This window comes from Janthinobacterium sp. GW821-FHT03C08, from assembly GCF_059420905.1.
In genome coordinates this window covers 1-114,978 of record NZ_JBWKUP010000019.1, presented here as the reverse complement: position 1 = coordinate 114,978, position 114,978 = coordinate 1, and the positions used below count along the sequence as shown (strand labels likewise).

Here is a 114,978-nt window from a genome sequence, read left to right as displayed (position 1 = left end):
GCTGGGCTTTGCCGCGGCACAGATCGCTGCCTGGGAATGGGCAATCCCATGGTTTGGCCGTGAAGCCGTTGTTAACCAGGGGCTGGCCGATGTCCAGCATGCTTGGTGCCTTGAAACCCGTGCCGTACGAACCGCGCAGCAGTACTTGCTGCACTGGCTGCCAGCGTGCCGTCACTTTGTAGGTGCTGGCGCTCTGGTCCTTGCCGATGGTCTTGTTCACAACACCATTGTCGATCTTGGTGATGGTGTCGTAACGGCCGGCCAGGCTTACTTCCACGGTTTTGGTGATCGGTGCCAGCAACTCGGCGAAGACGCCGTAGGTTTCGCGGCTCAGATCGTAGCGTGCCGAGGTGTTGTAGTTGTAGATCGTGTCGCTGGTCGCGCCGTTCGATGGCGTTTGCTCATATTTGTATTCGCGGTAGTCGCCGCCGATACCGATATTGGCCTTGCCGCCTGGCAGGGTGAACAGTTCACGCGAACCGTGCGCATCGATACCGCGCATGGTGGTCGATGCCGTGCGGATCGAACCGTTGAATTGCGAATTGTTGATCAGGTTCTGCAGTGCTGGCGAAGCGTTGCCAGCCGGTACGAACGGGTTGAACAATGGGTTGTTTTGCATGGCCTTGAACTCGGCGTTCTTGGCATAGCCGCCCACATAGCGCTCGTCGATCGCGTTTTGCGACCAGGTCAGGGCCGATTCCACGTTCCAGTCGCCCACTTCGCCTTCCACGCCGACGACGAAATGCTTGGTGTCGGTGATGGTGTTGCTGGCGCGGGTGCCCCAGTCGACCATGCGGTAGTTGGCGGTGACGGTTTTCACGTCGGCTTGCTGTGCTGGCGTCAGGTATGGCTGGACGTACTGGTTGTACAGCGCGCTGCCTTTGGCAATGCTGATCGGCACCGGATTGGCGGCGATACGTGCCGTCAGGTCGTAGCGCGACAGGGCAACTTCGGCAAACGCATTCAGGTTTTCCGTCAGTTTGTAGGTACCGCGCGAGAACAGGCTGTCGCGTTTCGATTCCGGAACGATTTCAACGGTCGAACCGCCGTCGAAGCCGCATACGGCAGCGTTGGTGGCCGTGACGTAGTTGGTCGGGCCGCAATTGCCGTTGGCCGCCAGGAAGGGGCTGAACTGCAGTTGTGGGTTGGTGTTGCTGTCCTTGAATACGACGGTGGCGTTACCTGGCGCTGTCGACGGGCTGGTGCGGTCGTAGATGTAGTTCTTGCCGCCGTAGCTGACAGGAATGTACGACGAACGGGCGAACGAGCGGTCCGTTGCCTTCAGTTTCGATTGCTCGTCGTGGCGGTACGATACCAGCACGTTGAAGCGGTCTTCGTCCAGGTCGCCGAAGCCGTAGGTCACGTTGGTGTTCCAGGCGTTGCCGCCCTTGTCTTCCGGGCCGCCGTAGGTGGCTTCCAGGGTGCCGCCTTGGACGTTTTTCTTCAGGATGAAGTTGATGACGCCGGCAATGGCGTCCGAGCCGTACAGGGCCGAAGCGCCGTCGGTCAGGATCTCGACACGTTCAACCGCGCTCATCGGAATGGCGTTCAGGTTGACGGAGGTACCAGAGCCTTGTGGCGCGATGCGGCGGCCGTTCAGCAGGACCAGGGTGTAGCTTTCGCCGATGTCATGGATCGATGCGCTGGTGCGGCCACCCGAGTTGGAACCGGCAGCAACGGCGCCGATGGTGAAACCTTGCATGGCTGGCAGGCTCTGTACCAGGTCAGCCACGGTATTGGCGCCGGTGCGGGCGATGGCTTCCTGCGTCAGGCGTTGCACAGGCAATGCGCCTTCCACGGCGATACGCTTGATGCTGGAACCGGTAATTTCCACTTTTTGAATTGCTTCTTCTGCCATGGATTGGCCAGAGAACAAGACGCTGCCTGCCAGTACGGTCAGGGCCAGGCGCACGCTACGCACGCCAATTTTTTCTTTGAATGCCATTGTAACAATTACTCCGTAGTAGTTTTAATAACGACAAGCGGTACACGAGCATCAGCATCGCCATCGGATAAATGGCGTGCGGAGCTGTGTACGGTAGGCGGGACCACGTCTGGGGGAGGTGGAAGACTACTTAGCGCAATATTGTTATAAATGCACTTTTTACTTGTCGAGGCAAACATTATGTCGTCTCAGCAAGAAAAAATGGACGACAACCGTGTCGTATTTGGCAATAAATTGAAGATACTGAAGAATATTTATTTTAATTGTTAAATGACGATTTTTAATTTCTAAAAATCATCGTTTTTAAAAATGATTACTGGTGTTTTTTTACAACATAAAATTATTATGTTGGCAATTTCATGTTTTACCAATAATAATTTGCTGGAAAGAGTTGCCGTGCAGAATTTGTGCGACGTAAAAAAATGTAAAAAAAAGCCCGCTGAAAGCGGGCTTGTCGAGGTGCTGCAGAGTGGAAATCAGGCGGCGTGCTTGCCTGACTTTCTGCGGCGGGCCATGAAGCCGACCAGGCCGAGGCCGGCCAGCAGCATGGCGTATGTTTCCGGTTCAGGCACTGCGGCCACCGGTGAAGCGAAAGTACCGGTAAAGGTAGAGTAATTGCCATACTGGTTGCTGGCAGATTGGGCAGTAGCGGCGCCGTAGCCGAAGTAGGTGCTGACACCGATCGTATTGCTACCGACGGCGACATTGCTCAAGGTTATGCTGAAGTTCGCGGTCGAACCCGGGGTGTACACGGATTGCGTGTTATTGCCCCACCAGGTGTAGGCGGCATAGCCTGCGGGCGCAACCAGGTTTTGCGAGCCGTTGCCGCCCAGGTCCAGCTGGCTGCTGCTGCCTTGCGACCAGAAGCCGGGTGCTCCGTTGAAGGGGGCGGGCGCAGTGGAGGTCACCAGGGTGGCGGACACGGGAACGAAAATCGTGAAGCCGTCGAGGCCGGTCTGGCCGCCGATGCCCTGATTATTGTTCAGGACGCTGTAATCGAAGGTCCACGTATTCGCGCCGGCAGCGGTGGTCGTGGCGGTGACCGTGTATTCATTTGTCAGGTCGGTCGTTGCGTGGGCAGCGCCGCTCAGGGCAAACGCGGCGGCAATGGCGCCCAGTTGGAACAGTGGTACAGCCGGTTTGCGCATGGTCATGATGGATTCCCAGGAGGGGGTGGTCGATGAGCCCAATATAGCATTGAAGCGCAGGAAAAAATTGCAATTATGAACAAATATATTGTTTTTTTACTTTTATAATTTCCACATGGAAATTAAGCGCCGGATTCTTGATCTTTCTGTAAATATTGCCGCGCTCTTCTGTTGTAGCGCTGCGACATTGCCGCAGCGCAATTGCATTCTGGCGGCCTTTACAGCGGCTGGAATACGCCGGCGGCGCGGTTCTTCTGCACATTGTCCCAGGCAAAGATCTGGCCATTCATGGCCACGTACACGCCGGCCGGCAAGGTTTGTGCCACGCCGCAGGCGAAGCCCAGGTTGAACAGGGCGTCGGAATTGTCGATTTCGTAGGGGATCATGGCGCCCGTCAGGATCACCGTCTGCTGCAGGTTGGCCGCGCCCAGCACTTGCGCCGTTTCGCGCATGGTGTCGGTGCCGTGGATGATGACGATGGCTTTTTCCTGCGCCGCGCGGCACGAGGCCAGCACGCGCTGGCGGTCGCCGTCCTGCATGTCGAGCGAGTCGAGCAGCGGCAATTGCTCCAGCGCCACGGGCGCCGTCATGCGAGCGCGGGCGATGGCGGCCGGCAAATGACTGTCGGAAAAGCCCAGGGTGCCGTTCAATTCGTTGTAGTGTTTGTCGAAGGTGCCGCCGGTGGCGAGTATGCGCAAAGTCATGATGTGGTCACGATGTCAGTGGAGAATGACGGGCATGATATCGTGGATTGGCACAATTGCGTGAATGGCGGACCCGAAGCGATCCGCGTCTGGAAAATTCTGCCATCTGTGAGTACACTAGTTTCTTTGTTCGCCCACCGGCCCGACATTCCCGTATGAAAGCGCTCGCTCCCGGCACTGTCATTTTTCACCGCCACCGCGGTTACGGGGTGATCACGTCCGTCAATCTGCTGACGGGTTGGATCGCGGCCCGTTTCGGCAGCGAGGCGCGCACGCTGGACCTGAACCTGTCCACGGACGACGTACAGTTCGCCGATGGCGAGGCGATCCTGTTTCGCCGCGCACCGCCCGACCGCATGCCGCATGCGCGCCTGATGGCCATGGTGCGCGAACTGCACCAGGCGGGCTATCAAAAGCTGTATCTGTATTCCTGGCCGAAACCGTCGGGCCTGCACTGGCGCTGGCATCTGTTCACGGGGCCGCGCGACTGGATGCAGCGGCCCTGGCGCGAAGGCTGGTATGGCTCGGGCGCCGATTACAACGTCAATCCCGTGATGGGCTGGGGCGACTCGCCCGGCGCTTCCACCGGCGAACTGATCGATGCGCTGGCCCGTTTTGACCCGCAGGGGCTGGCGCAGGCGCTGGGGCGCGACGATGACCACACCGAGTGGTTTGGCCGCGTCTGCGATGCGCTGTTGCCCGACTATATGTACAGCCTGGACATGCAGCGCGCCGAGGGCGAACCCTTGCCCGACATGCCGCCCGTGCCCGTGGTCGCCGTGCGCGCCGGCGTGGCGCCATACGGCGGGCCCGCCATCGCCTGGCCGCCCGGCTGGGCCGGCCTGTGGCGCGGCCGGCACGTGCTGCCCGCGCCCGCCATCCGCATCACGGGCGAACCCGACCTGATCAAGGGCTTTCAGCGCTCCTGAGAGGCTTGCCGCGCATGCGCCAGCACCTCGGGATTGAGCAGGCGCGTGCATTGCCCCCGCTCGAAATCGACGATGTTTTGCAGGGCGTAGCGGAAATACAGTTCATAGCTGTCACGCTCGACGTAGCCCAGGTGTGGCGTGGCCAGCACGTTCGGCAACAGCAACAGCGGCGAGCCGGGCGGCAGCGGCTCGTCCGTAAACACGTCCAGCGCGGCCGCGCCCGGGTGTCCCTGGGGCAGTGCCGCTTCCAGCGCGCCCTCGGCCACCAGTTCGGCGCGGCTGGTGTTGACGAACAGGGACGTCGGTTTCATGCGCGCCAGGTCCTCGGCTGTCACCAGGCCGCGTGTCTTGTCGGACAGGCGCAGGTGCAGGGTCAGGACGTCGGCCTGTTCAAAGAAGGCCTCGCGCGATGCCGCCGCCGTGTCGCCGGCCGCCACGGCCGCCGCGCGGCTCGTTTCGCTGCCCCACACGAGGATGGTCATGCCGAAGGCACGGCCATAAGCGGCGATCAATTGGCCGATCTTGCCATAGCCCCAGATCGCCAGGGTGCGCCCTTTCAAAACCGTGCCCAAGGTGTTGCGGGCTGGCTCCAGCGACGACGTCTGCCACAGCCCTTCCTGTAAGTGTTGCGCATACGGCACGATCTTGCGCTGCGCCGCCATGATCAGCGCCCACGTCAGCTCGGCCGGCGCCGTCGGCGAGCCGATGCCTTCCGCGATGGCGATGCCCAGTTCCGTGGCGGCCGCCACGTCGATGTGCCCGCTGACCTTGCCCGTCTGCGAAAGAAGTTTCAAATTTGGCAATTTCGACAGCAAGGCCCGGTTAAAGCTGCTGCGTTCGCGGATCAGCACCAGGGCGTCGAACGGCGCCAGGCGGATGGCCAGCTGGCCCAGGCCCCGCGCCGTATTGCTGAACACTTTGACCTCATGTCCATCGAGCAATTTGAAACAGTCGAGCTTGCGCACGGCATCCTGATAATCATCGAGTATGGCAATTTTCATGGTAGATGGCCGATTTTAATGAAGATTTGGTAGGGAAATAACAGGATACGGCAAATGCTGAATAGCCTACTACATTACTCAAGCTATTCTCCTACATTTTTGCGAGAATAGCCGTTTTGCGGGTGTACAATCGCCGGCACTTTTGACACTTCCTGCTGAACGAAGTGCAAATAAAGCGCACACTGTTCCTGCAACCTGGGAGCATGCTCCAGATGAAATGCCGCCGGCGCGAACGCCGCGGCGGACACGACACCAGAGTCCAGCCAGCGTGATATTGCCGCTGGCCGTGGACCGCAGCCACCTCTCAACGATGCTGCCTGTCTTGCCGGAACGACCAGAATTTCTTTTATTGGTATTGGAGGTAATATGAATCAGCCCGTCATGGGTGGCGTCGCCGCACTCAACGTCCCAGCTTATATTAAACAACAGAAACTGATCAACTGGGTGGCCGACATTGCCGCGCTGACCAAGCCGGACCGCATCTACTGGTGCGACGGCTCGCAGGAAGAGTACGAGCGCCTGTGCTTTGATATGGTTGCCAGCGGCACCATGAAAAAACTCAACGCGGAAAAGCGCCCGAATTCCTACCTGGCCTGCTCCGACCCGAGCGACGTGGCCCGCGTCGAAGACCGCACGTATATCTGCTCGGCAACGAAAGAAGCGGCCGGCCCGACGAATAACTGGACCGACCCGGGCGAGATGCGTCACACCCTGAACGGCCTGTTCGACGGCTGCATGCGCGGCCGCACCATGTACGTCGTGCCCTTCTCGATGGGTCCGCTCGGTTCGCCGATCGCGCACATCGGCGTGGAACTGTCCGATTCGCCGTATGTCGCCGTCAACATGAAGATCATGACCCGCATGGGCCGTGCCGTGTACGACGTGCTGGGCACCGATGGCGACTTCGTGCCCTGCGTGCATAGCGTGGGCGCGCCGCTGGCCGCCGGCCAGGCCGACGTGAAATGGCCGTGCAACAGCACCAAGTACATCGTGCATTTCCCGGAAACGCGCGAAATCTGGTCCTTCGGTTCCGGCTACGGCGGCAACGCCTTGCTGGGCAAGAAATGCTTCGCCCTGCGCATCGCCTCGAACATGGGCTACCAGGAAGCGCAAGCGGCCGACAACAATCCGGGCTGGCTGGCCGAACACATGCTGATCCTCGGCGTGGAATCGCCGGAAGGCAAGAAGCATTACGTCGCGGCAGCCTTCCCGTCCGCTTGCGGCAAGACCAACTTCGCCATGTTGATCCCGCCGGCAAGTTTTAACGGCTGGAAAGTGACCACCATCGGCGACGATATCGCCTGGATCAAGCCGGGTGCCGACGGCCGCCTGTACGCCATCAACCCGGAAGCGGGTTACTTCGGCGTGGCGCCGGGCACCAACGAAAAAACCAATTACAACTGCATGGCCTCCATGCGCGACAACACGATTTTCACCAACGTGGCCCTGACGGACGATGGCGATGTCTGGTGGGAAGGCTTGACCAAGGAAGCGCCTAGCCACCTGATCAACTGGCAGGGCAAGGACTGGACGCCGGCGTCCGGCACCAAGGCGGCGCATCCGAACGCGCGCTTCACTGTTGCCGCTACGCAAAACCCCGTCATCGACGCGGCCTGGGACGATCCGGCCGGCGTGCCGATCTCGGCCTTCATCTTCGGCGGCCGCCGCTCGACCACCGTGCCATTGGTGACCGAAGCGCGCAACTGGGTCGAAGGCGTCTACATGGCTGCCACCATGGGTTCCGAAACGACGGCGGCGGCCGTGGGCCAGATGGGCGTCGTGCGCCGCGATCCATTTGCCATGTTGCCGTTTATCGGCTATAACATGAGCGATTACTTCCAGCACTGGCTGGACATGGGCGTCAAGGTAGGCAAGGTCAACCCGGCGGCCCTGCCGAAGATCTACTGCGTCAACTGGTTCCGTACGGACGAGGCTGGCAAGTTCGTCTGGCCTGGCTTCGGCGACAACATGCGCGTGCTGAAGTGGATGCTGGACCGCATCGAAGGCAAGGCGGGCGGCGTGGAAAACCTGTTCGGCACGACGCCGCAGTATGGCGACCTGAACTGGGATGGCTTGCCATTCACGCAAGAACAGTTCGATACCATCACCTCGATCGACAAGGCTGCGTGGGTGGAAGAATTGAAATTGCATACGGAATTGTTTGAAAAACTCGCGTATCATCTGCCGCAAGAATTGGCAGACAACAAGGCTGCGCTGGAAAAGCGGCTGAGTGCATAAGTAAGTTAGCGTCAAGCAGCACCTGACCAGCGTAGCGCACCGCGCAGCAGCTTGTCAGGTGGCGAGAGTTGTAGTGGGGGGAGAAACACGCCGGCAAAGACTGGCGTGCGATAAATGACACGCCGGCAATGACTGGGGTGCTAGCAAAAAGAGAAACGGCGCGGATTGCATGAGCAATCCGCGCCGTTTTTTTTGTGGCTTTCTGGTTCAGCGAAATATGGTCGGCACGAAATAGCGCAGATTTACGTCATCTTTCACTTTCGGGCATTGGCCAGGTTTTGCTGCCGGAAAGGAAACCGGCAGTAGCGTCGTTTCGTGCAGGCGGTCCTCTACTTCCAGCACGCCGGCAAACGCTTTCACCTGGCGTGGCGCGGGCGACTGGCAATCACCGATTGCCAGTTCGCGTCCTTCGCCATGAAAGCTGCCACCATAGGCAATACTGGTGCACAGGGCCGGTCGATAATGAAATGGCGTAAATTGTCCTGCCGCCGCCATGTGTTGTTGATCTGCCTGCTGCAGTTTTTGCTGCATGAAATATAGGAGGAGTGAGGCATGCCGCTCGTAGGACGGCGGCAGTGTCAGGCGCAATGGCTGGGTCGCTATCTTGATCCTCCTGCCGCAGCTGCCGTCGTTGCTCGCCATGGGCAGGATTTCACGCCCCGGTAGCCCATCCGGACTAATTGCAAACTGGTCTGGCCGGTCCAGGCGTAATGGTGTGGCTTCCATGCGCAATGCAAGTTTCAGGTGCCGTGGGCCGTCATGGTATTCAATATCATAGAGTTTGCCAGGCTTGAAGCCCTCGTGGGCCTCGATCCGATACAAGCCGTAAGCGGCATCGACTTCTTCGCTGATGTCGCGCAAGCCCTGCTGCATGGCGAAGCGCTTGATCTTGTCGCCAGTTTGTTGTTGCTTCGGTTCGCTCCAGTCCGAGTCCACGGCGTTCAAGCTGCGGCATATCGGCACGGAAGCGCTTTTTTGTCTGCTGCATTGTTGCATTTCTGGGCTCGCCAGATAATAGCCTTGCAGTGGTTGCCCCATTTGCTTTTCCACGCGTAGCCGTACCACGACCGGTGTCAGTTTGTGCCTTACGCCATGTTCCCGGATAAGAAAATTTTTTGTGGACAGGGCGATGGGTTGCCTGACAATCGCATACCGTCCTTCATCCCTGAGCACGTAATCCGGATAAGTTTCAGGCAGAAACAGGACGCCGCGCGCATTGGCCGGCAGGCTGATGGTCGCGGGGCCTGCGCTGCTCGCAGGTGTTGCATGCAGGAATTTTCCTGGCTCATCTCCCATGCAGGAACAGGCCAGTACACTGCCCGGTAGCAGCAAGCACGCCAGTGCCATGCAGCAGGTCCAGCTGAATCGCGATGGTCTGGTTTGCATGGTCTCTCTTGAAGAAACGGCTTGATTGCCGAGCAAGATAGTTTCCCATAGAAAAATCCCCCGGGCAAGACAACTGGCCGGGGGATCGTGAGGAAAATTGGAACTTACTGCTTCAGCAGCGGCCCCAGGTACTTGCCCGTCACGCTGGCCGGGTTGATGGCCACGTCTTCCGGCGTGCCGCTGGCGATGATCTGCCCGCCGCCGGCGCCGCCCTCGGGGCCCAGGTCGACGATCCAGTCGGCCGTCTTGATGACGTCCAGGTTGTGCTCGATGATGACGAGGGTGTTGCCCTGGTCGCGCAGGCGGTGGATGACCTTTAACAACAGGTCGATGTCGTGGAAGTGCAAGCCCGTCGTCGGTTCGTCGAGGATGTACAGGGTGCGGCCCGTGTCGCGCTTGGACAGTTCCAGCGACAGTTTCACGCGCTGCGCCTCGCCGCCGGACAGGGTGGTGGCGCTCTGGCCCAGCTTGATGTAGCCGAGGCCCACGTCGAGCAGGGTTTGCAGCTTGCGCGCGATCAAGGGCACGGGCTTGAAGAATGCATGCGCCTCTTCCACCGTCATGCCCAGCACTTCCGTGATGTTCTTGCCCTTGTAATGCACTTCCAGGGTTTCGCGGTTGTAGCGCTTGCCGTGGCACACGTCGCATGGCACGTAGACGTCGGGCAGGAAATGCATCTCGACCTTGATCACGCCATCGCCCTGGCACGCTTCGCAGCGGCCGCCCTTCACGTTGAACGAGAAGCGGCCCGCGCTGTAGCCCCGTTCCTTGGCCGTCGGCACGGTGGAGAACAGGTCGCGGATCGGTGTAAACAAGCCCGTGTAGGTGGCGGGGTTCGAGCGCGGCGTGCGGCCGATCGGCGCCTGGTCGACGGAAATGACCTTGTCGAAGTGTTCCAGGCCGCTGATCGAGTCGTGCGGCGCCGGTTCCGTCTGCGAACCGTACAGATGGCGCGACAGGGCCGGATACAGGGTATCGTTGACCAGCGAGGACTTGCCCGAGCCGGACACGCCCGTCACGCATGTCATCAGGCCCACCGGCAAGCTCAGTGAAACCTTCTTCAGGTTGTTACCCGTCGCGCCAGTAATGACCAGCTGCTTTTCCGGATTGCTCGCATGGCGCTTGGCCGGCACGGCGATCTTCAGCTTGCCGTTCAGGTACTGCGCCGTCAGCGACTTCTTGTTTTTCAGGATGTCTTGCAGGCTGCCTTCGGCGATGATTTCGCCGCCGTGCACGCCCGCGCCTATGCCCATGTCGACGATGTAGTCGGCCGTGCGGATGGCGTCTTCATCGTGCTCGACCACCAGCACGCTGTTGCCGATGTCGCGCAAGTGTTTCAATGTTTCGATCAGGCGGTCATTATCGCGCTGATGCAAGCCGATGGACGGCTCATCGAGCACATACATGACGCCCGTCAAACCGGAGCCGATCTGCGATGCCAGACGGATGCGTTGTGCTTCCCCGCCGGACAGGGTGTCGGCGCTGCGGTCCAGCGACAGGTAATCGAGGCCCACATTGTTGAGGAATTTCAAACGAGAAATGATTTCCTTGACCACGCGGTCGGCGATTTCCTTCTTGGCGCCCGTCAGTTTCAGCTTCTCAAAGAATTCCAGCGTTTCGCGCAGCGGCTTTTCCGCCACTTCATAGATGGCGCGCTGCTGCTTGCCCGTGCCGACCTTGACGAAGCGCGCTTCCACGCGCAGGCGCGCGCCATCGCAGGATGGACAGCATTTTTCATTGATGAACTTGGCCAGTTCTTCCTTGACGGCCATCGAATCCGTTTCGCGGTAGCGCCGCTGCAGATTGTTGACCACGCCTTCGAAGGTGTGTTCCTTGATGACGGTGCGGCCCCGTTCGTTGACATAGGTAAACGGAATGACTTGCTTGCCGGAACCGTACAGTACGGCTTGCTGGGCATTCAGTGCCAGCTGCTCGAACGGCATGTCCAGGTCGAATTCGTAGAAGGCCGCCAGGTTCGTGAGCATCTGGAAATAAAACTGGTTACGGCGGTCCCAGCCCTTGACGGCACCGGAGGCCAGCGACAGGTTGGGGAACGCGACGATGCGTTTCGGGTCAAAGAATTCAATGTGTCCCAGGCCGTCGCACTCGGGGCAGGCGCCCATGGGGTTGTTGAACGAGAACAGACGCGGTTCCAGTTCCTGCAGGGAATAGCCACACACATTGCAGGCAAACTTATTGGAGTACACGTGTTCCTGGGCGGTATCCATTTCGTAGGCGATGGCGCGGCCGTCGGCCAGGCGCAGGGCCGTTTCGAAACTTTCCGCCAGGCGCTGCTTGATCTCCTGGTTCACTTTCACACGGTCGATGACGACGTCGATCGTGTGTTTTTCCGTTTTCTTTAATTTCGGGAGGTCATCGACTTCATAGATTTTCGCCGCATGCGTGCCGCTCTGTACGCGGAAGCGCACGAAGCCCTGCGCCTGCATCTGCTCGAACAGGTCCACGTGTTCGCCCTTGCGGTTGGCGACGACAGGCGCGAGTATCATCAGCTTGGTGTCTTCGGGCATGGCCAGCACGGCATCGACCATTTGCGATACGGACTGGGCGGCCAGCGCGTTTTCCGGATGGTCGGGGCAGTACGGCGTGCCCACGCGCGCATACAGCAGGCGCAGGTAATCGTGGATTTCCGTCACGGTGCCCACGGTCGAGCGGGGATTGTGCGAGGTTGCCTTCTGTTCGATGGAGATGGCAGGAGATAGTCCCTCGATCAGGTCGACGTCCGGCTTTTCCATCAGCTGCAGGAACTGGCGCGCGTAGGCCGACAGCGACTCGACATAGCGGCGCTGGCCTTCCGCGTACAGCGTATCGAAGGCCAGCGAGGATTTGCCGGAGCCGGACAAGCCGGTAATCACGATCAGCTTGTTGCGCGGCAAATCGAGACTGATATTCTTGAGGTTATGCGTGCGAGCACCGCGAATGCGGATCTGTTCCATGTGATTGCCTTGCTTTCAGTGAGTGGTGCGGCCGACGCATTGCGGGAACTGCCAGATGAGGAGCCACAACGGGTCAACCTGTTACTATAGCCGGGTTTTGCTCTGCATGCCTGAGGCGGTCACGGGCGGATTGCGCCGCCGCGCGAGCGTGCCCCGCGAAAGATTGATACAGATGCGTGCAGACGTTTAAACACTGTATATAATACCAGTATTCAAGTTTCTTGTTTTCACCTGCCGTGAAAAAAACCTGCTGCCGCACGGCAGGTGGCGATCCCAGAAAGCGCATGCTTTGCGCCGCCTGGTCGCTTATAATCCTCGTTTAGCAAAAAAATCCAACGCGCGCGAGTTTTTGGCTCCCGCCGCAGTTCATCAGGAGTTATTCATGGCATCAGTCAACAAAGTCATCATCGTCGGCAATCTGGGCCGTGACCCGGAAATCCGCTACATGCCTAGCGGCGACGCGATCGCCAACATCGCCGTGGCCACTTCGTACAAGTCGAAGGACCGCAACACGGGCGAACAAAAAGAATTGACAGAGTGGCACCGTATTTCGTTCTTCGGCCGCCTGGCGGAAATCGTCGGCCAGTACCTGAAAAAAGGTTCGTCCGTGTACGTCGAAGGCCGTCTGCAAACCCGTAAATACACGGACAAGGACGGCGTCGAGAAGTACGCAACCGACATCATCGCGGAACAGATGCAAATGCTGGGCGGCCGTTCCGGCATGGGCGGCGGCGACGCCGGCGGCGATGACAGCTACGGCGGTGGCGGCGGCTACGAAGCCCCGGCCCCGCGCCAGGCACCGGCCCCGCGCCCAGCCCCGGCCCCGGCCCCACGTCCGGCACCGAAGCCAGCGCCGAACTTCTCGGACATGGACGACGATATCCCGTTCTAATTCGGACAAAGCCGTTTTTTGTTGCTGAAAGCCTGTTTTCTGAGAGGAGAACAGGCTTTTTGTTTTCTGGAAAGAACAATGCCTACCTGGCCAGCGCTTCCAGGCGGGGCATGCCGACCCATCCAATCTGGCCCTGGCAGTGCCCGCTCATCACGCGTACACGAGCAAGGGCGGTACCTGTGGGCCCTGGTGGATCATTTTTGATTTCAAGGATGGCGACCGTGTCCCCTTTCAGCGGCTGGCAGGCATGCATGGCGCTGCCTTCGATGGTTGCGTCCTTCAACAGCACGTTGCTGTCGGTGAGCTTTGCCATGCGTTCGGGCCCTTGTGCTCCTGCCAGGGGGCAGCTGAATGCCAGGACGATGGCGATGAAATTTGCTTGTTGCATATCTCCTCCATTGAGTCAGTCAGAAAAACCATCAATGGTTAAGATCATCGGCAGGCTTAAAAATTCCATGCCGCTGGCCTGGAGGACAGGTGCGCATGCTGCATCACGCCAGCCTTAATCGCGCAGCGCCATCTCCAGGCGGTAATTCGCCACCGCATGCCTGCGCGCCGCATTGCGCATCAGATACACCTGCACCGTGTATTCGCCATCGGCTGGCAGTTTCGCCTGAAAACTGTTGCCGCTGGTCGAGCCGATGAACAGGGCTTCGTCCTGGCCGGCCTGGCGGATGTTGAAATAGTTCGACGCCTGATTGGTTTTCAGCTTGACGCTGAGGGTCTGTCCCGCCTTGGCGTGGAGCGTGTACTCGGCCGTGGCGTCGCCCTTGATCTTGCCCTTCACGCTGTGCGTGGCCTGGTTCGCCGTCAATTCCACGGTTTCCTTGTGGACAGGATCGGCGCTCCACGCGGGCGTTGTCAACACGAGAGCCGCCAGCAGCAGGCTGGCGCGGATGGGGGCATGGATGGCTGGCATGGTGTAACTCCTTGAGTGGCAAGCGCGTGGGCTGCTTGCCCATCGCTTGCCGATACTACCGCAAAGCGGCCGCGGCGATGTGTGAAGCTGTCATCGGGCGTGCCGCAGGAATGGTTGATACAGCTCAACACGCGGGCGGTAGAATGACGCCCCATCCTGACCAATTTGAGATTCCTGCCTGCGCCATGAAAATACTCCCCTTGCTCCTGTCCTTGCTGCTGGCCTTCCCGGCCGTTGCCGGTGCCGCCAATTATTGCGATTCCCCCGTCCGCTCGATTGTCCACAACAAGAGCTATGACGATGTCATGAAGATCGCCAAGGCACGCGACCGCAAGATCATCGATGCGGAGTGCAGTTTTACCGACGCCATCGTGAACATCCAGGAAGAGCAGACGGGGATCGAGCGCTATCCGGGGCGTCTGCTGATCGCCGATGCCCGCGATGAAAACTTCATCGCCACGCGGCGCGTGGGCGAGTACACGATTTTCACGTATCGCCTGGACCCGCGCCGCGTGCTGCAGTTTGCCCTGAAGGACACCAGCTGGGCCGAAGGCGAGGAATTCCAGGCGGGCGCCTACAAGATCATCGGCGTCAGGGAATTCAAGACGCCGACGGGCTTCCCCGTCAAATTGCTGGTGGCGCAGGGCTTCCAGTTCTACGGCCCTCCCTGAGGCCGCCGCCGGCCTGCCCTACTTCGCCACGGGCACGCTGGCGCCGCCGCGCTGCAGCGCCCACAGCAGGGCCAGGGCCAGCAGCGCCGTGCCGACCATCACGTCGCCGATCACGTCGAAATGCTGCAGCTTGCCATCGGCGCCGAAGGTGACGAGGTGGCCGGCGATGACGGAGGCGATGCCGCCGGCCAGTTGCTGGATCGATGCGCTGATGGCGTTGAAGGAGCCGCGCTGGCTCGCCGCTGGCACGGACGAGACGAGGGCCTGGAACGGGATCATGCGGGAAAAGATGCCGACGAACATCAGCGAGTTGATGAAGATCAGCATCGGCAGGCTGATGGTACCCAGGCGCGTGTAGACCAGCACCATGATGATGGACACCACCGTGCCGAAGGTGAAGACCCTGAATTTGCCGTAGGTGTCGGCGGCCTTGCCGATCAGGGGGCCGAAGAAGATCGTGCACACGCCTGTGATCAGGTAGACCGTGGGCAACTGGTGCATGTCGATGCCCAGGTTGTTGACGATGTAGGCGCTGCTGAAGGGCATCAGCATGAAGCCGCCCGTCGTCAGGACGGCCGTGATGGCAAACGCCAGCAGGTAGCGCCGCTCCGTGACGGTGTGGTACAGGTGCATCCACGGGCTGTGTTCCTGCGGCAACGCCAGGTGCGCGTTGACGGGTTGCAGTTTGCGCAGCATGAGCAGGCCGCCGGCGAGGCCGAAGCCGGCCATCGCCAGGAAGGGCATATGCCAGTCCCAGCGGTTCGCCAGGTACAGGCCGATGGGGATGCCCAGCACCTGGCTGGCGGCAAACGCCGTCTGGATCAGGCCCATGACCCTGCCGCGCATGTGGGGCGGGAACAGGTCGGTGGAAATGGCCAGCACGATGGAGCCGATGACGCCGCCGAACAGGCCCGTGACGATGCGCGCCAGCAGCAGCATGGCATAGCTGTTGGCCAGGCCGCACCACAGGGTGCCGAGAATAAAGCCCGTGTAGAAGAACAGCAGCAGTTTCTTGCGGTCGTAGCGGTCGGCCAGGCCCGCCGTCAGCAAGCCCGCGATGCCGGCGCTGAAGGCATAGGCCGAGACCACGAGGCCGAATTGCGTCGTATCAATGCCGAGTTCGGGAATGATCATCGCGCCCAGCGGCGACATCAGCATGAAGTCGACAATGACGGCAAATTGCAGGAAGGCCAGGATCGCGACGACGAATTTCTGGTAGGGGGAAAAGGTCCCCGGTGTGGCTTGCTTGATGGAAGTCATGTCTGGTTTTCATGGTGATGTGGTGCGGGACGGCCGCGCTGCGCGCGCTGCTGCAGGACTTGTTCGCGTTCTTCCGGCGTCATTTTTTGCCAGCGCTGCCATTGGCCATGGCCGTCTCCACGCCCGCGGCCGCGAAAGCCGCCGAACAGGATACGGCTCAGTACCAGCAGGCCCAGCGCGCGCCGGTAATCGATGCGCGCGACGCCGTCCACCAGGCCCGGCATGATCCAGTTCCACAGCAGCATGACCACGCCGCCCAGGAGCGCCGCACCGGCCAGCAGCAGGCCGACCTTGGCCAGTTTTCCTGCCCGTATTTTCGTTCTCAATCGCATGATATTCCTCCCTTCTTACTCGTGATAAAAATCTTGCAGCTGCAGACGCAGAGACAAGACTGCATAGCGCTTGCGCGCCAGTAAAGTGTTGACGGCAACACCACTTTGCGCCGCCATGTCCTTGAAGCTCAGGCCTTCCAGTTCGTGCGCGACAAATACCTCGCGCTGGTTGGCCGGCAAGGCGTCCAGGGCGCTCTGCAATGCCTGCAGCAGCAGCGTCCTGGCATAGGCCGCCTCCGGTCCCGCATCGCCCGAAGGCAGCATCAGGTCGAGGCGGCAGGCATCGTCTTCGTCTCCGTCGCCGAGCTCGTCCAGCGCCGCTTCCTTCTTCTTGCGGAAGCGGTCGATGATACGGTTGCGCGCCACGCGGAACAGCCAGGCACTGGCTTGCTCGATCGGCGCCGGCAGCCGGCACGCTTCGATGAATTCCTGGAAGACGTCTTGCAGGATGTCATCGGCATCGGTGGGATCGGGCACGCGGCGGCGAATGAAATTGCCGAGTTTCAACTGCTCGCGCTCGACGGTGTCGGCGATGCTTTGCTCTTGCGCAAGGCTGGAGGGCGAAGTGTGGGGCGGGTTCATGTCATTGAAGACGTTTCAGCAGCGGGAATATTGTGGCGCGACGCATTTATATTGTGCGCCTGCCGCGGCGGCATGCCTTTTTTCATCTTTCTTGACTTCGGTGTTTTTAAATCGCCGCGCACGTTTCAAGGCAGGGTGGCGGGGCTGTTTCACGAGCGCTGCCGTGTATGGTGGAGGCCGGGCGGGTTCCTGGCGCTGCCGCGCAGGGCCTGTGCTTATTGTCCACACTGAAAGGAACGCAGATGGGTATTTCCGGAAAAGTCGCGCTGGTCACGGGGGCCGCGCAAGGCATCGGCAAGGCCATCGCCTTGCGCCTGGCCAAGGATGGCGCCGATATCGCGCTCGTTGACCTGAACCAGGAAAAGCTGAACGCTGCCGCCGCCGAGGTGCGCGCGCTGGGGCGCCGTGCCGTCACGTTTATTGCCGACGTGTCGCAATTGCAGCAAGTCACCGCAGCGGTGGCGTTTGCCGAGAAGGAACTGGGCGGCTTCGACATCATCGTCAACAACGCGGGCATCGCGCAGGTGCAGCCGCTGCTCGACGTGACGCCGGACGAAGTCGAGCGCATCATGCGCATCAATGTGCAAGGGACGCTCTGGGGCATCCAGGCGGCCGCCAAGACGTTCAAGCGGCGCCAGCACAAGGGCAAGATCATCAATGCCTGCTCCATTGCCGGGCATGACGGCTTCGCCCTGCTGGGCGTGTATTCGGCCACCAAGTTTGCCGTGCGCGCGCTGACGCAGGCGGCGGCCAAGGAATTGGCGGCCGACGGCATCACCGTCAACGCGTATTGCCCCGGCGTCGTCGGCACGGACATGTGGGTGGAGATCGACAAGCGCATGGCCGAGGTGACGGGCGCCGCGCCGGGCGCGACGTACAAGAAATACGTGGACGGCATCGCGCTGGGACGCGCCGAGACGCCCGAGGACGTGGCGGGACTCGTTTCCTTCCTGGCGGGGCCGGACGCGGACTATATGACGGGCCAGGCACCGCTGATCGATGGTGGACTCGTATACCGCTGATGGCTTGAGCGCGCACAAAAAAACAGGCCGCGCATGCCTGGAATGCGCAGCCTGTTTGTGCGGCATCAAGGCTTAATTGATGCTCACTTCCTTGCGGTTATCGCGCGAGACGCGGTCGATCATCTTGTTATACGGATCGACGCCTACTTCGAACGGCTTGTCCTTCACCGTGATGGTGATCACCGGATCGCTGCCGGACAGGACGCGCTTGTCCGTGAACAAGACCTTTTCATCTTTTTCCTTGGCGCCCGGGGCGCGCGCGAAGATGGCGATCTCCACCGGCTCGTCATAAGCGCGCGGGCTTTCCTTGCCCTTGCCGTCCGACTCCAGCTTGGCCAGGTGCAGCTTCATGGTGACATCCCACTGGCCATCCTTGCGCTGCACGGCGCTCGCCTGCGTCACGCGGTTGTCGTAGAAGACGATCTTCTCGAACAGGTCCGTGATCAGGGCCTGCTTGTCCTGCGGCGCTTCGGCGCGGATGTAGGCCAGCAGTTCCAGGGTGGTGGTGAACGGCGCCTGCTGGAAGCCCTTGTCCTGCAGGTAGCGTTTCAGGGCACGGTTCAGGGCTTCCTCGCCGATTTCATCGCGCAGGCGGTAGAACACCAGGCTGCCCTTGTTGTAGTGGATGTATTGCTGTCCTTCCACGCGTGCCAGCGGCTGTTCCTCGATGGCTTCGCCGCCGCGTCCGCTCAAGTAGCGGTCCAGCTCGTAGCGCAGGAAGCGGCGCATCTTTTCGCGGCCGTATTCCTTTTCCATCACCATCAGCGCCGAGTACTGCGACAGCGACTCCATCAGCATGGTGGCGCCCTGCACGTTGGCGCCGATCACCTGGTGGCCCCACCACTGGTGCGCCATCTCATGCGCCGTGACGTAGAACACGTAGTCGATGTCATCCTTGTTGCGCAGGTCGGCGATGAAGCCGATGCCTTCCGAATACGGAATCGTGTTGGCAAACGACTGCGCGAAGCTCTGGTAGCCCGGAAATTCCAGGATGCGCACCTGCTTGTGCTGGTAGGGCGTGAACTGGGTGGTGTAGTAATCGAGTGACTTTTGCACGGAGGTAATCATGCGTTCCGTGTTGTAGCCATGCTTCCTGTCGAAGTAAATCTCGATCGGCACGCCGTGCCAGTCGCCCTTTTTGACGTCCCAGCGGGCCGACAGGTAGGCAAAGAACGGCATCATCGGCTGGTCCATCTTGTAGCGGTAATAGCGGCGGCCATCCTTTTCCCAGCTGGCCTGCAGGTAGCCGGGCGCCAGGGCGATCTGCTCGCCGCTGGTGGAGACGGTGGTATCGAAATGGATCCAGTCCGCTTCATTGCCAAAGACGGTATTGCCGTAGGCGGATTTGTCTTCCAGCTTGGCCATGCGCTGCGGTTCGCCCAGGCCGCGCTTGCGCCGTTCATTGCGATCCGTCAATTCCATGTGCTGCGCATAACCGAAGTGGGGGAAGTAGCTCTGGTTGTTGAAGAAGGTGCCATTCAGGTTGACCTGGTCCGGGGTGCCGTCGTTGGTGAAGCCCTGGTGCGTGACGGCCACCGTGAAGTCCAGCGGCAGGGTGGCGCCCGGCGCCAGGGGCCGGGCCAGCTTGAGGATGCTGAAGCCGAGTTCCTTGTCATCGAGCGCGACGGTGTGCTCAGGCAAGTTCAGCCAGTGCGTGTCCAGGTCCGGGTTGCGCTGGATGCGCAGGGTATCGAGCGGCTGCTGCGTCTTGTTCTGCAGCAGGTAGTGGCCCTTGATCAAGACCTTGCGTTGCTCAGGATAAATATCCACGTCGGCCTGGACGTCGGTGATCTTCAGCTGCGGCAAGTCCTTGTATTGTTTGTACAATTTCTCGTAGCGGGCCTGCTTGTCCATGCCGATGTTCGACGTCTCGTACTTGTTCAGCACGTTCGTGTTGTAGAAAATCCAGCCGCCCGTGCCTGCCCAGCACAGCACGACCACGGCGAGGGCGGCGCCGGCACCGCCTTGCAGGCGCTGGCGGGCCAGGCGCGCGCGCGCGCGCCAGTCGGCGGACAGGCCGCGCACCCAGAACGCATGGGCCAGCATGACGAGGGCCACGGTAAACAGGCTCCAGTAAAGGGCAAACCAGGCCCAGCCCGTCAGGAAGTGGCCGTAGCCATTCATGTCCGAATACTTGATGGCCGGCGTGCCGCCGAAGGCGTACAGGTTGTGTTCCAGGTGCAGCATGCCCAGCACGGCTTGCGCCACCATCAGCAGGATCACCAGCAGATAGCCGATGAACTTGTTATTCGACAACACCTGCAAGGTGAGGGCGCACAAGCCCATCAGCACGAAGAACAGGGACGCGAGCAAGGTGCCTTGCAGGTACAGGCCCAGTTCCACGGGCGCGCCGCCCTTGTAGAGCTGGAAGCCGATGGCCGTGACGACGCCCACCAGCAGGTAGCCGGCGATGACGCCGACCAGGGCCGTGCACTTGGCCAGCAGCGGTACCCAGCCGGGCACGGGCATGGCATCGCTGACGTCGGCGATCTTGACTTGCCGTTCCTTGAAGATCAGTTCGCCCGCATAAAACGTGACGATGATGATCAGGAGGAAGCTGAAGCTGTTGCTGATATTTTGCAGCATCAGGTGCGTCATCGGATACACGGCCGTGCCATACATATTCTTGGCCACGCTGGCGCCGGCGACCAGGTTGATGACGCCGAACAGCAGCATGACGAGGAAGGGCAGGCTCCGGAAGACGCCTGCCGCGTCGAAGCGCAGGATCTGCCACCACTGGCGCCAGGCCGTGGCGGGGGTAAAGGTGGGGATGCTGCGCGGCAAGTGCAGCGGCGCGGCGACGGCGGGCGCTGCTGCCTGCGCCTTGTGCTTGCCGAACAGGCGCTTGCCCGTGCCCGTGCGCTGCGGCTTGAAGAGGAGCACGGTGGCGGCAAACAGCACGACGGTGATGCCCAGCCACAGGGCGCGGTTGGCCAGCAGGTAGCCGGACAGGGGCGGCAGGCTGGCATTCGACTCGGCTGCCGTGAAATAGCGCGTCATGCGGCCGAAGGCGCGCACGCCGAAGGGGTCGAGCAGCACGGCATACCATTCATTGTTGATGTCGCGCGTAAACACGCCGGCCATGGCCCACAGCACGAAAAAGCCCAGCACGCCCACGTACACGAGCATCATCGAGCGCGTGGTGGCCGCCAGCAGCATCAGCAGGGCGCCGATGAACAGCAGGTTGGGGATGACGATGACGGCAAAGCTCCAGGCATACGTGTGCAGCGAAAAGGCGCCCACGCGCTGGGCGTCGACCCAGGGCATGACGGGGCCGAGCATGGTGGCCAGGGCAATGGCGACAAAGATCACCAGGCAGGCGGCAAAGCCGGCGGCGAAGCGGCCGAACAGGTAGTCCCACTTGCGCATGGGCGTGGCGAACAGCATGTCGGCCATGCCCACTTCGCTGTCGCGCAGCACGGCGCCGGCGATGAAGACGGTGACGAGAAACATCGCCAGCAGGCTGAAGATGCCCAGCATCTGCGCCACCACGGTGGGCGCGTTGCGGTTGATGTTGCCGATGGCGCCGCCGATCTGCACGGAGTCGCTGGTGGTGGCGCCAAAGGCCATCAGGGCCATGATGACGGCAAACACCCACAGCAGCGGCTGTTTCAGCTGGTAGGCGAGGTCAAACTTGAAAAATTCCTTCCACATGGCGGCCCCTTACGCTGCGACGGCGGCTGGTGCGGCGGCGGGTACGGGCGCACCGTTGCGGGCGGCGTTGCGCACATGCAAGAAATACACGTCTTCCAGGTCCGGCGCGATCTGCACGAAGCCGCTGTCGGGCTGGCTGTCGGCATAGACATTGATCTGCGGCTTGCCGCCCACCAGGCGCGTCGACAGCACCTGGTGCGACTGCTGGTACTGCGCCAGCTCCTCGGCGGTGACGCTGCGGCGCCAGACCTTGCCGAGCAGGGTGTCGATGGCCGCCTGCGGCTCGCCCTGCACCAGCACTTCGCCCTTGACGATCATGGCCATGCGCGGGCACAGGTCCGTCACGTCGTCGACGATGTGCGTCGACAGGATCACCACCACCTGCTCGCCGATCTTGGCCAGCAGGTTCAGGAAACGGTTGCGCTCGTCCGGGTCCAGGCCGGCCGTCGGTTCATCGACGATCACCAGGCGCGGCGCGCCCAGCAGCGCCTGGGCGATGCCGAAGCGCTGGCGCATGCCGCCCGAATACGTGCCCAGGTTGCGCTTGCGCGCTTCCCACAGATTGGTTTGCTGCAGCAGGGCTTCCACGGCTTCCTTGCGCGGGCCCTTCTCCGTCAAGCCCTTGAGCACCGCAAAGTGGTTGAGCAGGGTTTCCGCGCTCACCTTCGGGTAGACGCCGAAATCCTGCGGCAGGTAGCCCAGCTGGCGGCGCAGGCCTTCCTTGTCCTGCAGCACGTCCACGCCATTGAAATGGATGCTGCCGCTATCGGGGTCTTGCAAAGTTGCAATAGTACGCATCAGCGACGACTTGCCCGCGCCATTCGGCCCCAGCAAGCCGAACATTCCGTTGGGAATGTCCAGGCTGACATTGTTGATGGCCTTGACGCCATTGGCATACGTTTTGTTCAGCTGTTTGATCGATAGCATGTGCAGCACTCTCCAGAGCTTGAGTATGAAAGCCGGCAGATGCGTGTCTGCCGGTCTGTGCAAGGGGATCACCCTTATTTCCTGTCAGCCGCGATGGCGGATGTTACTTAAAAACAATAATATATAGCCAATAGGCATAAAAGAATTATTTTTGCGACAAGGGGCGAAAAAACAGGGATGAAATGCGGAAGCGCCGGCATGAGTGACGCAGTGCTACACTCGCCCGCTTCAGCAATGCCTGCGGGCAGGGGGGACGGGAGCATGCCAGCAGTACCGAACATGAGCTTGCGCGCCATCGCGCCCGGCGAGGAAGGGGCGCTGGCGCAGCTGTTCCAGCTGTACTGCTACGACAATACCGGCTGGAGCGGCGAAGACGTGCTGGCCGACGGCCGCTACGATGCATGCGACGCCGGGCTGGCCGAGTATGTGCACGCTCCTGGCCACGGGGCGGTGTGGATCGAGGTCGATGGCGCGCTGGCCGGCTTTTACCTCACGGAAGCGGGCATGGCGGGCGCCACGCCGGTGCAGGAATTCAGCGACTTTTTCATCCTGAAGAAATACCGGCGCCGGGGGCTGGCGCTGGAAGTCGTGCGGCGCGTGCTGCTCGGCAACGACACGACGTGGCTGGTGGCCATGTTCCGCGCCGATGCCGCCGCCAATGCCTTTTGGCAGCAGGCGTTTGCGCGCCTGCCGTTTGCCGAGGTTGCTCCTTGGGAAGATCCCGGCTTGCCGCAGTTTCAGCTGTATCTGCTGAAGCCGTCCGCTGAAACCGGCGGCGTGCGGACTAGAAGCGCATCTTGACGTAGGCCGACGGTCCCGTCAGGCGTACGTTCAGGTCCGCATCGCGCTCGCTGTCGCGGTGCAGCTTGATTTTCGAGATGCCGTAGTCGGCCACGAAGCCGACGTTCTTGAAGGGAAACCATTCCACGCCGATATTGCCGCCGTAGATGTGGCCGTTGATGCGGCCGCCATTTTTCCTGATGCCGGACGCTTCCGCATACATGCGCAGGTCCGGCGTGAAGGCGTGGCGCCAGCCCACTTCCAGCAGCGGCGCGAATGCGTGCTCGCCGATGGAGTCGCGCGCCGTCGCCGTTTCGCCATTGACGACGCCCGTGGCCGTGCCGTTCAGGTTGGCATTGTAGTAGGCGGCGCCCAGGCCGATGCCGAAGGTGTCGTTGCCGCTGCCCAGCCACCAGCGGTAGGACATCTTCGCCAGGTCCAGTTTCAGGTCGGCGTCAGCGGTGGCCGTGCCCGTGACGGGCTGGCCATTGATGATGGTCTGGCCGGTCAGCGTCGGCGTGTAGGACTTGTCGTAGCGGTAGTAGTCGAATGCCAGGCCATGGTGGTCGCCGATCAGCAATTCGGCCTTGATGCGGGGAATGGTCGTGCGGCTGGGATTCGATTCGGGCGCGTCGATGCGGCCAAACTGCGTGTCGGCGCCGACATTGATGCGCGGATCGGCGGCGAAGGCGCCCACGGAAATGCTGACGCGGTCCAGGGTGGGCGACGGCTCCGCCCGCGCCGTGGCGGCGGCCGTGGCGACACCCAGCACGCCCAGCATCATGGCGCTGCGCAAGGCGAGATGGCGCAAACGGGGGGGCGACAGGCGGGCGGGGACGGGCGTGGCAAACATGGGGCAACTCCTCAAAATAAAGTGAATACTGCCGCGGCATCGGGGCGGCATGGTGTATGCGGTAATGCAATGAGGAAATGGTAGCAATGCTGTCTTGGGGATGACGTAGCCGCACGGCGCAAGTCATCGTCGGATTTGTCCTACTGCATGGACATCGTGGAGAGAGGAAGACTATGTTGCAAACCATCATGGAACTGCACACCCCGCGCCTGCTGCTGCGGCAATGGCGCGACAGCGACCTGGCGCCGTTCGCCGCCCTGCATGCCGATCCGCGCGTCATGGCGTGCTTTCCCGCCACCCTGTCGCACGAAGCGAGCGATGCCCTGGCGCAGCGCTGCCGCGATCTGATCGCCGCGCGGGGCTGGGGCTTGTGGGCCGTGACCTTGCGCGACAACGGCGCCTGTATCGGCATGACGGGGCTGCATGTGCCCGACGCTCAGCTGCCGTGTTCGCCATGCGTGGAAATCGGCTGGCGCCTGGCCTTCGACTACTGGGGCAAAGGTTACGCGCAGGAAGCGGCGCAGGCGGTCCTGCGGGACGGCTTTACCCGCCTGCAGTTGCCCGAGATCGTCGCATTCACGGCCTTGCCCAACGTGCGCTCGCGCGCCCTGATGGCACGCCTGGGCATGCGCCGCGAGCACGCCACGTTCGAGCATCCGGCCCTGCCGCCCGGCCACCGTTTGCGCACGCATTGCCTGTATCGCCTGACGCGCGCAGAATGGTGCGCACGGGAGGAAATCACACCATGAAAATTGCCGCCATTTCCGATATCCACGGCAACCTCGACGCGCTCGATGCCGTGCTGGCCGACATCGCCCGGCGGGGCGTGGACATGATCGTCAACCTGGGCGATATCGTCTCGGGCCATCTGCAGCCGCGCGCCACGGCGGCGCGCCTGATGGCGCTGGACTTGCCTACCATCCGCGGCAACCATGAGCGGCAATTGTTCGGCGACCCTGTCCGCATGGGCGAGTCGGACGCCTTTGCGCGCGCGCAACTGTTGCCTGAGCAACTAGCCTGGATCGCCGTGCTGCCGGCCACCTTGCGCTTGCGCAAGGATGTGCTGCTCGTGCATGGCACGCCGCAAAGCGACCTCGTATATTTTCTTGACAGCGTCACGCCGCAAGGCAGCCGCGCCGCCACGCCGACCGAGGTGGTCGAACGGGCCGGGCCGGCCGATGCGGCGCTGATCCTGTGCGGCCACACGCACATGCCGCGCAGCATGCGTCTGGACGACGGGCGCCTGGTCGTCAACCCGGGCAGCGTGGGCTTGCAAGCGTATGACGACGACCATGGCTATCCGCACGTGATGGAAAACGGCACGCCGCATGCGCGCTACGCCATCGCCGAGCAGGGGAAGGACGGTGCCTGGACGGTGCACTTCCACGCCGTCGCATACGACTGGGAAACGGCGGCCCGGCTGGCGCTGGCCAACGGCCGGCCCGACTGGGTGACGCCGCTGCGCACGGGCCGGGTCGCTTGATTAGCGGAACTCCTCGGCGACCAGGTTGTACTTCTGCATCTTGTGGTACAGGGTCTGTTTCGGCAAGCCCAGCACCGCGCTGACTTCGCTGACGTTGCCGGAATAGGCGCGCAGTTCCTGTTCGATCAGGGCCCGTTCGAAGCCGTTCACCTGTTCCGCCAGCGACAGCGGGCTGGACTGGCTGCCCGCCAGCAGGCTCGACGTGCCGCCGGCGATACCGAGCACGAAGCGGTCGGCGATATTGCGCAGCTCGCGCACGTTGCCGGGCCAGGAATGGGCCATCAGGTTGCGCATCTGCGCGCTGGAGACGACGGGCGCGGCGCGGTTGTAGCGGGCGGCGGCGGCCAGCACGAAGTGCTCGAACAGGATGGGGATGTCTTCGCGCCGTTCGCGCAGGGGCGGCAGGTGCAGCACGATCAGGTTCAGGCGGTAGTACAGATCGCTGCGGAACTTCTGCTGCTGCGACAAGTCTTCCAGGTCCAGCTTGGCCGCGGCGATGACGCGCACGTCGACGGGCGTGGGCACGTTGGAGCCGAGGCGTTCGATATAGCGCTCCTGCAGCACGCGCAGCAGTTTGACTTGCAGCGACAGGGGCAGCGATTCGATCTCGTCGAGGAAGAAGGTGCCGTGGTCCGCATGCTCGATCTTGCCCACTTGCCGCTTGGCTGCGCCCGTGAACGCGCCCGGTTCGTGGCCGAAGACTTCGCTTTCGAAGATGCTTTCGGGAATCGCGCCGCAGTTGACGGCGACGAAGTTGTGCTTGCGGCGGTGGCTGAAGTCATGCAGGCAGCGGGCCACCATTTCCTTGCCCGTGCCCGTGTCGCCATAGATCAGCACGTCGGCCGGTTCGTCGGCAACGTCGAGTATCAGGCGCCGTATGTCGCGCATCGCCACGGAATTGCCCAGCAGGCGCGCTTCGATGCCGCCGCCGTCCTCGAGCTGGCGGCGCAGGCTGTGCACTTCCAGCATGAGGCGCCGCGTTTCCAGCGCGCGCAGGATGACGTCGACCAGCTGGTCGGACGAATACGGCTTTTCGATGAAATCGTAGGCGCCCGTGCGCATGGCGTGCACGGCCATGGTGATGTCGCCGTGGCCTGTGACGAGGATCACGGGCAGGTGCGGGTCCAGGGTTTTCACGGCCTGCAGCAGCTCCAGGCCGCTCATGCCGGGCAGGCGCACGTCGCTGACGACGATGCCGGGGAAGTCCGGCGTCAGCAGCTTGTAGGCCAGCTCGGCCGAGTGGAAGGCCAGCACGTCCAGGCCGGCCAGCTGCAGTGCCTGCTCGCTGCCCTCGCGTACGGTGGGGTCGTCTTCGACCAGCAAGACCTTCAAGCCCTCAAACATGTTTTTCCTCCTGCGTTGCAATCTGTAGTTCGATGGTAAAGATGGCGCCGCCGCCGGGGGCGTTGTCGGCGCGCAGCACGCCGCCGAACTGGCGCGTGATCTGTTCGGAAATGGCCAGTCCCAGGCCCAGTCCCAGGCCTTGCGGCTTGGTGGTGAAGAACGGTTCGAACAGGTGTTCATAGACTTCCGTCGACAGCCCCGGCCCCGTGTCGGCCACGTGGATGAGGACGTGCTGCGGCGTGCTTTCGACGGACACGCGCAGGCTGCGCACGTCGCTGCCGTTCATGGCGTCGAGCGCGTTGGCATACAGGTTGACCAGCACCTGCTCCAGGCGGTTGCTTTCGCACATGGCGAAAATGTCTTCGGGCGGCAGATGCAGGCTGAAACGCACATTTTCAACCTGCAGGCGGCGCTCGACGAGGAACAGGGCGTTGCTGATCGCCGTGGGGATCGAGACGGAGGTCAGGCTGGTCGTCGATTTGCGCGCAAATATCTTCAATTGTCCCGTAATGGTCCCCATCCGGGCCGCAATTTGCGAGATCTTCGCCAGGTTGCGGCGCGCGTCGTCGAGCCGGCCCCGCTCGAGCAGGATGACGGCATTGTCGGACATGGTGCGCAGCGCCGTCAGCGGCTGGTTCAGTTCATGCGTGATGCTGGCCGACATCTGTCCCAGCACGGCCATCTTACCGGCTTGAAATAGTTCATTCTGCGTGATGTGCAGTTTTTGCTCGGCCTTGCTGCGCACCTCGATTTCCTGGCTCAGGCTTTGCGTCATGGCATTGAGTTCCGACGTGCGTTCCTCGACCATGGTTTCCAGGTTGTCGTAGGCATGCTGCAAGTCTTCGCGGGCGCGCAGTTTTTGCGCCACGGCCGCGCGCCGCTGGCGCAGGTAAAAGAACAGCAGCATGAAAAAGCCCAGCAGCACGCAGGAGAAGGCGGCCGCCGCGCGCGCGCTGGCTTTCGCCTGCGCCAGGTCGGACAGGTAGATGAAGGTCCAGTCGCGCGGCGACTTGAGCTTGATCTGCGTCATCACGCTGGAGCTGGTCTTCGGCGGCGCGTCGGCCCGCTCCTGCTCGCGCACGCTGATCACGCGCGCGCCATTGCCCAGCTGGCGGTCGGACACGAAGGGGATGGCTTCGAGCTGCTTCGAGTAGTACTGGCGCGTGCGGTTGAGTTCTTCGACGATGGCCGGCGACAGGGGCGCCAGGGTGCGGTATTTCCAGTCCGGCATGGAGCTGAGGAAGATCACGCCATGCTCGTCGGCCAGCATGACCTTGTCCGCGCCCTGCACCCAGCGCTTTTCCAGGTTTTCCAGGTTTACCTTCACCGTGGCCAAGCCCAGCATGCGGCCATTCTGATAGATGCCGTGGGCAAAGAAATAGCCAGGCTCCAGCCGCGTCGTGCCGACGCCATAGAAGCGCCCCGGCGTGCCGCGCAGGGCATCCTGGGCGTAGGGACGGAACGAGATGTTGTCGCCGATAAAACTGTCGGGCTGCTGCCAGTTGCTGGCGGCCCGCGTATTGCCGTCCAGGTTGCTGATGAAGATGGTCGAGGATTTCGCCTGGGCATTCATCTGTTCCAGGTAATGGTTGACCGTGTCGACCAGCACCGGGTCTTCCGGGTGCTGCAGCAGGCGGATGACGTCGCGGTTCAGTTCCAGCGTCTTGGGCAGGAAGTCGTACTTTTCCAGCGCGTTTTCCAGGCTGCTCACATACACCTCGAGGCGCTGCGCGCCGCTGGCCTGCAGCTTGCCGATGGCGATGCGTTCCGTCCAGAAATACACGAGCCAGACGGTGGCCAGGCAGGCGGCCAGCACCACGCCCCAGGCCAGCGCTTCGCGGCCCGACCGTTGCGACAGGCGCTGGCGCCAGGAAAGAGGAGGTTTGCTGCTGGTATTCATAGTCAGGTGCGAACTTGCAAGAGCCCACAGTATCGCATCAAGGTGCGTGCCATATAAAAAAGCCGCCGGAAAGTAATCCGGCGGCCTGCAGCGTAGTTGACGCATATGCCACAAACATCACGACGTCCGACAAAATCGTAGCGCGCGGCAGTGAGACTCGGCGCCCCCTTGTGGCCGAGCCGGTGAGCATCGCCGGCCGCAAAGCGCGCCGCGCAGTGGATTTTGACCGACGTCCTTAGAAAGTATGACGCATGCCCAGGTTGAAGCCGCTGTTGCCCGTGCCATTGTCCGTCGCATTGCCGACGACGAAGGTGGCGCCGTTCTTGTTGCTGATGTGGCCATAACCCGTGTACAGGTCGCTGCGCTTGGACAGGGAGTAGAACGCGCCGATGGCCCACTGCTGGGCGTCACGGTTCAGGCTGCTCTTGTCGTTGTGGCGGATGTAGGACGCGACCAGCTTGGTGGCGCCGAACGGGGCGCTGAAGCCGACGAGCACGTCATTGCTCTTGCTGTTGTCCAGGGCGCGGTTGTCGGCGTAGCCGAAGTTGCCTTGCAGCACGCCAAAGTCGTAGCGGGCGGCCAGCAGGGTGTTGCGCGTCTGCTGCGTTGCCAGGGCATTTTCCTTGCGGTGGTGCGTCAGGGTCACGTTCAGCGGGCCGTCGATGTAGTGCACGGCGCCGCCCAGGCTGCGGTTTTTCGCATTGTCGTCGGCCACTTCGCCGAAGCCATATGCGAAGTCGGCCGACAGGTGGCTGTACGTCGGCGTGGTGTATTGCACCATGTTGTCGACGCGGATATTCGTCACCATCAGGTTCGAGGCCGTGCCGGCCAGGCCGATGACGAAGGGGTCGGCCACGTCTCGCAGGGCCAAATAGTAGGGCGAGTACTGGCGGCCCAGGGTGACGGCGCCGGCGCTGCCGGACAGGCCCACGTAGGCCTGGCGGCCGAACAGCAGGCCGCCCTGGCCCGACGTGCCGGTATCGATATTGAAACCGCTTTCCAGCACGAAGTTGGCGGACAGGCCGCCGCCCAGGTCTTCCTTGCCCTTGAAGCCGATGCGCGAGCCGGAGGCGACGCCCGAGGCGACACGGTTGAGGCGGTCGCCCGCCGCATCCTTGTCGAGGACCAGGCCGGCATCGGCCACGCCATAGATGGTCACGCTGGATTGCGCCAGGGCGCCGCCGGAGGCTGCGCCGAGGGCCAGCAGGGTAAACAGGACTTTTTTCATGAGAATCTCTCTAGTAAGGGGGATAACTACTGATCGCACTACCTGACTGCTTGTTACTCAACATGGAAAACAAATAAATGGCCCGCTTGTGGCGGGCCATGGCGCCTTAGGCCTTGCTAGCGTGGTCCGCTTCGCCCCAGTGGCTTTCTGTGTTCTGGTTGGCTGCGTTGGCCGCAGCTGCTTCTTCTTCCGTGGCCAGGCCGCCTTCCCACTTGGCGACGACGGCCGTGGCGACGGCATTGCCGACCGCGTTGGTGGCCGAGCGGCCCATGTCGAGGAACTGGTCGACGCCCATCAGCAGCAGCAGGCCCGCTTCCGGGATGTTGAACTGGTTCAGGGTAGCGGCGATCACCACCAGCGAGGCGCGCGGCACGCCGGCCATGCCTTTCGAGGTGAGCATCAGCAGCAGCAGCATGGTGATCTGCGTGCCGATCGACAGGTCGATGCCGTAGGCCTGGGCGATGAACAGCACGGCGAAGGTGCAGTACATCATCGAGCCATCGAGGTTGAAGGAGTAGCCCATCGGCAGCACGAAGCTGGAAATCTTGCGGTCCACGCCGAACTGGTCCAGTGCCACCAACAGTTTCGGATACGCCGCTTCCGAGCTGGCCGTCGAGAAGGCCAGCAGGAACGGTTCGCGGATCAGGGAAACCAGTTTGAAGACGCGCGGACCGATGACGACGAAACCGGCGGCGATCAGCAGGGCCCACAGGCACAGCAGGCCCAGGTAGAAGCCGCCCATGAACTTGGCAAACGTGACGAGCACGCCCAGGCCGTGGGTGGTGATGACGGATGCCATGGCGGCAAACACGGCCAGCGGCGCCATGTTCATGATGGTGCCGGTGATGCGCAGCATGACCTGCGCCAGTTGGTCGACGACGGCCGTCAGGGTCTTGCCCGATTCGCCCAGGCCGGCCAGTGCGCCGCCAAAGAAGATCGAGAACACCAGCACTTGCAGGATTTCATTGTTGGCCATCGCCTCGATCGGCGATTTCGGCACCAGGTGCGTGAAGAAGTCTTTCAAGGTGAAGGCGGCCGTCTTCAGGTTGGTCGAGGCGTGCACGTCCGGCAAGGGCAAGCCCAGGTTGGTTCCCAGTTGCATCAGGTTCGACAGCACCATGCCCAGCGCCAGCGACACCAGCGAGGCCACGACGAACCAGCACATGGCTTTCAGGCCGATGCGGCCCGCCGTCTTGCCGTCGCCCATGTGGGCGATGCCGACCGTCAGGGTGGAGAACACCAGCAGCGCGATGATCATCTTGATCAGGCGCAAGAAGACGTCGGTGACGATGGAAATATTGCCAGCGATCTGAGCGCTGACTTTGGCATCAGGGAAGGCGGTGTTGCATCCATACCCCACGATGATGCCGAGAATCATGGCAATCAGGATGTACAGGGTTAATGGCCGTTTCTTTTTCATTTTGACTCCTCCAAATGAAGCGCCGCTGTGAGCGGATTATTGATAGCGAGCAACTCAAGCTTGGAGTCAATATTTCTCAAAAACAAGCCCTTGCATGCTAGCGATTATTTGCAGCAAAACCTGTACATAGCAAAGGATATGCCTGAAATGGATTTTCAGCAGAACCTTTCTTAACCTATTGATTTAAAGCACTTATTTAAATTCAAAAATGTTGTTAGATTGCAGCGCTGCGCGAAATATTGGACGGGGGCGGCCATCGCTGTATGACTTTTCATACGCTAGTCGCGGGGGCGCGGCCGTGGACGAAAAAGACAAGATTATCAGGACAATAAAAAAGCCCCTCCGAAGAGGGGCTGCTGGCGTGCGCGAGGCGTATTCTTTTGACTTCAGAACTTGATATTGGCCGTCAGGCTGAACGAGCGGGGCTGGCCGGGCGTGTAGCGGTAGCCGGACTTGTTGATGGCCGCCACGTAGGCCTTGTCGGCCAGGTTGTAGGCGTTCAGCTGCAAGTCGAGGTTCTTGTTGACCGGATACGTCGCCATGGCATCGAAGACCCAGTAGGCGTCGATGCGGGCCGGCGTGCCGACGGCACCATCGGTGCCGCGCAGCATTTCGCCCACGTAGCGGGCGCCGCCGCCGAGCTTCAGGCCGAAGGGCAGGGTGTACGACGTCCAGCCCGTGAAGGCCTGCTTCGGCGTGTAGCTGAGGTTATTGATGCCGCTGGCCGTGACGACCTTGCCCGACTCGACACTGGTATTCATGCGCGTGTAGCCGGCGCTGACGAGCCAGTTGGGCATGATTTCGCCCACCATGCCGATTTCCACGCCCTGCACGCGTTTCTTGCCGTTCTGGTAATAGATCAGGTCGACGGGGTCCTGTTCCACTTCGTTTCTCACTTCCGTCTGGTACAGGGCGGCCGAGAACGACAGTTTCTGCTTCAGGAAGTCCCACTTGGTGCCGATTTCCTTGGTGGTGGTTTCCTGCGGGTCGTAGATCGGGTTTTGCGCGCTGCTGGCGCCCGTGCTCAGGGTGAAGTTGGTGCCGGGCGGCGCTTTCGATGTGGCCCACAGCGCATACACGCTGCTGTCCGGCGTCGGCTTGTACAGTGCCGAGATCTTGCCATTGGTCAAAGTGTCGCTGAGGGTGATGTGCGCGGGAATCGGCGTTCCCACGGGCAATGGCTGCACGGCGGGCGGCGTCACGGCCGCCTGCAGGGTGACGGCGTCATAGCTGGTGTTGAAATGGTCGAAGCGCACGCCGCCGTTGAAGATCCACTTGTCGCCGAACTTGATGGTATCGAAGACATACGCGCTTTGCGTGTTGACCTCGCCTTCGCTGTAGGCGCCGTTGCGCACGGGATTGAAGCCGGTGACGGGATCGCGGGGATTCGGGTGGTACAAGTTGGCTGCCGGCAAGGTGCCCATGCTGGCGGCCACATAGCTGTAGTTGGTCTGCTTTTCGCTGGTGAACTCGGCGCCGGCCACCACCGCGTGCTTCAGCGCGCCCGTGTCGAATTGCGCGCTGAGGATGCTCTGGTTGGTCAGGATGGTGTTTTCCTGGTCCTTCACCGTGCGCGTGGAGCGCGCCAGGGTCCAGGTCGACGGATCGGTGGCCACGGGCGTCTTCAGGTTGGCCGTGGTGCCCATGAAGGCCGTCAGCAGGTAGTCCTGCTTGGTCTTGCCATAGCGCGTCGTGTTCTGGAATTGCACGGTGGGCGAGAAGTCATGGTCGATGCGCAAGGTGCCCATGTCGGCCTTGACCTTGTCGTAGTCCGAGGTGGAGCCGTAGAAATTCTTTGGATCGACCCGGGCGGCGTCGTTCAGGAAGGTACGGATGACCTTGTTCGTTGGCGTGATGGTGTCCGGCGTCGTGTAGCCGGGCAGGCCGATGGTCGGCACGCCGCCGTCGGGCACGTTGTCCTGGTCCACGTGCAGGTAGCTGGCCGTGATGCGCGTCGGCTTGCCGATGCCGAAGGTGACGGTGGGCGCGACGGCCCAGCGCTTGTTCTTGATTTCGTCGCGCGCCGGGTTGCCGCTGTCCTGCGTCATCAGGTTCAGGCGGAAGGCCGTGCCCGTATCCGTGTCGAGGACGCGGTTCCAGTCGGCCGTGGCGCGTTTCTGCTTGCCGCTGCCGGCCGTCAGCAGGGAGTTGAACTTGTTGTCCATGGTCGCCGTCTTGCTGACCAGGTTGATCGAGCCCGTCGGCGAACCGCGGCCGCTGTCCGTGCCCGCCGGGCCCTTCAGCACGTCGATCTGTTCGATGTTGAAGATATCGCGCGAGATGGAACCGACGTCGCGCACGCCATCGACATAGATGCTGCCCGACGCATCGAAGCCGCGCATGTAGACGGCGTCGCCCGTGTTCGTGTTGCCGTTTTCACCGAGGAAGAAGGTACCCACGCCCGGCGTGTTGCGCAGCGCGTCCGTCAGGGTCAGCGCGCCTTGCTGTTCGATCAATTCCTTCTTGATCACGACGATGGTTTGCGGCGTGTTGACCAGTTCTTCCGTGTATTTCGGCGACGACGCTTTCTCGGCCTTGAAGTCATTTTCCTTGGAACCCACGACCTTGATTTCGTTCAGGGTTTGCTGCGACGCGGGGGCGCTCTGGCCGGCCGGGTCGGCCGCCTGGGCGGCGACGGGCAGCAGCATCACGGCCAGGGCGGCGCCGACGTGCTGGTTGAAACGGGATGGGGCGTGTTTGCGGCTCTTGATTGCCATCTTGCTCTTTCGATAGGGTCAGGGAAGTGGCTCCTGGCTGGCGCTGCCGGATCGGTGCAATCGCACGCAGGCAAGTGGCTGGCGGTGGGGCGGGTTGAGCGACATTGTAATAATTGGGCGCTATTTCGTAAATGAGAATCGTTATCAGTCTCGTTTACGCAACGCTTTCTTTGTGCTTGGAAAAAAACACTGTCATGCCGCATGCATGCTTGCTTTGCGCGCCCGTCGCTGCTACGCGCGCAGGCGCCGCGCGGCGGGAGTATGATGAGCAACCTTTACAATTTCCTTCCAGCATGCTCCACACTCCCGACGCCTTTACTCCCCTCATCGATGCGCCTGAACCGGCGCCGGCCGCGGCCGACACCCTCACGTTTGTCTTCCACCGGGGCCGCCTGCTGCTGCGCACGCCCGAACTGGCCCTGCCCACCGCAGCCGAGGCGGCCGCGCTCGATATCGACCTGGGCCGCGCCCAGCCCGTGGGCTTGTGGCAGGGCCGTTATTGCCAGACCGTCTGGAGCGATGAAGAGTCTTTGCCGGCCGACAGCGGCCTGGCCTGGCACGGCCTGCGTTCCCTGTTCAACGCCGTCGACGACGGCTTCCTGGGCCTGGCCAGCCGCGCCGTGCAGCTGGCCGAATGGGCGCGCACGCACCGTCATTGCGGCGTGTGCGCCACGCCCATGCAGCGCGCGCGCGGCGAACGCTGCTTCACCTGCGCCGCCTGCGGCATGCTCGCGTATCCGCGCATCTCGCCGGCCATGATGGTGCTCATCCGCAAGGGCGAGCAGGTGCTGCTGGCCATGCACAAGCATTCCCCGTCGGAGCGCTTCAGTCCGCTGGCCGGTTTCCTGGAAGCGGGCGAGTCGATCGAGGAAGCCGTGCACCGCGAAGTGATGGAAGAGGTGGGCTTGCGCGTGCACAATCTGCAGTACTTCATGAGCCAGTCGTGGCCGTTTCCCCATTCGCTGATGATCGCGTTTACGGCCGATTACCTCGATGGCGACATCCGCCTGGACGAGAACGAGATCGCCGAGGCGCGCTGGTTCGGTCCCGGCGATGCGTGGCCGGAGGCGACGTCGAGCGTCTCGATTTCCGCCCTGCTGGTGCGCGCGCACCGGCCGCCGGCCGTATAGACAAAGCAAGGTCTGCCGGGGCAGGCCGTCACATTTTCTATATACTGGCGGCAATTGCAAATTTTAGGGTGGTGTAGCATGTCTCAAGAAGAATTCTCCGAAAACGACTGGCGCCGGCTGATCAGCAGCCTGGGCGAAGATCCGCAGCGTCCTGGCCTGCTGGAAACGCCGGCGCGCGTGGCGAAAGCCTGGAAACACTGGACCTCCGGCTACGGCCAGGACCCGGTCGACCTGCTGAAAGCCTTCGAAGATGGCGCGGAACAATACAACGAGCTGATCGTCGTGCGCGGCATTCCCGTCTACAGTCATTGCGAACACCACCTGGCGCCGTTCTTCGGCAAGGCCACCATCGGTTATGTGCCCAACGGCAAGATCGTCGGCCTGTCGAAACTGACGCGCCTCGTCGACTGCTTCTCCAAGCGCCTGCAAGTGCAGGAACGCATGACGATGCAGATCGCCAATGCGCTGATGGAAGTGCTGGAACCGAAATCGGTGGGCGTGGTCGTGCGCTGCCGCCACCTGTGCATGGAAAGCCGCGGCATCCGTACGCCGGGCGAAGAAACCATCACCTCGGCCATGCTGGGCGAGATGCAGCCGAACCTGGCGCTGCGCACGGAATTCCTGGCCCTGGCGCGCGAAAGCTGATTTTCGGCGACGATGCGGGACGAAGGCGGCTGATGCCGCCTTTTTTATGGCCTGCCCGATTCCCGCTCCGCCAGGTAACGGGCCGGCGGCTTGCCCACGGCCTTGCGGAACATGGTGACAAAGCCACTCGTGTTTTCATAACCGAGTTCCAGCGCCACGGCTTTTACGCTGTGGCCTTGCGCCAGCCGCTGCAAGGCCAGGATGACGTGCAGCTGCCGGCGCCAGCGGCCCACGCTCATGCCCATTTCCTCCAGCGACTGCCGGGTCATGCTGCGCTCGCTCATGCCGATGCGGCCGGCCCACTCGGCCAGCGTGCTTTTGTCGGCCGGCTGCGCCAGCAGCAGCGAGGCCAGGCGGCGCAGGCGCGCATCGCGCGGTATCGGCAAATGCAGGTCTTCCACCGGCGCGGCCGCCAGCTCGTCGAGCAGGGTGGCCACCAGGCGTTCCTGCGCGCCCTGCAGCACCGTCAGGGCGGGGAAGGCGGCCGCCTTGGCGATCAGCTCGCGCAGCAGGGGCGAGACGGCCACGGTGCAGCAGACGGCGGGCAGGGCCGGCGCCATGGCCGGCTCGACGAACAGGCAATAGCATTCCGCCTCGCCCACGCCCTGCGCCGCGTGCATCAGGCCGCCCGGTATCCACACGGCGCACTGGGGCGGCACGATCCATACCCCGCTTTCTACCTCGCAATGAATCACGCCCCGCGTGGCATACAGCAACTGCCCCTTGCGGTGCTGGTGCGGAGCCTGCTCCCCGTCCTCGCGCACGCTGGCCAGGCCCACGGCCAGCAAGGGACGCAGCACGCCATCGACGTCGAAATCGAAGATGGAGGCGGCGGCGTCCAGGCCCAGCCGGGCGGTGAGCATGTTGGGCAGCAGAGGATGGGGCATGGGCGAACTTTTGGCTGGATTGAATAATATTGTGGCTATTTTATGCAATGACGTGCGGCGCCGCCACCGGTATCGTGTGGCTATCCGCAGCCCCGCTTCAACGGCAACCGCCGCCGCCCGTGTTCTGATGAAGGTGAGGAGGAACGGCAACCCCCTTTGTAGGAGTCACCCCATGCAACTCGATATCACCCATTTTCCCCTCGTCTGGATGCGCCGCGAAGCCGCGTCCGGCGTCCCGCCCGACGGGCTGTTCGCCCAGTTCGACGCGCTGCTGGCGCGCCGGCAGGCCTTTGTCATCCTCAGCGAGGAAGGTTTTGACGAGGACGGGCACGAGCACCCGCAGGAAGAACGCAAGCGCGCATCGCTGTGGATGAAGCGGAACAAGGCCGCCATCCGCGCCTACATCCAGGGCATGGTGCTGGTCGAGCCGAGCGCCGCCAAGCGCCTGGCCGGCAAGGCTTTTGCCGTCATGTTCGGCAAGTTCTGGGGCTACCCCCTGCACTTCGGCACCAGCCGCGACGACGCGCTCGACATCGCCCAGCATTTGCTCAAGGCCTGGCTGCCGCCAAGGGAAGACTGACAACGCCAAGAGCACCTGACAAAACCGTAGCGAGCGGCAGTGATTTGTGGACAAGAAGCGCAACCGTACTTTTGTACGGGGGCGCCGAGCCGGTGAGCATCGCAGGCCGCAAAGCGTGCCGCGCAGCAGGTTTGCTCAGGTGTTTCAGTAGCGGTAGTCGTTGACGAAGTGCTTGGTGAAGTTGTACTTGCTGCCGCCGTCGAGCAGGTCGACCAGGCGTTTCGGTGCCGAGGCCGACATGAAGGCGTCGGCAGCGCCGCCCGTGCTGCGAAATTTCATGCCGGGGCTGAGGATCTGGTTGGCGCCGATCTTCAGGTGCTGGAAGCTTTTCGTCTTTTCATTGTTGAGGATGAAGTGCAATTCCTGCTTGAAGGTGAGGAAGGGAATCTTCAGCCACCAGCCTTCGTCCGTGCCATAGCTGGCGACGCTGGCAAAGTGCGTGTTCTTGTCCGTCAGGGTGGGTTTGCCCAGGCGGTCATTGATGCGTTTCATGGCTTCATTCTTGGTCATGCTGTTCTTTCGCGATTCATCGTGTATCCGGTGTGCATTTTGACACACGCGCGCCGCCCCCGCCGGCCTTGCGGCACGGGAGCCGCGCGCCGTGCTGCCGCCATGCAGCATCCATTCTCATCAATTGTCGCAACGCATTAACAACACCGGGCAAAATTCATTGCTTCCCGGCATTGTAAATATCGGTAGTTCGAGCGTATGCTGGAGACGTCTGAACGGTGCCGCCAGAGCGCCGTCGCCGCCGCATTGCTGGCCGCAGAGCCGGATGCGGACTTGCCCCTTCGCCGCACATACAGTTGGAGACAGCCACATGAAGAAATTGACGTTCCAGCAAAAGTTATGGATTCCCCTGATTTGCAGCCTGTTATGCATCACCGTCATCTTCGTCTATAACGCCCTGGAAATCCGCAAGATCCGCATCGAGGAGCGCAGCGCCGACTTGAGCAACGCTGCCGACCTGGGCCTGGGCGCCGTGAAGATGTTCGGCGACCTGGCCGCCAGCGGTGCCCTGACGAAGGAAGAGGCGCAAAAGCAGGCCACGGCCGTCATCAAGAGCATGCGCTTTGGCGAGACCGGCTATTTGTCCATCATCAACCTCGACGCCGTTGTCGTGATGAATCCTGCCGCGCCGCAAACGAATGGCAAGAACATGTCGGATTTCAAGGATGCCAACGGCACCTATCTGTACCGCGACATCGTTGCCGTCGGCAAGAGCGACGCGGGCAAGGGCTTCGTCCACTACTATTTCCCCCGTCCCGGCCAGAAGAACGCCGAACCGAAGATGAGCCGCGTGGTGGCCTACAAGCCGTGGGCCTGGACCATCGTCGTGGGCGTGTACATGGACGATATCGACGCCGCCTTCCGCCAGTCCCTGCTGACCTCGCTGGGCGTGCTGCTGCTCGTGTGCGCGCTGCTGGCGGCCGTCGTCGTGGCCATCAACCGCAGCCTGCGCCATGCGCTGGGCGGCGACCCCGAATATGCGGCCGAAGTGGCGGGAAAGATCGCCAACAACGACCTGAGCAGCAGCGTGCGCACGCATGCGCATGACCGCCACAGCGTGCTGTACGCCATGAAGACCATGCAGACCAACCTCGTTGACGCGATCAGCGAAATCCGCCACAGCGCCGAGACCATCGCCACGGCATCGAGCGAGATTGCCAGCGGCAATATGGACCTGTCGGCGCGCACGGAAATGCAGGCCAGTTCGCTGGAGGAAACGGCCGCCTCGATGGAAGAGCTGACGTCGACCGTCACGCAGAACGCGGGCAATGCCGTGCAGGCGAATGAACTGGCGCAGTCCGCTTCCAAAGTGGCGCGCCAGGGCGGCGATGTGGTGGCGCAGGTGATCGGCACCATGGATACCATCAACGCTTCGTCGCGCAAGATCGTCGACATCATCGGCGTCATCGACGGCATCGCCTTCCAGACGAATATCCTGGCCCTGAATGCCGCCGTGGAAGCGGCGCGCGCGGGGGAACAGGGCCGCGGCTTTGCCGTCGTGGCATCCGAGGTGCGCAACCTGGCGCAGCGCTCGGCGGGCGCGGCGAAGGAAATCAAGGAACTCATCGGCGCCTCCGTCGACAGCATCGCGGCCGGCAGCACCCTCGTCGCCCAGGCGGGCACGACCATGGACCAGGTGGTGGCCAGCGTGTCGCGCGTGACCGACATCATGGCCGACATCACGGCCGCCTCGCACGAGCAAAGCACGGGCATCGGCCACGTCAACCAGGCGATCACGGAGATGGACAGCGTGACGCAGCAAAATGCGGCCCTGGTGGAAGAGGCGGCGGCCGCGGCGTCGAGCATGCAGGACCAGGCGGCCGTGCTGGCCCAGCTGGTGGCGCGCTTCAAGCTGTCGGCACACGAACACGGCGCCGCGGCACCGCGCCTGGCAGCCGCCTCGGCGGGCGCGCCACGCGCCGTGGGCCGCCAGCCGGCGCGCAGCCTGGCGGCGCGCTAGGTGTTTATTGGGCTGGCGCCGCCGCCTGCGGCGCCGGCTCGAAGGTCAGTTTTTCATCGACGACGAGGAATTGCCCGACCGGCTGGCCCAGGTCGGCTTTCGGGTCGTTTTCCATTTCCGTCAGTTCATTGCAGGTATTCGTTTCCGCCTGCCACAGCTGCTTGCCCATGCGGATGTTCCACACGCCGTCGCCGGCCGCGAACAGCTCCACCTTGATGTCGGCCGGCGCATCCGTCGACAGGGTGTGCAGGCGCTGGCATTGCGGCAAATTCGTCGCCATCAGCTGGACTTCCACCGTATCTTGCCAAAAGTATCGTTGCTGGCGGCGCACGGTCAGGGAGTGGTCCTGGCCGTCAAACATATAGATGGCGAAGTCCTGGACACAGCCTGACAGCAGGACGGACAGCGTGACGATCAGGAGTTTGCGCATGGTCGGCTTTCTTTGAGGGTTCTCTGGAATGGCGTGCTTTCATCGCGTTGGCGAGAGTGGGCGCTTGCTTGCATGGCCGCTGACGCCGCCGCCGTCTTGTTTTCCGCTGACGTGGCATTATATCCATGCACACCAGTTGCGGCGCGACAATAGTTCCACAATACTTATCCCGCGTCCGCCTGTCCACCCCACCGAGCGGAAAGACCACGATGATCGACCTGTATTACTGGACCACGCCCAACGGGCACAAAGTGACGATGTTCCTGGAAGAAGCGGGCATGCCCTACAACATCATTCCCGTGCATATCGGCAAGGGAGAGCAGTTCCAGCCCGAGTTTCTCGCCATCGCGCCCAACAACCGCATCCCCGCCATCGTCGACCAGGCGCCGGAAGATGGCGGCGCGCCCCTGTCCCTGTTCGAGTCGGGGGCGATTTTGCAATACCTGGCGGAGAAAAGCGGGCAATTCCTGCCGATGGATGTGCGCGGCCGCGCCGAGGTCATGCAATGGCTGTTCTGGCAAATGGGCGGCCTGGGTCCCATGGCCGGGCAAAACCACCATTTCGTGCAATACGCGCCCGAACCGATCGAGTACGCCATCACGCGCTACGTCAATGAAACGAACCGGCTATACGGCGTGCTGAACAAGCGCCTGGCGGACCGTGCCTTCGTGGCCGGCGACAGTTACTCCATCGCCGACATGGCGATCTACCCGTGGATCGTGCCGCACGCGCGCCAGCGCCAGAAGCTGGAAGACTTCCCGCACCTGGCGCGCTGGTTCGCGGCCATCGCCGCCCGTCCCGCCACCGTGCGCGCCTATGCGCGCGCGGCCGAGGTCAACGTGCAGCCCACCGTCAGCGAGGACGCGAAGGGCGTGCTGTTCGGCCAGACGGCGAAGACGCTGGGCTAAGCTTCAGTTTCCGCGGTAGGTGGAAAAGCCGAAAGGGCTGAGCAGCAAGGGAATGTGATAGTGCTGCTCGGTCTTTTCCACGTGAAATTGCACGGGGATTTCCGGGAAGAAGGTTTCCTGTTTCAGCCGTGCATAGTGCTCGCCCGTCTTGAACACGATGCGGTAGTCGCCCGCCTGCATGGGTTGATTCTCCGGATACATGGCCGTGATGCGCCCCTGCGCATTCGTCACGCCACTGCCCAGCTGTTGCCAGCCTTCCCCTTTCTTTTGCTCCAGGGTCACCGTCACGCCCGCCGTCGGCTGGCCGCTCTGCAGGTCGAGGATGTGCACGCTCAGGGGATTGGCGGCCAGGGCCAGTCCGGACAGGCTGGCGAAGGCCAGGGCGGCAGCGGTTTTTTTCAGATAGGTCATTATTGTTTCTTTCACAGGGTGGGGGAATCGAGTTCGGGGACGGCAGCCAGGGCGGCCAGGGCGCAGGCGCGGTCCGGCTGCGCGCCGCCGCCACCGGCCACGCCGATGGCGCCGACGACTTCGCCCTTGGCGCGCAAGGGCAGGCCGCCGCCCAGCAGCAACAGTTCCGGCAAGCTCGTCAGATTGGCCATGTCCGGGTTGCCGCGCGCGGCCACGGCCAGCGCCTGCGTATCGTTTTTCGTCGACAGGGCCGTGTAGGCCTTGCGCCCGCTCGCTGCCGTGTTGTGCGGCCCGACGCCATCGGCGCGCTGCACGGTGACGATATTGCCGCCACGGTCGAGCACGGTGACGGCGATGTGCCGGCCCTGCGCCTGGCACGCGGCCATGGCCGCATCGGCCAGCTTGTTGGCCGCCGCCAGCGACAGGTCATTGACCTGGCGCAATTGGGCGTGGACGGGGCTGGCCAGCAGGCACAGCAGGGTGCTGGAAAAGAACAGAGTTTTCATGTGGTGTCCATGCAAGAGAATGGCGCCAGTATGGCCAGGCTTGCCCGACGGGAAGATGATCGCCGCATGACATTTTTATCATCCGCAGCACCGGGCGCGCGGCGTAAAATGGTTTAACTTCCCACAAGAAAGCCCCCAGCCATGCGCATCCTGGTCATAGAAGACGAACCGAAGACGGGCGATTATTTGCTGCGCGGCCTGGCCGAGTCCGGCTTCACGGTGAGCCTGGCGCGCAATGGCCGCGACGGCCTGCACATGGCCAGCCACGAGGCGCCCGATTTGATCGTGCTCGACGTGATGCTGCCCATCATGGATGGCTGGCAAGTCTTGCGCGCCCTGCGCCTGCAGGAGGGCGGCGCGGACGTCCCCGTCATCTTTCTCACGGCGCGCGACGAGGTGCAGGACCGGGTCAAGGGACTGGAACTGGGGGCCGACGATTACCTGGTGAAGCCGTTCGCCTTTGCGGAACTGGTGGCGCGCATCCGCACGCTGTTGCGGCGCGGGCCGCCCCGCGAAGACGACGTCATCCGCATCGGCGACATGGAAATCGACGTGATGAAACGCAAGGTCAGCCGGCAAGGCCAGCGCATCACCCTGACGGCGAAGGAATTCGGCTTGCTGCATCTGCTGGCGCGGCGCCAGGGCGAAGTGCTGTCGCGCTCCATCATCGCCTCGCAAGTGTGGGACATCAATTTCGAGAGCGATACCAACGTCATCGACGCGGCCATCCGCCGCCTGCGTAGCAAGCTCGACGATCCGTTCGAGCCCAAGCTGATCCACACCTTGCGGGGCATGGGCTATGTCTGCGAATTGCGCGCCCCCAGTGCGCCCGACAGCGGCGCTGGCGCATGAAATTCTCGCAACTGCGCCGCTCGCTGACCCTGCGCGTCACGCTCGTCTTCGTGCTGATCGTGGCCCTCGTGTCGGCCGGCCTGGGCATGCATCTGTACCGTTCATTTGTGGCGGAAATCGAGCGCCGCGATGACATTTTATTGCTGGGAAAACTGCGGCAGATCCAGCAATTACTCGGCAATGCGGGCACGCTGGACATCATCCGCGAGCGGCCCCAGTATTTCCGCGACACCATGAGCGGCCAAGAGAATTCCTTGGTGCGCATCGTGCGCGCCGATGGCACGCGTTTGATCGATGTCAATCCGAACGGCGAGACGGTGGCGCATCCTGTGCCCGTGGCCGTCGATGCACCTGTCACGGCCGGCGACATCGTCAGCTGGACCAGCCGCGACGGCTATCCCGCCAGGGTGGTGGCGGCCAGCGCGCGCATTGGCGACCCGGCGCAGATGGCCGACATTTCCGTTGCCCGCGTGTATGGCGACCGCACGGCCATGTTTGCCGCCTACCGCTGGCAGATTGTCGTCTCCGTGGCCGTCAGCGCGCTGGTGGCGGCGCTGCTGGCCAGCGTGATGCTGCTGCGCGGCTTGCGGCCCCTGCGCAATATCGCCGCCCATGCGGCCCTCGTGCGGCCCGGCAAGCTGGGCCAGCAGCTGGAAGCGCGCGATGCGCCGACGGAACTCTTGCCGCTGATCCAGGCCCTGAACGCCATGCTGGCGCGGCTGCAGGAAGGCTATGCGCGGCTGTCGCAGTTTTCCGCCGACCTCGCGCATGAATTCCGCACGCCCGTCACCAATTTGCTGGGGCAAAGCCAGGTCATGCTGGCCCGCCCGCGCAGCGCGCACGAGTATGAACAGCTGGTGTCGTCGAATGTGGAAGAGCTGGAGCGGCTGTCGCGCATGATCGACAGCATGCTGTTCCTGGCGCGGGCGCAGCAGGACGAGATGATCCTGATCAAGCAAGCCTTGCCCGTGCAGGACGAATTCTTGCGCCTGGCCGATTTCTTCGAAGGCCTGGCCGAAGAACGCGAGCTGGCGCTGGCTTGCCACGGCAGCGGCATGGTGACGGCCGAGCCGCAACTGCTGCGCCGCGCGCTGGGCAATTTGCTGTCGAACGCCATCCGCCACGCGGCGCCGGGCAGCACGATTTTATTGCGCTCGCATGCGGCGAACGGGGGCGTGGAATTGAGCGTAAGCAACCTCGGTCCCGCCATCCCCGCCCGCCACTTGCCGCACCTGTTCGAGCGCTTCTATCGCGCCGACCCGGCCCGCAGCGATTCGGCCGCCTCCACGGGACTGGGCCTGGCCATCGTCACGGCCATCATGCAATTGCACGGCGGCAGCGCAACGGTCGCATCGGACGCGGCCGCCACGACGTTTACCCTTGTTTTCCCCGTTGAGAACGCCTGATAAAACCGTAGCGAGCGGCAGGGAGAGGTGCTTGAGAAGCGCAACTGTGCTTTGCACCGGGCCGCCGAGGCAGTGAGCCTCGCAGGCCACCTATACCGACGCGCAGTGGGGGTGATCCGGTGTTCTAGCCCATCTCCACCAAAAACTCATGCATGCCCGTATGCGGCAATTGCGCGCACGCGGGCGCAAAATGCGGCAGCTGGCCCCACAGCAGCGGGTTGCCGACGACGTACACATAATGCTGCGCCCGCGTCAGGGCCACGTTGAGCAGGTTCGGCGTGGCCGCCGCCCATTGCGCGGCGCCGGCCGTGCTGTCGTCGGCGCCCAGGACCAGCATCACCACGCTTTGTTCCTTGCCCTGGAAAGTGTGCACGGTGCCCACCATCTGGCTGCTCCACTGGCGCAGTTCGCGCGTCGTCGGCGCCTTGCCATAGCCGAGACGGCGGTCCCAGTCCAGTTCCATGATGCGCGAACGCAATGCGTCGCGCACGGCCTTGAACGGCGTGATCACATACAGCTCGGGCAACTTGCCGTCGCGGCGATACAGTTTCAGCAGCACTTCCAGCACGAAATCGAGCTGCACGGGCACCACCTGCTTGTAGCTGACGGCGCCGACGGCGTCGATCCAGCGGCTGGGACCCCGCGTCAAGCCCCGCGCGCCGGCCGGCGGCGTGCGCTCGGTCAGCCCGTAGACCATCTTGTCCTCGTAGGCGATGGCGTTGGCCAGCGAGAACATCGGTTCCACGCAGCGGCGGTGCACGCGCAGCGGGCTGCCGATCCACAGGGGCTTTTCGCTGTCGGCGCCGACCGTCGCGCCATAGCGGTTGGCCTTGTCGGCCAGGGTCTGCACGGAAACGGACGTCGGCGCGTAGCTGCCGTCCTGCGTGTGCGGCGACAGGGCGGACAGGGTCTGCACGAGGCGGCCCGGCACGGTGAACACGGGTTCGATCTGCAGCGGGTCGCCGACGACGACGGCGCGCCTGGCGCGCCACAGGCTGCCCAGCGCCGCCTGCGGCACGGCCTGGCCTGCTTCATCGATGAACAGCCAGCCCAGCGATTCGGGACCCATGCCCTGGAACTGGCGCGTGAACGAGGCAAACGTGGTCGACACGACAGGCACCACCATGAACAGGCTGTGCCACACCATGGCGACGTGCGACTGGTCATAGGCGCGCTTGTTTTTCAGCAATTTCGATACGGCCAGCAAGTTGCCGCCAAAGCCGGGTCCGCCCTTCTTCGCCACTTCCGCCAGCCACGCTTCATGCAGGGCCAGGGCCTTGGCGAACAGGCGCGAGCGCAAGCGCGCCAGGGCCGGTTCATGCCACAGGCCGCCTATCTGCAGCGCGTCGCCGTCCAGCGCTTCCAGCGACTCGGGGGCGAGGATGGTGGGGAAGCGCAGGCGGGCGCGGCGCAGCAGTTCCGTGCTGTCATCCCATTCGCGCTGGCGCGACTGCGCCGTGCGCAGGGCGATGTGCAGGCTGTTGCGGGCCCGTTCGCAGCGCGGCTCCAGCTCGCCCTTGAGCAGCAGCTTGATGGCCGAGACGTCGCGCGCGGCCTGGCGCTGGGCTTCGGCGTTGGCGACGACGGCGTCCCTGTAGGCGCGTGCCGGTGCCGTACGGAACAGGCGGCCAAAGAAGCCCGGCTGCGTCAGCGCCACCAGGCGTTCCTCTTCCAGCAATTCTTTCTTGCTGGCCAGCAAGGTGTCCTGCTGCGCCAGCGCGCCGGCCAGGGCGCCGTTGGCCGCATCCATTTCCTGTTCCGCCGCGATCAGCGCCTGCTGGCTGCTGTGGATGAATTCGTCCTGCGTGCAGGTCCCCACGGCTTGCCACAGGGCCGCGTACTGGCCCTGTTCGGCCAGGGCTTTTTCCACCACGTGCTCCGTCTCGCGGAACTCGCGCGCCGCCTGGGCGAAGCTGACGCCCTGGTAGCTGGCCAGCCACTGGCGGATGTTCTGCGCGTTCGGCGTCTTGCGCGGCGTCGTCTTGTCCCAGTCGTCATCGTAGAAGTTGCTGATGAAGCGGCGGCGGTTGGCGCTGTTGCCCAGCGCACAAGACATCAGGCCCCACGGCAAGTCCTGTTCGCCCAGGGAGCGGTTCGCGCCATTGCCATCGGCGGCGACCCGGCGCGCCACGCTGTCGAAATAGCGCGTGCGCGCCCATTCCTTGCCCAGCTGTTTAGGTTTCGGCAAGTCCCCGGAAATATTTTCCACCGCCGCATTGTTCGACGAGGCGACGACCATTTCAAAGCCCGTCAGTTCCGGCCGCAGGCGGGCGATGGTGATGGGGTCGCGCACGCCTTCGAAGGCGACGGCCACCTTGCCGATGAAGGCGTCGCCGGCGCGGTCCAGGCAGGACAGCACGGCGGCGCGGCGCACGATGTTGTCGGCGAACAATTCGCGCAACAAGGTCGTCTTGCCCGTGCCGGGCGGGCCGTTGACGGAAAAGATGCCCCGTTCATGCAGGCCCGTGCGCGCGCCGTGGATGGCGAACTGCTGCATCAGGCTCATGGCGTAGCTGGCGTCTTCCAGCCAGTGGCCCCGGTTCATATTGGCCGGATTGAGCATGGCGGCCAGCGCCTGGCGTCCGGCCGGGCTGTACAGGTCGATGCGCTCGTCCTGCGCCAGCGGCGTCAGGTAGGCAGCGACCGTGGCGGGCAGCTTGCCGCCGCGCAAGGCGCGGATGATCTGTTCCAGGTCATCGAGGTAAAAACTGTTGAGGATATCGATGGACGGCTCCGCCGCGTCACCAAAGTCCAGGCTGCGGTTCTGGCTGGATTCAGCGCCATCGGCGTCCGCCACGGCGGCGCGTTTCTTGCGCGTGCGCAATTCCAGCACGGCCAGCGGCTGGCCGGCGGACGGGCGGAAACCGGCCCAGTCCATCAGCAGGTCGGCCAGTGCGGCGATTTCCATGCCGGACAGGGGAGTGGAGATATTGCCGGCTTCGTCCGTCACTGGCTGGGAGGCGCGGCTGGCCGCGAAGTTGCGCAGGCTGTCTTGCAGGGCCAGCTGGCTGTCGCTGAAGGCGTCCACGCTCAGGCTGGACCAGTCCGGCGTGCGGGCGCGGCCCAGCGCCCACGGCAAGGTGGACACGGACACGGGATCGAACTGCGGCTCGCCCAGTGCATTGAGGTTCAGGCGGGCAAAGCACGAGCGTCCCAGCAGTTCTGTTTTTTCCGTGTCGGCCAGGCTGTCCGGGCCGCTGGCCGGCGGGCAAGCCTTGTTGATTTCCGCCTTGTCGAAGACGCCGAGGAACAATGAAAAGCCGTCGATTTCGCGGTCGGACGGCACGGGCCACTGGGTGGCGAATTGCGGCGGCAATTGCGCCAGCTGTTCGCGCGGCAGGAGGCGCACGGTGGACGGGTCTTCGACGTCCGTGATTTGATTCAGGTCAAACGGGATAAAGAATTCGATCTTGTGCCAATACTCCAGGATAGCCAGGAGGCGCTGCTGTTCTGCCTGATTCATGATGACCAATTATTTTGTAAAGCGAGCGAGGATTGTAAAGGGTATGCGCGGCGCATGTTTTGCACTTTTGTCTATTGCGCGCGCTTTGCCGCAAAAAAAGTGCGGCGCATGGACGAAAAAAAGCCAGGCAGCAACTTCCTGCCTGGCTGGCGTGTGCAGCGGATGTTGCTATTGGTTAAAACTCTTCCCATTCGCTGTCGGCACCGGCATTGCCGCGGCGTGCCGGGGCGGCCGCGACGGCCTTGCGCGCGGCAGGCGCGGGCGCCGGCCTGGCGGCGGGGCGCGCGATGGCCGCCGCTTTCGGCGTGGCGCGCACCGGGCTCAGCTTGCTGACGGTGGCAGCATGGTTGCCGGTTTTAAAGAAGCCCACCACATGGGCCAGTTCGCCCGCCTGTTCCTGCATGCTTTGCGAGGCGGCCGCCGCTTCTTCCACCAGGGCCGCGTTTTGCTGCGTCACTTCATCCATCTGGGCGATGGCCATGTTGATCTGTTCGATGCCGATGGTCTGCTCGTGCGTGGCGGAGGTGATCTCGCCCATGATGTCGGTCACGCGCACGATACTGTCGACGATGTCGCCCATGGTCTGGCCCGCTTCATTGACGAGGCGCGAACCCGTGTCCACGTTGGCCACGGAGGCGGCGATCAGTTCCTTGATTTCCTTGGCGGCCGAGGCCGAACGGTGCGCCAGGTTGCGCACTTCCGTGGCGACGACGGCGAAGCCGCGCCCTTGCTCGCCCGCGCGCGCCGCTTCCACGGCCGCGTTCAAGGCGAGGATATTCGTCTGGAAGGCGATGCCGTCGATAACGCCGATGATGTCGACGATCTTTTTCGACGATTCGTTGATGGTGCCCATGGTGTCGACCACTTGCGAGACGATGCTGCCGCCGCGCACGGCCACTTCGGACGCGCTTTTCGCCAGCTGGTTGGCCTGGCGCGCATTGTCCGCGTTCTGTTTTACGGTCGAGGTCAGCTCTTCCATCGCCGACGCCGTTTCTTCCAGCGAACTGGCCTGCTCTTCCGTGCGGGATGACAGGTCGAGGTTGCCGGCGGCAATTTCACTCGATGCCGTGGAGATCGCATCCGTGCCATGGCGCACTTGCGCCACCACGCCCAGCAAGCTGGTGTTCATGGCTTTCAGCGCGCCCAGCAGGCGCCCCGTTTCATCGCTGGAGTCGACCACGATGTGCGAGGACAGGTCGCCCGAAGCCACCGTCTCGGCCACGCCCACGGCGGCATTGATGGGGCGGGTGATCGAGCGCGTGATGATCCACGCCACGAAGGCGCCCAGCAGCACGGCCAGGCTGCCCAGGAGGATCATGGAGGCGCGCGCGCTGCTGCTCAGCGCTTCGGCGTCGCCGGCCGCCTGCGCCGCCAGTTCGCCTTCCAGCGCGACCAGGCTGTCGAGCGCGCCCAGGACCCGCTTCAGGCTCGGTGCCGCCTGCTGGGTCAGGAAGGCGATCGCCTCTTCCGTCTGGCCCGCATTGCGCAGCTCGATGACCTTGTTGTTCAGCGGCGCGCCTGCTTTCAGGGCGGCGTCCAGTTCGGCCATCAGCGCCGTTTCCTTGTCCGTCGTGATTTTCTTTTGCAGGATTTCCTTGGCAGCGCCATATTTCTTGCGCGCATCGCCGATCTTCGCCAGTTCCGCCTGCACCAGCGCTTCCGTCGGCGCCACCACCACGCTGGTAATGGCCAGGGTAATGTTGCGCACGTTGTCGCTCATGGTATTGGCCGCTGCCATCTTGACGTTCTTGTCAGTGACGATGTCATGCGTGCGGTTGCTCAATTGCGCCATGGAATACAGGCCGACCAGCAGCACGGCCACCAGCAAGCCGAGGACCACCGCGAACCCGATTCCGAGCCGGGTGCCGATTTTGAATTGTGTGAGTGACATGATTGCTTTCGTGTTGCGGAAGTGAGAGGAAGCGTTGCTCCGGCCAGGCGCTGCCTTGCCACTACGGGTTTCTACGTAACGGCGGCCAGCCTGTAATTGTTCCTCAAAATTCTGCACTGCAATACAAATACTTGTATCAAGTTGCTGAAAAGTTCAAGAACCGGCAGCAAATGAAATAAGTTGTCGTATGGAAACAACGAGCGCGGCGCCGGCAGGAAACATCAGCCTTCGGGAAACACGTGGGCGGCCAGGAAGTCGATGAAGGCGCGCAGTTTCGGCGTCAGGTGGCGGCTGCTGGGCCACAGGATGCGGAAGGCGCCGTCGTGCTGGCGGTGCGCTTCCAGCACGGGATGCAAACGGTTTGCGGCGAGCGCTGCGCGCACGGCAAAGTCCGGCAAGGCGGCGATGCCCAGGCCGTTTTCGGCAAAGTGCAGCAGGGTATCCACATTGTTGCAGTTCAATACCGCCGGCAAGCCCGCCGCCTGCAGGGCGGGCCAGTCGGGCAAGGGCCAGGCCTCGACCTTGCCGCTGCTGGGAAACTTGTACAGCAGACAGGTATGGCCCCGCAGGTCGGCCGGCTGCGCGGGCGTGCCGTGCTGCGCCAGGTAGGCGGGCGCGGCCACCAGTTGCAGCTGGAACTGGCCCAGCTGTCGGCTCATCAGGCGGCTGTCGGCGCTCTCGCCCGCGCGCACGACGGCGTCGTAGCCTTCCTCGATGACGTCGACCCGGCGGTCGCTGAAATCGAGGTCCAGCTCCACCTGGGGATAGGCGCGCGCAAAGGCCGCCAGCACGGGATTGAGCAGGCTGCCCACCTGGGGCAGGCTGACGCGCAGGCGGCCCTGGGGCGTGTTCTTGCTACTGGATAACTCCAGCTCGGCCGCCTCGATCTCGCCCAGGATGCGCCGGCAGCGTTCGAGAAACACGCTTCCCTCGCTCGTCAGCGCGATGCTGCGCGTGCTGCGGTGAAACAGGCGCACGCCCAGGCGCGCTTCCAGCCGCGCGATGCTCTTGCCCACGGCCGAGGCGGAAATCCCCAGCACCCGTCCCGCCGCCACGAAGCTGCGCAGTTCCGCCGCCTGCACGAAGGCCGTCAATCCCGCCAGGTTATCCATGTCGCTTCCGTTTCGTCACCATTGATTGCGGATGCCAACGTCCGCACAGACGGAAACTATAGCCTGTTTTTCTTTGATCGCGCCTGCCTTACCTTGGCAGCCTGATCATTTGAAAGGCTACGCCATGATGTCCGATTTCTCTCCCGCGGCCCTGTCCGCCCGCATCGATCCCTTGCTCGACGGTGTTTTGCGCCAGCAGCGCCTGGTGGGCGCCGTGGTGCTCGTGCGCCACCGTGGCCAGGAAGTGTACCGCCGCGCTGCCGGCCACCTGGACCGCGAGGCGGGCACGCCCATGCACGACGATGCGCTGTTCCGCCTGGCATCCGTGAGCAAGCCCATCGTCTCGACGGCCGCGCTGGCGCTGGTGGGGCAGCAACGCCTGGGACTGGATGACTGCGTGGCGCGCTGGCTGCCGTATTTTGCGCCGCGCCAGCCGGATGGCAGCGTGGCGGCGATCACCGTGCGCCACCTGCTCACGCACACGGCAGGGCTCGACTACGGCTTCTTCCAGCCGCCCGGCGGCGCCTATGCGCGGGCGGGGGTGTCGGACGGCATGGATGGGTCCCCTATTTCCCTGCAAGACAACCTGCGCCGCCTGGCCACGGTGCCCCTGGCCTACGCGCCGGGCGCGCGCTGGGCATATTCCATCGCCACCGACGTGCTGGGCGCCGTGATCGAAGCGGTGACGGATCTGCCGCTGGCGCAAGCCGTAGCACAGCTGGTGACGGCGCCGCTGGCCATGCGCGACACGGGTTTTATGGCCACGGACCCGGCGCGCCTGGCCGTCGCGTATGCGGACCGCGCGGCGGGAGAATTGCAGCCGCGCCGTTTGCGCGATGCGGGGGAAGACCATCTGCCGTTTCTCGAAGGCATGGCAGGGTTTGTGTTATCTCCGGCGCGCGCCTGCGATGCGCACGCCTACCCGTCCGGCGGCGCCGGCATGGTCGGCTCCGCCCCCGACTTCATGCGCCTGCTGGAAACCTTGCGCCTGGGCGGCGCGCCGCTGCTGCCGCCGGCGCTGGCGCGCCAGATGGGCGAAAGCCAGACGGGTGCGTTCGACCTGCCGTTCTGGCCCGGCCGTGGCTTCGGTCTGGGGTTCACGGTCTTGACGGACCCGCTTGCGGCCGCCACGCCGGAGTCCGTGGGCAGCTGGCGCATGGGCGGCACGTATGGCCATGCGTGGTTTGTTGATCCTGCGCAAGAGCTGTCCGTGGTGGCGTTTACGAACACGGCATTGGAGGGCATGGCGGGGCCGTTCGTGATGGAGCTGTGCCAGGCCGTGTATGGCAGCAAGGAAGCTGGCGCCAAGGAAACGCCATGACGCGCCCGCACCCCATCGTCTTCCTCGCGCTGGGCCTGTTCGGCGTATATTGCATCGAGTTTGGCGTCGTCGGCATCTTGCCGATGATCATGCAGCGCTACGCCGTGACGGCCGCGCAGGCGGGTTCATTGGTGAGCCTGTTCGCCCTGGTGATCGCCGTGGGCGGCCCCTTTCTCGTGTTGCTGGCCACGCGCTGGCGCCGCAAGCGCGTACTGGTCGTCTCCTTGTTGGTGTTTGCCCTGGCCAGCGTGGCGTCGGCCTATGCGTCCCGCTTCGAGGTGCTGCTGGCGCTGCGCATCGTGCCGGCGCTGTTCCACCCCGTGTATTTCTCGCTGGCCATGGTGGCCGCCGCCGCCCTGTATCCGCCGCAGGACGCGGCGCGGGCCGGCGCGCATGCGTTCACGGGCACCAGCATGGGCATGGTGCTGGGCATCCCGCTCACCACCTGGATCGCGGCGCAGCTTGGCTACGAGGCGTCGTTCCTTGCCTGCGCGCTGGTGAATGCCCTGGCGGCGCTGGGGCTATACCTGTTTTTGCCCGACACGCCGCGCGAGGCGCCCATGGCATATGGCCGCCAGCTGGCCGTGCTGCGCAAGCCGGCCCTGTGGTTCACCATCGCTGCCGCCGTGCTGGTGTTTGCCGCCATGTTTGCCGTGTATGCGTATGCGGCCGCCTACCTGCAGCAGGAAGCAGGCTTGTCGGCGCGCCAGACGGGGCTGGCGCTGGTGGTGTTTGGTATCGGTGGCGTGGCCGGTAATCTGTTTGCCGGGCGGCAGCTGGGCACGCACGTGCTGCGCACGGTGCTGCTGCAGCCCATGCTGCTGGGGCTGGCGTACTGGCTGCTGTACCGGCATGCGGGCAGCGGTATCGGCTGGGCGGCGCTGGCCGTCTTGCTGCTGTTCTGGGGCGCGGCGCACACGAGCGGCTTGATCGTCACGCAAGTGTGGCTCAGCAGCGAAGCGCGCGAGGCGCCCGCGTTTGCCATCGGCGTGTATATCGCCGCCATCAACCTGGGCGTAACGGTGGGCGCGCTGGCGGGCGGCATGGCCATCGAGTCCTACGGCATGCAGGGCGCGCTGGCCTGCGGCGCGCTGCTGGGGACGCTGGCCCTGGCCGTCATCGTGCTGAAAGCGCGGTTGTTCTGCAGACCACGGCAAGCGGGAAGTCGGGCGTGAAATAGCATTGACCATCGTTTTGGCTGACGTGGCTGACGTGGCTGGCGATGGAAGGGCGGGGACTGGGAGTTTGTATCAGTTGCACCACAGAAATTAAATGAGCTGGTTTAAACGCCATAGTATCGCTACCCGATAGTTGAGCACGGGATAGGCGCGCGACTACAGAATGGTTGTGAATTCTGCTATAGTTATGGATGTTGTCTGGTACGAAAGCTCATTTTTGCCGGACAGGCTCCTCTTTTGCTGGTCGCCATTTCGCTGTGCGGTGATGCTTAGTTAGCCTTCATGTTTCCTTAAATATCGCCTTATATATCCATGCAAAATCGTAAAATTTCAGTAGTTGGCCTTGGCTATGTTGGTTTGCCAGTCGCCGTGGCGTTTGGTCGCAAGATGCGTACCATCGGATTCGATATCAACGAGACGCGGCTGACGGAGTTGCGCGCTGGCCATGACCGCACCAATGAAGTTGCCGGTTCCGACCTTGGCGACTCCGATATCTTGTTTACCTCCAGCACCGTGGAACTGGCACAAGCTGATTTCCATATCGTTGCCGTACCTACTCCCGTGGACGATGCTCACCAACCCGATCTGACGCCGGTGGAACGCGCGTCGGAAACGGTAGGCAAGGCGCTCAAGCGTGGTGACATCGTGGTCTACGAGTCGACGGTATATCCGGGCGTGACCGAAGATGTATGCGTGCCCATCCTGGAGCGCGTATCGGGCCTGACATGCGGCGTGGATTTCACCGTCGGCTACAGCCCGGAGCGCATCAATCCAGGTGACAAGGAACACACCTTCACGAAGATCATGAAAGTGGTCTCGGGCCAAGACCAGGCTACCCTCGATATCGTGGCCGACGTGTACGCGTCGGTGGTGACTGCTGGCGTCTACAAGGCCGCGAGCATCAAGGTGGCCGAGGCGGCCAAAGTGATCGAAAATACGCAGCGTGACTTGAACATTGCCTTGATGAACGAGCTGTCGCTGATCTTCGAACGCATGGGCATCGACACCAACAGCGTGCTTGAGGCTGCTGGCACCAAGTGGAATTTCTTGAAATTCAAACCAGGTCTGGTGGGCGGCCATTGCATCGGCGTCGACCCGTACTACCTGACGCACAAGGCGGAAAAACTTGGCTACCATTCGCAAGTCATTCTCGCGGGGCGCCGCATCAACGATGGCATGGGTGCTTACATCGGCCAGCAGACGATCAAACAGCTGATCCGTGCTGGCCACAATGTTGCGCAAGCTACCGTGACCGTGTTTGGCCTGACCTTCAAGGAAAATTGCCCGGATTTGCGTAATTCGAAAGTGATCGATGTGATCCGCGAACTGCAATCGTTTGGCGTGACCGTGCAAGTGACGGACCCTGAAGCGGATTCGGCCGAAGCGGAACACGAATATGGCATCAGCCTGACCCCGCTGGCGCAATTGAAGCCGGCCCACGCTGCCGTGCTGGCCGTGGCGCACCATGAATATGCTGCCTGGAACGTCGCGCAATTCCAGCAAGTGCTGGCGGACGGTGCCGTGGTGATCGACGTCAAGGGTATTTGCAAGCCTGCCGAGTTCGAAAGTGCCGGCATTCCCCTGTGGCGTCTGTGAAAGAACGTAATGCAAGCATATGAACAAATCAGCGCAGTGTTGCGCGACAAACCGAAGACCTGGCTGATTACTGGCGTGGCCGGCTTTATCGGTTCGAACCTGCTCGAGGCCTTGCTGAAGCTGGAGCAAAATGTAGTCGGGCTGGATAATTTTGAGACGGGCCATCGTCATAATTTTGACCGTGTGCAGGCGCTGGTATCGCCGGAGCAATGGCAACGTTTTCGTTTCCACGAAGGCGATATCCGTGAGCTGGCCGACTGCGCACGCGCAGTCGAAGGTGTCGATTACGTCTTGCACGAGGCGGCACTGGGCAGCGTACCCCGTTCGCTGGAAAATCCGATTCGCACCAACGACACGAATATTTCCGGCTTCCTGAATATGCTGGTGGCAAGCCGCGATGCCAAGGTCAGCCGTTTCGTTTTTGCCGCCTCCAGTTCGACTTACGGTGACCATCCTGGCCTGCCGAAAATCGAAGAACGCATCGGCAAGCCATTGTCGCCGTATGCGGTGACCAAGTATGTCAACGAACTGTACGCTGACGTCTTTGGCCGCTGTTATGGCCTGGAAACGGTAGGATTACGCTACTTTAACGTGTTCGGCCCGCGCCAGGACCCGGAAGGCGCGTATGCAGCCGTGATACCCAAGTGGTATGGTGCCTTGCTGCGTTCCGAGCCGATTTACGTGAATGGCGACGGCGAAACGAGCCGCGATTTCTGTTTCATCGCCAACGTCGTCCAGGCAAACATTCTGGCCGCCACGACCACCAACCCGGAAGCCGTCAATCAGATTTACAACCTGGCGCTGGGCGACCGGACGACGCTCAATGAGCTGTTCGCCCTGATTCGTGAACGCGTGGCACGCAGCATGCCTTCGGCCGCGCAGGCTGAAGTCGTGTATCGCGCTTTCCGTGATGGTGACGTGCGCCACTCTCAAGCGGACATCAGCAAGATTTCCACGCTGCTCGGTTACGTGCCGACACACCGGGTCGCTGAGGGATTGGACGAGGCCACCGCATATTACGTTGATTCAATAACTGCATCGAAGAATTAATTAATTCGCAAGGCAGGAAGAGTACAAACGATGTCGCCCAGGCGGCATTGTTTGTACTTTGATTTTATATGGTGCGTGAGTGAGCGTCGGTGTCGTTTGTGCCAGCACTGTTACACAAGTCGGTGGCGCGTGATGGTTCCCCACGTCCATTTCATGAATCCTTATGTTATTCTTGAACGGTCGTTTTTCGGCATCGAATCGAGCCGCGTTTTTTGCGGTTTGCTGCATCAGCTACTAACCAGTCCCCCGGTATGCAAATCTATCGCTGTAGTACTAGCGACTACTGAGTAATTTTACCTGAGTAAAGCACATGCCAAGGTGTAACATACACGATCGTGTATCGTCGCCATCGGACCTGGCTCGGCCAACGGCATCCTGGGCTATCGCGGATGCTGTGATTTTGACAGCATGGCATGGCACGAGGCGCGCCCTGGGACTTGTTCAGCGCCCTGATGCATGGAAAGTCAGCCTCGCATGGCAAAAAATCGTGAATGTAGCGGTGCGGATATTCGGGCACCAATTGAATCAACCTTATCACACAAAAAAGACCAGCATGAAAAAGTACTGTACCTTAGCAAAGCCGATCTTCAAGCAATTGATCCTATCATCGTGCCTGTTTGCTGTAGCGTCGACGTCGGCTTGGGCCCAGAGTAACGCATTGACTGGACGCGGCGCAAATGCCGCAAATACCGCAAATGCCGAACCATCGGGTACCACGCCTTTGCCTAGTCTGATGGGGCGCGACACGCGGCAAGCACAAGCTCCCCTGCTGACCAGGCCAGCCAAGACAGTCAGTGAGGCCAAGGGCAGCTTCGAGACTTATGCTGAGACAGTGACGGGCAAGAGCCTGGCAATATTTGGCAAGGATTTGTTCAGCGACGTGCCCTCTACTTTTGCACCGTTTGACGGTGCGCAGGTAAATGGCGATTATGTGGTCGGCGCTGGCGACGAATTGCAGATACGGGGCTGGGGCATGATCGACGTTGACGTCAGCGCTACGGTCAACCGGAGCGGAGAGGTCTATATCCCTCGCGTAGGGGCGGTCAAGGTGAGTGGCGTGGCGTACCGCGATTTGCAGGGACACCTGAAAAAGGCGGTGAGCAAAGTGTTCACCAATTTTGACCTGACGGTCAGCATTTCTCAGACACGCGCAGTCCAAATCTATGTTGTTGGCCATGCGGTGCGCCCCGGTACCTACACGCTGGGTGCCATGAGTACCCTGCTGAATGCCCTGTTCACCTCGGGAGGTCCGGACGCCGCAGGTACGATGCGCAACATCCAGGTCAAGCGCGGATCCAAAACGGTCACGACCTTTGACTTGTACGACGTGCTGGTCAAAGGGGACAAGAGCCGCGACATCGCCCTGCAGGATGGCGACGTGATCTATATCCCGGAAGTCGGCCCCTTGGTGGCGCTTTCCGGCAATGTCAAGAAGCAAGCCATCTTCGAATTGAAAGGCAGTACTTCCCTGGCCGATATCGTCTCCTGGGCAGGTGGCGTTGATTCCGCAGCGGAAGCAAAGCGCATTCTGATCGAAAAAAACGTCGATAACAATTATCAGACCGTCGTGGATATTACGGCCGAGTCGGAAAACATCAACAGCCGTCTGGCGGGCATTCCCGTAAAGGCAACCGATATCCTGCGCGTATTTGCGCCTGGCGCGGTGCCGGTGCAGATACAGATTCAGAACGAATATGTGCGCGTGTCGGGCGAAGTCAGGCAAAGTGGCGTGTTCCAGTTGAAGAAAGGCGAAACGCTCCGGGAACTGGTGGCGCGTCTGGGCGGCGCTACCGATAACGGCTACATCTACGCGATGCAGTTGAACCGTGAATCCGTGCGCCGCTTGCAGCAGGCAAAACTGGATGAAGCGGCAGAGCGTTTCGAGCGCGACCTGGAGTCGAATGCCACGCAACGTATGGGCAATTCCAGCGACAAGGACAACGCGGCCAAAATCGCTGCCGAATTGGAACAGCAGCGCACCATTGCAAAACGCCTGCGTGGAATCAAGGCCGAAGGCCGCATCGTGCTGGAGTTGCAGAATGGTAATGCAAAGGTGAAAGATTTGCCGGACTTGCCTTTGCAGGATGGCGACAGCGTCTTTATCCCCCGTCGTCCAGACACGATCGATGTTATCGGTTCCGTGTTCCAGCAAAATGCCTTTGTGTATCGTCCAAGCCGCACCGTCAATGACTATCTTGAGCTTGCTGGCGGCCCGACTGTGACGGCGGACAAGTCTGAAATGTATGTGATTCGTGCCGACGGCACCGCCCAAAGCGGCCGCAGCAGCGGCTGGTTCAGCGGCGTGGGCGGTAGCCCCATGAATGCAGGTGATACTGTGGTTGTGCCGGAGAAAATCGAACGCAGTTCGTTTATGCAGAGCTTCAAAGATTGGACGACGATCTTTTACCAGTTTGGACTGGGCGCTGCCGGACTTAAAGTGCTGAAAAACTAAACGGCCCTCATGCTATGAGACCGCCGAGCCCGAAACCGATTGAAAGTAAAGACGATGTCTGAACAACAGCACAGCAATTTACAGACAAACAATAACGCAAGTACGGATGATCAAATTCATCCTTTGGACTTGTTAATTGTATTGGCAAACCGAAAAAAATTGATTATAGGCATGGCAGTTGGGGCCGGGGCGCTGGGAATGGCCATCAGCCTGATGATCCCGCCTACTTTTACTAGCACAGCCAAAATTATGCCTCCGCAACAGCAGCAAAGTTCTGGCATGGCAGCCATGCTGGGCCAGCTTGGTGGATTGGCTGGTGCCGCAGGGAGTTTAGCGGGCATTAAGAGTCCAAATGACCTGTATGTAGGGCTGCTTGAAAGTCGCACCATTTCCGATAAGCTGATTGAGCGCTTCAAGCTCAAGACTCGCTATGAAAAGGTGACGATGGATGATACTCGCAGAACGCTGAACAACTTCAGCAATATTTCAAGCGGGAAAAAGGATGGTTTGATCTCTATCAGTGTGGAGGATCTGGATCCAAAGTTTGCCGCCCAATTAGCGAACGCATACGTTGAAGAATTGGCGAAACTCACGCAAACGATGGCAATCACTGAGTCATCGCAACGACGTATGTTTTTTGAGAAACAGCTAAAGGATGCAAAAGAGCAATTAGCCAAAGCTGAAATCGCCCTGCGTGCCACCCAGGAAAAAACCGGCATGATTCAGCTGGATGGGCAAGTGCAAGCCATCATAGGTAATGTCGCCCAATTGAAGGGTGCTATTGCGGCAAAAGAGATCCAGTTGAATGCAATGCGTACCTTTGCCGCCCCACAAAACCCTGAATTGTTGCGCTCCCAGGAGGAACTGCACGGCATGCAGGCTCAGTTGTCAAAACTGGAACGCAGCCAAGGCGGAAAAGGAGACCTGATGGTGCCGACCGGTAGCATTCCCGAGGTCGGTGTCGAATATGTGCGTAGTTTGCGCGACGTAAAATATTACGAAACGGTATTTGAGTTACTGGCCAAACAATTTGAATTGGCGAAGATAGATGAAGCCAAGGATTCATCATTGATTCAGGTATTGGATGAGGCTGTTCCGGCTGAACGGAAGTCCAAGCCATTACGTGGATTAATTACTTTGATGGCCATCTCTGCAGGAGCTTTACTGGGGATTGGGTTGGCATTTTCCAGCGCAATTTACAGAAGTTCACGCCGTAATCCCGAAAGTAAAGACCGTTGGGAGAAATTGTCGATAGCATGGAAGAATGCAGTGCCGAAGGACAAGATTCGTAGCTAAATGCAGAAAGCAGAGATGTCAGTTAAATAGTTGATACCTTGCCTACCCAGTGGATGCATGAGGAGAAGCCCCTGCCTCATATTTTCCCGGTTCTATTTGGAGTATTATGAGCAATACCAAACCCATTTATGTCACCCAACCTTATTTGCCTCCGCTGGACGAGTTCCTGCCGTACTTGGAAAAAGTATGGGATAGCAAGGTATTGACCAATGGCGGTCCCTTTCACCAGCAGCTGGAAAAAGCGTTATGTGAATATCTGGGCGTGGAGCATCTCGCCCTGTTTTCCAACGGCACCATTGCATTGATTACGGCCCTACAGGCGCTGCGGATCACGGGTGAGGTGATTACTACCCCGTATTCTTTTGTCGCGACCGCCCACTCCTTGCTGTGGAATGGTATCAAGCCTGTGTTTGTCGATATTGATCCCAATACGCTCAACCTCGATCCGAAAAAAATCGAGGCAGCCATCACGCCACAGACCACCGCAATCATGCCCGTGCATTGCTATGGCCACCCATGTGACGTCGATGCGATCCAGAAAATTGCCGATAATTACAATTTGCGCGTCATTTATGATGCTGCGCATGCCTTCGGGGTGCAAAACAAGGGCGGCAGTATTTTACGCTGCGGCGACTTGTCCGTGCTCAGTTTCCATGCCACCAAGGTATTTAATACCTTTGAAGGGGGCGCGATCATATGCCCGGATGCCAAGACAAAATTGCGCATCGACCAGCTGAAGAACTTCGGTTTCGTTGACGAATTGACGGTAGTGGCGCCTGGCATCAACGGCAAGATGAGCGAGATTAACGCTGCATTTGGCGTGTTGCAATTACAGCACGTAGACCGTGCACTTGCCCGGCGTCGTGAGATCGACGAGACCTACCGTGCGCTGCTGCATGATGTCAAAGGCATCAGCTGTGTACAGGATGCCGGCGAAGAGGTGGCGAATTACTCGTATTTCCCGATTTTGGTGGATGCCGATTATCCACTGACTCGCGATGGCCTGTACGACAGGCTCAAGGAGCATGCCGTGTTTGCCCGGCGCTATTTCTATCCGCTCATCACCGACTTCCCGATGTACCGTGGCTTGCCGTCTGCACACCGGGACAATATTCCTGTCGCCACGGCTGCGGCGCAAAAAGTACTGTGCCTGCCGATATATCCGGAACTGACTGCTGAGCAACAGCGCATGATCGTCAACCTCGTCGTGGCGCCAATGGCATGAAGCTGGCAATCATGCAACCCTATCTGTTTCCATACATAGGGTATTTTCAGCTCGTTGCCGCAGTGGACAAATTTGTCTTTTACGACGATGTGAATTTTATTAAGAACGGCTGGATCAACCGGAACAGGCTGTTTCTGGCTGGAGAGGTCCGTTACATTACGGTGCCGCTGAGTGGAGCCAGCCCCTTCCTCAAAATCAACCAGGTTGTCGTGCAGGGCGGGGGAATCTGGCAGAAAAAGATGGCTGAGTCCCTGCGTCACTCCTATCGAAAAGCGCCGTTTTTTGAGGCAGTCAATGAAATTTTCTCGGAAGTTATTTTTTCCAATGAGCAAAATATCTCAGAATTGGCCAAAAAAAGTGTGGTGCTGATAGCCGATTATCTGCAGTTGCGGACTGATTTCGTCATGTCGTCTGTGGGATATGACAATGCGCATCTGCACAGCGTCGAACGTGTCATTGATATTTGTGGCAAGGAACAAGCGAAGCAATACTACAATCTGCCAGGCGGTCGGGACTTATACGAGGTCGATGCATTTTCCGGCCATGGCATCGATTTGCATTTCATCGACACAAAAATAGCGCCATATCCTCAAGTTTCTGCGGATTTCCAACCTGGATTATCGATGCTGGATGTGTTGATGTTTAATGATCGCGCCGCGGCAAAGCAAATGTTAACTGACATTTCGGTGATTTGATGAACAAGCCGATCGGTGGATATTTTGAGCTTGAATTTCCCGAGCGTAAGCCGCTTTTGTATCCGGCTGCTTACGAATTCCAGTCCGCTCGAGCAGCATTTCTTGCTTTGTTGCGCGTAGGTAACCCCTCCAGGGTATACATGCCGCATTACATCTGCGATTCGATGGTCGCTCCGCTTGAACAAGCTGGTGTGGAATGCTGTTTTTATTCGATTGATGGTGATTTCAATATTGTTGACGATTTTGATCTTGCCGAGACGGATTGGCTATTCTATGTAAACTATTTTTCTGTCTGCAAGAAGAATATAGATGGCTTGTTCAACCGCCATAATCCTCGCCAAATTATTCTGGATCACTCGCAGGCATTTTATGCACCTCCGCGAGATTGTCTGGCCACGATTTATTCAGCACGCAAGTTCTTTGGCGTGCCGGATGGTGGTTTATTGGTGACAGGACTTGTAATCGATGAGCCTTCGGAACGCGATCATGGCTCGTTGAGGCGTGCACTATCCGGATTAACGCGTCTGGCGGAAACGCCGGAGGCAGGATATGCAGACTATCAAAAAGCAGAACATTCGCTGGAACAGTGTGAGCCGCTAAGGATGTCGCAACTGACGCAGCGTATCCTGTATAGCGTCGATTTTGATGTAATAAAAATCAAGCGCAATGAGAATTTTTATTTCCTGCACAAGCAATTGGGGATTTTGAATGAAATTAAATTTGATTTGCAGAGTATCGATGGTCCGCTATGCTATCCTTTTCTTATTGACTCTGAAGGCTTACGGAAGAGTTTAATACGTGAAAGAGTTTTTGTGGCAACGTATTGGCCAGAGACGGTTACACGTGTGGATAGTAATAGTAATGAAGCAAAATTTGTGAAAAATTTATTGCCATTGCCATGTGATCAACGTTACAGCTTCGAGGAAATGGAACGCGTGGCGAAAATTTGCCTGGATTTTCTTTCTAATAGATAATTTACCACGGTTGGAACGGAATATGAATATTGTAGGAAAAATTGTCACCTTGCGTGCACCTGAAGTTGCAGATATCCCCCAGTTGCACAAGTGGAGCAACGATCCGGAAATTTGGAATGTGCTTGGTGGATGGCATTTTCCTTTCTCCAGTCGTTCTACTGAAGAGTGGATACGTAGCAGAAAAGATAGCAATTTGACCGACCATGTTTTCTGTATCGATACAGTTGAGCATGGTTGTATCGGCACGGCCAATCTTGTGAATATTGACTGGAAGAACAAAACCGCGTTTCATGGAATAATGATAGGACAGGAAAACGCAAGGGGAAGAGGCTATGCCCTTGACGCGTTGTTTTCTATCATGCGGTATGCGTTCATGGAACTAGGCTTGAACAGGCTGGATAGCGACATAATTTCTTATAATGAAAGATCGTTAAAGTTTTATACCGAAAAAGGTGGCTGGAAAAAAGAAGGTGTTCGCCGCAACTGGTTTTATAGGAATGGGCTATATCACGATAAAATTATTGTCGGCGTGACCAAGACTGATTATTTTGAAATACTTGAGAAAAACAACTATTGGGGTTGATTTTTTAAACCTGAATCGAGAGTGCCACCTTGTCCTTGAAGAAAAACATACTTGCTAATTATGTCGGTCAGATATATGTGACTTTAATTGGTATTTTATTAGTGCCACTGTATGTTAAATATATGGGAGCCGAAGCATATGGCTTGGTTGGTTTTTATGCCATGTTGCAAGGTTGGTTTCAACTACTCGATGTTGGTTTGACACCAACCATGGCACGCGAGACTTCGCGTTTTCGTGGTGGAGCAATTGATGCCTTAAGCTTGCGACGACTGCTCCGTGCATTGGAAGGTATTTTTGCGCTGATTGCAATAATTTGTGGTGGTGCAATGATGCTAGGCGCCAATTTTATTGCAACTACATGGTTGAATGTACAAAAATTGCCAATCTATGAAGTTAGAAATGCAATATTATTGATCGGCATGATTGTGGCTCTGAGATGGATTTGCGGCCTTTATCGCGGTGCCATCAATGGTTTTGAACGTTTGGTTTGGTTGAATGGATTTAATATTTTAATCGCGACATTGCGCTTTGCTTTTATTATTCCATTTCTGATTTATGTGGGAGCAAGCCCGACTTATTTCTTTTCCTATCAACTCATCGTCGCAGTAATTGAACTTTTTATCTTGATATTAAAAACGTATCGAATTTTTCCGAAGATCGATAATGTTGAACGTTTGCCGTGGGAATGGAGCCCCTTGCGCTCAGTGCTAAAATTTTCGCTGACCGTGGCGTTCACGAGTGCTGTCTGGATTTTTATAACTCAGACAGACAAGTTGATTTTGTCTAAATTATTACTGCTATCGGATTATGCTTACTTTACCTTGGCCGTGTTGGTCGCGAGTGGCGTATCGGTAGTTAGTGGACCGATCAGTGGAGCTCTACTGCCCCGCCTCACCAAGCTCAATGCAGCGGGCGACGATAGTGGCACTTTGCAGTTATATCGAAACGCAACACAGATGGTTTGTGCAATAGCAATCCCGACGGCTCTCACATTGGCCTTTTTTTCCGAACAGGTGCTATGGGCATGGACCGGTAACGCGGCGGTCGTGAGCAAGGCTGCACCTACCTTAGCCCTATATGCATTGGGCAATGGCATATTGGCCCTGGCAGCTTTTCCATATTATTTGCAGTACGCTAAAGGTGATTTAAAGCTGCATCTGGTTGGCAACGGATTATTTTTCGTGTTTTTAATACCATTGTTACTTTGGTCGACATTGCATTTTGGTACTGTTGGCGCTGGCTATGCTTGGGTAGTAGTTAATGCAGTGTATTTTTTCGCCTGGATTCCTAGAGTGCATCAGCGTTTCGCGCCTGGCTTGCACATGAAGTGGTTGTTAAATGATATTTTAGGGGTGGTGTTTTTAACAGCATTCGTTGCTGCATTTTTACGATTATGTATAGTTTTTCCTGCAGATCGTTTGCAAACCGGTTTTCTATTGGCTGGAATTGGGCTGCTCATGTTGACAGTCGCGTTGGCTGCATCTCCGTTTTTAAGAAACAAGGTTTATGCCACATGGCAGATACGCTTTTCTAAACAAAATTAAAGAAATTATGATTTGTAAAACTCCTAAAGTTTCTATTTGCGTGGTAACTTATAATCAGGAAAAATATATAAATGCATGTCTTCAAAGTATTTTGGATCAAAAGACGGATTTCGAATTTGAAGTTATCGTTAGTGATGATTGTTCCACCGATGGTACGCCATTAATAATAGAAGAATTTTTGAGGAGATACCCATCTATTATTAAGGTGGTATCTCGCACGGAAAATGTCGGGGCCGTAGAAAATTTCATATCTGTTCATAATTTGTCTAAGGCAGAATTTGTATGCCATTGCGATGGTGATGATATATTTTTACCCGGAAAACTTCAAAAGCAGGTCGATTATTTAAACGCAAATCCTGGTTGTACAGTAACATGGCATCGAGTTAATTCGTTTGACGATCAAGGTAATTTTTTTCCAGGGGAATTAGGGGAAAATTTTATATTTGAAAATGGCATAGTTACATTTGGACAAGCTTTGCGTTTCGGCACTGTGGGGGGGCACAGTACGATTATGTATCGTAGAACTGCGCGTAAGACAAGTTGCCCAGGATTTGATGTACTGGATTTGTTTTATTCGTGGGAGTATTTATCTTCTGGCTGGGGAGCCATTCTTGATGATGTGTTGGGTGAATATCGCGTAAATTCGACTGGTGCGGTTAGCAAAAGTACGCATCGAAAAATAAGAGCACTCAATGCGCATCATTCTGAGTATTTTTTAAAAAAATATCCAGAAAAAAGATCTGATATATTTATTTTTGCATTTACAAATTTTTTAATAGATGCAAAGAATAAACGAGGAACAGCTGTTGATTTTTTAATTTTAATGTTGCGATCTTTTAGTTTTGTTTCTCCTATTGATTTTATTTCTCATTTAAAAAAAGCAAACAAGTTACGGGTCCCTGTTCTTTCTGAAAAAAGATAAAAATTTAATTATTTTTGATTATGTTTGTTTGCGGAATATTTAATGATAATGTCTTCTGTGTTTCGCATATTCGTGTTTGAGTGGTTTTGTTTTTCATGTCTATGACATTAAAAATAATTTTGCTATTAAGTAGTGTTGGATTTAAAAATTCTGTTTGGTTCAGGATATATTTTGCTTTGTCGATTTTTACTTATTTGTATTTTGCAAGATTCGCTATAACATAGCGAAGACTCATATTGGTGGTATTTAAATGGTAATTCTTCACATCATTGTTGGGTTGGGCGTGGGGGGGGCTGAATTAATGCTTAAACGTCTGATCGAATCACATTTAAATGATACGCTTCATAAGCATAAAATAATCTCACTAACAACCGTCGAGAAAATTGGATTGGAGTTACGTGAGTTAGGTGTTGATGTTCGCTCCCTAGAGATGCAGTCTTTTCGGGACATTCCGCGTATCCTTTGGCAATTGGGAAGAATTATAAAGTTGGAAGCGCCTGATATAGTTCAAACTTGGATGTATCATGCTGATCTTTTAGGCGGTCTAGCAGCTCGTTTTGTTGGCAACCGACATATCGTGTGGGGTATTCGCACTACCGATGTGCAGGCTGGGGGCGTGCGCGCCACTACTATGGTGCGCAACGTGTGCGCTAGGTTGTCCCGTTGGCTTCCGCACACCATTGTCTGCGCGGCCGATGCTTCGCGCCGTGCGCATGTCGCGGTTGGCTACGACTCCACGCGCATGACGGTGGTTCCAAATGGCTTTGATCTGACGCGGCTGCTCGCGTCGCCGGAGCAGCGCGCCGGCTTGCGGCAGTTGTGTGGCTTTGACGACACACACGTCGTCGTTGGTACGCTTGGACGTTTCAATCCTGCCAAGGATCATGCTAATTTTGTGCGCGCTGCCGGTTTGGTGGCGCAGCATCGCCCTGAGGTGCGTTTCCTGATGGTGGGCCGTGAACTTGCCAGCGACAATGCTGTCCTGATGGACTGGATCGCGCAGACCGGGTACGCGGAGCGCTTTGTGTTGCTCGGCGAGCGCGCCGACGTGGCTGTCTGCCTGTCGGCGATGGATATATTTGGCCTGTCGTCGCGTACCGAAGGCTTCCCGAATGTCGTGGGCGAAGCCATGGCGATGGGCTTGCCATGTGTCGTTACCGACGTGGGGGATGCGGCCATGCTCGTGGCCGATACCGGTGTAGTCGTTCCTAAGGAAGATTCGTCAGCTTTGGCACTTGGGTTCGGGCAGTTACTGACGCTGGAAGCCGATGTTCTACAGGCACAGGGGAAAATGGCTAGGCAAAGGATTGTTGCAGAGTTTACAATAATGCGTGCCCGGGATCGTTTCGAGGCAATCTATCAACGTGTTGCAAATGAAAGTATTCACTGATGTGTGGATTTGTAGGTTTCTTCGGCTCATCTTTTTCTCAAGATAATAACGGATATGTCCCTGTGCTCAAGCGCATGGCGGACACCATTGCCCTCCGGGGCCCGGACGATGAAGGATACTGGAGCGATGCCGAGCAGGGCATCGGCCTCGGGCACCGCCGCCTGGCCATCGTCGACTTGTCGCCTGCCGGCCATCAGCCCATGCCGTCGGTCTCCGGCCGCTATGTGGTTGCTTTCAATGGCGAAATATACAACCATCTTTTGCTACGGCAGGAACTGGAAAAGACCGGCAAGGCCCCGGTCTGGCGCGGCCATTCGGATACGGAGACGCTGCTGGCTGGATTCGATGCCTGGGGCATCCATGACACCCTGGTGCGTGCCATTGGCATGTTTGCCATGGCTATATGGGACCGGCAGACTGCCACCTTGACCCTGGCGCGCGATCGTATCGGCGAAAAGCCGCTGTACTATGGCTGGCAAGGGCAGGGGAGCGGCGCGGTGTTCCTGTTTGGTTCCGAACTGAAGGCCTTGCGTGCGCATCCTGTGTTCGAGAACCGCATTAACCGCGGTGCGCTCAGTTTGCAGTTGCGCCACAACTATATTCCCACGCCATACTCCATTTATGAGGGTATCAGCAAGTTACCGCCAGGTTGCCTGTTGACCATATCAGCAAAGCAGCGCGAGCCACAGTTGAGCACGTATTGGTCCGGCACCGGAACAGCCGAGGCTGGCGTCGGTGCGCCGTTTACCGGGACTCCGGAGCAAGCTATCGATGCGCTGGAAGTTTTGCTCAAGGATGCGATACGTCAGCAAATGATGGCCGACGTGCCTTTGGGCGCCTTTCTTTCCGGTGGTATCGATTCGTCAACCATCGTGGCACTGATGCAGGCGCAGTCTTCGCGGCCAGTCAAGACATTTACCATCGGTTTTCATGAAGCGGGCTACAACGAGGCCGAGCATGCCAAAGCGGTAGCCCAGCATCTGGGTACCGATCACACCGAGCTGTATGTAACGGCAGAGCAAGCCATGGCCGTGATTCCGCGCTTGCCACTGCTGTATGACGAGCCGTTTTCCGATTCGTCGCAGATTCCAACTTTCCTCGTGTCGCAATTGGCCAAGGAGCATGTGACTGTGGCCTTGTCTGGTGACGCCGGCGATGAGCTGCTATGCGGCTATAACCGCTACCAGTTGACCGATAGGCTTTGGGGTAAGCTTTCCACCGTGCCCGTGCCCTTGCGCCGCCTGGCCGCAAAGGGCTTGACGGCAGTGTCGCCTGCGGCGTGGAACAAGATCGCTGGCACCGCCCGACGCGTGGTACCTGGCGCCATGCCGTTTGCCAACGTCGGCGACAAGCTGCACAAGGGCGCCGGTGTATTGGCCAGCCCGTCATGCGACGCGCTGTACCTGAATTTGGTTTCACATTGGCAAGATCCCGCATCCGTCGTCATCGGTGGAAGCGAGCCATCTACTCTGCTGACCGGCTTTGCGCCCCCGCTGACGGGCCTGGATCGGGTACAGCGCATGATGGCACTGGATATGCTCAGTTATCTGCCGGACGATATTCTGGCCAAGGTAGACCGGGCAGCGATGGGTGTCTCACTGGAAACACGGGTACCCTTCCTTGACCATCGGGTGGTGGAGTTCGCCTGGAGCCTGCCGCAATCGATGAAACTGCGCAATGGCCAGACCAAGTGGGCCTTGCGCGAGGTACTCTACCGGCATGTACCGAAGGCCTTGATCGAGCGGCCGAAGATGGGGTTCGGTGTACCAATCGGCAAATGGTTGCGTGGTCCGCTGCGCGATTGGGCCGAGGCGCTGCTGGACGAATCGCGGCTGCGCCGCGAGGGCTTTTTTAACGTGGAGCCGATCCGGCAAAAATGGACCGAACATCTGTCGGGACAGCGCAATTGGGAAGCCCATCTGTGGGATGTGCTGATGTTCCAGGCCTGGTTGGAGGCACAGTGACCCTATAGTAACCGGTAGTGTTGTTATGGCATAGATTAACTTGCTAACGAATATGCTAAATCGATATGGTCGATGATGCAGATGGGGGACGCTGATTGTTTGAATTCGGACTAATATGACTAAGGATGAAAAGTGAAAGGTGCGAACCCAAGGATTTATTGGTTATTTCTCTATGTATGTTCAAATATTATTGCTGCCTGTTTAATGCTGAGTAGCGGAGAACTTATAGGTGATGTGGCTGGAAATCCTTTATATAGTAGCAGTGTGTTGGTGTGGGCGCTTTTTCTAGTAATATCTTCCTATTATATTATTCTCGTTCCGTTATTTGATTTTGTAACAAAAATTAGCGTGAGAAAAATTAATTTCCCGGGCTCTGATAGAGTGATAGGTGAGCGAATCGGAAGATTTTTATTGGTTTTTCAGTTAATATATATGTCATTTAACTGGATAAATGGCGTTAATGTGGCTGGTAGCGCATCTTCTGGTGAAAATGTTCCTTTTGCGTTTTTCTGGGTATTTTTCCCAATAGATTCATTAGTGATGTTGTATTATGCATTTTATCGTGATAATAAAATGCTCCCTGCCAACATCTCGATATGGATAATATCCAATTTGATTCGTGGTTGGTCGGGAATGTTTTTGTTAATAATATTTTTTGAGTGGTGCCGTGCATATCGGGCGGGACGTATCCGGTTGCGTTGGATTGTAATGGTTGGTTCTGGTGTGGTATTGCTTTATCCAATATTGGTTAATTTAAAATGGATTATGCGTGCCTCGTCAAAAGTGGGCTTATATGATGCAGCAGACAGTGTATTTTCTGCACTTGATGGCTTTGATTATTTTGCGTTGATGGGTGATGGATTAACGCACTTGGTATCGCGTTTCCAGACAACGTCGATTCTTGTGGAGGTAATTCGCATGCGAGATCTACTTCAAGATGAATTTATGCATGGTAGATTTAGTCCATTTTGGATGGAAGGCTTGCATGGTATTGCCTTTGATCGAATTTTTTACGGTGCAAAGTCTATTCCTATTGGTGTCGCATTTACTGGTTATGCAGATTTCGACTCGGTTTTTGAAGTCGGCACATGGAATACAAATATAAGTTTTGCCGGATGGTTTTTTATTGCCCCATACTTGGTTCCATTTTATATTGCATATACTATTTTCTTGGCCGGTTTATCATCATTCTTGGTGAAAAAACTTGATGCTGGAAAGCAGGCTGAAGACATGCTCTGGTTTGCATGGTTGATATATTTGCTGCCACCTTGGCATTCAGCATTTGTTTTATTTGTATATTCTTTGATTTTGTTTATAGTGATTAAATTCTTATTTTCTTGGGTGGGCCTCGGGATTAGCCGAAATTTGAAAAATTGAAGAGTGAATTTTCGGTCGCGTCAGGTACTGCTCATAAATATATATAGTTCAATTGTGATGCGGTATGTTGCGTAACTGTGGCTAGGCGGATTTTCGAGGCCTTGTCGCGGGCATGGTGATAGTATGCTTCTAAGAGTAGTTGTAAGAGCGCAAAAATATTTTGAGTCCATTTGTCCGATGGTGTAGATAAAATTGTCGATTGATGGAATAGATAATGATAGATGAGCAAGTGAAGCCCGCATCTGCCGAGAGCACCAGGAAATATCCTCCTGCTAGTGGTGATAGGTTGCCCAGACAGTTTGGACGGGCGGATCAGCCAGTGATGGCCGCACATTCAGCGACGCGAACCAAGCTGCTGTTTGTCGTCACTGAAGATTGGTATTTCGTTTCGCATCGGCTGCCGCTCGCCGTTGCGGCCCTCGGCGCCGGCATGGATGTGTCGATTGCCACCAACGTCAGCAGCCACGCGGAGTTGATTCGCCAGGCCGGTATTACGCTGTATCCTTGGAAACTGAACCGGGGTTCGACGGGCCTGCTTGCTGAGTTTAAGGCCCTGTGCGGGTTGTTGAAGATTTATTGGAAGGTGCGCCCGGATATCGTGCACCAGGTCGCCATCAAGCCTGTCCTCTATGGCAGCCTGCTGGCGAGCTTGCTGCGGATTCCAAGGGTCGTGAATGCGCTTGGCGGCATGGGGGCCATTTTCAGCGACACATCGGGCAAGCGTGGCCGTCTGCGTGCTGTCGTGCTGGCAGGTTTTCGTACTTTGTTGAACCGTCGAGGCAGTTTGCTGATCCTGCAAAATCCCGACGATTGTGAACTGATGGTCAATGGCGCGGCGATCGCACGGGCCAATATTCGTCTTATACGGGGCGCTGGCGTCGATGTGCGGGTGTTTGATGTCGTGCCGGAGCCGCAGGGCGTGCCGATGGTGCTTCTGCCGGCGCGCATGCTCACAGACAAGGGGGTCGTCGAGTTCGTCGAGGCCGCCAAACTGCTGAAAGCGCAGGGTGTGCAGGCGCGTTTTGTGCTGGTGGGCGGTACGGATGAATGCAACCCGGCCTCCGTGCCACCGGCAACGTTGAAGGAGTGGGTCGATAGCGGTGCGGTGGAGTGGCTTGGTCGTCGCGATGACATGCCCCTCGTGTACCGCAGCGCTTCTCTGGTGTGTCTGCCTTCATACCGGGAGGGCCTGCCCAAGGCATTGCTCGAAGCGGCCGCATGCGGACGGGCGATCATCGCCACCGATGTTCCCGGCTGTCGCGAAATCGTGCGTCATGGCGAAAATGGCTTGTTGGTCGAGGTGCGCAACGTCACTGCACTGGCCCAGGCCATGGCGACCTTGCTGGCTGACACAGCCATGCGGCACGCCATGGGCGCGGCCGGCCGGCAAATGGTCTTGCAGGAGTTTTCGGAGGAGAAGGTTGTGGCGGATACGCTGGAGATTTACCAGGAATTGATGGCGGTGACAGACTGATGGCAAAAGTATTAGTAACAGGCGCCGCCGGCTTCGTCGGTGTCGCTTTGTGCAAGGCGCTGCGAGCGCGCGGCGACGAAGTGGTGGCCGCCGTACGCAGCGGGGCACAAGCGGGGCAGGTGAATGTGGGCGATATTGGTCCCGATACCGATTGGCGCAGTGCGCTGCAGGGCTGCGATGCTGTCATCCATTTGGCCGCGCGCGTGCACGTGATGGCCGACCGTGAGCAAGATCCAATGCGTGCGTATCGCAGCGTGAATGTCGACGCCACCTTGAATCTGGCGGCGCAGGCGATGCAGCATGGTGTCAAGCGCTTTGTCTTCGTCAGCAGCGTCAAGGTGAATGGCGAAGCGACGACGGACCGGCCGTTCACCGCGGCCGATGTGCCCATGCCTTGCGATCCTTACGGGCAGTCGAAGCTGGAAGCGGAGCGCGGCCTGGCGGCACTGGCCGCCACAGGCCCCCTGGAGGTGGCGATCGTGCGGCCCCCGCTGGTCTACGGACCTGGCGTCAAGGCGAACTTCCTCAATCTGATGCGCCTGGTAGAGCGTGGCCTGCCCTTGCCTTTCGGACGCGTTCGCAATGCCCGTAGCATGGTCGCGCTGGATAATCTGGTGGACTTGCTCATTGTCTGCACCCGTCACGCGCGTGCTCCAGGCGGTATCTTCATGGTATCGGATGGCGCCGACCTGGGTATTGCGCAGTTGGCGTCGATGATTGCCACGGCGATGAACAAGAAAGCGCTGCTGCTGCCAATACCGCCGACGTGGATGCGTTGCGCCGCTGCCTTGCTGGGCAAGCGCGCCGTGGCCGACCGTTTGCTTGGCTCCCTGCAAGTCGACATTGGCGCGACGCAGGCAACCTTGGACTGGCGGCCGCTTGTTAGCCAGCAGGCAGCCATTGCCGAAAGTGTCGCCCATTTCAAAGCCTTTGATCAAAGTGGTAAAAAATGAAACGTTTCTTGGATTTAATTTGTGTAGGCATGGCAACGCTGGTATTTGCCGTGCCGTTTGCCGCGCTCGTGGTGCTGGTGAAGCTGACTTCGAAGGGGCCGGCCCTGTATTGGTCAAACCGCGTGGGGCGCGATAACGCGCTGTTTGCCATGCCCAAGCTGCGGACGATGCGCGTCGATACACCAGTCGTGGCGACGCATCTGTTGAATGATCCTGACCAGTTTTTGACGCCGGTCGGCGGCTTTCTGCGCAAGAGCAGCCTCGATGAATTGCCGCAACTGTGGTGCATCCTGCGTGGTGACATGAGTGTCGTTGGCCCGCGGCCAGCGCTGTACAACCAGCATGATTTGATCGCCCTGCGTACTGCCCAGGGCGTACACAGCATTCCGCCGGGGCTGACTGGTTGGGCTCAGGTCAACGGCCGTGACGAGTTGCCACTGGAAGTAAAAGTGCAGCTCGATGCCGATTATTTGAAGCAGCGCTCGCTCTGGCTGGACGTCAAAATTGTGTTCCTGACAGTATTGAAGGTTGTGCGCCGGGATGGTATCACGCATTGACACGTAGCTGATCCCAGGCGGATTGCTAGCTGATCCTGTCGTTTGGCCACAAAGGGCTGAGTTCTGTATTGCGCAGGACTCGGCCCTTTCAGTTTTCAGGAGGCGTGCGCGTGACGCCTGTCTGCAGTATCGCCTAAGCGGTAGTCGAACGTAATGGCATCCTCGGTCTTAGTGAGCCGCGCATGGCTGGCGATGCACGCATCCAATAAAAAAAAGTCCAACGATGGCTATCCATCTTTGGACTTTTTTTATTGTGCTAAGAGTAACGCTCTGGTTTGCTCCGTTCAGCTGGATTTTGCCATATTATTACTGATCTCGATTTCGTCCTCTTGACCCTGTTGCCAGATGGTGTCGGCGATTTCGGATGCTGGCCGGTATTCGCTGACCATTTTCAGTAGCTGGGCACGAATTGCCATGTGGTCGAAGCGCTGGCAGGCATCATTGAGTTGCTTGAGCATGATATCGAGGAAGGGCCAGTCTATTTCTGCTTCCTGGGCACGCATGATCAACGGATGCTTGGTACCCGTCACATTATTTCCAATAAGTAATTCTTCGTAGAGTTTTTCACCGGGACGCAGGCCGACATAGCGGATTTCGATCTTGCCATCCGGCGTCGATGGGCTGAGCACTTCCTGGCCGCTCAGATGTACCATGCGCACCGCCAGGTCGACGATACGCACCGGTTCGCCCATGTCGAGCACAAAGACGTCGCCGCCAGTCCCCATGGACCCTGCCTGCAGTACTAGTTGCGCCGCTTCCGGAATGGTCATGAAGTAACGGGTGATATCAGGATGGGTGAGGGTGATGGGGCCGCCGCCAGCGATTTGCCGACGGAACAGCGGCACTACCGAACCGGACGAGCCAAGAACATTGCCGAAACGTACCATCGAGAAGCGCGTGGCGGTACCCTGGCGGGCAAACGCCTGCAGTACCAGTTCGGCCAGACGCTTGGTGGCGCCCATTACATTGGTTGGACGCACAGCCTTGTCGGTCGATACCAGGACGAAGCATTTGACGCGTGCGGCAACGGCCGCCTTTGCCAGGCTGAGCGTGCCGAAGACATTGTTCTGGATGCCTTCGACGGGATTGTGCTCGACCAGTGGCACGTGCTTGTAGGCCGCTGCATGATAGACCGTATGGATTTCGAACGTGTGCATCAGGCGCTGGCATTTTTCCGTGTCGAGCACGGAGCCGATGCAGGCGACCAGTTCGACATCGAGTTCATGGCTGGCGCAGTAGCCGCGCAATTCCTGCTCAATGGTGTACAGCGCGTACTCTGAAATGTCGAGTAAAACCAGCCGCGTCGGATTGAGGGCGATGATCTGGCGGCACAGTTCGGAACCGATCGAGCCGCCAGCGCCGCTTACCATGACTGCCTTGCCGCTGATGCAAACGGACAGCAGCTTCGGATCAGGGGCAACTGGGTCGCGGCTGAGCAAATCTTCGATTTCGATTTGCCGCACGTCTTCGACGCGGGCGATTCCCTTGACCAGGTTGGCGATCGATGGCGTGACTTTGATCTTCAGTTGCAGGGTCGATAGACGGTCGAGGATGCGGCGTTGTTCGCGACGCGAGATCGACGGCAGTGCCAGCAGCACGGTGCTAATCTGCATGCTTTTTGCCAACTGCTCGATTTCTTTCGCCGGATAAACCTTAATGCCATGGATGGTCGTATTTTGCCGCTGTGCCGAGTCATCAATGAAGATGACTGGCAAATATTCGCTGCTCGGCTTCAGGGCATTAGCCAGCATGCTGCCGGCCTTGCCCGCGCCATAGATGGCCACGCGGGTCTTTTTGGAGCGTTCGCGCAAGCCGACGAAGTAGCCACGCGCGGTATAGCGGCTGGCCAGCACGTACACGATGGAATTAACCCAGTAGATCAGGAAAGGTGGCAGCGACAAATGGCCTGGCTGCAGCAGTTGCACGACAACGGCCAGCATGAGCACCGACAGCGTGCTGCCCAGCACGACCGTGGAAATGATCTTCTGGTCGATATAGCGCACGACGGCGCGGTACAGGCCCATTCTCACGAAGATCGGCACGGCGATGACGGCGGTGGCAATGGCGGACCATTTGTATTCGACGACAATATCCAGGCTGAGGCTATCGAAATGCAGGAACAGCGCGAAATAGAACATCAGCGGCAGGCAGACGAGGTCGGCACCAGCCGCGATCATCTGCTTGTGCAGGCGGGGTAACTTCAGAAATTTGTTTTTCATACGTCAATTAATCCATTCTTTGCAAACAAAGCGGACACCAATCTGCTTATGGAAAGTTTGCTTCGCCGAACGCCGTTCGGATTGGCCCGAAAAGGGCTTGATTTTGTACTGTTGCCAGGGCATAAGGACAAGGCTGCTGGGCTGATTTTCTTGTCCGCGCGTCACCAAAGTCGGTTGCCAGATATGTCGCCGAATGGGACGAAGATTGCTGCCGGTGGGAAACAAACGCTATGGTAACGCATTTGATGAGGAATTGATATCGCGTACGCCGCGAATGCACCGCACTCCTGCCTTAAAGTCCTTGCAAAGTCAGGATGATTCATGTAGGCGGATATTTTTCTGGGTATTTCGATTACATTGCCTGGCCTTGATTCGGGTTCGGTATATTTCTCGGGATTTATTCAAGAAGGTTGGGAATGCGGAACAACAGGTCGGTTTCTCCCACATCCACGCCCGCCTGCGACAGCAGGGTGCTGGCCTGGCCCCGGTGGTGCGTCTGGTGGTTGAAGAAATGCATCAGCAGGCTGAAAAATTCGCGCCGGTTCGCTCCCTTGCTGTTGCGGTAGTCGAGCAGGTGGTCCAGGTCGGCTTCCTGGATGGAGGCGGCCCAGGCGACGATGACTCCGTCCAGCCATTGCCGGTGCGCCTGCATGGCGGCGAACTCCTCGGCCGTGTACAGCGGGTGCGTGAGCGAGGCGGGCGGCGCGATGGCGCGGATGGGGTCGAGCAGGGGAAAGCCGGCCGGGTGTTGCGCGTAGCGCTGCAGCCACAGGGTGTCGCCCACCATCACGTGGTTCAGCGTTCCCAGCAGGGAGCCGAAAAAGGCGCCCCGCTCGCGCCGCAGCTCGCCGGGCGGCAGGCTGGCCGCCGCCGCGTAGACCTTGGCATTCATCCACTGGTTATAATCGGCCATCAGGCAAATGTGGGCGCAACGGCTCATGCTGGACTCCTTCAGTGGATGAATGACAATATTAAACGGACTTCAGGAACGCGCGTATGCCAGCTAATAGCATTTCAATGGCCATCGCCGTCAGGATCAGGCCCATCAGGCGTTCGAACGCCGTCATGACCCGTGGACCAAGCGCCCGCTGCAAGCGTTCGGCGCACAGGAAGACGGCCAGCCAGACGACGGCCACGGCCGTCAAGCCCGCCACGTGGGCGATCACTTCATTGACTTCGTGCGAGGAAAACAGCAGCACGGTGGCCAGGGCCGAGGGGCCGGCCAGCGCGGGGATGGCCAGCGGCACGATGAACGGTTCGCCGCCCATCTCGTGGTCGCTATTGCCGGCGCTGGGTTGCGGAAACACCATGCGCATGGCGATCAGGAACAAAATCACGCCGCCGCCGATGCGCAGGGCGATTTCCGACAGTTGCAAGGCGTTCAGGAAATGGCGGCCGAAGAACATGAACAACAGCAAGATACCGAAGGCGATCAGGCATTCGCGCACCACGACTTTCCAGCGCCGCTCGATGGGCACCTGTTTCAGGGCATTGACGAACAGGGAAACGTTGCCGAACGGGTCGGTGACGAGCAGGAGCAGGATAAAAGTCTGGAAGAAATTCTGTGTCATGGTGGCGTGGAATAAGGTCAACACCGCTGCCAGGATGGGCGCGGTGCGATAAGGCTTGCGATGATAACAAGCCCGGCGGCGATCGCCCATGATTATTGATGCATAGCAGCATTTTATTTACGCGGCGATGGGCCGGACTTGATAAAACGCCGTCGGCGTGGTGCCGAAATGCTTTTTGAACATGGCGGTAAACGCGCTCTGGCTCGTGTAGCCGTTGTCCATGGCCACGTCGATGACCTTGCCGCCGCGCGCCAGCTGTTCCAGCGCCCGCAGCAGCCGCGCCTGCTGGCGCCACTGGCCAAAGCGCATGCCCGTCTGTTTCTGGAACAGGCGGTGCAGGCTGCGCTCGGTAATCGCCAGCTCCCGCGCCCAGTGGGCCACCGTCAGCTGCTCTCCCGGCTGTTCCATCAGGCGCGCGCAGATGCCGCGCAGGCGGGCGTCGGTCGGCAAGGGCAGGTACAGGGGCAGCACGGGCAGGCTGCCCAGTTCGTGCAACAGCAATCGCAGCAGATGCCAGTCGCGGCTGCCTTCCGTGAAATCGGGCGCGATGTCGACGGCCGCCACGATCAGCTGGCGCAGCAGGGGGCTGATGTCGAGCACGCAACTGTGGCCCGGCAGCAAGGGCGAGCTGGCGCAGTCGATGAATACGGTACGCATTTTCACGGCGCCGCTCATGCGCACCTGATGCGCCACGCCGGCCTGCAGCCACACGCCGCGCGTGGGCGGCACCACCCAGCGTCCGCCCTGCGTCTCGATGGTCATCACGCCCTCGATGGCATACAGCAATTGCGCATGCGTGTGGCGGTGCACGGAAATCACGTGGCCGTGCGCATAGTCGACGGCCAGCGCCATGGCGCGCGCCGTGACGGGCAGCAATTCCTGAAAGGCGGGGGCGGTGCAATCCATAAAAAGAGCGTCAGTTTTGCGATAGGTAGGGGCATCTTAGCGCAAGCAGGCGCAGGGCGCCTGCGGCATGATGGTTTTCCGCAATAATTTATGGAGTTCCGCATGCCCGTGCGCGCCTATCTGTATCCCTTTCTCGCCATGCTGCTGTGGGCCGGCAACGTCGTCGTCTCGAAGCTGGCCGCGTCCAGCATCGCCCCCACGGCCATCACCTTTTACCGCCTGGTGCTGGTCTTGCTGGTGATGACGCCGTTCATCGTCCGTCCCCTGTGGCGCAACCGTGCGGCCCTGCGCCGCCAGTGGTGGCAGCTGGCGCTGTGCGGCGTGATGTCGATGGCGCTGTTCCAGAGCCTGTCCTACCGCGCCGCGGAAAGTACCACGGCCACCAACATGGCCATCGTCACGGCGCTGGCGCCCCTGATGACGGCCCTGCTCAGCGTGCTGCTGCTGGGTGAGCGCCTGACGCTGGGCATGGCGGCCGGCGGCGTGCTGTCGTTTGGCGGCTTGCTGTACCTGGTCGGGCGCGGCGACGTGCTGGCCTTGCTGCAGCAGGGCGTGCATGCGGGCGACGCGCTGATGCTGCTGGCCTGCCTGGTCTTTGCCTTGTACGGCGTGCTGCTGCGCCGCTGGCGCTTATCCATTCCCGCCTGGCAAGCCATCTATTGCCAGGCGCTGGCTGCGTTGCTGTGCATGTTGCCCCTGTTCCTGTTGCTGCCGCCCGGCAGCGCCAGGCTGGACGCCACCACCTTGCCCCTGATCGGCTATGCGGGCATCGGCTCGTCCATCGTGCTGTCCTACCTGTGGATCGAAGGCGTGAAATTGCTGGGGCCGAACCGTTGCAGCATCTACGTCAACCTGCTGCCCTTGCTGACGGCCCTGCTGGCCATCGCCTGGCTGCACGAAAGCATGCATATATATCACCTGGTGGGTGGCGGCATCTCGCTGCTGGGCGTGCTGCTGGCGCAGACGGTGCAGCGGCCCCTGTTTGGCCGGCGCGCCGGCGTCTCCGGACTGGCCTGAATGGCGTCGCCGCCCACGGCGTTCCGGAACAGCATGGCCGCAGATGCCTGCCCTGGCGTGCCCGGCAAGGCATGCGGCACGCCCATTCTGCGCAAAAAACATCACCGGCTTGTGACAATGTGTGAAAATTGACGCTGGATGTTGCTACCGGTAATCTTTCCCTGTATCTTGCAGTCAGGAAATCAAAAGTACAGGAAACCTCAACCCTGTTGATCTGTATTTCACTCCTGACGATATGCGCGGGCGCCCTCCCCCTGCCGCCGCACATGCCGTATCGACCTGTCCTGAACAATTCAAATGAACCGCCTGTCTGGCGTTTGCCGTCATCTCGTCCGGCCAGCGCGGGCATGGTTGCGCCCTTACCGAGGAAGATTGCATGCTGTCGAACATAACAATAAAAATGCGCCTGATTGCCACCATGAGTGTGCTGGGCCTGCTGATCGCCGTGCTGGGTGCCATGAGCATGATCAGCCTGAAGTCGGCGAATAACAGCCTCAACGAGGTGTACAGCAACCAGCTGGCGTCGACGCAGGCGATCGGTGAATCGCAAATTGCCCTGGGCCGCGCGCGCTTCACGATGGACCGCGTGATGGTGCATCCGGACGCCGCCGATGCCAAGGAAACGCTGTCCCGTGCCGAGCAATTCCTGGAAGCGTCGCACAAGGCCTGGAAGGTGTACCTGGGCTTGCCGCAAAGCGCGGAAGAAAAACTCTTGTCCGACGACATGGACAAGAAGCGCAGCGCCTATATCAACGACGGCGTGCTGGTCATGAGCAAGGCTTTGCGTGAGGGCAACGTTGCGCAAGCGGACGCGCTGATGATGACGGGCCTGACACCCTTGTACCGCACCCTGGACCAGGCGGCGGAGGCCCTGACGCAATACCAGGTACGCTCGGCGGCCGGCATGTACGCGGCCAGCCAGTCCCGCTACCATACGCAAGTGGCCCTGGCCATTGCCGGCATGGTGGTGGGCGGCTTGCTGATCATCATTTCCAGCATCCTCTTGCTGCGCGCCATCTTCGGTCCGCTGGACCAGGCCTTGCGCCACTTCGGTGCCATTTCCGACGGCAACCTGGCCAACGATATCGTCATCGCGCGCCACGACGAGATGGGCGCCTTGCTGAAGGGCTTGCAGCAGATGCAGGAACGCCTGTCGAACACCGTGCGCGGCGTGCGCGACGGCAGCGGCGCCATCGCCACGGCCAGCAATGAAATCGCCTCGGGCAACCTGGATTTATCCAGCCGCACGGAGCAGCAGGCGTCGAGCCTGGAAGAAACGGCGTCCTCGCTGGAAGAACTCACTTCCACCGTCAAGCAGAATTCCGACAATGCGCGCCAGGCCAATCAGCTGGCCGTCTCCGCCTCGGACGTGGCCGTCAAAGGTGGCGCGCTGGTGGCGCAAGTGGTCGATACCATGGGTTCCATCAGCGAATCGTCGAAAAAGATTGCCGACATCATCGGCGTCATCGACGGCATCGCCTTCCAGACGAATATCCTGGCCCTGAATGCGGCCGTGGAAGCGGCACGCGCGGGCGAGCAGGGCCGCGGCTTTGCCGTCGTCGCCACGGAAGTGCGCAACCTGGCGCACCGCTCGGCTTCCGCCGCCAAGGACATCAAGATGCTGATCGAAGCGTCGGTGCAGAACGTGGGCGCCGGTAGCGAGCTGGTTAGCCAGACGGGCACGACGATGGACGAGATCGTTTCCAGCATCCGCCGCGTGACGGACATCATGGCGGAAATCAGCGCCGCCGGCCGCGAGCAGGAACTGGGCATCGGCCAGATCAATCAAGCCGTGGCGGAAATGGATACCGTGACGCAGCAGAATGCGGCCCTGGTGGAAGAGGCGGCGGCCGCCTCGGAAGCCATGCAGGAGCAGGCGGCGGCGCTGGCGGAAATGGTCAGCATCTTCAAGCTCGACGCCAATCACGGCGGTCCTGCCGCCGCCAAGCCTGCCTTGCGCAAGCCTGTCGTGGCCGCCGCCAGCACGGCCTTGAAACGCCCGGCCCTGCGCCTGGCGCCGGCCGGTGCCGCTGCTGCACCGGCCCCTGCCGCCAAACCGCGTCCGGCCAGGCCTGCTGCGGATAACAGCGGCGAGTGGGAAGAGTTTTAAGTTATTGCGCTTCCAGGGTGGCCTTGCTGCCCTGCTCCTGCAAGCGCGCCGCCTCGGCCAGGGCCTGGGCGCGCGCTTCCTCCGCCGCCTGTTCCGCTTTCTCCAGAGCATCGTGGCGTGCCTGCAAGGCCGCCCGGGCGCGCACGAAGACGATCTTGATGGCGGCCATCACGGGCACGGACAGGAAGATGCCGACCACGCCGCCCAGCTGGTCGCCGGCCAGCAAGCCGACGATCACCATCAGCGGGCTCACTTCCACGCCTTCGCTCATCAGGTAGGGATTGACCACGTAATCCTGGAACAAGCGGTAGGCGGCGATAAAGCCGATCAGCCAGAACACGTGCTCGAAGCCGCTGAAGCCGGCCACGACGACGGCGATGACGGCGGCGGCCAGCGGGCCGGCAAACGGGATGAATTCCAGCAAGGCGGCCGCGCCGGCCAGCAGCAGGCCGTACGGCACGCCCATCAGGGAAAAGGCGATGCTGTAGGAGACGAAAGTGGCGATGGACAGCAGCAGCAGGGCGCGCACATAGCGCGACAGCAGGATGTCGAGGTCGTCGATGATGGCGCCCCAGAGTTTCTTGTTCGGACGGTTCAGCAGGGACAGCAAGCCGTCGCGCATGTCCGGTCCTTCCTTGATCAGCAAAAAGCTCAGCACGGGCACCAGCACCAGGTAGATCAGGTTGCTGGCCGCGTGCATCACGCCCAGGCTGATTTCCTTCGCCAGCGGCATGGCCTGGCCCGTGCCAGTGCTCAGCTGCTCTTGCATGAAGGACAAGATGCGCGCGCGCAAGGGTTCCATGAACTCGGGCAGCGGGATGCGCTCGGCAAAATTATTGCCTTTGAGCAGGGTCGGCAACTGATCACTGAGCTTGATCGCCTCCTCCTCGATGCGGGCGCCGAAGATGGAGCCCAGTATGGCCACCAGCAATATGACGACGAGAAAGACGATGCCGATGGCGGCCGTGCGCGGCAGGCGCTTGGGGCCATGGCGTTCCAGCAGTTCGATCAGCGGATACACGAGGTAGCTGAAGAAAATCGAAAAGACCACCACGATGAGGGTCGACGAGACTTTATACGTGATGAACAGCAAGAGGACGATGAGGAAGGCTGTCCACACCATTTTGGCGACGCGCAGGTTAAAACCGAACATAAGAGTTCCTTAGGGCAGAATGCTACTCAAGCGTGGTGTTGCTTGATGGAGGAGGTGGGCAAGGCAGGGACCGGGCAGCGCCGCACGATCGGAAATCATACCGCAAAATGCCAAAATGCCATGTTCTTATGCGGGATGGCAATGCTTTCCCTTGTCCACCCTGTCTGTGCGCCTCTTTTCCAGCAGCGGGCCACGCTGGCAGCCGCCTGGACTGGCGCCAGCGCACAGGGAAGCGTACCCGTGGCCGCGCGCGGCGGCAGCCGGGACAGGATGCGGCGAGTCGGGGCCTTCGATGGTCATGCCGGTCCGCGTGCCGGCATGCGCGCCGCCATCCTGGCGTGCCAGAAACCCGTCACGGATGCTCAGGCGGCATTGAGCACGTAGCGGTTCTTGCCATTCTTCTTGGCCAGGTACAGCGATTCATCGGCGCGCCGGTAGCTGTGCGACAGATCGACTTCCTTGAGCAGTTCCGCCACGCCGATGCTGACGGAGACCTTGCGCTCCGGCACGAAGGCCGCCTCGACGGCATCGACCAGCTGCGCGGCAAAGTCGCAGGCGGCCTGCTTTTCACCCTGGTAGATGACGGCGAACTCTTCGCCTCCCAGGCGCCCGCACAAGTGCTCGCCGGACAAGCCCGCGATCACGCCGGCGATCTTTTTCAGGACTTCGTCGCCCACGTCATGGCCGTACACGTCGTTGATCTGCTTGAAGTCGTCGATGTCGATCATGAGGAAATACGCCGGCGCCATGCCCGTGCGCTGCAGGGCGCGCGCACCCTGCGTAAACATGCGGCGATTGTTGAGCCCGGTCAAGCCATCCTTGTAGGCCATCGTCGCCAGGTCGCGCTGGGCGCGGTAGTTGTTGATGCGCAAGACGAGAAAATAGATGTTCAGCGCCAGGCCGATGATCACGCTGATGGTGACGGCCAGCATGGGCCAATGCTGGTCGGCCTGGCCCGCATGCACGGGAAACTGCCCCAGCCCCAGGATGGCCCACACGCCCAGCGACACGCCCAGGTAATACGCGATGCCGCTGAAGATGGGCGCCGTCGTCAGGGTGATCATCACACCCAGGGGCAAGACCCAGAAAGCGGGATCTTCCGTGCCCAGCATCAGCACGCGAAAGCTGAAACCGATGAATAGCACGCTGATGGTGCCACTGGCGATGATGGCCTGCAAGGACTTCGCATACACGGTCAGCAGCAGCCCCACCAGCATGCCCGTCACGCCCAGCGCTGCCTGCGCATGGTCGAGCGCAGCATGCGGCAAGGTCAGGCTGAACGTGACCAGCCAGCACGCCAGGCCAAACGTCAGGATGGCTATCGAAATGAAATGCAGTTCCTTGAAAAAGCGCTGCTGCTGCTCCCGTTCTCCTGAAAAGAACAGGTAATAGAAGGCGGGAGACAGGCTGCGCGAAGTGAACATTGCATTCGTCCAGGCAGACAACAGGCCTTGCGGCAGGAATGCCTCCCGGCAACATCAGGCGGCATGGTGCGCGCACAAAATTAGTTGCGCTCAGGCACTAGTGTACTGGTTTCTTGGACGCCGTGGGGACCGGGGCAGAGAAAGTGGCCGTCAGTGTCCGCGTGGCGCCACAGTCGCTTTCACATCAGGAGCTGGCAAGTGCCGCTTACAGGTCGCGCGCCAGCACCTGGCCGACGAGGTCCTTGCCGAAGCTGTGATGCGCCTCCTCCTCGACGAGCTGGAAACCCGCCTTGTCGTAGATGCGGCGCGCATCGGTGAGGATGCTGTTGGTCCACAACACTATTTTCGTGTAGCCGACCTGGCGGCTGAAGCGCAGGCACTCGTCGACCAGGCGGCTGCCGATGCCCAGGCCGCGCGCGCAGGGATCGACATACAGCAGGCGCAGCTTGGCCGTCGTGTCGTCCTGGCGCACGACGAAGACGGAACCGATCACCTTGCCATCTTTCTCGGCAATCCAGCAGCGCTCGCGGGCCGGATCGAATTCGCGCACGAACTTGGCGAGGATGTCGGCCACGAGTGCCTCGTAGTCGCTGTTCCAGCCATATTCCTGCGCATACAGCACGGCTTGGCGGTGGATGATCCAGCCCATGTCGCCCGGTTGCGGATTGCGCAGCAGATAACTTTGGGATGGTTGACCCAGCAGGTTCTCGATCTGCTCCATGGCGGCGACCAGGTCCTGCTGCGCCGTCGGCGGCAAGCGTGCCAGCATGGCGGCCACGTCGCGCCGCGACGCGTCGACCAGGGGCGCCAGGGTGCGCTGGCCCGCGTCGGTCAGCTGCAGGCGGGTGGCGCGCGCATCCGTGGGCGAGCGCGTCTTGGCGATCAGCCCCTGCTTGTCGAAACCGCTGATCACCCGGCTCAGGTAGCCCGCGTTCAAGCCCAGCTCGCGGCACAGGTCCGCGCTGGTGAGATCGTTGCAATGCGCCAGCTCATACAGGATGCGCACTTCCGTCAGCGAAAACGGGCTGTCGAGCAGGTGTTCATGCAGCACGCCAATCTGGCGCGTATAAAAACGGTTGAAGCGACGCACGCTGTCCGTGCGCTCACCGAGTGGATCCGTATGCATGCGGGGCCTCCATTTGCTTGCTTAAAGCAGATTATTGATTGCTTTTGGCAAGCATGTCAATGCGGCCCGGAATGGCATCGACGCACCGGCACGACGTTCTCCAACGCCAGGGCTGGCTTACTGCGCGCGTTCCAGGGATGCCACGGTGTCGAAGATAGGCGCCAGCGCGCCTTCCATGGCGCCGGCAGTCGCGTCGCCGCTCTGGTTGGTGATGATGAAGACCCCAAGCTGATATTGCGGAACGACATAGGCGTAGCTTTGCGCGCGTGGCACGCCGCCATGGTGGACATAATGCGTGCCCAGCTGCCGATTGTTGCCGATGTTCCAGAAGTAGCCAATGCTGAAGTCGTCCTGGAAGCGGACCAGCGGCTTGTGCGATTCGACGACGGCGGGATGGGTGCCCAACTGCAGGCGCAGGTACTTCGCCATATCCGGCATCGTCGACTTCAGGTTGCCGGCGGCCCCCCAGGGCAGTTGTGGCATCGGCGTCGTCACGACGGGATTGTCGCTGTGGTAGCCGGGTGCCAGCCGGCCGGTATCCTGGGCCGTGAGTCTCAGCCTGGTATCGTGCATGCCGGCGGTGCGGGCGATGAATTGGGTGAGCAGGACTTCGTAGGGCATGCCGTAGATTGTTTCGAGCGCGTGCGCAACGAGTTCGGTGCCGGCGCTTGAATAGGCATAGTCCTTGCCCAGCGGTCCCTGGATGCTGACGGTGTGCAAGTCCTGCCAGAATTGCGCCTGTCCATAGTCGGCGTAGGCGGCATTGAGCTTGGCCGGCGTGGCGTGCGCCGTGAAATCCTGCAAGATGGTGTTCACCTGCAATGGCAGCATGCCCGGCATGGTGCTGGTGTGCGTGATCAGATGGCGCAAGCGGATTGGCTGCCCCTGCGACTGCAGGTTCGGGTAGGCGGCCGGCAGGTACTGTTGTATGGGATCGTCGAGCGCCGCCTTTCCCTCGAGCACGGCGTTCGCCAGCAGCAGGCCGGCAAAGGTCTTGCTGACCGAGCCGATTTCATACAGCGTCGTATCGTCCGGCGGATTGGCTTTGCCGGTTTCCAGCTCGCCCTGATGCAGAATGAATTCCTGGCCGCGATAAACGACGGCAATCGACGTCGCGTGCAGCAGTTTCGACTGCAGCAGGGTGGTCGCGGCCTGGTCCATCGCCGCAGGAATGTCAGGCGCGGGCGCCGTGGCTGCGGGCTTGCAGGCTGCCAGCATGAGTGTCATGCCAGTCATGATTGCGGCGAGTTTTGTCATCATGCGCATCATCCAGGGGGGAGGGGCATTCTCGCACAATGGATACGGCTGTGGCAGAAAAAGGTCACGCGCAGGGTTTTTCTCGATGGGGATGGTGCTGGAGAACAAAAAACGCCACCCGGAGGTGGCGTTTTCTTTGCATGCGTGATGGCATGACGCGGTGGCTTATACGTCGATATTGCCCGCGCGCAGAGCGTTGTTTTCGATGAAGTTGCGGCGTGGTTCCACGTCGTCGCCCATCAAGGTCGTGAAGATTTGATCTGCCGCAATGGCGTCTTCGATCTGCACTTTTAACAGGCGGCGCACGGTCGGGTCCATCGTCGTTTCCCACAGTTGATCCGGGTTCATTTCGCCCAGACCCTTGTAGCGCTGTTTCGAGACGGTGCGCTCGGCTTCGTCGCGCAGCCATTGCATGGCCTGGTGGAAGTCGACGACGGCGATTTCCTTGACGCGCTCGCCTTCGCCGCGGCGTACGAACGCGCCTTCGCCGATCAAGCCTTCGAAGGTGGCGGCGCCGTTGCTCAGCACGGCGTAGTCCGGGCCTTGCACGAAGTCCGCGTCGATGGCCGTGACCTTGACGTTACCGTGGTGCATGCGCTCGATGCGCAGCATGTGCTTTTCCGACAGGTCGTCGGAGCGCACGTGCACTTGCACGGCGGTATCGTTGATGGCTGCCTGCAGGGCCTGCGCGGATGCTTCCGCCAGTTCCAGGGTCGACAGGTCCAGCTGCACGCCCGTCATGATGGCCGTCAGGGCGGCGCGGTCGATGACGCGGGTCAGACGCGTCATGATGGTGTTCGACAGGTTGAACTTGCGCACCAGCTCGGCCAGGGTTTCGCCGGAAATGCCTTCCGCGCCTTCGCGCGGCACCAGCACGGCCGTGTTCAGGGCCACCGTCATCATGTAGCTCGCTTCTTCGGCGTCATCTTTCAGATAGCGCTCGTCGCGGCCCGCCTTGACCTTGTACAGCGGCGGTTGCGCGATGTAGATGTGGCCGCGCTCGACCAGCTGCGGCATCTGGCGGTAGAACAGGGTCAGCAGCAGGGTACGGATGTGGGCGCCGTCGACGTCCGCATCGGTCATGATGATGATGCGGTGGTAGCGCAGTTTCTCGACGTTGAATTCGTCCGGTCCGATCGACGTGCCCAGGGTAGCGATCAGGGTGGTGATCTGCTCCGATGACAGCATTTTCTCGAAACGGGCTTTTTCCACGTTCAAGACTTTACCGCGCAGCGGCAGGATGGCCTGGAACTTGCGGTCGCGCCCCTGTTTGGCGGAGCCACCTGCCGAGTCACCCTCGACAATGTACAGTTCGCACAGGGCGGGGTCTTTTTCCTGGCAGTCGGCCAGCTTGGCCGACAGGCCCAGGCCATCCATGATGCCTTTGCGGCGCGTCAAGTCGCGGGCCTTGCGGGCCGCTTCGCGGGCGCGCGCTGCTTCGACGATCTTGCCGCAAATGATCTTGGCGTCGTTCGGTTTTTCCTGCAGGTAGTCGGCCAGGGTCTTGGCGACGATTTCTTCCACCGGGCCGCGCACTTCGGACGATACCAGCTTGTCTTTCGTCTGCGACGAGAATTTCGGTTCCGGCACTTTCACGGACAGGACGCAGGTCAGGCCTTCGCGCATGTCGTCGCCGTTGATTTCCACTTTCGCCTTCTTGGCGAACTCGTGTTCATCGATGTATTTGTTGATCACGCGCGTCATGGCCGCGCGCAAGCCCGTCAAATGGGTGCCGCCGTCGCGTTGCGGAATGTTGTTCGTAAAGCACAGCACCTGTTCATTGTAGGCATCGTTCCACTGCATCGACACGTCGACCGTGATGTTCGTGCCCTGGTCCGACAGGCGCTCGCCCGTGGCCTGGAAAATGGTCGGGTGCAAGACCGACTTGGCCTTGTTGATGTACTCGACGAAGCCGCGCGTGCCGCCTTCGAAGGCGAACACTTCTTCCTTGCCCGTGCGCTGGTCGGACAGCTTGATGTTGACGCCATTGTTCAGGAAAGACAGCTCGCGGATGCGCTTGGCCAGGATTTCGTAGTGGAATTCCACGTGCGTGAAGATCTCTTCGTCGGCCCAGAAGTGCACGTCCGTGCCGCGCTTGTCCGTTTCGCCGATGACCTTGATCGGCGAGGTGGCGACGTCGCCCACCATGACGATCTGGCGGTCTTGCGGCACGCCGCGCACGAATTCCATGTGGTGAATCTTGCCATCGCGGCGGATGGTCAGTTTCAGCAATTTCGACAGGCCATTGACGCAGGACACACCCACGCCGTGCAAACCGCCCGATACTTTGTAGGAGTTCTGGTCGAACTTGCCGCCCGCGTGCAGCTCGGTCATGACGATTTCCGCCGCCGAACGCTTCGGATCGTGCTTGTCGTCCATTTTCAGGCCGGTCGGCACGCCGCGGCCATTGTCGGTGATCGAGATGGAATTATCGCTGTGGATGGTGACGTGGATTTCCGTGCAGTGGCCGGCCAGCGATTCATCGATGGAGTTGTCCAGCACTTCGAATACCAGGTGGTGCAAGCCGGTGCCGTCCGAGGTGTCGCCAATGTACATGCCCGGGCGTTTGCGCACGGCTTCCAGGCCTTCCAGGATCTGGATGGAGGCGGCGCCGTATTCTTCCGTTTTGGCCTGGATCGGGGTGTCTTGTGGATTCTCGGACATGGACTGCTTTCTCAAATAACGATTGCTGATTTTGGGCTCAGACCCGTCGGGTCTGACCCCAGTTTTATGCTGCGACTAAGGCTTAAATCCGCATCGGCATGACGACATATTTAAAGTCGGCATTGTCCGGGATGGAGATCAGGGCGGACGAGTTCGAGTCGCCCAGGGCGATGTTGACGTATTCGCACTTCAGGTTGTTCAGCACGTCCAGCAGGTAGGTCACGTTGAAGCCGATGTCGACGGAGTCGCCGCCGTAGTCGATTTCCAGCTCTTCGACAGCTTCTTCCTGGTCCGCATTGGTCGAGCTGATCTTCATGCTGCCCGGGGTGATGATGCAGCGCACGCCCTTGAACTTGTCGCTGGTCATGATGGCGGCACGTTGCAGCGAGCGCAGCAGTTCATCGCGGCCGATGGTGAAGTCGTTCTTGTAGCCTTTAGGAATCACGCGCGTGTAGTCGGGGAACTTGCCTTCCACCAGCTTCGAGATCAGCTCGATGTCGGCAAAGGTCAGTTTCACCTGGTTGGCGGCGATGTCCAGCTGCACCGGCTCGTCGTTTTCTTCCAGCAGGCGCTGCAGTTCGATGATGGTCTTGCGCGGAATAATCACTTCCTGGCGCGCGAAGGTTTGCTCGGTGGCCACCTGGCAAAACGCCAGGCGGTGGCCGTCGGTGGCCACGGCGATGACGTTATTGCCATCCAGAACCAGCAGCAAGCCGTTCAGGTAGTAGCGGATGTCTTGCTGCGCCATCGAGAAATGCACCATGTTGAACAGGTGTTTCAGGGTTTTCTGCGGCAGGGTGACGGACGCGTTGTAGCTTTCCGCTTGTTGCACGGTTGGAAACTCTTCCGCCGCCAGGGTTTGCAGGGCGAAGCGCGACTTGCCCGTTTGCACGGTCAGGCGCTTGTTCAGCAGGGTCATCGTGACGTCGCCCGACTCGGGCAGGGCGCGCAAAATGTCCAGCAGCTTGCGCGCGGCCACGGTGGTGCCCGTGACGTCCGCGCCGGAGCCGATTTCCGCGTGCGTGGTGATCTGCACTTCGGTGTCGGTCGACAGGAAGGAGACATTTTCACCGTCTTTGCGGATGAGGATATTGGCCAGAATCGGCATAGTGTGCCGACGCTCGACAATACCGCTCACGATCTGCAGTGGCCGGAGAAGGGTATCTCGGGTGGTTTTGACCAATTGCATATTTATCCTCAATGTATAGGTATGAAGTTTAACGTAGTAATTTAACAATCATTGCAAGGGGAGCCCCGGCAGACCGGCTGCGGCGCTCTCCCAGATAATAAGGGTAAAGCACGTTTTGAGCCAGTCTTGCCCGAGCGGCGCTCAGCCCTTCAAGGTTTGTTCCAGCACATGCAATTCATGGTTGCATTCCGGGTTCTTGGTGCGGTCCAGGGCGATCTTGCGCACGGCATGCAGCACCGTGGTGTGGTCGCGGCCGCCGAACAGCTCGCCAATTTCCGGCAGGCTCTTCTGTGTCAATTCCTTGGCCAGGTACATGGCGATCTGGCGCGGCCGGGCGATATTCGCGGGGCGGCGCTTCGAATACATGTCGGCCACCTTGATATTGAAGAAGTCGGCCACCGTTTTCTGGATGTTTTCCACGGAAATCTGGCGGTTCTGCACCGACAGCAAGTCCTTCAGGGCTTCCTTGACGATATCGATCGTGATGTCTTTGCCATGGAAACGCGAATACGCCAGAATTTTGCGCAGCGCGCCTTCCAGCTCGCGCACGTTCGAGCGCAGGTGCTTGGCGACAAAGAAGGCCACGTCGTCCGAGAAGGTCACGCCTTCCTGCTTGGCTTTTTTCAACAGGATGGCCACGCGCATTTCCAGTTCCGGCGGTTCGATGGCCACCGTCAGGCCCGAGTCGAAGCGCGAGATCAGGCGGTCGTCCATGCCCGTAATTTCCTTCGGATACGTGTCCGAAGTGATGATGATCTGTTTCTTTGCGGCAATAAGTGCCTCGAACGCATAGAAGAATTCTTCCTGCGTGCGGCTCTTGCCGCCAAAGAACTGGATATCATCGATCAGCAGCATGTCGAGCGAGTGATAGTAGTGCTTGAAGTCGTCGAAACCCTTGCGCTGGTAAGCGGTCACTACGTCGCGGACGTACTGTTCTGCGTGGATGTAGCGGATTTTCGCGCCCGGGTTGTCGGCCATCACCTGGTTGCCGATGGCGTGGATCAAGTGGGTTTTACCCAGGCCGACGCCGCCGTAGAAGAACAGCGGGTTATACGACACGCCCGGATTGTTCGCCACCTGGATGGCGGCGGCGCGCGCCAGTTGGTTGGCCTTGCCCGTCACGAAGCTGTCGAAGGTCAGGTCGGTGTTGATGCGGCTCTGCTCGCGGCGTGGCGCCGCGCCGATGCTCAGTTCCGGCACGCTGGGCTGCGGCTCCGCGGCGCGCGCGCTGGGCGCGCCGCCATTCGGATCGCTGGCCGGGGTGCTGGCGGCAACGGGTTTCTTCGGCAGGGCCAGGCGCGGGTCGAGCACGAACTGCACTTCCGTCGGCGCTTCGAAGTACTGAATGGCCAGGGCCGTGATGCGGCTGGCGAACTGGGTCTTGACCCAATCGAGCTTGAAGCGATTGGGCGCAGCAATGCGCAGCTTGCCCTCTTCGTAGTCGAGAGGGATAAGCGGTTTGATCCACGCACTGAATTGTTGCGGTGTCAGCTCCAGTTCCAACTGCGCGGAACAGGCCTGCCAGAAATTATCCATGTATGTCTATGTGAAAAGGTGTGGGAGGGCGTATCGATTCTGCCCTGCGGTCACCGTGTTGCAAGGCCGGCGTCGCGCGAGGGCTCGCCACACGTAACGCGCTATTCTACTCCCGACTGCGAAAGTTATCCACAGGCACAGCTGTTATTTTTGTGTGGCGGGGTGGGGCGCCATGTGCATAAGAGGCGACTTATCCCCCGGTTATCCCGTTGCAGGCAGTGCTGGTGCGGCCTGCGGCGCAGGTGGCGGGCGGCGCGCAAATTTCCAGGCGATCGCGGCAATCCTTGACAAGAGGGGGGCATATGCTGAATAATTCAGGGTTCCCCGCCCGTATTCCGTGTTTATTCATTTGGAACGACAATATGGACTAAGCGTGGATTAACGACGCAGTACCAAATCGTAGCGAGCGGTGATGAGTTGTGGCTGAGGCGCGCAACTGTGCGAAGGCACAGTGAGCACCGGAGGCCGCAAATCGCTCCGCGTAGTAGATTTGGTGCGCGTTCCAGCGGGCGATGAGATTGGCCAGCTTGTGCCTTGGCATAAGTGCGCGATTGTCATTGGCACCAAAAACTGACGGGACGTCAGACCCGATTTTGCATTTTTTTTGTTTTTAGCGAGACCAACATGAAACGTACTTACCAACCTTCCGTCGTTCGCCGCAAGCGTACGCACGGCTTCCGCGCTCGTATGGCTACCCGTGGTGGCCGTGATGTGCTCAACGCACGTCGCGCAAAAGGCCGCAAACGTCTGGCCGTCTAGGCTTGTCGTTGACAGCTGATCGCGTGGCTAGCTGTACTCCAGTCGGCAATCAACGCGAAGGTTCACACGACTTCGCGCGCTTTCGGCGTATCGTTAAAACGGATGAATTTTCATCCGTTTTTCGTTTGCGCCCTTCGCAAAAAACAGCGCATTTTGTGCTGTACACCCGACATAATCAATTGCCGCATGCGCGGCTGGGCGTCGTTGTGGCCAAGCGTTTCGCGCCGCGCGCGGCGACCCGCAACACGATCAAGCGCGTCACGCGCGAGCTGTTTCGCAACAGCGCGCTGCCGCCGGTCGACTGCGTGGTGCGCCTGTCGCGCGCCGTCAACAGCAAGGATGGCCCGGCCACCACGACCCGCCTCAAAGCCGAGCTGCGGGAAGAACTGGGCCGCCTGTTCGCGGGGCAAATCGCCGCCCAGGCCCGTTCTGTTGCTGCGCCACCACCCTCCGCGCCATGAAAACCCTGCTGCTGTTCCTGTTGCGTGCTTATCAGTTGCTGATCAGCCCCATGCTGGGACAGAATTGCCGTTTCTATCCGAGCTGTTCGCATTACGCGATGGAAGCGCTGCGCGTGCACGGCACCGCCAAGGGCAGCCTGCTGGCTGCCAGGCGCCTGTGCCGCTGCCACCCCTGGAATGAAGGGGGCGTCGACCCGGTGCCGCCGGCCGATGGCAAACAATCTTCAACGACCGCTTGCGGTTGCAACCACTCCTGACAAATACCCTAATGGATATCAATAAACGTACCATCCTGTGGATCGTGTTTTCCGTCTCGCTGGTAATTCTCTGGAACGAATGGATGATCTCGAACGGCAAGCCGTCGATGTTCTCCGCGAACACGGAACAAACCGCCAAGGCGCCTGTCACCCCGGCCAAGACGGCCTTGCCTGCCGCCGGCGCGACCGCCGTGCCTGGCGAAGTGGCCGATCCCGCCGCGTTCAAGCGCGAAGTGATTACCATCACCACCGACGTCATCAAGGTCGACATCGACACCCTGGGCGGCCAGGTCAAGCGTCTGGAATTGCTGAAATTCAAGGGCGCGGGCAATCCGGGCTGGTTTGGCGGCTGCTTCGGCCTGTTCAAATGGTGCCAGCCTGACGAAGGCAAGCAAAACGAAGTGCTGTTCGACGAAGGCGCGAACCACACCTACCTGGCGCAATCGGGCCTGGTGGGCGGTCCTTTCCCTACCCACGCGAGCGGTTTCACCGTACAGCCTGGCGTGCGCACCCTGGGTGACGGCAAGCAAGTGCAACTGGTGATGGAAGCGGTCGAAGGCGGCGTCAAGCTGACCAAGACGTTTACCTTCAAGCGCGGCGACTACGTCATCGACGTGCGCCACGACGTGGCCAACGTGGGCGCGGCCCCTGTCACGCCACAGCTGTACCTGCAACTGACGCATGACGGCAACAAGCCCGTCGGCGATTCCTTCTTCAACAGCAGCTTCACGGGCCCGACCCTGTACACGCCGCAAGACAAGTACCAGAAGCTGACGTTCGAGAAAATCGAAAAAGCGGCCGTGGAAGACGAGAAGAAGGGCAACGACAATGCCATGAAGGCGCTGCATCCGCAGACGGCGAATGGCGGCTGGTTTGCTATTTCGCAACACTTTTTCGTCTCCGCCTTCGTACCGCCTGAAAACGCCAAGCGCGACATCTTCACGAAGAAGGTCGGCACCAACCTGTATGCCATCGGCAACGTGCTGCCTTTGCCGACCCTGGCGCCAGGCGCCTCGGCCAGCATGGACAGCAAGCTGTACTCGGGTCCGCAAATCGCCCACCTGCTCGAAGCCGTCTCGCCTGGCCTGGAACTGGTCAAGGACTATGGCTGGCTGACCATCATCGCCAAGCCGATCTTCTGGGTCATGGAACACATCCATAGCGTCCTGGGCAACTGGGGCTGGACCATCATCGCCTTCACGATCCTGATCAAGCTGGCGTTCTTCCCCCTGTCGGCCGCCGGCTACCGCAGCATGGCCAAGATGAAACTGGTCACGCCGAAGATGCAAGCCATCCGCGAGCGCTACAAGGGCGATCCGCAAAAGATGAACCAGGCCACGATGGAGCTGTATAAGACGGAAAAAATCAATCCGCTGGGCGGCTGCCTGCCGATCCTGATCCAGATGCCCGTGTTTATCGCCCTGTACTGGGTGCTGAACGCGTCCGTGGAAATCCGCGGCGCGCCATGGATCGGCTGGATCACCGACCTGGCCCAGCATGACCCATGGTGCATCCTGCCCGTGCTGTACGCGATCTCGATGTACATCACGACCAAGCTGAACCCGGCCCCGGCCGATCCGATGCAAGCGAAGATGATGCTGTTCATGCCACTGGCATTCTCGGTGATGTTCTTCTTCTTCCCGTCGGGTCTGGTACTCTACTGGGTCGTCAACAACGTCCTGTCGATCGGCCAGCAATGGGTGATCACCAAGAAATACGCGCCTGCCGCCAAGTAATTCCGGCCAGCGAACAGAAAGCCCGCCTTGCGCGGGCTTTTTTTTGACATCGGACCTACTGGGTCCGATGTCAAAAAAAGTGGGTTTTGCCGGTTTTCCACAGACCTCCCTTTTCATGTGCGCCCGGTTTGTCGCCGACAATAGCGCGCCCCCTGCAGCCTTCCCCGAATACACTACAATTACGCCATGAAACTCGACTCCTCCCCTATCGCCGCCATCGCCACCGCTCCCGGACGCGGCGGCATCGGCGTGGTCCGCGCCTCCGGCAAAAACCTCGTTCCCCTGATGACGGCCCTGTTCGGCGCGCAGGCGCTGAAACCGCGCCACGCCACTTATCTGCCGTTCACGGAAGCCGATGGCAGCATCATCGACCAGGGCATCGCCCTCCACTTCAAGGGCCCCCATTCCTACACGGGTGAAGACGTGCTGGAATTGCAGGGCCATGGCGGCCCCATCGTGCTGCAGCTGCTGCTGGCGCGCGTGCTCGAAGCGGGCAAGGACAGCGGTCTGCGCCTGGCCGAGCCGGGCGAATTCACGCGCCGCGCCTTCTTGAATGACAAGCTGGACCTGGCGCAGGCCGAAGCCGTGGCCGACCTGATCGATGCGTCCACGGAAGCGGCGGCCAAGTCCGCCTCGCAATCGCTGTCGGGCGCGTTTTCCAACACCATCCACGCGCTGGTGGAGCAGGTGACGGGTTTAAGGATGCTGGTCGAGGCGACGCTGGATTTCCCGGAGGAGGAAATCGACTTCCTGGAAAAATCGAATGCGCGCGGTCAATTGAAGGCCGTCATCGAAGCCTTGAATAAAGTGTTTGCCCAGGCGGCGCAGGGTGCGCTGCTGCGCGAAGGCTTGAATGTCGTGCTGGCGGGCCAGCCCAACGTGGGCAAATCGTCGCTGCTGAACGCGCTGGCGGGCGCCGACGTGGCCATTGTGACGCCGATCGCCGGCACGACGCGCGACAAGGTCAGCGAAACCATCCAGATCGAGGGCATTCCGCTCAACATCATCGACACGGCCGGTATCCGCAGCGCGGGCGACACCATCGACGCCGTCGAGCGCATCGGCATCGAGCGCACCTGGGGCGAAATCGGCAAGGCGGACGTGATCCTGCACCTGCTCGATGCCGACCATGGCCCCACCCTGGCCGATGAAACCATCGTCGCCGCCTTCCCCGAAGGCGTGCCCGTGGTGCGCGTGTGGAACAAGATCGATCTCTCCGGCCACAAGCCTGGCGTCGATGCCTTGTCCGATGCGACCCACGTGTACCTGTCGGCGCACGAGCACATCGGCATCGACCTCTTGCGCGCGGAACTGCTGCGCATCGCCGGCTGGCAGCAGACGGGCGAGTCGCTGTACCTGGCGCGCGAACGCCATTTGATCGCGCTCAAGTCGGCCGGCAAGCACTTGAATATCGCGGCCGAGCACGCGGCGCAGGACGACCAGTCGCTGGACCTGTTCGCGGAAGAACTGCGCCTGGCGCAGGTGCAGCTGTCGAGCATCACGGGCGAGTTTTCGCCCGACGATCTGCTGGGCGTGATCTTCAGCCGTTTCTGCATCGGCAAGTAAGGGCGCAACGTGAAAATCCTCATCGCTGGCGTATTGTGCTGCCTGCCCTTGCTTTGCCCGGCGCAGGAAAAGCTGCCGCGCGACGTGGCGCAGTTCATTGAGCAGGCGCAAACGTGCGAGCATTTTGCCGGCGAATGGGATGACAACGACAAGGCGCGCCAGCGCGAGATCATCGCCGCCGTGGACGATGCCTGCGGCCAGGCGCAGCGGCAATGGAAGCGCCTGGCCGCCAGGTATGCGGCGCAGCCGCGCCTGCGGAAAATCATCGATGAGCACGCCAATGACGCCGTGCGCAGCTACCAAAAGTCAAGCAAGCATTGACGCCGTTGAGAAATGTCATGGAGTCCAAACTGCGCTGACGTAATCTTGCTGAGCGGCCTCGAAGTGCCGCTAGGAAAGGAAGCGCCATGGACAGCAAACAGCCGGACGTCGTGGAATGCGAGGAGGTGGTGGCGCGGCCATTGCCCGCCATGCCGGAATTGATCGCCTCCCTGCCGCCAAAAGGCGCGTGTTGGTACTGCGACAAGCCCCTCGACGCCGTGCGCCGTTTTTGCGGCAAGAGTTGCGGCATGGCTTACGCGGAAGAGGCGCAGTACAACAGCTGAGCGGTAGCGGACTGTGCGGCTAGTAGCGCCGCCATAGGGGGGGAATTGTTGGTACTGCGACAAGCCCCTCGACGCCGTGCGCCGTTTTTGCGGCAAGAGTTGCGGCATGGCTTACGCGGAAGAGGCGCAGTACAACAGCTGAGCGGTAGCGGACTGTGCGGCTAGTAGCGCCGCCATAGGGGGGGAATTGTTGGTACTGCGACAAGCCCCTCGACGCCGTGCGCCGTTTTTGCGGCAAGAGTTGCGGCATGGCGTATGCGGAAGAGGCGCAGTACAACCCTTGAGTTCGCTAGCTAGCGGCGCCGCAGCAGCGCCGCCAGGGCGCCTTCGAAATCGAACTCGTGCGCGGCGGCCGCCACTTCGTGATACACGTTCACGCCCAGGCTGGCGGCCAGCAGGCTGGCCGAGTTTTCCAGGATATCGATGGCGGCCCCGTCGCCTTCGCGCAGATGGCTGGCCAGGCGCGCCAGCAGCAGCTGGATGGCGGGCGCGGCCGGGTCCGGCGCCATGTCTTGCGCCGCCGTATGCGTGTCGTCCGGCGTGCCCAGCATGCTGCTGACGGCGCCGAGCAATTGATCCTGCGCCAGTTCCAGCTGCAGCATCTGCCGTGCCAGGTCCGGTGCCTGCGCGCGCAGCGCCGCTTCCAGGGTGGCCGACAGGCTGTGCACGTGGCGCGCGCCGATCATGCCGGCCGCACCCTTCAGGGTATGGGCCCTCAACCGCGCCGAACTGTAATTGCCGGCCTCGACCTCGCTGCGGATCTGGCACGGCGTGGTGCCGTGGTCGTGCAGGAAGCGGCGCAGGATTTTCAGATACAGGTGGCGGTCGCCCATGATGCGACCCAGTCCGTTCTCGACGTCGAGAATGCGGACCATGTCGGAGGCCGCGACGGCAGCCTCATCATCGCAAGTGGCGTGTGGTTTCATCTTGCCTGCTGTGCAGTGAGCCGAAAACTTGTCAATGGCAGTGGAACCGCTATTCTACATCCAGTCGTCCTGAACACTGCGCCCGCTTGCCGTGGCGCTCCCGCCTAGCGCGTCGTGAATGACCAGCTGCGCGTGACGTCCGCGCCATTGACTTTGCCGATGAAACTCACGTCATAGACGGTATTCGCGCTCAAGGTGGCCATCGGAATGATGGACGCGGCCGACACGGGGGTATGCTCGTCGTTGTCGCTCTTGAGCAGGCGCGCCGTCAAGTCCGCGCCAGCGCCGCGCTGGCGCACGCTGAACGTCGTCACGCTGATGGGTGTGCCGTAATTGGCGTGCACGCTGATGGGGTAGCCGACCACGTCCTGGTTCGGGACGGGATCCGGTGACTCGTTATTGCTGGAAAAACTGGTGGCCACCTTCACTTGCCCGCTGAACGGGTAGACGACGAGCTGTCCTGCCGTCAGGCCGGGACCAAGGCGGCTGTTGCCGGCCAGGTCGGTGGTGAAATAGGCGTAGCCGCTGGTGTTGACGGCCGCGCCCGCGCCGCCTTCCTTGAACAGCGGCTCGAAAATGACGAAGCGGTGGTAGATGGCCGTGATCAATTCCTCGGCCAGGTAGAAGCCGGACGTGTTCGCCGCGCCGGCGATGACTTCGCCCTGCAGCGAGGTGGCCACGTAGCCCGCCTTGGCCAGCCGGTCGCCCAGCTTCACCCCGGTAAAGCCGGGCTTGCCGACCACCTGTTCGTGCGCCACGGTATTGTTAATGTTCAGGTAATTGGAATGGCCCAGGGCCGCGTTGTCGATCAGGCCATTGCGCACCAGCGGCGCCAGGCCGATCTGGCTGCGGCGGTAGTTGAACCAGTTGAAGCCATCCGTGGCGATGTCGTTGCTGAGGGCGGGGGCGCCCGGCTCCTGGGTCAGCTGGCCGGCCGGCGTCGAGGTATTGAGCGACGTATTGCCGCCGTTATCGCCTCCCCCGCCGCAAGCGCTGAGCAAGGCGGCAATCAGCAGGGCCGGGAGGGTGTGTTTCCAACGCAGTGACGAGGCAATCAAGCTGACTCCTGTATAAGTACACCTGCCAGCACCTGCCGCGCGTCGTCACTGCAGTCTGCGAGGCGCACCGTACCCTGGTACAGTTGCCCTTCTCGACCACGACTGCCTTGCGCACGCGACGGTGTTGTTCAGGCGGTATCAATGTTATGGGGCCGCCGTGACGCCCTGGAATCGATTCTAAGGCATTTTTATATGCCGTAGAGCATTAATGAAAAGATATGTCGCCTGCCTGCGCGCCGACGGTGCCGCTGCCGCACAGGGTAGAATGAGCATAGTGCAGCGCAAGCCGCCGCGCTGTTTTTTTTCCCCGTTACTTTGATTGCCGATAATTTGAACACATTGCCCAAGTCGCGCCTGCAGCGCGCCAAATACGCCTTGCCCAGCATGGTGACGTTGCTGTCGATCGCCTGCGGCTTTGCCAGCATCGTCATTTCCGTCGATAACGCCACGGTGGGCGATGCGGATGCCTACCGTTTGGCTGCGGCGCTGCTGGTGCTGGCCGGCGTGTTTGACGCGCTCGACGGCTATGTGGCCCGGCTGACGGGCACCAGCTCGCAGTTCGGCGTGCAGCTCGACTCCATCGCCGACGTGATGAATTTCGGCTGCGCCCCGGCCGTCTTGTTGTATTGCTATGGTTTCGTGCAGATGGGCGTGCACGATCCCCTGCTGTTGCGCTTTGGCGGCATGGCCAGCTTCTTCTTTGTTGCCTGCGGCGCCATGCGCCTGGCGCGCTTCAATGTGAACGTGGGGCGCACCGATCCCCTGTATTTCGTCGGCATGCCGATCACGGCCGGTGCCGCCTGCGTGGCGGCCGTGGTGGTGGCGTGGCCGGCGCCCATCGATTCCATGCTGCACAGCTATCTGCTGATGCTGCTGCTCGTCGGCGTGGGCAGCCTGATGGTGTCGACACTGCGCTTCCCCAGCTCCAAGCAAAAGAAAAGCCTGGCCGCGCTGCTGGTGCTGATCGTCGCCATCGCCCTGCTGGTGTGGCTGAAGACGAGTTTCTTCGCGCTCTTCTTCGCCGTCTACATCGCCGCCACCCTGCTGCTCAACCTGGCCTGGCACCTGGGCTGGCGCGGTATTGCGCTACCTCAAGTCTTTAATGACCCGGACGAGATTGATTAAACGTTAAGCCACCTCGTGCCCGCGCGCGGCGCGCAGGATGGCGAACCAGTCGCTGCGGCTGAGCGTGAACTGCGTGCCTTCCACGGCCACGCCGACGGCTTCGATGCGGCCCGTGCCCGTCAGCGGCAGGGGCCGGCAAGGCAGTTGCATGATCCACGCAAACACCACGCTGGCAAACGGACGCTGCAACTGGTCGGCGATCTGCTTGATGACATTGCGCAAATTCTCCACGTTCGCATCGCCGCCCTGGAACAGGCGCCCGCCTGCCAGCGGCGACCAGATCATCGGCGCCACCCCCACATCCTGCAAGCCGTCGAAGGTTTCGTCGAACAGGGGCGCCACGTGCAGCGGCGAAAATTCCACCTGATTTGTTACCAACGGGAAGCGCCGGTGCAGGCACTCGAACTGGTGGCGACTGAAGTTCGAGACGCCAAAGTGCAGCACCTTGCCCGCTTGCTTGAGCTGGGCAAACGCGCCGGCGATCTCGTCGAAATCCATCAGCGGGTCGGGACGGTGGATCAGCAGCAAGTCCAGGCGGTCCGTCTGCAGCTGGCGCAAGCTGTGTTCGACGGAACTGGTGATGTGCGCCGCGCTCGTGTCGTAATGCTGGATGGCATGGCCCGGGCGGTGCGGCGAGAGCAGCTTGATGCCGCACTTGCTGACCAGTTCCATCTTGTCGCGCAAGCCCGGCTGCAGGGCCAGCGCTTCGCCAAACAAGCCTTCCGCGCTGTAATCGCCGTAGATATCGGCATGGTCGAAACTCGTCACGCCCAGCGCCAGGCACTGTTCGATGAAGGCCAGGCGCTGCTGCGCCGACATATTCCACTCGCCGATGCGCCACATGCCGGCCACGATGCGCGACAGTTCGGGACCGTTGGCGCTCAAACGGCTGCGCGGCGCTTGCAGGCTGGCGGGAAATACATGGCTCATGGGCTGGCTTTCTGGTGGGGAGGGGATCATTGTCATGATTATATCCAGCTACAGCATGCTGCGTATGAAGCGGCAGCAGCGTTCCTGCAGGGCGTCGTCGAGCACGCCGCCCAGCTGCATCTGGTAGACGAGCGCCGATTGCAGCATGAAGGCAAACAGGCGCAGGTCGAGCTCGGGACGCACGCCGATCTTGACCAGGCGCTGCACCACCAGGGCGATCCACGGAGCGACGATCTGTTCGCGAAAACGCAGTTGCGCCGCCGTATCATTGTGGATTAGCACCAGCAGATCGCAGGTGAAGCGGCCATCGGCGTTCAGGTTGTCGAAGATGCGCGCACAGATCGCCTCGATTTCCTGGCCTTCCGGCATGTCGAGGGCACGCTGCAGCTTTTCCGCCGTGCGCTTGACGAGCGCGTCGAGCAGCATTTCTTCGCGGCGCGGCCAGCGCCGGTAAATCGTCTGGCGTCCCACGCCGGCCGCGTCGGCCACCATCTGTATGGTTACCGCTTCCAGTCCATGTTGCCGGACCAGCATGACGATCGCTTCCAGCACGGCATCTTCCACGCCCGCCTTGCGCGGGCGGCCACGCGCCGGCGCCTCTTTTTTAATCACGTTAAGCCTGTCTCTGAATGTTTCTTTTAATTATGGTACGATGCGCACCGTAAATGCAAAACAAGCGCTTGTCAATCATGTTGGTCAACTAACCAAGAGGCAGATGGATGAGCGCTGCGATACCCTGGCCTATCCCACGTGAAATCTGCACGCTCAGCGGCGCTTGCCCGCATTGCTCTTCCCCCATCCATCATTGTGGCGGCTCGTGCCGCCTGAGGAAAACCTATGAAAACCATCGGGATTTCGCCCCATCGGCGTAATTTCTTGCGCAAGGCCGTCGGTGCCGCACCTGCCGTGGCCTTGCTGGCCGGTGCCGGCGGCGGACTGGCCATGGCCGTCTCCAAGGACCAGCCTGCCTACAAACCGCGCTTTTTCGACACCACCGAATGGGCCACCCTGACGGCGCTCGTCGACCGCCTGATCCCCGCCGATGGCGAAGGCCCGGGTGCGCTGGAAGCGGGCGCCCATGAATTCATCGATTTGCAGATGAACACGCCTTACGCCTACGGCGCGCTGTGGTACATGCAGGGACCGTTCGTGCCGTCGATCGAACAGTTCGGCTACCAGTTCCACATGGCACCGCGCGAGCTGTACAAGAGCGCCCTGGCCGGCGTGAACGCGGCCGTGCAGAAACAGTCGGGCAAGCCTTTCGTGCAGCTGGCCGCGGCCGAGCGCGATGCCGTCATCACGCAATTGCAAAAGGGAACGTTGGACATCGGCGCAGTGCCGGCCAAGGTCTTCTTCAACCAGCTGCTGCAGAACACGCGCGAAGGATACTTTTGCGACCCCGTGCACGGTGGCAACAAGGACATGCTGGCCTGGAAGATGGTCGGATTCCCTGGCGCGCGCGCCGACTACATGGACTGGGTCGAGCAGTACGGCAAGAAATACCCCTTACCTCCAGTATCCATCGCGTAAAGCGTCAAACTTTTAGTACCCGATCAAAGAAAAAGAAAAACCATCATGAGTGATATCAAACCCGATGTAAAAATGAAGCCTGTCGATGCCGTGATTGTCGGCTTCGGCTGGACCGGCGCCATCATGGCCAAGGAATTGACGGAAGCGGGCCTGAACGTGGTCGCGCTGGAACGCGGCGAGTACCGCGACACCTATCCCGACGGCGCCTATCCGAAGACCCTCGACGAGCTGACCTATATCCAGCGCACCAAGCTGTTCCAGGACATGTCGAAGAGCACGTTCACCTTCCGCCACAGCATCACGGGCGTTGCCGTGCCCTACCGCCAGATCGGCGCCTTCAAGCCGGGCACGGGCGTGGGCGGCGCGGGCTTGCACTGGTCGGGCATGCACTGGCGCGTCCTGCCGGAAGAACTGCAGATCCGCAGCCACTACGAACGCCGCTATGGCAAGAAATTCATCCCCGAAGGCATGACGATCCAGGACTTCGGCGTGACCTACGCCGAGCTGGAGCCGCACTTCGATTTCGTCGAGAAAGTTTTCGGCACCTCGGGCCAAGCCTACAAGGTCAACGGCATCGTCGTCGGCGACGGCAATGTGTTCGAAGGCGACCGCTCCGACAATTACGCGCTGGCGCCGCAGAAAGTGCCGTACACGGCGGAATTGTTCCGCCGCGCGGCCAAGGCCGTTGGCTACCACCCTTTCGTCAACGCCTCGTCGAACGCCTCCGGCCCGTACACGAATCCGTATGGCTGCCAGATGGGACCGTGCAACTTCTGCGGCTTCTGCTCCGGCTACGCCTGCTACAACTATTCCAAGGCTTCGCCCAACGTCAATATCATGCCGGCCCTGCGCATGGTGGCCAACTTTGAGCTGCGCGCCAATTGCAACGTCGTGCGCATCAACCTCGACGGCAGCAAGAAGCGCGCGACGGGCGTGACCTACATCAATGCGGATGGCAAGGCCGTCGAGCAACCGGCGGACCTGGTCATCGCCAGCGCCTTTGCCTACAACAACGCACACCTGTTCCTGCTGTCGGGCATCGGCAAGCCGTACGACCCCGTCAGCAACGAGGGCGTGGTGGGACGCAACATCGCCTACCAGATGATGTCCACCATCCAGACCTTCTTCAAGGAAGATACGAACACGAACCCCTTCATCGGCGCCGGCGGCACCGGCGTCGCGCTCGATGACTGGAATGGCGACAACTTCGACCATGGCCCGCTGGGCTTCGTGGGTGGCTCGCCCGCCTGGTGCAACCCGGCCGGCTCGAAGCCGATCTCGGGCATCGCCACGCCGGACGGCACGCCCGCCTGGGGTTCTGCCTGGAAAAAGGCCGTCAAGAAGAGCTACCTGAACACGGTCTCCTTCGATTGCCATGGCGCCAACATGACTTACCGCGACTGCTATGTCGACCTCGACCCGACCTACACGGACAAGTATGGCCAGCAATTGCTGCGCTTTACCTTCGACTGGAAGGAAAACGACATCAAGATGAGCCGTTTCGTCACGGACAAGATGATGAAGGTGGCCGAAGCCATGAATCCGGAAGCGATCAAGGTGTCCGTCAAGAGCGTGGGCGACCACCTCGATCTGCGCAACTACCAGACCACCCACTGGGCGGGCGGCACGGCCATGGGCGCGGACCGCAAGACCAGCGTCGTCAACCGCTACCTGCAGAGCTGGGACGTGCACAACGTGTTTGCCGTCGGTTCCAGCGTGTTCCCGGTCGGCATCGGCTACAACCCGACGGGCCTGGCCTGCGCGCTGACCTACTGGTCGGCCAAGGCCATCCGCGAGCAATACCTGCAAGATCCCCGTCCCCTGGTCGCTTGATAAAGAACAAGAAGATGAACAACACATTCACCCATACAGTGGGCGCGCTGCTGCTGGCGCTCGCCGCCAGTACCCCCGGCGCCGCCTGGTCCGCCACCGCGCCCGCCGCCACCGTCCCGAACGCCCAGCTGATACGCCAGGGCGAATACCTGGCCCGCGCCGGCGACTGCATCGCCTGCCATACGGCCGGCACGCAGGGCAAGCCGTTTGCGGGCGGCCTGGGCATGGAAACGCCGATCGGCAAGGTGTATTCCACCAATATCACGCCCGATAAAAAAGCCGGCATCGGCGACTGGAGCTTTGCCGATTTCGACAAGCTGATGCGCACCGGCGTGACGAAACACGGCTACACCGTGTATCCGGCCATGCCGTATCCCTCGTATTCGCGCCTGAGCGAGGCGGACATGCAGGCCCTGTACGCCTACTTCATGCATGGCGTGAAGGCGGACCCGACGCCGAACAAGGCGGCCGACATTCCGTGGCCATTGTCGATGCGCTTCCCGCTGACCATCTGGCGCTGGGCCTTTGCTCCCACGCCGCAGCCATATAAAACGCCGGCGACGGGCGATGCGCAACTGCTGCGCGGCGCCTACCTGGTGCAGGGCCTGGGCCACTGCGGTGCCTGCCACACGGCGCGCGGCGTGGGCATGCAGGAAAAGTCGCTGACGGACGCGGGCAACACCACCTTCCTGGCGGGCGGCGGCGTGATCGACGGCTGGTCCGTGCCCTCGCTGCGCAATGAACATGGCGGCGGACTGGCGCGCTGGAGCACGAACGATATTGTCGAATTCCTGAAGACGGGCCGCAACAGCCATACGGCGTCGTTCGGCGCCATGAACGACGTGGTGGCCCATTCCATGCAGCACATGACGGATGGCGACCTGGCGGCCATGGCGAAGTACCTGAAGTCCCTGCCGCCATCGAACCCGGCCACGCCCGCCTTCGTGGCGGACGACAAGCTGGGCAAGCAATTGTTCAGCGGCATCGTCAATTCCACGGGTGCCCAGCTGTACCTGGACCGCTGCGCCGGTTGCCACCGTTCCGACGGCAAGGGCTACGACAAGGCGTTCCCTGCGCTGGCCGGCAACGCCGTGCTGCAGACGAACGACCCTACGTCGGCCATCAACATCGTGCTGTCGGGCGGCGCCGTGCCGGCCACGCGCACGGCGCCGTCGGCGCTGACGATGGCACCGTATGCCGATATCTTCACCGATGAACAGACTGCGCAGGTGGTGAGCTTCATCCAGACCAGCTGGGGCAACCGCGGCGCGCCCGTGACGGCGGCGCAGGTGGCCAAGGTGCGCAAGGTCTCGGTGCCGGTGGCGCCATCGCAGACGGAAGCGACGTTTGCCGCCGGCCGCCACGGCACCTTCCCGCCCGTGCCGCGCGCACCGCACCTGAAGGATGCGCCGCTGAAGTAAGTTGACGTAGCGCAAGGCCAAAAAAATGCCCGCAGCATCTGCGGGCATTTTTTATGGGGAAGGCTGACGGCTTATTTCATCCACAGACGCATCGAATCCCAGGCGCGGCCAAAGATGGTTGCCTGGTTGATCGGCTCCAGGGCCACGACGGGCAGTTCCAGCAGGACCTTGTCGTCCACCATCATTTTCAGCTTGCCGACCGGGGCGTTTTCAGCCAGCGGCGCGACCAGCGGGTCCTTGCGTTCCAGCACCGGCTTCATCTTCGCCGCCGTGCCTTTGGGGACGGTGACGAGCACGTCGCGGGCGAAACCGATTTTCACGGTGCCTTTCGAGCCTTTCCACACTTCCGGCGTGGCTACGGCCTGGCCCTTCGAGTACAGCTTGACCGTATCGAAGTTCTGGAAGCCCCAGTTCAGCAGCTTCTGGCTTTCCTGCGTGCGCGACTGGTCGGACGTGGTGCCCAGCACCACGGAGATCAAACGGCGCTCGCCCGTACCGCCCGGACGGCGTGCCGAGGCGATCATGCAATAGCCGGCCGCTTCCGTGTGGCCCGTCTTCATGCCATCGACGGTGGGGTCCAGCCACAGCAGGCGGTTGCGGTTAGGCTGGGTAATCTTGTTGTAAGTAAAACTCTTGATGGAATCGATTTTGTAGAATTCCGGATAGTCGGCGATCACGCGCTGGGCCAGCACGGACAGGTCTTGCGCCGTGGAATAGTTTTCCGGGCTAGGCAAGCCATGTGGATTGGCAAAACGGGTGTTTTTCAGGCCCATGCGCTGGGCTTCGCGGTTCATCAGCACGACGAACGTGCCTTCATCGCCGGCAACGGCTTCGGCCAGTGCCACGGCGGCATCGTTACCCGACTGAATCATCAAGCCATGCAGCAAGTCGTCGATCGACACGGGCGTGGCCGGGTCGATGAACATCTTCGAGCTGCTCGAATCGACTTTCCATGCGCGCACGGACACGTTCACTTTCTGGTCCAGCGCCAGTTTCTTTTCGCGGATGGCGGCAAACGTCAGGTAGGCCGTCATGATCTTGGTCAGCGATGCCGGCTCGATGCGGGCGTCCGGATCTTGCGAAGCAATGATCTGGCCACTGGTGGCGTCGAGCAGCAGCCAGGACTTGGCGGCGATGGTCGGCGCGGGAACGGTTTGCGCGAAGGCGGCGGATAGGAAAAATACACTGGAGGCCAGTGCCGCTAAAAGTTTTTTCATGGAGGCTGGTCTGCGAAAAAGATGAAGGCTGAGGGCCATGTTGTTGCTACTGACATGGCCGCGTGGAAAAAACGGATCAATTATAGCCGTGCAGGCGGTAGTAAGCCCACACTTCAATGATCATCTGCTGCTATTGCGGGTTTGTCACCATGCCACAGCGCAATCACGAGGTTCTTGATGTGGTTGAGCTTGCGGTGGAAAAAGTGGTCGGCGCCGGGGATCACGATCACGGGGATGTCTTGCGGACGGGCCCAGTCGAAGACGGCGGACAGGGGAATCGTGTCGTCCAGTTCGCCGTGGATCAAGATCGTGTCGGCCGGAATGTCGGCCATGGCCCATTTGCCGGCCGCGCTGCCGATCAGCGCCAGGCGCTCGACGGGCGTGCCGGCGGCGGCCAGGCGTTCCTGCAGCTTCGATTGCACGAAGGTGCCGAACGAGAAGCCGGACAGGGCCACGGGCAAGCCCGGGTACAGGCCGACCATGTGTTCGTACAGCAATTGCATGTCGTCCGTTTCGCCCACGCCATTGTCATGCACGCCTTCCGAGGCGCCCACGCCGCGGAAGTTGATGCGCGCCACTACGTAGCCGAGGGCGACAAAGGCGCGCGCCAGGGTTTGCGTGACCTTGTTGTCCATCGTGCCGCCGTACAGCGGGTGCGGATGGGCAACGAGGGCGATGCCGCGCGGGGTGTCTGCCGGGAAATCGAGCAAGCCTTCCATGCTGCCCGCATGGCCGGCGAGGGTAAATTTTTCCGAATTTCTGTTCATGATGCTCATACTGGTGGCATTCTCTTAAATTGGCATTAAATCTTCAGGCGTTCGACGATCTTGCCGCCCACCAGGTGCGTATCGATGATTTCATCGATATCGCTGGTGTCGACGTAGGTGTACCAGGTTGCTTCCGGGTAAATCACCAGCAGCGGGCCTTCCTCGCAACGGTCCATGCAGCCGGCCTGGTTGATGCGGATCTTGCCCGCGCCATTCATGTCCAGCTCCTTGATGCGGCGCTTGCAATGCTTTTGCGCCGCTTCCGCGCCATGGTCGCCGCAGCTGTTGCGGCCGTCTTCACGTTTGTTCATGCAGAAAAAAACGTGGCGTTCAAAATACGGTGCGTCGCTCATACTGATCTCCTGCTGATTCATCAATGCGCCATGATAGCGCTTATGGGTGGTCTTCGCGACGCTGGCGCTGCACGTCGTCCTGCCGGTTCAGGCGGTGCGAGGGCAGGCACAGGAACCACAGGGCCATGAAAGGCCACAGTAGGGCCAGGAATTGCGCCGCGCCATTAAAGTTCAGGAACTTGCCTTGCACCCAGCCTTGCAGGGTTGACATGAAGTATGGGTTGATCGGCGTCGTATTCACTATCACCAGGCTCAGCAGCAAGGTGGCGGCCGCGATGCGGCGCTGCGCCACGTGGGGCGCGAAGGCCAGGCCGCCCAGCATGATCAGGCCGATCAGGAAGCCGCCCTGGGCGCCCGGGGTGATCCAGACGAAGGCGTTTTGCGGGGAAAACAGCAGCGCGCTGGCCATCGAGCGCACGATCAGGGCGGCGGCGATCAGCGTCAGCATCAAGATGGCGCGCGGCGCGGCGCGGCGCAGCAGGCACAGCAAGGTGAGCACGGCACCCGTCATGCCGCAGGCCGTGATGATGGTTTCCGATAGCCAATATTGCTCAACTGTCAATATCGTGTCAGGGCGCAAATAGGATGCCAGGTCGATTTCCATGCCCATCAGGCTGGACAGCCAGTCCGACAGGATGGGCAGCAGCTGGCCCAGGCCGAACAGATAGCCTTGCGGATAGATCTGTGCCAGCGGCCACAGGGCCACCAGCACCAGGCCCTGGCTCGCATGCTGGGCAAACCAGCGCTGGCGCAGGCGCAGCAAGTGGCTGTGGTCGAGCAGCTTGCGCGCCGTCAAGGCGCCGATGATGGAACCGATGCAGCAGCCGGCCGAATTCGTATAGAAGTCGAGATTCGAGGAAACGCGGCTGGGCAGATAGGTTTGCACGGCTTCCATGCTGCCGGAAATGAACACGCCGCACAGGGTGGCGATGACGATGGCCAGGAAACCCGTGATCCTGGGAAACAGCGAATACACGATCAGCGCGCCCAGCGGGATGTAGCCGACGATATTCACGCCGACATCGAAGCCCGTCCAGTAACGGGGCATGCGCGTGTTTTCCAGGAAGGTCAGCGGCGACAGGCCATTGCTGTGCCAGCCCGTGAACGGGAACCAGCTGGCGTAGACGATCAGGAAGACGTAGGCGAGCAGGGTCGCGCGCGAAACGGGCGAGGAACGGGCGGGCGGCGCCGCCGGGCTGGCGGAAGGTGCGGGCTCGGTCATTCTTTCGGAATGGTCAGCGTGCCCAGCCAGGTGAGCAGGTCGGCGGCGATGGCATCCGATGCCGCGGCCAGCGCCTGCGCGCCCCCTTGCGCGTCGGCGCTGCCGGCCGGTCCGCTGCGGCTGAAGGTTTTCTGGTCGATCAGGCGGTGGCCGCGGAACAGCGAGGCGCGCAGCGACACATGGCCGCTGCTTTGCGTCTGCGTGTCAAACGCTTGCGAAAAATCATCGACGTCGATGCGCAGCAGCGGGATGCCGGCGGCCGCGTCCGTGGTCGACAGCACTTTCACGCCGCTTTGCGCCACGCGCGTCTTCAGGCGCTGGCTTAAGAGTTGCAGCGGCGGCGTGTTCCAGCGGTTGTAGGCGTAGGGCCGCGATTGCTGCGCGTCGGCGTACAGCAGCCGGTAATACATGCGCTGGCTGTCCAGCCAAGAGGGGCCGTTGGCGTCGGCGATCACCAGCACGGGCACGGCGGGTGCGGCCGCTGGGACTGCCGCTGCCTGCGGCGCGGCCGGGCCGAAATCATAGAACGTGGGCACGGGGCCGCGGCTGGCGCAGCCGCCCAGCAGGAAAGCGCCGGCCAGGGCCAGCAGGGTGACGTTGCGTGGAAGTTGCATGGTGCGTTCTCCTTATTTGCCCGGCGCCGAAAAACCGGGCTCGCCCGGGCCGGGCGGAATGTCTGGGGCGCCGAACAGGATGCTCTGCGGCTGTTCATTGAGCGTGCTCATGGTGGTTTTCAGGGCGCGCATCGAGGAGCGCGCCTCGCCGCTCAGCTCGATTACCTGCGGCAAGACTTCCAGCGACACGCCATTGGCCACCGTTTCCACCGAGCTGCCGACCTTGTCGACGGTGCCATTGACCTTGTCGAGCACGCCGCCGGGCGCCTGGATGTCGTTGCCGAGTTTTTTCCACGTGGCCGTCAAGTCCGATACGTTCTTGCTGGCCGTGCTGACGGCCGTCAAGGTTTGCCGCGTCTGTTCCGTCAGTTGCGGCAATTGCGTCAGGGTCGGTTCCAGCTGCTGCGGAATGGCGCCAAAGGCCTTGGCCGCCTTGCCCACTTCATTGAAGGCGCCCAGCATGGCCGCCTGGTTTTCCGGGCTGAGCAGATTGTTGACCTTGTTGGTGATCTGTTCGGCCTGGTCGAGGATGCGCTTGCCCCGTTTTTCCAGCTGGTCCAGCAAGCCGGCGCGCAGGGGGATCAGCGACGGCTTGTCCTTGCTGGTACCCAGCAGCTTGGAACCCACGTGCTCGTCGTCGAGCTGGATGTAGGCGATGCCCGTCACGCCCTGGTAGCCCAGGGTGGCAAAGGTGGTATTCGTGACGGGGGTATCGGGCGCCACGCTGATGTGCACGAGGATTTGCCCCGCCTTTTGCGTGTCGAAATCGATGGCGTCCACCTTGCCCACTTCCAGGCCCCGGTAGCGCACGGTCGCCTGCGGATTGAGGCCCGGCACGGACAGGGTGGTGGCGAGTAAATACGGCACCCGCTCCACGCGGTCGCGGTTGAACCAGACGCCGAACAGGATGGCGGCCACCAGCAGGGTGAGTGTAAAAAATCCCGTCATCAGGGCATGTGATCTGTTTTCCATTACGTTTCCGCTTTCTTGTCAGTGCCGGCGCCGTCGCCTGGCTGCGCGGCCGTGGCTGCCGCCTGTTTCTCGTCCAGGACGGCCAGTGCGCGCTTGCCGCGGTCGCCGAGGAAAAATTGCTTGATGAACGGGTGGTCCACTTCGATCACCTCGCGCGTGGGGCCGATGGCGATTACGTGTTTTTCCGCCAGCACGGCGATGCGCGTGGACAGGGCGAACAAGGTGTCGAGGTCATGCGTGACCATCACCACCGTCAAACCCAGCTCGCGGTGCAGCGACTGGATCAGGGACACGAAACTTTCCGACAGGTCCGGGTCCAGGCCGGCCGTCGGTTCGTCGAGGAACAGCAGCTTCGGCTCCAGCGCCAGGGCGCGCGCCAGGGCCACGCGCTTGATCATGCCGCCCGACAGGTCCGACGGCATCTTCAGCGCATGTTCCGGGCCCAGTCCCACCATGTTCATCTTCAATAATACCGCGTCGTGGATCAGCACTTCAGGCAGCACGCGCAATTCGCGCATGGGCTGGGCCACGTTGTCGAAGACGGTCAGCGCCGAATACAGGGCGCCTTGCTGGAACAGCATGCCCCAGTGGTTGCGCAATTGCTGCAACTGGTCGGAACTGGCCTGGTTGATATCTTCGCCGAAGACTTTTACGCAGCCCCGCGCCGGATGTTCCAGGCCCAGCATCTGGCGCAGCAGCACCGTCTTGCCCGTGCCGGAGCCGCCCACGATGGAGAGAATCTCGCCCCGCTCGATTTCCAGGTTCAAGTCCTGGTGCACGACGGTGCGGCCGAACTTGGTCCACAGGTTGGTGATTTCCACCACGGGCGCGCTGCCGTGCAGGTTGAACTGGCCTTCCTTGCCGGTGCCGCAAGCGATATCGTTGTCCGCCATCAATATCCCACTCCATTGAAGACGATAGCGAACACGGCGTCGGCCAGGATCACCACGGTGATGGCCGTGACGACGGCGGTGGTGGTGCCGCGCCCCAGGCTTTCCGTATTGGCCTTGATGCGCAGGCCGAAGTGGCAGGAGACGAGGGCGATCAGCATGCCGAAGATGGCGCCCTTGCCCAGGCCGATCATGTAGTTGGCCAGCGGCACGGCGTCGGGCAGCTTCTGGATGAAGTAGCGCGCCGACAGATTCAATTCCACCTTGGCTGCCACCATGCCGCCGATCAAGGCGGCCGTATCCGTCCAGATGACGAGCAGGGGCATGGAAATGGCCAGGGCCAGTACTTTCGGCATGATCAGGCGGAAGCCGTGCGAAATGCCCATCACCAGCATGGCGTCGAGCTCTTCCGTGACGCGCATGACGCCCAGCTGGGCCGTGATGGACGAGCCGGAGCGGCCCGCTACGAGGATGGCGGCCAACAGCGGCCCCAGTTCGCGGATCACGCTCATGCCCAGCAGGTTGACCAGGTAGATGTCGCCGCCAAAGGCGCGCAGCTGCTGCGCCGACAGATAGGAGAGCACGACGCCGATCAGAAAGCCGACGAGGGCCGTGATGCCCAGCGCCTGGAAGCCCGCATGGAAGATATTGGCGGAAATTTCGCGCCATGGCCCGCGCATGGGATGGCGCGCAAAGCGGCCGATATCCTGCGTCACCTGGCCGACCAGGGCAATAAAGCCCTTCAAGTGTTCGAAAAACAGCAAAATGGCCATGCCCAGCTTCATCACGGGCGTGAGGCGGTTGGCGCGCGAAGGCGGCGTTTCCAGCGGCCCCGTTGCTTCGATGCGCCGGAAAAACTCTTCCAGCGACGGTGCCAGGGTCAGCTGCGCGGGGCGCCGCTTGCCCCAGGCATTCCAGAACAGCTGGGCGCCGATATGGTCCATGCTGTCGATGGCTGACAAGTCCCAGTGGACATTGGCGCCGCCCTGCAGGGGCTTGAGCTGGGCCTCGATGGCCTTGATGGCATTGTCATGCGCCAGCGCATGCACCTGCCAGGTGCCGCTGGCAGTGACGACGGCTCCCTGTTGGGAGCTGGTCTGGGAGAGGGTCAGTTTCGGCGATTGTACAGTCGGCATCGTGCCAGTTTAAGGGAGAATGGCGCAGACCGCCACCGCTGTTCGATCGCCGGCCTGTCAGGATGCCAGGTGGCGCGCCTGCCGCTGCGGCAGGGCGATGTCCGGGCGTACCTTGGCGCTGCCCGTGCCCGCTTCGGCCGGCTTGGCGTGCGCGGTCGCCTGCGCGCCGCCCGCATAGTCGCTGGCGACGAGGGCGTTGGCTTGCGCCGCGCTCATGCCGCGCGTCTGCAGCCATTGCGCCACCAGCTTGGCCAGCCGCTCCATGGCGATGCGGTGGGTGGCGTCCGTGTGCGCGTACAGCCAGTTCGAAAAGTCCATGAAGTTTTCAAATGGCGCATCGCCGAGCATCCATTGCACCGTATTGGCGAAGCGGCCCGAGTTGGCCACCAGGTCCCAGTAGCGGGCGAAGCGCACGAGGCGCTGCATGCTCATGAAATCGAGCTGTTTATTGGCCAGGATGGTGTAGGGCGGGTGCGGGTCGAACACCATGCCGAAATTTTCCGTGTGGCGGATGATGGGCGTGCCGCGCAGCCGTTTCAGGATGCCGAACTGGATTTCATGCGGTTTCAGGGCCACCAGCTTGTTGAAGCCGGCCGCAAAGCTCGCTTCATCCTCGCCCGGCAAACCGGCGATCAAGTCCACATGCAAGTGGGCGTTTGATTCTTCGCACAGCCAGCGGATATTATCGGCCGCCTTTTGATTATCCTGCTTGCGGCTCACCAGCGATTGCACGTCGGGATTGAAACTCTGGATGCCGATTTCGAACTGCAGCGCGCCGGGCGGGAACTTGCTGATGCCTTCCTTCAAGGCGTCGGGCAGGTGGTCGGGCACCAGCTCGAAGTGGGCATAGATGGGATCGTTGGGATTGGCCTCGATCTTATCCAGGAAGAACTGCATGATCTTCAGGCTGGTCTTGATGTTCAGATTGAAGGTGCGGTCGACGAACTTGAACAGGCGGGCGCCGCGCGCATGCAAGGATTCCATTTCTGCCAGGAAATTTTCCAGGGCAAATGGCCAGGCCGTCTTGTCCAGCGCGGACAGGCAGAATTCGCACTTGAACGGGCAGCCGCGCGACGCTTCCACGTAGATCGTGCGGTGGCGGATATCGTCATCCGTATATAAAGAGTAGGGCAACTGCAGTTCCGCCAGCGGCGCCTGCACGCCCGCGTGGATCTTCATCAGCGGCTTGGGGCCGTGGAGGATCTCGCCGCACAGCTTGGGGAAGGTGACGTCGCCCCAGCCCGTGATCAGGTAGTCGGCCAACTTGACGATCTCCTGCTCGCCCGCCTCATGCGACACTTCCGGCCCGCCCAGCACGATGACGACCTCGGGCGCCACGCGCTTGAGCATGGCCACCAGTTTCGTCGTTTCCTCGACGTTCCATATATACACGCCAAAACCGATGATACGGGGCTTGTTGATCAGGATGCGTTCGACCAGTTCCGTCGTCTTGGTGCCGATGACGAATTCCTGCAGCCGCGTCTGTGCCTGCAGCGGTCCCATATTGGCCAGCAGATAGCGCAAGCCCAGGGAAGCGTGGGTATAGCGGGCGTTCAGGGTGGAGAGCAGGATGGTCATGACGGGTGCGATTCGGGGAAAACAGCCATTTTACGCTGCGCACGACGATTTATCGGGATAAAGCTTGCTTAGTAGCACGGATTTGGCTATAGTTCGCCTCCCCAATGAGACGCAGCGGTTTTAGCGAAACAAAGGGCGCCGGAAACGGAAAAAAGAAGGAGTTGACGGACGTGGCGAAATGCTTCATACTCTTCCTTCTTCGCAGCTGACAAACACAACGCTTTGTCGATAGCGCGAGAGTAGCAAATAAGCAGTACCGAATACCGTTCTTTAACAATTAACAGTCGATAAGTGTGGACATTTGATGCAGTGCAGCGTC

General features: G+C 60.5%; 98 protein-coding genes (1 of these 98 only partly in view). 46 read left to right on the top strand and 52 right to left on the bottom strand.

Annotation, left to right across the window (positions count from 1 at the left end; translation table 11 throughout):
- The 3 genes from AC07VL_RS23925 to AC07VL_RS23915 form a co-directional block, all read right to left on the bottom strand.
- Positions 1-1,858: the 5' portion of a TonB-dependent receptor gene (locus AC07VL_RS23925; protein ID WP_494808059.1), read on the bottom strand. It extends 794 nt beyond the left edge of the window; the window shows 1,858 of its 2,652 coding nt (coding positions 1-1,858); it begins with the start codon at positions 1,856-1,858; its stop codon lies beyond the left edge, outside the window.
- A gap of 563 nt (positions 1,859-2,421) precedes the next feature.
- On the bottom strand, positions 2,422-3,099 hold the full coding sequence (locus tag AC07VL_RS23920; RefSeq protein ID WP_494808058.1) for an FxDxF family PEP-CTERM protein: 678 nt from the start codon (positions 3,097-3,099) through the stop codon (positions 2,422-2,424).
- A 212-nt stretch (positions 3,100-3,311) separates the two neighbouring features.
- On the bottom strand, positions 3,312-3,797 hold the full coding sequence (locus AC07VL_RS23915) for an asparaginase domain-containing protein (RefSeq protein ID WP_076569350.1): 486 nt from the start codon (positions 3,795-3,797) through the stop codon (positions 3,312-3,314).
- 155 nt (positions 3,798-3,952) lie between these two features.
- On the opposite strand from AC07VL_RS23915, the gene AC07VL_RS23910 reads away from it, so the two are divergent.
- Positions 3,953-4,726 (top strand): L-asparaginase, encoded by a 774-nt coding sequence (locus AC07VL_RS23910; RefSeq protein WP_494808057.1) that lies wholly within the window; start codon positions 3,953-3,955, stop codon positions 4,724-4,726.
- On the opposite strand, the gene AC07VL_RS23905 is transcribed toward AC07VL_RS23910, so the two are convergent.
- Positions 4,714-5,727, bottom strand: coding sequence for a D-2-hydroxyacid dehydrogenase family protein (locus AC07VL_RS23905; RefSeq protein ID WP_494808056.1), 1,014 nt, complete (start codon positions 5,725-5,727; stop codon positions 4,714-4,716). The two genes, AC07VL_RS23910 and AC07VL_RS23905, sit on opposite strands and share 13 nt — an antisense overlap.
- Positions 5,728-6,093: 366 nt before the next feature.
- Here AC07VL_RS23905 and AC07VL_RS23900 point away from each other — a divergent pair, with 366 nt between their 5' ends.
- Entirely contained in the window at positions 6,094-7,965 is a 1,872-nt protein-coding gene (locus tag AC07VL_RS23900; RefSeq protein WP_494808055.1) for a phosphoenolpyruvate carboxykinase (GTP), read from the top strand.
- Between the two features lie 207 nt (positions 7,966-8,172).
- Here AC07VL_RS23900 and AC07VL_RS23895 read toward each other — a convergent pair whose 3' ends face one another.
- Together AC07VL_RS23895 and uvrA are read right to left on the bottom strand one after the other, a co-directional pair.
- On the bottom strand, positions 8,173-9,351 hold the full coding sequence (locus tag AC07VL_RS23895) for a hypothetical protein (RefSeq protein WP_494808054.1): 1,179 nt from the start codon (positions 9,349-9,351) through the stop codon (positions 8,173-8,175).
- A gap of 104 nt (positions 9,352-9,455) precedes the next feature.
- The gene (gene uvrA / locus AC07VL_RS23890; RefSeq protein ID WP_494808053.1) at positions 9,456-12,305 is read right to left on the bottom strand and encodes an excinuclease ABC subunit UvrA; all 2,850 of its coding nucleotides are present in this window, start codon (positions 12,303-12,305) and stop codon (positions 9,456-9,458) included.
- Positions 12,306-12,687: 382 nt separating this feature from the next.
- On the opposite strand from uvrA, the gene ssb reads away from it, so the two are divergent.
- Complete coding sequence (ssb, locus tag AC07VL_RS23885; protein WP_076569341.1) at positions 12,688-13,197, top strand: single-stranded DNA-binding protein; 510 nt, start codon at positions 12,688-12,690, stop codon at positions 13,195-13,197.
- Positions 13,198-13,279: 82 nt separating this feature from the next.
- Here the strand turns inward: ssb and AC07VL_RS23880 are convergent, their stop codons facing one another.
- Together AC07VL_RS23880 and AC07VL_RS23875 are read right to left on the bottom strand one after the other, a co-directional pair.
- Complete coding sequence (locus AC07VL_RS23880) at positions 13,280-13,585, bottom strand: hypothetical protein (protein ID WP_494808052.1); 306 nt, start codon at positions 13,583-13,585, stop codon at positions 13,280-13,282.
- Positions 13,586-13,699: 114 nt separating this feature from the next.
- Positions 13,700-14,116: a hypothetical protein gene (locus tag AC07VL_RS23875; RefSeq protein ID WP_494808051.1), complete on the bottom strand. Its 417-nt coding sequence runs from the start codon at positions 14,114-14,116 to the stop codon at positions 13,700-13,702.
- Between the two features lie 185 nt (positions 14,117-14,301).
- Between AC07VL_RS23875 and AC07VL_RS23870 the strand changes: the two genes are divergently transcribed.
- Positions 14,302-14,787, top strand: coding sequence for a hypothetical protein (locus tag AC07VL_RS23870; protein ID WP_494808050.1), 486 nt, complete (start codon positions 14,302-14,304; stop codon positions 14,785-14,787).
- 18 nt (positions 14,788-14,805) lie between these two features.
- Here the strand turns inward: AC07VL_RS23870 and AC07VL_RS23865 are convergent, their stop codons facing one another.
- The 3 genes from AC07VL_RS23865 to AC07VL_RS23855 are packed head-to-tail and all read right to left on the bottom strand — an operon-like array spanning position 14,806 to position 16,961.
- Positions 14,806-16,047 carry an MFS transporter gene (locus AC07VL_RS23865; RefSeq protein ID WP_494808049.1) on the bottom strand — a complete coding sequence of 414 codons (1,242 nt, stop codon included), beginning with the start codon at positions 16,045-16,047 and terminating at the stop codon, positions 14,806-14,808.
- Positions 16,044-16,379 carry a hypothetical protein gene (locus AC07VL_RS23860; protein WP_494808048.1) on the bottom strand — a complete coding sequence of 112 codons (336 nt, stop codon included), beginning with the start codon at positions 16,377-16,379 and terminating at the stop codon, positions 16,044-16,046. The genes AC07VL_RS23865 and AC07VL_RS23860 overlap by 4 nt, the downstream gene beginning before the upstream one ends.
- Before the next feature lie 15 nt (positions 16,380-16,394).
- On the bottom strand, positions 16,395-16,961 hold the full coding sequence (locus AC07VL_RS23855) for an RNA polymerase sigma factor (protein WP_494808047.1): 567 nt from the start codon (positions 16,959-16,961) through the stop codon (positions 16,395-16,397).
- A gap of 242 nt (positions 16,962-17,203) precedes the next feature.
- Between AC07VL_RS23855 and AC07VL_RS23850 the strand changes: the two genes are divergently transcribed.
- The gene (locus AC07VL_RS23850) at positions 17,204-17,983 is read left to right on the top strand and encodes an acetoin reductase (RefSeq protein ID WP_494808046.1); all 780 of its coding nucleotides are present in this window, start codon (positions 17,204-17,206) and stop codon (positions 17,981-17,983) included.
- A 72-nt stretch (positions 17,984-18,055) separates the two neighbouring features.
- Here AC07VL_RS23850 and AC07VL_RS23845 read toward each other — a convergent pair whose 3' ends face one another.
- Positions 18,056-21,637 carry an ABC transporter permease/M1 family aminopeptidase gene (locus AC07VL_RS23845; protein WP_494808045.1) on the bottom strand — a complete coding sequence of 1,194 codons (3,582 nt, stop codon included), beginning with the start codon at positions 21,635-21,637 and terminating at the stop codon, positions 18,056-18,058.
- Between the two features lie 9 nt (positions 21,638-21,646).
- Positions 21,647-22,564, bottom strand: a complete 918-nt coding sequence (locus tag AC07VL_RS23840; RefSeq protein WP_494808044.1) for an ABC transporter ATP-binding protein — start codon at positions 22,562-22,564, stop codon at positions 21,647-21,649.
- Between the two features lie 261 nt (positions 22,565-22,825).
- On the opposite strand from AC07VL_RS23840, the gene AC07VL_RS23835 reads away from it, so the two are divergent.
- On the top strand, positions 22,826-23,365 hold the full coding sequence (locus tag AC07VL_RS23835) for a hypothetical protein (protein ID WP_494808043.1): 540 nt from the start codon (positions 22,826-22,828) through the stop codon (positions 23,363-23,365).
- On the opposite strand, the gene AC07VL_RS23830 is transcribed toward AC07VL_RS23835, so the two are convergent.
- Positions 23,349-24,197, bottom strand: coding sequence for a hypothetical protein (locus tag AC07VL_RS23830; protein WP_494808042.1), 849 nt, complete (start codon positions 24,195-24,197; stop codon positions 23,349-23,351). The genes AC07VL_RS23835 and AC07VL_RS23830 overlap by 17 nt on opposite strands.
- A 173-nt stretch (positions 24,198-24,370) precedes the next feature.
- Between AC07VL_RS23830 and AC07VL_RS23825 the strand changes: the two genes are divergently transcribed.
- Complete coding sequence (locus AC07VL_RS23825; RefSeq protein WP_494808041.1) at positions 24,371-24,946, top strand: GNAT family N-acetyltransferase; 576 nt, start codon at positions 24,371-24,373, stop codon at positions 24,944-24,946.
- Complete coding sequence (locus AC07VL_RS23820) at positions 24,943-25,680, top strand: metallophosphoesterase family protein (RefSeq protein ID WP_494808040.1); 738 nt, start codon at positions 24,943-24,945, stop codon at positions 25,678-25,680. The genes AC07VL_RS23825 and AC07VL_RS23820 overlap by 4 nt, the downstream gene beginning before the upstream one ends.
- On the opposite strand, the gene AC07VL_RS23815 is transcribed toward AC07VL_RS23820, so the two are convergent.
- The 5 genes from AC07VL_RS23815 to AC07VL_RS23795 form a co-directional block, all read right to left on the bottom strand.
- Positions 25,681-27,024, bottom strand: a complete 1,344-nt coding sequence (locus AC07VL_RS23815) for a sigma-54-dependent transcriptional regulator (RefSeq protein WP_494808039.1) — start codon at positions 27,022-27,024, stop codon at positions 25,681-25,683. It lies immediately after the preceding gene.
- Complete coding sequence (locus tag AC07VL_RS23810) at positions 27,017-28,924, bottom strand: sensor histidine kinase (protein WP_494808038.1); 1,908 nt, start codon at positions 28,922-28,924, stop codon at positions 27,017-27,019. Before AC07VL_RS23810 ends, AC07VL_RS23815 begins: the two co-directional genes overlap by 8 nt.
- A 235-nt stretch (positions 28,925-29,159) precedes the next feature.
- Positions 29,160-30,152, bottom strand: coding sequence for a porin (locus AC07VL_RS23805; RefSeq protein ID WP_494808037.1), 993 nt, complete (start codon positions 30,150-30,152; stop codon positions 29,160-29,162).
- A gap of 106 nt (positions 30,153-30,258) precedes the next feature.
- The gene (locus tag AC07VL_RS23800) at positions 30,259-31,572 is read right to left on the bottom strand and encodes a dicarboxylate/amino acid:cation symporter (protein ID WP_494808036.1); all 1,314 of its coding nucleotides are present in this window, start codon (positions 31,570-31,572) and stop codon (positions 30,259-30,261) included.
- Positions 31,573-31,958: 386 nt separating this feature from the next.
- Complete coding sequence (locus AC07VL_RS23795; RefSeq protein ID WP_494808035.1) at positions 31,959-34,289, bottom strand: catecholate siderophore receptor Fiu; 2,331 nt, start codon at positions 34,287-34,289, stop codon at positions 31,959-31,961.
- A gap of 293 nt (positions 34,290-34,582) precedes the next feature.
- Here AC07VL_RS23795 and nudC point away from each other — a divergent pair, with 293 nt between their 5' ends.
- A complete protein-coding gene (gene nudC, locus AC07VL_RS23790; protein ID WP_494808034.1) occupies positions 34,583-35,419 on the top strand; it encodes an NAD(+) diphosphatase in 837 nt (278 codons plus the stop codon).
- Between the two features lie 78 nt (positions 35,420-35,497).
- Positions 35,498-36,064: a GTP cyclohydrolase I FolE gene (gene folE / locus AC07VL_RS23785; RefSeq protein ID WP_290602537.1), complete on the top strand. Its 567-nt coding sequence runs from the start codon at positions 35,498-35,500 to the stop codon at positions 36,062-36,064.
- 44 nt (positions 36,065-36,108) lie between these two features.
- Here the strand turns inward: folE and AC07VL_RS23780 are convergent, their stop codons facing one another.
- Positions 36,109-36,927, bottom strand: coding sequence for an AraC family transcriptional regulator (locus AC07VL_RS23780; RefSeq protein ID WP_494808066.1), 819 nt, complete (start codon positions 36,925-36,927; stop codon positions 36,109-36,111).
- Positions 36,928-37,123: 196 nt separating this feature from the next.
- Here AC07VL_RS23780 and AC07VL_RS23775 point away from each other — a divergent pair, with 196 nt between their 5' ends.
- Complete coding sequence (locus tag AC07VL_RS23775) at positions 37,124-37,531, top strand: hypothetical protein (protein ID WP_494808033.1); 408 nt, start codon at positions 37,124-37,126, stop codon at positions 37,529-37,531.
- A 144-nt stretch (positions 37,532-37,675) separates the two neighbouring features.
- Here the strand turns inward: AC07VL_RS23775 and AC07VL_RS23770 are convergent, their stop codons facing one another.
- Positions 37,676-38,041 (bottom strand): hypothetical protein, encoded by a 366-nt coding sequence (locus AC07VL_RS23770; protein WP_034781254.1) that lies wholly within the window; start codon positions 38,039-38,041, stop codon positions 37,676-37,678.
- 310 nt (positions 38,042-38,351) lie between these two features.
- Between AC07VL_RS23770 and AC07VL_RS23765 the strand changes: the two genes are divergently transcribed.
- The gene (locus AC07VL_RS23765; protein WP_494808032.1) at positions 38,352-40,001 is read left to right on the top strand and encodes a methyl-accepting chemotaxis protein; all 1,650 of its coding nucleotides are present in this window, start codon (positions 38,352-38,354) and stop codon (positions 39,999-40,001) included.
- Between the two features lie 4 nt (positions 40,002-40,005).
- Here the strand turns inward: AC07VL_RS23765 and AC07VL_RS23760 are convergent, their stop codons facing one another.
- Complete coding sequence (locus AC07VL_RS23760) at positions 40,006-40,431, bottom strand: hypothetical protein (RefSeq protein ID WP_494808031.1); 426 nt, start codon at positions 40,429-40,431, stop codon at positions 40,006-40,008.
- A 209-nt stretch (positions 40,432-40,640) separates the two neighbouring features.
- On the opposite strand from AC07VL_RS23760, the gene AC07VL_RS23755 reads away from it, so the two are divergent.
- Complete coding sequence (locus tag AC07VL_RS23755; RefSeq protein WP_494808030.1) at positions 40,641-41,339, top strand: glutathione binding-like protein; 699 nt, start codon at positions 40,641-40,643, stop codon at positions 41,337-41,339.
- A 3-nt stretch (positions 41,340-41,342) separates the two neighbouring features.
- On the opposite strand, the gene uraH is transcribed toward AC07VL_RS23755, so the two are convergent.
- Entirely contained in the window at positions 41,343-41,750 is a 408-nt protein-coding gene (gene uraH, locus AC07VL_RS23750) for a hydroxyisourate hydrolase (protein ID WP_494808029.1), read from the bottom strand.
- An 11-nt stretch (positions 41,751-41,761) separates the two neighbouring features.
- Positions 41,762-42,256 (bottom strand): GlcG/HbpS family heme-binding protein, encoded by a 495-nt coding sequence (locus tag AC07VL_RS23745; RefSeq protein WP_494808028.1) that lies wholly within the window; start codon positions 42,254-42,256, stop codon positions 41,762-41,764.
- A gap of 141 nt (positions 42,257-42,397) precedes the next feature.
- Here AC07VL_RS23745 and AC07VL_RS23740 point away from each other — a divergent pair, with 141 nt between their 5' ends.
- Positions 42,398-43,108: a heavy metal response regulator transcription factor gene (locus AC07VL_RS23740; protein WP_494808027.1), complete on the top strand. Its 711-nt coding sequence runs from the start codon at positions 42,398-42,400 to the stop codon at positions 43,106-43,108.
- Complete coding sequence (locus tag AC07VL_RS23735) at positions 43,105-44,514, top strand: heavy metal sensor histidine kinase (protein ID WP_494808026.1); 1,410 nt, start codon at positions 43,105-43,107, stop codon at positions 44,512-44,514. Before AC07VL_RS23740 ends, AC07VL_RS23735 begins: the two co-directional genes overlap by 4 nt.
- Before the next feature lie 124 nt (positions 44,515-44,638).
- Here the strand turns inward: AC07VL_RS23735 and AC07VL_RS23730 are convergent, their stop codons facing one another.
- The 3 genes from AC07VL_RS23730 to AC07VL_RS23720 all read right to left on the bottom strand — a co-directional run bounded on the left by AC07VL_RS23730 (position 44,639) and on the right by AC07VL_RS23720 (position 50,980).
- Positions 44,639-47,977 carry a DEAD/DEAH box helicase gene (locus tag AC07VL_RS23730; RefSeq protein ID WP_494808025.1) on the bottom strand — a complete coding sequence of 1,113 codons (3,339 nt, stop codon included), beginning with the start codon at positions 47,975-47,977 and terminating at the stop codon, positions 44,639-44,641.
- A gap of 175 nt (positions 47,978-48,152) precedes the next feature.
- Positions 48,153-49,868, bottom strand: a complete 1,716-nt coding sequence (locus AC07VL_RS23725) for a methyl-accepting chemotaxis protein (protein ID WP_494808024.1) — start codon at positions 49,866-49,868, stop codon at positions 48,153-48,155.
- Positions 49,869-50,089: 221 nt separating this feature from the next.
- The gene (locus AC07VL_RS23720; protein ID WP_494808023.1) at positions 50,090-50,980 is read right to left on the bottom strand and encodes a LysR family transcriptional regulator; all 891 of its coding nucleotides are present in this window, start codon (positions 50,978-50,980) and stop codon (positions 50,090-50,092) included.
- 124 nt (positions 50,981-51,104) lie between these two features.
- Between AC07VL_RS23720 and AC07VL_RS23715 the strand changes: the two genes are divergently transcribed.
- From AC07VL_RS23715 to AC07VL_RS23630, 18 genes are all read left to right on the top strand, one after another.
- Complete coding sequence (locus AC07VL_RS23715; RefSeq protein WP_494808022.1) at positions 51,105-52,301, top strand: serine hydrolase domain-containing protein; 1,197 nt, start codon at positions 51,105-51,107, stop codon at positions 52,299-52,301.
- Positions 52,298-53,476 (top strand): MFS transporter, encoded by a 1,179-nt coding sequence (locus AC07VL_RS23710; RefSeq protein ID WP_494808021.1) that lies wholly within the window; start codon positions 52,298-52,300, stop codon positions 53,474-53,476. Before AC07VL_RS23715 ends, AC07VL_RS23710 begins: the two co-directional genes overlap by 4 nt.
- A 315-nt stretch (positions 53,477-53,791) precedes the next feature.
- Positions 53,792-55,075 (top strand): nucleotide sugar dehydrogenase, encoded by a 1,284-nt coding sequence (locus tag AC07VL_RS23705; protein ID WP_494808020.1) that lies wholly within the window; start codon positions 53,792-53,794, stop codon positions 55,073-55,075.
- Between the two features lie 9 nt (positions 55,076-55,084).
- The gene (locus AC07VL_RS23700) at positions 55,085-56,125 is read left to right on the top strand and encodes an NAD-dependent epimerase/dehydratase family protein (RefSeq protein WP_494808019.1); all 1,041 of its coding nucleotides are present in this window, start codon (positions 55,085-55,087) and stop codon (positions 56,123-56,125) included.
- A gap of 553 nt (positions 56,126-56,678) precedes the next feature.
- Positions 56,679-58,577 (top strand): SLBB domain-containing protein, encoded by a 1,899-nt coding sequence (locus tag AC07VL_RS23695; protein WP_494808018.1) that lies wholly within the window; start codon positions 56,679-56,681, stop codon positions 58,575-58,577.
- 54 nt (positions 58,578-58,631) lie between these two features.
- The gene (locus tag AC07VL_RS23690; protein WP_494808017.1) at positions 58,632-59,873 is read left to right on the top strand and encodes a GumC family protein; all 1,242 of its coding nucleotides are present in this window, start codon (positions 58,632-58,634) and stop codon (positions 59,871-59,873) included.
- A 106-nt stretch (positions 59,874-59,979) separates the two neighbouring features.
- Entirely contained in the window at positions 59,980-61,098 is a 1,119-nt protein-coding gene (locus AC07VL_RS23685; protein ID WP_494808016.1) for a DegT/DnrJ/EryC1/StrS family aminotransferase, read from the top strand.
- Positions 61,095-61,793 (top strand): WbqC family protein, encoded by a 699-nt coding sequence (locus tag AC07VL_RS23680; RefSeq protein ID WP_494808015.1) that lies wholly within the window; start codon positions 61,095-61,097, stop codon positions 61,791-61,793. Before AC07VL_RS23685 ends, AC07VL_RS23680 begins: the two co-directional genes overlap by 4 nt.
- On the top strand, positions 61,793-62,767 hold the full coding sequence (locus AC07VL_RS23675) for a hypothetical protein (RefSeq protein ID WP_494808014.1): 975 nt from the start codon (positions 61,793-61,795) through the stop codon (positions 62,765-62,767). The genes AC07VL_RS23680 and AC07VL_RS23675 overlap by 1 nt, the downstream gene beginning before the upstream one ends.
- A 22-nt stretch (positions 62,768-62,789) precedes the next feature.
- Entirely contained in the window at positions 62,790-63,350 is a 561-nt protein-coding gene (locus tag AC07VL_RS23670) for a GNAT family N-acetyltransferase (protein ID WP_494808013.1), read from the top strand.
- Between the two features lie 29 nt (positions 63,351-63,379).
- Positions 63,380-64,894, top strand: a complete 1,515-nt coding sequence (locus tag AC07VL_RS23665; RefSeq protein WP_494808012.1) for an oligosaccharide flippase family protein — start codon at positions 63,380-63,382, stop codon at positions 64,892-64,894.
- Complete coding sequence (locus tag AC07VL_RS23660) at positions 64,857-65,816, top strand: glycosyltransferase (protein ID WP_494808011.1); 960 nt, start codon at positions 64,857-64,859, stop codon at positions 65,814-65,816. Before AC07VL_RS23665 ends, AC07VL_RS23660 begins: the two co-directional genes overlap by 38 nt.
- 250 nt (positions 65,817-66,066) lie before the next feature.
- The gene (locus AC07VL_RS23655; protein ID WP_494808010.1) at positions 66,067-67,206 is read left to right on the top strand and encodes a glycosyltransferase family 4 protein; all 1,140 of its coding nucleotides are present in this window, start codon (positions 66,067-66,069) and stop codon (positions 67,204-67,206) included.
- On the top strand, positions 67,206-69,170 hold the full coding sequence (gene asnB, locus AC07VL_RS23650; protein ID WP_494808009.1) for an asparagine synthase (glutamine-hydrolyzing): 1,965 nt from the start codon (positions 67,206-67,208) through the stop codon (positions 69,168-69,170). The genes AC07VL_RS23655 and asnB overlap by 1 nt, the downstream gene beginning before the upstream one ends.
- Before the next feature lie 132 nt (positions 69,171-69,302).
- Positions 69,303-70,547: an oligosaccharide repeat unit polymerase gene (gene wzy / locus AC07VL_RS23645; protein WP_494808008.1), complete on the top strand. Its 1,245-nt coding sequence runs from the start codon at positions 69,303-69,305 to the stop codon at positions 70,545-70,547.
- A 214-nt stretch (positions 70,548-70,761) separates the two neighbouring features.
- Complete coding sequence (locus tag AC07VL_RS23640) at positions 70,762-72,021, top strand: glycosyltransferase family 4 protein (RefSeq protein ID WP_494808007.1); 1,260 nt, start codon at positions 70,762-70,764, stop codon at positions 72,019-72,021.
- The gene (locus AC07VL_RS23635) at positions 72,021-72,974 is read left to right on the top strand and encodes a UDP-glucose 4-epimerase family protein (protein WP_494808006.1); all 954 of its coding nucleotides are present in this window, start codon (positions 72,021-72,023) and stop codon (positions 72,972-72,974) included. The genes AC07VL_RS23640 and AC07VL_RS23635 overlap by 1 nt, the downstream gene beginning before the upstream one ends.
- Positions 72,971-73,531, top strand: coding sequence for a sugar transferase (locus AC07VL_RS23630; RefSeq protein ID WP_494808005.1), 561 nt, complete (start codon positions 72,971-72,973; stop codon positions 73,529-73,531). The genes AC07VL_RS23635 and AC07VL_RS23630 overlap by 4 nt, the downstream gene beginning before the upstream one ends.
- A gap of 284 nt (positions 73,532-73,815) precedes the next feature.
- Here AC07VL_RS23630 and AC07VL_RS23625 read toward each other — a convergent pair whose 3' ends face one another.
- The 4 genes from AC07VL_RS23625 to AC07VL_RS23610 form a co-directional block, all read right to left on the bottom strand.
- Complete coding sequence (locus AC07VL_RS23625) at positions 73,816-75,750, bottom strand: polysaccharide biosynthesis protein (RefSeq protein WP_494808004.1); 1,935 nt, start codon at positions 75,748-75,750, stop codon at positions 73,816-73,818.
- A 397-nt stretch (positions 75,751-76,147) separates the two neighbouring features.
- Entirely contained in the window at positions 76,148-76,690 is a 543-nt protein-coding gene (locus AC07VL_RS23620) for a DinB family protein (RefSeq protein ID WP_494808003.1), read from the bottom strand.
- Positions 76,691-76,721: 31 nt separating this feature from the next.
- Entirely contained in the window at positions 76,722-77,321 is a 600-nt protein-coding gene (locus AC07VL_RS23615; protein ID WP_494808065.1) for a MarC family protein, read from the bottom strand.
- A 117-nt stretch (positions 77,322-77,438) separates the two neighbouring features.
- Positions 77,439-78,227 (bottom strand): AraC family transcriptional regulator, encoded by a 789-nt coding sequence (locus AC07VL_RS23610; protein WP_494808002.1) that lies wholly within the window; start codon positions 78,225-78,227, stop codon positions 77,439-77,441.
- Between the two features lie 90 nt (positions 78,228-78,317).
- On the opposite strand from AC07VL_RS23610, the gene AC07VL_RS23605 reads away from it, so the two are divergent.
- Positions 78,318-79,244: a DMT family transporter gene (locus tag AC07VL_RS23605; protein ID WP_494808001.1), complete on the top strand. Its 927-nt coding sequence runs from the start codon at positions 78,318-78,320 to the stop codon at positions 79,242-79,244.
- 376 nt (positions 79,245-79,620) lie between these two features.
- Positions 79,621-81,354: a methyl-accepting chemotaxis protein gene (locus tag AC07VL_RS23600; protein ID WP_494808000.1), complete on the top strand. Its 1,734-nt coding sequence runs from the start codon at positions 79,621-79,623 to the stop codon at positions 81,352-81,354.
- A gap of 1 nt (position 81,355) precedes the next feature.
- On the opposite strand, the gene AC07VL_RS23595 is transcribed toward AC07VL_RS23600, so the two are convergent.
- The 7 genes from AC07VL_RS23595 to dnaA form a co-directional block, all read right to left on the bottom strand.
- Positions 81,356-82,507 carry an AI-2E family transporter gene (locus tag AC07VL_RS23595; protein ID WP_494807999.1) on the bottom strand — a complete coding sequence of 384 codons (1,152 nt, stop codon included), beginning with the start codon at positions 82,505-82,507 and terminating at the stop codon, positions 81,356-81,358.
- A gap of 362 nt (positions 82,508-82,869) precedes the next feature.
- The gene (locus tag AC07VL_RS23590; protein WP_494807998.1) at positions 82,870-83,931 is read right to left on the bottom strand and encodes a GGDEF domain-containing protein; all 1,062 of its coding nucleotides are present in this window, start codon (positions 83,929-83,931) and stop codon (positions 82,870-82,872) included.
- A 205-nt stretch (positions 83,932-84,136) separates the two neighbouring features.
- Positions 84,137-85,057, bottom strand: coding sequence for a bifunctional helix-turn-helix transcriptional regulator/GNAT family N-acetyltransferase (locus AC07VL_RS23585; protein WP_494807997.1), 921 nt, complete (start codon positions 85,055-85,057; stop codon positions 84,137-84,139).
- A gap of 117 nt (positions 85,058-85,174) precedes the next feature.
- Positions 85,175-86,422: a serine hydrolase domain-containing protein gene (locus AC07VL_RS23580; protein WP_494807996.1), complete on the bottom strand. Its 1,248-nt coding sequence runs from the start codon at positions 86,420-86,422 to the stop codon at positions 85,175-85,177.
- A gap of 57 nt (positions 86,423-86,479) precedes the next feature.
- Positions 86,480-88,978, bottom strand: a complete 2,499-nt coding sequence (gene gyrB, locus AC07VL_RS23575; RefSeq protein WP_494807995.1) for a DNA topoisomerase (ATP-hydrolyzing) subunit B — start codon at positions 88,976-88,978, stop codon at positions 86,480-86,482.
- 82 nt (positions 88,979-89,060) lie between these two features.
- Positions 89,061-90,167, bottom strand: a complete 1,107-nt coding sequence (gene dnaN / locus AC07VL_RS23570; RefSeq protein ID WP_034754341.1) for a DNA polymerase III subunit beta — start codon at positions 90,165-90,167, stop codon at positions 89,061-89,063.
- A 141-nt stretch (positions 90,168-90,308) separates the two neighbouring features.
- Positions 90,309-91,703 (bottom strand): chromosomal replication initiator protein DnaA, encoded by a 1,395-nt coding sequence (dnaA, locus tag AC07VL_RS23565; RefSeq protein WP_034754339.1) that lies wholly within the window; start codon positions 91,701-91,703, stop codon positions 90,309-90,311.
- 624 nt (positions 91,704-92,327) lie between these two features.
- Here dnaA and rpmH point away from each other — a divergent pair.
- The 7 genes from rpmH to AC07VL_RS23530 all read left to right on the top strand — a co-directional run bounded on the left by rpmH (position 92,328) and on the right by AC07VL_RS23530 (position 97,087).
- Positions 92,328-92,462 (top strand): 50S ribosomal protein L34, encoded by a 135-nt coding sequence (rpmH, locus tag AC07VL_RS23560; protein WP_010401996.1) that lies wholly within the window; start codon positions 92,328-92,330, stop codon positions 92,460-92,462.
- A gap of 8 nt (positions 92,463-92,470) precedes the next feature.
- Entirely contained in the window at positions 92,471-92,923 is a 453-nt protein-coding gene (rnpA, locus tag AC07VL_RS23555) for a ribonuclease P protein component (protein WP_494807994.1), read from the top strand.
- The gene (yidD, locus tag AC07VL_RS23550) at positions 92,920-93,180 is read left to right on the top strand and encodes a membrane protein insertion efficiency factor YidD (RefSeq protein ID WP_494807993.1); all 261 of its coding nucleotides are present in this window, start codon (positions 92,920-92,922) and stop codon (positions 93,178-93,180) included. The genes rnpA and yidD overlap by 4 nt, the downstream gene beginning before the upstream one ends.
- A gap of 11 nt (positions 93,181-93,191) precedes the next feature.
- Entirely contained in the window at positions 93,192-94,916 is a 1,725-nt protein-coding gene (yidC, locus tag AC07VL_RS23545; protein WP_290602491.1) for a membrane protein insertase YidC, read from the top strand.
- A 186-nt stretch (positions 94,917-95,102) separates the two neighbouring features.
- Positions 95,103-96,482, top strand: a complete 1,380-nt coding sequence (gene mnmE, locus AC07VL_RS23540) for a tRNA uridine-5-carboxymethylaminomethyl(34) synthesis GTPase MnmE (protein WP_494807992.1) — start codon at positions 95,103-95,105, stop codon at positions 96,480-96,482.
- Between the two features lie 9 nt (positions 96,483-96,491).
- The gene (locus tag AC07VL_RS23535; RefSeq protein ID WP_494807991.1) at positions 96,492-96,803 is read left to right on the top strand and encodes a hypothetical protein; all 312 of its coding nucleotides are present in this window, start codon (positions 96,492-96,494) and stop codon (positions 96,801-96,803) included.
- Positions 96,804-96,889: 86 nt separating this feature from the next.
- Entirely contained in the window at positions 96,890-97,087 is a 198-nt protein-coding gene (locus AC07VL_RS23530; protein ID WP_494807990.1) for a hypothetical protein, read from the top strand.
- Positions 97,088-97,380: 293 nt separating this feature from the next.
- On the opposite strand, the gene AC07VL_RS23525 is transcribed toward AC07VL_RS23530, so the two are convergent.
- Both AC07VL_RS23525 and AC07VL_RS23520 read right to left on the bottom strand, forming a co-directional pair.
- Positions 97,381-98,013, bottom strand: a complete 633-nt coding sequence (locus AC07VL_RS23525; RefSeq protein ID WP_494807989.1) for an Hpt domain-containing protein — start codon at positions 98,011-98,013, stop codon at positions 97,381-97,383.
- Between the two features lie 104 nt (positions 98,014-98,117).
- Positions 98,118-99,071, bottom strand: coding sequence for a CAP domain-containing protein (locus AC07VL_RS23520; RefSeq protein ID WP_494807988.1), 954 nt, complete (start codon positions 99,069-99,071; stop codon positions 98,118-98,120).
- A 339-nt stretch (positions 99,072-99,410) separates the two neighbouring features.
- Between AC07VL_RS23520 and pssA the strand changes: the two genes are divergently transcribed.
- A complete protein-coding gene (pssA, locus tag AC07VL_RS23515; RefSeq protein WP_494808064.1) occupies positions 99,411-100,196 on the top strand; it encodes a CDP-diacylglycerol--serine O-phosphatidyltransferase in 786 nt (261 codons plus the stop codon).
- Between the two features lie 3 nt (positions 100,197-100,199).
- On the opposite strand, the gene AC07VL_RS23510 is transcribed toward pssA, so the two are convergent.
- Both AC07VL_RS23510 and AC07VL_RS23505 read right to left on the bottom strand, forming a co-directional pair.
- Complete coding sequence (locus AC07VL_RS23510) at positions 100,200-101,126, bottom strand: aldo/keto reductase (RefSeq protein ID WP_494808063.1); 927 nt, start codon at positions 101,124-101,126, stop codon at positions 100,200-100,202.
- A 48-nt stretch (positions 101,127-101,174) separates the two neighbouring features.
- Positions 101,175-101,738: a TetR/AcrR family transcriptional regulator gene (locus AC07VL_RS23505; RefSeq protein WP_494807987.1), complete on the bottom strand. Its 564-nt coding sequence runs from the start codon at positions 101,736-101,738 to the stop codon at positions 101,175-101,177.
- A 225-nt stretch (positions 101,739-101,963) separates the two neighbouring features.
- Between AC07VL_RS23505 and AC07VL_RS23500 the strand changes: the two genes are divergently transcribed.
- From AC07VL_RS23500 to AC07VL_RS23490, 3 genes are read left to right on the top strand one after another with little or no spacing between them, the layout of a single operon-like run.
- Complete coding sequence (locus AC07VL_RS23500) at positions 101,964-102,656, top strand: gluconate 2-dehydrogenase subunit 3 family protein (RefSeq protein ID WP_494807986.1); 693 nt, start codon at positions 101,964-101,966, stop codon at positions 102,654-102,656.
- 45 nt (positions 102,657-102,701) lie between these two features.
- A complete protein-coding gene (locus AC07VL_RS23495; RefSeq protein WP_494807985.1) occupies positions 102,702-104,489 on the top strand; it encodes a GMC family oxidoreductase in 1,788 nt (595 codons plus the stop codon).
- 14 nt (positions 104,490-104,503) lie between these two features.
- On the top strand, positions 104,504-105,910 hold the full coding sequence (locus AC07VL_RS23490; RefSeq protein ID WP_494807984.1) for a cytochrome c: 1,407 nt from the start codon (positions 104,504-104,506) through the stop codon (positions 105,908-105,910).
- A 71-nt stretch (positions 105,911-105,981) separates the two neighbouring features.
- Here AC07VL_RS23490 and AC07VL_RS23485 read toward each other — a convergent pair whose 3' ends face one another.
- From AC07VL_RS23485 to AC07VL_RS23440, 10 genes are all read right to left on the bottom strand, one after another.
- On the bottom strand, positions 105,982-107,127 hold the full coding sequence (locus tag AC07VL_RS23485) for a D-alanyl-D-alanine carboxypeptidase family protein (protein WP_290602469.1): 1,146 nt from the start codon (positions 107,125-107,127) through the stop codon (positions 105,982-105,984).
- Between the two features lie 113 nt (positions 107,128-107,240).
- Positions 107,241-107,894 carry an alpha/beta hydrolase gene (locus AC07VL_RS23480; protein WP_494807983.1) on the bottom strand — a complete coding sequence of 218 codons (654 nt, stop codon included), beginning with the start codon at positions 107,892-107,894 and terminating at the stop codon, positions 107,241-107,243.
- Positions 107,895-107,929: 35 nt separating this feature from the next.
- Positions 107,930-108,247 (bottom strand): (2Fe-2S) ferredoxin domain-containing protein, encoded by a 318-nt coding sequence (locus AC07VL_RS23475; RefSeq protein WP_034781335.1) that lies wholly within the window; start codon positions 108,245-108,247, stop codon positions 107,930-107,932.
- Between the two features lie 40 nt (positions 108,248-108,287).
- A complete protein-coding gene (locus AC07VL_RS23470) occupies positions 108,288-109,469 on the bottom strand; it encodes a VanZ family protein (protein WP_494807982.1) in 1,182 nt (393 codons plus the stop codon).
- The gene (locus AC07VL_RS23465; protein WP_494807981.1) at positions 109,466-110,083 is read right to left on the bottom strand and encodes an ABC-type transport auxiliary lipoprotein family protein; all 618 of its coding nucleotides are present in this window, start codon (positions 110,081-110,083) and stop codon (positions 109,466-109,468) included. Before AC07VL_RS23465 ends, AC07VL_RS23470 begins: the two co-directional genes overlap by 4 nt.
- Before the next feature lie 12 nt (positions 110,084-110,095).
- Positions 110,096-111,055, bottom strand: a complete 960-nt coding sequence (locus AC07VL_RS23460) for an MlaD family protein (protein WP_290602450.1) — start codon at positions 111,053-111,055, stop codon at positions 110,096-110,098.
- A complete protein-coding gene (locus AC07VL_RS23455) occupies positions 111,055-111,948 on the bottom strand; it encodes an ABC transporter ATP-binding protein (RefSeq protein ID WP_494807980.1) in 894 nt (297 codons plus the stop codon). Before AC07VL_RS23455 ends, AC07VL_RS23460 begins: the two co-directional genes overlap by 1 nt.
- Positions 111,948-113,081, bottom strand: a complete 1,134-nt coding sequence (locus AC07VL_RS23450) for an MlaE family ABC transporter permease (RefSeq protein ID WP_494807979.1) — start codon at positions 113,079-113,081, stop codon at positions 111,948-111,950. The genes AC07VL_RS23455 and AC07VL_RS23450 overlap by 1 nt, the downstream gene beginning before the upstream one ends.
- Before the next feature lie 57 nt (positions 113,082-113,138).
- Positions 113,139-114,659: a B12-binding domain-containing radical SAM protein gene (locus tag AC07VL_RS23445; protein ID WP_494807978.1), complete on the bottom strand. Its 1,521-nt coding sequence runs from the start codon at positions 114,657-114,659 to the stop codon at positions 113,139-113,141.
- Positions 114,660-114,745: 86 nt separating this feature from the next.
- Positions 114,746-114,978, bottom strand: a 233-nt coding sequence (locus AC07VL_RS23440; RefSeq protein WP_494807977.1) for a hypothetical protein, incomplete at its 5' end; no start/stop codon positions are given.

What these genes read in the sequence shown, in the direction of transcription:
- AC07VL_RS23870 (WP_494808050.1), top strand. Translation starts at nt 14,302, where the DNA reads ATGAAAATACTCCCCTTGCTCCTGTCCTTGCTGCTGGCCTTCCCGGCC.
- AC07VL_RS23910 (WP_494808057.1), top strand. Translation starts at nt 3,953, where the DNA reads ATGAAAGCGCTCGCTCCCGGCACTGTCATTTTTCACCGCCACCGCGGT.
- AC07VL_RS23905 (WP_494808056.1), bottom strand. Translation starts at nt 5,727, where the DNA reads ATGAAAATTGCCATACTCGATGATTATCAGGATGCCGTGCGCAAGCTC.
- AC07VL_RS23675 (WP_494808014.1), top strand. Translation starts at nt 61,793, where the DNA reads ATGAACAAGCCGATCGGTGGATATTTTGAGCTTGAATTTCCCGAGCGT.
- rpmH (WP_010401996.1), top strand. Translation starts at nt 92,328, where the DNA reads ATGAAACGTACTTACCAACCTTCCGTCGTTCGCCGCAAGCGTACGCAC.
- AC07VL_RS23720 (WP_494808023.1), bottom strand. Translation starts at nt 50,980, where the DNA reads ATGGATAACCTGGCGGGATTGACGGCCTTCGTGCAGGCGGCGGAACTG.
- dnaN (WP_034754341.1), bottom strand. Translation starts at nt 90,167, where the DNA reads ATGCAATTGGTCAAAACCACCCGAGATACCCTTCTCCGGCCACTGCAG.
- AC07VL_RS23845 (WP_494808045.1), bottom strand. Translation starts at nt 21,637, where the DNA reads ATGTGGAAGGAATTTTTCAAGTTTGACCTCGCCTACCAGCTGAAACAG.
- AC07VL_RS23450 (WP_494807979.1), bottom strand. Translation starts at nt 113,081, where the DNA reads ATGCCGACTGTACAATCGCCGAAACTGACCCTCTCCCAGACCAGCTCC.
- AC07VL_RS23620 (WP_494808003.1), bottom strand. Translation starts at nt 76,690, where the DNA reads ATGAGCCGTTGCGCCCACATTTGCCTGATGGCCGATTATAACCAGTGG.
- AC07VL_RS23630 (WP_494808005.1), top strand. Translation starts at nt 72,971, where the DNA reads ATGAAACGTTTCTTGGATTTAATTTGTGTAGGCATGGCAACGCTGGTA.
- AC07VL_RS23530 (WP_494807990.1), top strand. Translation starts at nt 96,890, where the DNA reads ATGGACAGCAAACAGCCGGACGTCGTGGAATGCGAGGAGGTGGTGGCG.
- AC07VL_RS23880 (WP_494808052.1), bottom strand. Translation starts at nt 13,585, where the DNA reads ATGCAACAAGCAAATTTCATCGCCATCGTCCTGGCATTCAGCTGCCCC.
- AC07VL_RS23760 (WP_494808031.1), bottom strand. Translation starts at nt 40,431, where the DNA reads ATGCGCAAACTCCTGATCGTCACGCTGTCCGTCCTGCTGTCAGGCTGT.
- AC07VL_RS23500 (WP_494807986.1), top strand. Translation starts at nt 101,964, where the DNA reads ATGAAAACCATCGGGATTTCGCCCCATCGGCGTAATTTCTTGCGCAAG.
- AC07VL_RS23805 (WP_494808037.1), bottom strand. Translation starts at nt 30,152, where the DNA reads ATGAAAAAAGTCCTGTTTACCCTGCTGGCCCTCGGCGCAGCCTCCGGC.
- AC07VL_RS23730 (WP_494808025.1), bottom strand. Translation starts at nt 47,977, where the DNA reads ATGAATCAGGCAGAACAGCAGCGCCTCCTGGCTATCCTGGAGTATTGG.
- AC07VL_RS23745 (WP_494808028.1), bottom strand. Translation starts at nt 42,256, where the DNA reads ATGAAAACTCTGTTCTTTTCCAGCACCCTGCTGTGCCTGCTGGCCAGC.
- AC07VL_RS23490 (WP_494807984.1), top strand. Translation starts at nt 104,504, where the DNA reads ATGAACAACACATTCACCCATACAGTGGGCGCGCTGCTGCTGGCGCTC.
- AC07VL_RS23605 (WP_494808001.1), top strand. Translation starts at nt 78,318, where the DNA reads ATGGAGTTCCGCATGCCCGTGCGCGCCTATCTGTATCCCTTTCTCGCC.
- AC07VL_RS23800 (WP_494808036.1), bottom strand. Translation starts at nt 31,572, where the DNA reads ATGAAAAAGAAACGGCCATTAACCCTGTACATCCTGATTGCCATGATT.
- AC07VL_RS23865 (WP_494808049.1), bottom strand. Translation starts at nt 16,047, where the DNA reads ATGACTTCCATCAAGCAAGCCACACCGGGGACCTTTTCCCCCTACCAG.
- AC07VL_RS23495 (WP_494807985.1), top strand. Translation starts at nt 102,702, where the DNA reads ATGAGTGATATCAAACCCGATGTAAAAATGAAGCCTGTCGATGCCGTG.
- AC07VL_RS23610 (WP_494808002.1), bottom strand. Translation starts at nt 78,227, where the DNA reads ATGGATTGCACCGCCCCCGCCTTTCAGGAATTGCTGCCCGTCACGGCG.
- AC07VL_RS23465 (WP_494807981.1), bottom strand. Translation starts at nt 110,083, where the DNA reads ATGCAACTTCCACGCAACGTCACCCTGCTGGCCCTGGCCGGCGCTTTC.
- AC07VL_RS23820 (WP_494808040.1), top strand. Translation starts at nt 24,943, where the DNA reads ATGAAAATTGCCGCCATTTCCGATATCCACGGCAACCTCGACGCGCTC.
- AC07VL_RS23775 (WP_494808033.1), top strand. Translation starts at nt 37,124, where the DNA reads ATGCAACTCGATATCACCCATTTTCCCCTCGTCTGGATGCGCCGCGAA.
- AC07VL_RS23480 (WP_494807983.1), bottom strand. Translation starts at nt 107,894, where the DNA reads ATGAACAGAAATTCGGAAAAATTTACCCTCGCCGGCCATGCGGGCAGC.
- AC07VL_RS23895 (WP_494808054.1), bottom strand. Translation starts at nt 9,351, where the DNA reads ATGCAAACCAGACCATCGCGATTCAGCTGGACCTGCTGCATGGCACTG.
- AC07VL_RS23840 (WP_494808044.1), bottom strand. Translation starts at nt 22,564, where the DNA reads ATGCTATCGATCAAACAGCTGAACAAAACGTATGCCAATGGCGTCAAG.
- AC07VL_RS23850 (WP_494808046.1), top strand. Translation starts at nt 17,204, where the DNA reads ATGGGTATTTCCGGAAAAGTCGCGCTGGTCACGGGGGCCGCGCAAGGC.
- AC07VL_RS23770 (WP_034781254.1), bottom strand. Translation starts at nt 38,041, where the DNA reads ATGACCAAGAATGAAGCCATGAAACGCATCAATGACCGCCTGGGCAAA.
- nudC (WP_494808034.1), top strand. Translation starts at nt 34,583, where the DNA reads ATGCTCCACACTCCCGACGCCTTTACTCCCCTCATCGATGCGCCTGAA.
- AC07VL_RS23780 (WP_494808066.1), bottom strand. Translation starts at nt 36,927, where the DNA reads ATGCTCACCGCCCGGCTGGGCCTGGACGCCGCCGCCTCCATCTTCGAT.
- AC07VL_RS23670 (WP_494808013.1), top strand. Translation starts at nt 62,790, where the DNA reads ATGAATATTGTAGGAAAAATTGTCACCTTGCGTGCACCTGAAGTTGCA.
- AC07VL_RS23860 (WP_494808048.1), bottom strand. Translation starts at nt 16,379, where the DNA reads ATGCGATTGAGAACGAAAATACGGGCAGGAAAACTGGCCAAGGTCGGC.
- AC07VL_RS23765 (WP_494808032.1), top strand. Translation starts at nt 38,352, where the DNA reads ATGAAGAAATTGACGTTCCAGCAAAAGTTATGGATTCCCCTGATTTGC.
- AC07VL_RS23625 (WP_494808004.1), bottom strand. Translation starts at nt 75,750, where the DNA reads ATGAAAAACAAATTTCTGAAGTTACCCCGCCTGCACAAGCAGATGATC.
- folE (WP_290602537.1), top strand. Translation starts at nt 35,498, where the DNA reads ATGTCTCAAGAAGAATTCTCCGAAAACGACTGGCGCCGGCTGATCAGC.
- AC07VL_RS23635 (WP_494808006.1), top strand. Translation starts at nt 72,021, where the DNA reads ATGGCAAAAGTATTAGTAACAGGCGCCGCCGGCTTCGTCGGTGTCGCT.
- gyrB (WP_494807995.1), bottom strand. Translation starts at nt 88,978, where the DNA reads ATGTCCGAGAATCCACAAGACACCCCGATCCAGGCCAAAACGGAAGAA.
- uraH (WP_494808029.1), bottom strand. Translation starts at nt 41,750, where the DNA reads ATGACCTATCTGAAAAAAACCGCTGCCGCCCTGGCCTTCGCCAGCCTG.
- AC07VL_RS23600 (WP_494808000.1), top strand. Translation starts at nt 79,621, where the DNA reads ATGCTGTCGAACATAACAATAAAAATGCGCCTGATTGCCACCATGAGT.
- AC07VL_RS23510 (WP_494808063.1), bottom strand. Translation starts at nt 101,126, where the DNA reads ATGAGCCATGTATTTCCCGCCAGCCTGCAAGCGCCGCGCAGCCGTTTG.
- AC07VL_RS23755 (WP_494808030.1), top strand. Translation starts at nt 40,641, where the DNA reads ATGATCGACCTGTATTACTGGACCACGCCCAACGGGCACAAAGTGACG.
- AC07VL_RS23920 (WP_494808058.1), bottom strand. Translation starts at nt 3,099, where the DNA reads ATGACCATGCGCAAACCGGCTGTACCACTGTTCCAACTGGGCGCCATT.
- AC07VL_RS23455 (WP_494807980.1), bottom strand. Translation starts at nt 111,948, where the DNA reads ATGGCGGACAACGATATCGCTTGCGGCACCGGCAAGGAAGGCCAGTTC.
- AC07VL_RS23680 (WP_494808015.1), top strand. Translation starts at nt 61,095, where the DNA reads ATGAAGCTGGCAATCATGCAACCCTATCTGTTTCCATACATAGGGTAT.
- AC07VL_RS23735 (WP_494808026.1), top strand. Translation starts at nt 43,105, where the DNA reads ATGAAATTCTCGCAACTGCGCCGCTCGCTGACCCTGCGCGTCACGCTC.
- yidD (WP_494807993.1), top strand. Translation starts at nt 92,920, where the DNA reads ATGAAAACCCTGCTGCTGTTCCTGTTGCGTGCTTATCAGTTGCTGATC.
- AC07VL_RS23900 (WP_494808055.1), top strand. Translation starts at nt 6,094, where the DNA reads ATGAATCAGCCCGTCATGGGTGGCGTCGCCGCACTCAACGTCCCAGCT.
- AC07VL_RS23445 (WP_494807978.1), bottom strand. Translation starts at nt 114,659, where the DNA reads ATGACCATCCTGCTCTCCACCCTGAACGCCCGCTATACCCACGCTTCC.
- AC07VL_RS23525 (WP_494807989.1), bottom strand. Translation starts at nt 98,013, where the DNA reads ATGAAACCACACGCCACTTGCGATGATGAGGCTGCCGTCGCGGCCTCC.
- AC07VL_RS23700 (WP_494808019.1), top strand. Translation starts at nt 55,085, where the DNA reads ATGCAAGCATATGAACAAATCAGCGCAGTGTTGCGCGACAAACCGAAG.
- AC07VL_RS23690 (WP_494808017.1), top strand. Translation starts at nt 58,632, where the DNA reads ATGTCTGAACAACAGCACAGCAATTTACAGACAAACAATAACGCAAGT.
- AC07VL_RS23470 (WP_494807982.1), bottom strand. Translation starts at nt 109,469, where the DNA reads ATGACCGAGCCCGCACCTTCCGCCAGCCCGGCGGCGCCGCCCGCCCGT.
- AC07VL_RS23475 (WP_034781335.1), bottom strand. Translation starts at nt 108,247, where the DNA reads ATGAGCGACGCACCGTATTTTGAACGCCACGTTTTTTTCTGCATGAAC.
- AC07VL_RS23825 (WP_494808041.1), top strand. Translation starts at nt 24,371, where the DNA reads ATGTTGCAAACCATCATGGAACTGCACACCCCGCGCCTGCTGCTGCGG.
- AC07VL_RS23660 (WP_494808011.1), top strand. Translation starts at nt 64,857, where the DNA reads ATGCCACATGGCAGATACGCTTTTCTAAACAAAATTAAAGAAATTATG.
- ssb (WP_076569341.1), top strand. Translation starts at nt 12,688, where the DNA reads ATGGCATCAGTCAACAAAGTCATCATCGTCGGCAATCTGGGCCGTGAC.
- AC07VL_RS23640 (WP_494808007.1), top strand. Translation starts at nt 70,762, where the DNA reads ATGATAGATGAGCAAGTGAAGCCCGCATCTGCCGAGAGCACCAGGAAA.
- AC07VL_RS23705 (WP_494808020.1), top strand. Translation starts at nt 53,792, where the DNA reads ATGCAAAATCGTAAAATTTCAGTAGTTGGCCTTGGCTATGTTGGTTTG.
- AC07VL_RS23740 (WP_494808027.1), top strand. Translation starts at nt 42,398, where the DNA reads ATGCGCATCCTGGTCATAGAAGACGAACCGAAGACGGGCGATTATTTG.
- AC07VL_RS23725 (WP_494808024.1), bottom strand. Translation starts at nt 49,868, where the DNA reads ATGTCACTCACACAATTCAAAATCGGCACCCGGCTCGGAATCGGGTTC.
- AC07VL_RS23585 (WP_494807997.1), bottom strand. Translation starts at nt 85,057, where the DNA reads ATGCATACGGATCCACTCGGTGAGCGCACGGACAGCGTGCGTCGCTTC.
- uvrA (WP_494808053.1), bottom strand. Translation starts at nt 12,305, where the DNA reads ATGGAACAGATCCGCATTCGCGGTGCTCGCACGCATAACCTCAAGAAT.
- AC07VL_RS23875 (WP_494808051.1), bottom strand. Translation starts at nt 14,116, where the DNA reads ATGCCAGCCATCCATGCCCCCATCCGCGCCAGCCTGCTGCTGGCGGCT.
- AC07VL_RS23810 (WP_494808038.1), bottom strand. Translation starts at nt 28,924, where the DNA reads ATGAATACCAGCAGCAAACCTCCTCTTTCCTGGCGCCAGCGCCTGTCG.
- AC07VL_RS23685 (WP_494808016.1), top strand. Translation starts at nt 59,980, where the DNA reads ATGAGCAATACCAAACCCATTTATGTCACCCAACCTTATTTGCCTCCG.
- AC07VL_RS23460 (WP_290602450.1), bottom strand. Translation starts at nt 111,055, where the DNA reads ATGGAAAACAGATCACATGCCCTGATGACGGGATTTTTTACACTCACC.
- AC07VL_RS23485 (WP_290602469.1), bottom strand. Translation starts at nt 107,127, where the DNA reads ATGAAAAAACTTTTAGCGGCACTGGCCTCCAGTGTATTTTTCCTATCC.
- AC07VL_RS23855 (WP_494808047.1), bottom strand. Translation starts at nt 16,961, where the DNA reads ATGAACCCGCCCCACACTTCGCCCTCCAGCCTTGCGCAAGAGCAAAGC.
- dnaA (WP_034754339.1), bottom strand. Translation starts at nt 91,703, where the DNA reads ATGGATAATTTCTGGCAGGCCTGTTCCGCGCAGTTGGAACTGGAGCTG.
- AC07VL_RS23710 (WP_494808021.1), top strand. Translation starts at nt 52,298, where the DNA reads ATGACGCGCCCGCACCCCATCGTCTTCCTCGCGCTGGGCCTGTTCGGC.
- mnmE (WP_494807992.1), top strand. Translation starts at nt 95,103, where the DNA reads ATGAAACTCGACTCCTCCCCTATCGCCGCCATCGCCACCGCTCCCGGA.
- AC07VL_RS23615 (WP_494808065.1), bottom strand. Translation starts at nt 77,321, where the DNA reads ATGACACAGAATTTCTTCCAGACTTTTATCCTGCTCCTGCTCGTCACC.
- AC07VL_RS23715 (WP_494808022.1), top strand. Translation starts at nt 51,105, where the DNA reads ATGATGTCCGATTTCTCTCCCGCGGCCCTGTCCGCCCGCATCGATCCC.
- AC07VL_RS23915 (WP_076569350.1), bottom strand. Translation starts at nt 3,797, where the DNA reads ATGACTTTGCGCATACTCGCCACCGGCGGCACCTTCGACAAACACTAC.
- yidC (WP_290602491.1), top strand. Translation starts at nt 93,192, where the DNA reads ATGGATATCAATAAACGTACCATCCTGTGGATCGTGTTTTCCGTCTCG.
- AC07VL_RS23590 (WP_494807998.1), bottom strand. Translation starts at nt 83,931, where the DNA reads ATGTTCACTTCGCGCAGCCTGTCTCCCGCCTTCTATTACCTGTTCTTT.
- AC07VL_RS23595 (WP_494807999.1), bottom strand. Translation starts at nt 82,507, where the DNA reads ATGTTCGGTTTTAACCTGCGCGTCGCCAAAATGGTGTGGACAGCCTTC.
- asnB (WP_494808009.1), top strand. Translation starts at nt 67,206, where the DNA reads ATGTGTGGATTTGTAGGTTTCTTCGGCTCATCTTTTTCTCAAGATAAT.
- AC07VL_RS23835 (WP_494808043.1), top strand. Translation starts at nt 22,826, where the DNA reads ATGCCAGCAGTACCGAACATGAGCTTGCGCGCCATCGCGCCCGGCGAG.
- AC07VL_RS23830 (WP_494808042.1), bottom strand. Translation starts at nt 24,197, where the DNA reads ATGTTTGCCACGCCCGTCCCCGCCCGCCTGTCGCCCCCCCGTTTGCGC.
- AC07VL_RS23655 (WP_494808010.1), top strand. Translation starts at nt 66,067, where the DNA reads ATGGTAATTCTTCACATCATTGTTGGGTTGGGCGTGGGGGGGGCTGAA.
- AC07VL_RS23815 (WP_494808039.1), bottom strand. Translation starts at nt 27,024, where the DNA reads ATGTTTGAGGGCTTGAAGGTCTTGCTGGTCGAAGACGACCCCACCGTA.
- AC07VL_RS23795 (WP_494808035.1), bottom strand. Translation starts at nt 34,289, where the DNA reads ATGGCAATCAAGAGCCGCAAACACGCCCCATCCCGTTTCAACCAGCAC.
- AC07VL_RS23695 (WP_494808018.1), top strand. Translation starts at nt 56,679, where the DNA reads ATGAAAAAGTACTGTACCTTAGCAAAGCCGATCTTCAAGCAATTGATC.